The organism is Halobellus litoreus (assembly GCF_024464595.1).
Classification (GTDB): Archaea; Halobacteriota; Halobacteria; order Halobacteriales; family Haloferacaceae; genus Haloquadratum; species Haloquadratum litoreum.
On the sequence record NZ_JANHAW010000003.1, the window covers coordinates 114,849 to 230,191 of the forward strand.

Consider the following 115,343-nt stretch of genomic DNA (forward strand, 5'->3'; position numbering starts at 1 on the left):
GGTTCGTCGGCGACGACGCGCCGGCGGTCGAGATCGGCGACGTCCGCCTCGAGGGCGTCACGCCATGCGGGCGGTGCGTCGTCCCCGGACGCGACCCCGACACCGGTGCGGTCACGCCCGACTTTCGCGCGCGGTTCGTCGAGCGGCGCCGCGAGACGTTCCCCGAGTGGGCGGACGCGGACGCGTTCGATCACTTCTTCACGGCGATGCTCATCGCAGAGGTTCCCGAGGCGGACCGCGGACGCCGACTTCGGGTCGGCGACCCGGTGACTGTCCTCGACGCGTAGTCCGTTCCAGATTCGGTTTCGGATCCGGGTGATCGGGGTCGACAGCTCGCGATTGGGGCCTCGAACGCTCGGAGCCTCCCGCACCGCCGTGGGCACTGACAGCTCCCGTGGCATACTGAGCCACGGCCGGATCGACGGCGACGCGTCACCGTCGGGTCAGCGTTACTTCCAGGGGGTGCCCACGACTTCGGCCTGGATGTCGTGGCCGACGCGGACCCGACAGTCCGTCTCCGGCGTCGCGATACAGAGCAGGACGTATCCCGCTTCGAGCGCCCGGTCTTTCAGGGCTCGCGGCGACCGCCGGTGTGTCATCTCGCCCTCCAGCAGTTCGGCGACGCAGGTCCCGCAGGCCCCGTACAGACAGCCGTACGGGACGGCAACCTCGGCGGCTTCGGCGGCGTCGACCACGGTCTCGTCGCTCCCGGTGCGAATCGTCTCGCTCCGCCCGCTCGACCAGCAGAGTTCGACAGCGTGCGTTCCCCCGTCGGCGACGACCATTCACTGCCAGACGTCGCTGGTGCAGTCGCCGCCGGGCCAGCGGATCTCGTGGGCGCGCGCCGGTCCGCCGGGCGCGTCACCGAAGTCGACGAGGAACTCCTCGTCCAGTTCCATCCGCCCCTCCTCGGGGTAGACGTCCGCCTTCAGCATCAGCGATCCCTCCTCGGCGATCTCCGGGAAGAACTGGTTGTCCCACGAGGAGAACAGCGAGGTCGTCCAGTAGAGCCGCCGGCCGTCGCGCGAGAGCTGCAGCATCTGTGGTGCGCCGCGGATCTCGGTACCCCTCACCTCCTGTCGATCGCCGAACAGCCCGCCGGCCCAGATCTGATCGACGAGCCGGGGGTTTGCGGAGTCGCTCACGTCGTACATCCGCACGTCGCCGTGGAGCCAGTTCGAGAAGAAGAGGTACTGGTCGTCGAGCGATAGGAGGATGTCCGTGATCAGCGGCGGGACGGGCATCTCCCAGTCTTCGTGTTCGCGGGCATCTTCGTCGATGACGACGTCCCAGTCCCAGCTGCCGTCGTCCCGCTCGTAGAAGCGGATGATGTTCGAAGACAGGGCCGCGCCGACGTAGCCCTGCGTCTCCTCGGGGTTGTGGCTCATCCGGACTTCCAGTGGGATCCGGCCCTGGTCGCCGAACTCCAGCGTCTGGACGTGATCGCGGCCCTCCCAGGACCAGACGTGGATGCTGTTTCCGTACTTGCCCGCTTCGACATCGTCGAGGTCGAATCCCGGATAGTAGGTGTTCGGCGCGGCCCACTCGCTGGAGATAAGGACGTCGTGTCGCGGCTGATACCAGTAGTCGTAGTTCATCTCCATCTCGCCGCGGTCGGCCTCCCAGCGACCCTCGATGCTGAAGTCCTCTTGGTCGAGTTGCAGGAAGCCGCCGGGGAGTTCGCCCTCGGCGTCGCCGAGCATGCTGATGACGATCTTGCCGCCGGGCACGCAGTGGACGGTGTGGGGCGCTGAGAGGTCGTACTCGAACACTTCCTCGGGTTCGATGACCTTCACCATCTCGGGGTCGCGCGGGTCCTCCGCGTCGATGATGTGGATGCGCGAAGAGCGCTGCCCGGGGACGACGAGGTACTGGCGAGACAGCCCTTCGGCGTGGCACGACGACGAGCAGGCGTTCCAGCCGAAGTGGTGGAGCTCGTCGCCCTTGTTCGGCATCTCGATCGTGTCGATGAGGTCGCTGTACGTGTCCGACGCCGGATCGAGGTCGACGACGCCGACGAAGTCGGGGCCGTCGTTCGCCATTCCGACTCGGGGTGCCATCACGTACGCGGTCTGCTCCCGCCCGCCTTCGGTCCGCATCGCGGCGGGCGTCGAATAGCCCGGCCCCTCGACTTCGTGGTGGTCGTGGCTACTGTGTTCCGACTGAGTCGACGGTTTGTCAGTACTCATCCCTCCGTCTTCTTTCGAGTCCAATGAATTAATATTATGTTTATTATTCAATCAATTTCGTGTTCGGAAAGAAACGCCGGACAACGTCTCTTGTGCCGTGACGACGGTATTCCTCGACGGCCTCGAAGCAACGCGACGCCAAGATCGGCCCGCGAGACGTCGACGGCGCCCGGCGATCCGCGGTGGCGTCGCTGCCGCTTGCGGCGACGGTGCGCAAGCCCTGCAAGACGGCGGGCTCCTCCCGGCAGACCTCGGTCGCGCTCGGGTAGGGAATCGTTGACCGCGAGCCGTCCGGTGAGTTCGCGTCGAAAGGCGTTACTCCCGCTCTCGCTCGGCGATGGTCGCCGCGATGAGGTTCCGCATGCCGCGGCGGAGCCGCCCGCTCATCGCCGTCGAGGAGAGATCCATCTCCTCGGCGACTTCGCTGAGCGAGATGTCCCGCGGCTCGTTGAAGTAGCCCTCCGAGAACGCCAGCTGGAGCGCCGCCCGCTGTTCGTCGGTGAGGCCGTACGAGGACTCGCCGCCGGCGTCCTCGTTGCTGTAGATCTCGATGATGTCCAGCTCCATCTCGTTCTCGATCGCGTACTCCCAGATGGCGTTGAGCGCGGCCCGGTCGGGCAGCAATAGGTGAACTAACCACCCACCGTCTTTCGTCTCCGTGTGGACGAGGAACCCGTTCTGCTCGGTCACCACGCTGCTAATCAGGATCGTCTCCGGCGTGTGTTCGATGTAGTAGATCGCGGTGTCGCCGGTTCGATCGATCAACTCGAACTGCTCGACAGTGACGTCGGCTTCGAGCATCGATTCGAGTTCGTCGTGATCGTCGTACTCGATCAGGAACGGAAAGTACGTCGACCCCGGATCGGTCGTCCCCTGGGTGATCACGCGGATGCTGACACCGTCGAGGTTCTGTAACGTCGGAACGAGTGCGAGGTGTTCGTGTCGGATGTGTACCTTTGCTGTGATCGACATAGTTCGTGACCCTTCTTTCAGCCGTCGACTCCTCGGTGTCGCGGTCGATCCCGACGGGCCCGCCGTCACCGTGCGGCCCGCAACCCGATCGAGTCGAGCGATACGCACCGGTCTCCTACCGGCCAATAGTGTCTATCGGTTTACTGCGATCCGAGCGTATCTTAGCCTGTCGATTGCCCGGCGGAGACCACGAGGAATACGGCCGAGGGAGGATCGGAACCGGGCGCTCCCCTACGCCGACGTGGCGTCGACCTCGGCTCGCCCGCCAGCCGACTCCGCTTCGCGCCGGTTCTTGGCGACGAGTACCACGAAGAGGACGAAACCGACGCCACGCAGCGCGAGGTCGAGCAACAGCGCGTCGACCGAGACCGCCACGCCCACCAGTCCGAGCAGGTCGAAGACAGTCTCCGAGAGCAGCCGCGGCGCCATAAGCAGGAGCGAACTGACCGCGAACCCGGTCCGTTCGGTCCGGTTCACGCGTCCGTAGAGCGTCCCGATAACGGTCGCGCCGAGAGCGACGACGCCCAGGAAGACGCCGACGACGGGGATCAGGATCTCCGGAATCGAGTAGGAGAGCTCCGCCAGATCCGCGAAGTTGACGACGCGGTACTGATCGCGGATCGGCAACTCGGCGGCGTTCTCCTTCTGCCGGAGTAAGACGATCCCGGGGGCGAGCACGAACGCGAAGGGGACGATCGCCTTGTTCAGCGACAGCGAGAACGCCTTTACGCCCGTCTCGAAGGGATCGGACTTCGCGACCCCGCTGGCGGCGTAGGCGGCGACCGCGACGGGGGGAGTGATGTCGGCGATGACGCCGAAGTAGAGGATGAACAGGTGCGCGGCCAGGAGCGGGATCCCGAACTCGACCAGCGGCGTCGCGAGCATCGAGATGAGGATGATGTACGTGACGGTGGTGGGCATCCCCATCCCGAGGATGATGCTCGCGACGGCGGTCACGAGCAGCATCACCACGATGGACCCGCCCGAGAGCGCCAAGAGGAGCGAGGTGAGGTTCGGTCCCAGTCCGGAGACGCTGATGACACCGGGGATGATGCCCGCCGCGGCGACGGCGACGACGACCGGGACCGCCGTGCGCGCGCCCTCCTCCATCGATTTGACGACGAACGTCCCGACGCGGAACAGTTGGTTCTCGCCGAGATCCTGCCCGCCCCGACTGCCGGCAGATTCGGCGGCCTCCTGGACCGTGGGGTTGAGATCGAGGACCTTCGACTGCACGTCGGTGTACACGAGCATCGTCACCGCGCCGGCCAGCATCGCGTACCAGCCGATCCGTGGGAACACGATCGAGGCCGCCTCGGCCAGGGGGATGCCGGCCCCGCCGTTCCCGGCGATGAGTCCGGTGACGGCCACGCCGGTCAGGACGTAGCTCGCCAGTTCGACGCCGACGATGGCCGCGATCGATCCGAGCAGGAACGTCCGGGTCTTCTCGCTGTAAGCCGCGATGAACGTGATGAGCGCGACGAGGGCGACGAGCGTGAACCACGCGGAGCGGGAGACCGACAGTCGTTCGATGATGAGGTAATACAGCAGCAGGAAGATCGGCACGAGGTAGAACCACCCCTTCTTCATGTGTTCCACCATCGAGGCGGTCTCCTCGAGTCCGCCGATCCCCTCCTGGACCGCCTTGAAGTGAACCATCACCCAGACGCCGAAGAAGAACACGACCGCCGGCACCGTCGCCAGGATGATGATCTCCCGGAACGGGGTCGCGGTGTACTGCACCATCAGGAACGCGGCCGCCCCCATCACCGGCGGGAGGATCTGCCCGCCCGACGAGGCCGAGGACTCGACCGCGCCGGAGAACTCCGGCGAGTAGCCCGACCGCTTCATCAGCGGAATCGTGAACGCGCCCGTGGTGACCGTGTTCGCGATCGACGACCCCGAGATCGTTCCCATGAACCCGCTCGCGAGGATGCTCGCCTTCGCGGGGCCGCCCTTCCGCTTGCCCGTGGCGGCGTAGGCGAGGTCGATGAACCACTGGCCCGCGCCGCTCATCTCCAGGAACGAGCCGAACAGGATGAAGATGTAAATGAAGCTGACAGACACCGTGACCGGGATCCCGAACACACCGTTCTCGGTGTTGTACCAGAGGTTCTGGACGATGTCGGGCCAGGTGAGCTCGGGGATCGCGAGCAGGCCGAGGAACGGCGTACCGGTGCTGATGAGATAGCCCCAACGCGCGTAGACGATGAACGTGGCGACGATGAGCATCAGCGGGAGCCCGAGCGTCCGGCGGGTGGCTTCGAGCACCAGGAGCACCCCGACGACGCCCAGGATCATCGCGTACGAGTACTCGCTGATGAAGGGAACGCCGCCGAGGATCGGTTCGAGGAACGTGTAAATCTCGGTGACCGGACGGCCGGATTCGAGGCCGAACACGCGCATGTCCTGGATCTCGGAGAACTCCATGAGGAAGTACAGCGCCGAGAGCGCGGCGGCGATCATACTGAGCACGTCGAAGGGGGTGACGCGACTTCGATCGGGGTCGACGAACGCCCAGCGGAACGCCCGTCGGAACCCGTCGAATGCGCTCGCGAGCGGATTGTCGGCACCGAACGCCTCCTCGCCGGCGTCGGCGAGGCGTCCCAGATTCCGGGCGACGACCCCATCGCCCATACTGGCGGGGAACATCAGGAAGGTGAGCACGAGCGCGAACGCGACGTGGATCGCGTTGGCCTGCAGGAGCTGCAGCGACACCTGAAAGTTCTCGACGAACGGGAGCGGGATCGTGAACGTGAAGCTCCGCGCCGCCAGCGCCAGTTGGAACAGCGAGAAACTGATCCCGATCACGGCGACCGCGAGGGCGGCCAGCCCTTTCAACGAACGCCGGCGCTCGATCTCCTCGATGAGCTCTTCGGCTTCCTCCCTGGATATTTCCTCTTCGACACCCTCTGCGCCGTCTGTTTCGTTATTCGTGCTCATAGGAATACGTCCCCTAGCGTTCGCCGCTCGATATGGATACGGACGTCACTGGCGTTGGTCCGCCCAACCAGGTCATACTGTTGGTCATCGATGATCAAGGTATGGTTTGCGATCCGTCCTGGCGACACCGAGAGCGTTTCGATCGTCGTGATTGGCTCCGCGGGATCGTACACGAACGTCCCGTTGACGTTCGTCACGTTGACCCGCGCCGGCAACCCCCAGCCGTAAGATTCGAACTCCATCCGCGTGTTCACGAGAGTTTGCCCCTCGACGCGGTACTCGTCGTACACGCGGGTCTTCTCGACGCTGTGCATATACTCCAGACCGACAGTGCTTCCGTCGTCGACGGGCTGGGTGATGTAGCGTTCGCCCGTATCGAGGTCCTCGACGACGAGCACCTGCCCCGTCGGGGCTGCCACAGCCACGCCCGCGAGCACGACCACTATCACGACCGCGACGGCCGCGAGCAGGAGAATAGCCCGTTTCCGCGTGATCTTCGTTCGGTTCACCGATTGGAAATACGTACGAGCGTGCTTTTGACAGCTACGGTACGGGCGGACTCACGAGGGGCTGTTGCCCGACGGAATTACGCGTCGAAGTACGCCGCTGCGCCCTCGTGAAGCTCGATCGACATCCCGTCCTGCGCGCTGTCGACGGTGATGAAGTCCGTCTTGATCGAGAGTTCGTCGAGGTTGTCGAAGATGGCTGCGGTGACCGTCTCGACGGTGTCGGCCGGAACGCCGGCGTTCGTGGCGATCATCGCCTGGACGGCGACCGTCTCGATGGCCTGGTCGACGCCGGTGTAGGTCCCCGCGGGGATGGTGTCGTCGGCGAACCAGGATGCGGCGTCCTTGACGGCTTCGCGGTTGTCGCCGGAGATCGGGACGATGCGGACGTCGTTCGTGTTCGCGAGGTCCTCGATGGCACCGACAGGCCACCCGCCGACGACGAAGGCGGCGTCGATGTCGCCGTTCGCGAGCTGTTCGGACGCCTGCGAGAAGCCGGCGTTCTGCTCGTTGTAGTCGCTGATTCCGACGGCTTCGAGGATCTGGTTCGCGTTGACCTGCGTCCCGGAGCCGAGGTCGCCGGTGTTGATCGTCGCGCCGCTGAGGTCGCTCAGCGTCTCGATTCCGGTCCCTTCGAGCGTGACGACCGTGATCGTCTCGGGGTACAGCGTCGCGACGCCCTGGAGGTTATCGATCGCGTTGCCCTCGAACGTCTCGATGCCCGTGCCGTTCTTCGCGAAGTACGCGATGTCGTTCTGAATCAGGGCGAAGTCGGCGGACCCGTCCGCCAGGCTCCCGACGTTCTCGACGCTCGCACCCGTCGACTGGACGTTCAGCGAGAAGTCCGTGTTCGCCTCGACGATGGTCTTGAACTCGTTCGACAGCGGGTAGTAGGTACCGCCCGTACCGCCCGCGTGCCAGCTCAGACGGGTCTCCGCGTCGCCGCCGTCGCCGTTCATCTCGGTTTCGGTCGCGGTGTCTTCGCCGCCGTCACCGCCGTCGCCACTGTCCCCGCTTCCGTCGCCGCCGCTGTCGCCCCCGCCGTTGCCGCTACACCCGGCGAGCGCTGCGACGCCTGCAAGACCTGCCGCTTCGAGAAATCTCCGTCGGCTTTTTTCGGATGACATACCATCTCACAGTAACGCTACAGAGGTTTATATCTCTGGTCATTTCTCACCAAAACTCGAAGATGTACCCGGTATACGTCCTGTCAACTTGCCACATCCCTCAGTAATAGATCAAAAACAGATTTAGTCACATATAATATATAAATTGTTCGTGAACGAACGTCGGCCGATCTCCGACTTAAAAATAAACACCCGTACCATTCCTCCCCAACGAATAACGCCTCCCTCAATTCGGATTCGAACACCACTCTGTCCGCTGTAACTCCCCGGCAGAGCGACCACACGGGATGAAGATCCGGACTTCCCCGAACGGCCGAGATCCCGCTCTCCCGGTCCGAACGATCCGTCCGCGACGCGAAAGAATGCGGTGCCGCACCCCGGAGGTTCGGGATCACCCGACGACCGGTTGTGGGTCGTCGCCGCTCCCGAGAATGTCGTCGACGATCTCGTCGATGTCCGGTGCGCGGCGGTCACGCTTCGGTTCGTCGGTCGGGTAGTGCGGTACCAGGGGCATCGTCTCACCCCGGTGAGTCGTACGTGTTTCTCACACAAATATCGCCGGGTGGCCGCGTCGTCCTCACTCGATCCGACGATCACCGGTGTATCGAGCGCGTCAACGTGAACACGAACAGCGCGATGAGGAAGGCGCCGACGAACCCCTCGATCTGGGCCAGCAGGCGGATCCAGGGGCTTCCGACGTCTTCTGCACCGCCCAAGACGAGCGTGATGAACGATTCGAGGCTCAGGATGAGATAGCCGATCGACGTCTCGTAGGGCGGAACCGGCTGAACGACGGCGAAGAGCCCACTAAACAGGAGTATCGTGCCGACGGAGACGCCGATCACCCGCGAGGGACGCTCGCCGTACCCGGCCGTGACGTTCAGAAGCGAGTTCGCCGCCCACCTGCCCGCGGCGGCGACGCGCTCTCGGGGATCAGCGTCGCCATCGAGTGTCGTCGGGACGTACTGGTCGCGTCTGCTGAGCATCTCCCGCCGGAAGAACTCCGCGGCTGCCTTGGTGTCGCCGATGTCGTTCGCACCGTTCTTCGCCTTGAGGTACGTGCTCTCGAGGTCTCCGGCCGAGGGCGATCCCGCACCGTCGTCGAGCTCCGGGACGTCGACCACCGCGTGGACGTTCCAGTCTCGCTCGTGGAGCAACGTTCGGTAGCGACCGAAGTCGAACCCGTCGAACGTGGTGTTGAGCACGCGGAAACGATCGATGTGTCGCTCGACCGCTTCCGCACCGGCGATCTCGACGTCGCCGAGCGTCGCGTCGGCCAGGTCGTACACGAGGGTCCCCGACTCGGGCACGTGGAGTCGACCGGACGGTATCGACGCCTCACCCAGGTCGACACAGCAGTGACCGACGTCGAGTTCGAGGTCTTCGAACGACGCCGACGCCTCGAACGCCGTCTTTCCCAGATTCACGCTCTCGGGCACCGTCGCCTCGTCGAAGTAGACGCGGCCGCCGAACCGGCTGCCGGAGAACGTCACCGACTCGAAGGTGGCGAGTTCGAACCGGGCCACCGACGCGAACTCGTTCTCCCGGAACTGCGCCGACTCGAACGCCGCCTCGCTGAAGTCGACCGGCCCGCCGAACTCCGCCATATGGAAGTCGGCGTCGGCGAACTCGGTCTTGTACCCCCAGACGCCCTGGGAGAACTCGGCCTCGATGAACCGGGCGGATGTCTCGAACGCGGCCTTGCTCAGGTACACCTCGCCCTCGAACGTGGTCTCGGTGAATATCGGCCGGGCGGCGAACGTCGCGCCCTCCAGGGCGAGCGGCTGTCGAACGATCGCATAGCGGAGGTTGGTCTCGCCCTCGAACCGGGCGTGCCGCAGGTCGATCCGGTGGTTGTCCCGGCACTCGACGATTCGGTGGTCGAGCGCGAGCGCACCGAAGCGCGCCCCGATGAACTGCTTCGGCTTCCGGCCGACCTCGTCGATCTGTTCGAGAAACGCGTTTCTGACGGCTTGGTCGTCTTTCTCCGCCACGGGGCGGTGGAAGAGACACCTCTCGGCGTCGCCGCCGGCCTCGTGGGGACACCGCCAGACCTCCCCGTCTTCCAGGAGGTCCCCGTACAACGGACTTCTCGTCCCGACCTGCTCGCTCCAGGCCGCGGGGTCGAACGTGAACGTACACCGCGTCCCCGAGGAGTCGCCCATCTGTGTTCCGGAGGATCTGTCGGCTGCGGTCTATTGATACTATCGTCGATGCCGCGTCCCGAAGCCGTGGCAGGAGCCGCTATTCGTCCAGCCGCCGCATCTCCTCGTCGGACAGTTCGAGGTGCGAGGCGGCGACGTTCTCCTTGAGGTGGGAGACCGACGACGTACCCGGAATCGGCAGGATCACCGGCGAGTGCTGGAGCAGCCACGCGAGCGCGACCTGGTACTCGGAGGCGTCGTGGGTGTCGGCGACGTCCGACAGCACCGAGGCCTTCTCGCCCAGGTCGCCCGCGCCGAGCGGGAACCACGGGATGAAGCCGATGTCGTTGGACTCGCAGACGTCGAGGACCGCCTCGGACTCGCGGTTCGCGAGGTTGTACTGGTTCTGGACAGTCGCGACGTCGACGATGTCCCGCGCGGTCTCCAACTGTTCGGCGCTCACGTTGCTGAGGCCGACGTGTCGGATCACGCCGTCGTCTTTCAGTTCGGCGAGCGCCGTGACCGACTCTTCGAGGTCGACGTCCGGGTCGACGCGATGGTACTGATACAGATCGATGCTGTCGGTTCGGAGCCGGTCCAGGCTGGCCAACACCGCGTTCCGGAGGCTGTCCGGGCTCCCGGACCGCAGCCACTCGCCCTCCCTATTTCGGAGCAGTCCCCCCTTCGTCGCGACTACGAGGTCGTCGGCGTACGGTGCCAGCGTCTCCCCGATCAGACGTTCGCTGACTCCGGGGCCGTAGGAGTCCGCGGTGTCGATGAAATCGATACCGAGGCTCACCGCCGTCTGGAGCACTTTCTTCGCGTTCTCGACGTCGTCGGGCTCGCCGATGATGTCTTCGCCGGTGAGTCGCATCGCGCCGTAGCCCAGTCGGTGAACGGGCAGTTCGCCGCCGATCTCGAACGTGTCGCTCGCGTTTCTGCGTGTCATATCGGGTGGTCAGGAGCGAGCAAAGTAAGTCATCCGGCGGCGGACACGTTCACCGGCAGCTGAGCGTGCGGACGGCGAGAGCGAGGTACTCGGTGACGATGGCGAGGGAGAGATAACCGATGACGAGGAGGACCGCGGAGACGACGACGGCGTCTGGGGTGGTTCGCGACCCGCTGAGGGGATCCGGACTACTGCAGTGTAACGTACGCGAGAACGCCGATCCCCGCCGTTTCGAGTATCTGCAGGATCATCATCACCTGCACGGCGACCGTCGGCATCGCGGGGGCGTTGAAATAGAAGTACAGCGCGACCGCGTTCTCGGCCAGCAGGAACCCCGCGAAGACGATCGAAGCCAGCGTGAACGGGGCGCGGACCTCGCGGTACGTGTTGGCCCACACGCCGATCATAACCAACAGCAGCAGCACGTTCAGTCCCGCGGCGACGCGGGCGGCGTCGAGCATCAACGACATACTGTCACTTCCCCTCCGCTCGTGCGTCGGTTCGAGCCCCGATGAATTTGCCTGTGAGTCATGTTACCCCTCTACCTGTGTGATGATCGTCTCGACGGTGTCCCAGTGGTTCCGCGTCCGATCGGTCGGCAGATACACCGTTCCGTAGTCGGCCTCGCTGCTCTCGACGACCCCGTTGTTTTCGAGGACGTCGAGGTGGTGTCTGATCGTGTTGTACGCCAGGTCGAACTCCTCGGCCAACTGATTGGCGTTCCGCGGTCGCTCGTCCAGCGCGCGCAGGATACGGGCGCGGTTCGGTCCCCCGCGTGTGCCCGCGAGCGTCTGCCAGAGGACCGTATCCATCCCTGCGACGGTTCTGCGTGTGCCGTTAAGAAACCTCCGGCGTCCGGTTGCGAGCCCTTGACCGTCGGACCCGCCGCCCCGCGAAGCCCAGAGACGATTCCCACGGTAGCCGGTGCCTCCACCGGCCCCGCGGCCTGCGACGACCGGCGGACGACGCGGGCCGCCACCGGTCCGATCGCTCCTGTGCCCAATCGATGCGACGATGCTCTCCCTCCGTATTTCATATATCCGAGAATAGCGCATAAAATCCTTTCGTCGCGCGAGTCACCTCTGCCGAATTAGGCTCTGAAGATCCATTTGAGGGGGATTTGAGTGAGATTTTAGTCTGATCTGCGAAAGCTATTATATTTCTGTCAAACGTCGACTGAGACGGATGACATCTGACACATCAGACACGACTCGACGGCGAGTGCTCATCGGCATCGGAACCGGCGGAATCGCGGGGCTCGCGGGCTGCGGCGGGACGGGTAGCAGCGGCACCGCGACAGACACTGCTACCGATATGCCGACGGCGACGCCGACTCCGACGGCCACCGAGACTGAGACGCCGACGGAGACCCCCGCGGGGACCGCGATGGTCCGCGTCGGGCATCTGTCACCGAACGCGCCGAACGTGGACGTGTACATCGACGGCGACGCGGTGCTCGAAGACGTCGCCTTCGGAGCCGTCAGTCCGTACCTGGAGGTTCCGGCCGGGGAACGGGAAGTCGAGATCACGGCGGCCGGCGACGCGTCGGCGTCCGTCTTCTCGGGGCCGGTCCCGGTGGAGGCCGAGACGGCGTACACCGTCGCCGCGATCGGGGAGATCGGCGATGATGCCGACCAGTCGTTCGAACCGCTCGTGCTCGAAGACGACAACTCCGCCCCCGGCTCAGAGATGGCGCGAGTCCGGGTCGTCCACGCCTCGCCCGACGCGCCGGCGGTCGATGTGACGGTCGAATCCAGCGGCGACGCGCTCTACGACGGGGTCGCCTACGGCGAGTCCGGCTACGTCGAGGTCCCCGCCGGCGAGTACACCCTCCAGATCCGCGGCGACACCGAGGGCAACGACGGCGACGTCGTCGCCAGCTTCGACGTGAGCCTCGGCAGCGGCGGGGTCTACACCGCGTTCGCGGCGGGCTACCTCTCGCCGGACGACGAACCCGCCGACACGCCGTTCGACCTCGTCGTGGCCCAGGACGTCGAAGGGGAGATGATGGGCGGCGGAACGGACGAGGACCCGGCGAGCGTTCGCGTCGCACACATGTCGCCGAACGCGCCGAACGTGGACGTGTACGTCGACGGCGACGCCGTCCTCGAGGACGTCCCCTTCGGCGCGACGAGCGCGTATCTGGACGTCCCCGCCGGGGATCGAACGGTCGAAATCACGGCCGCCGGCGACGCGGACACGGTGGTCTTCTCCGGCGACGTCGGCGTCGAGGCCGGCCAGGCCTACACCGTCGCCGCGATCGGAGAGATCGGCGAGGAGGCCGACCAGTCGTTCGAACCGCTCGTCCTGTCCGACGACAACAGCGACCCGGGCGAAGACACCGCTCGCCTCCGCCTCGTCCACGCCTCGCCCGACGCGCCGGCGGTCGACGTGACGGCCGAATCGAGCGGCGACGTCCTCTACGACGGCGTTGCCTACGGGGGCTCCGGCTACGTGGAGGTACCGGCGAACGACTACACCGTGCAGGTCCGCGGCGACACCGAGAGCAACGACGGCGACGTCGTCGCCGACTTCGACGTGAGCCTGGCCGGCGGCGAGGTCTACACCGCGTTCGCGGCGGGCTACCTCTCGCCGGACGACGAACCCGCTGACACGCCCTTCGATCTGATCGTCGCTCAGGACACCGAGTAGGCGACCGGTCGGATCCCGCGACCCTCCAGAGGCACCCTCTCTCGGTCCGGCTGGCATACCGATTCCGGGCAGGAAACGCACGGTCGGACCGACGCCGAGAAGACACCCGTACGATTTACTATTTGTACAGATGTAGTGTACTGGATATCCCTCAAATGATCTCGGTAACTCACCCGTCTTCAATTTTGGCACCGAGTAAATCCTACTTCAGTCCCGGATATATGGGGGTTCTCTCGATTATATCCCGCACAAATCTGTTCTAATCGAAATCTGACACCATCTCACTCGAAAGATTTAATTGAATTTCTATTCAACTATTTTCCGATCGACTCTACCTATGACGCACGACCTGGATGGCCCCGACGCTACGCCGACTCGCATCGCGTTCGTCTGTGTGCAGAACGCCGGCCGCTCGCAGATGGCGTACGCGTTCGCTCGCCGCGAACGCGAGCGGCGCGGGCTCGACGATCGAATCGACCTATTCACTGGCGGCACGCAGCCGGCAGATCACGTCCACGAGGAAGTCGTCGCCGCGATGGACGCCGTCGGCCTCGACCTCTCCGGGCGGACGCCACGCGAGATCACCTTCGAGGAGATTCAGGGGTGCGACCTCGTCGTCACGATGGGCTGTTCGGCCGAGGACGTCTGTCCCGCGGGATGGGCCGGCGAGAACCGGGATTGGGGGCTCGAGGACCCCGACGGCCGACCGCCCGCGGAGGTCGCGGCGATCCGCGACGAGATCGAACGGCGTGTGCACGACCTCTTCGAGGAGGTCGAGTGAAGCGGTTTGAAAACAGGCTGTTCGGGGGTTCCGTTCGGCAGAATCGCCCGCTCACCACCCGATCTCGTCCAGCCCCTCCAGCAGGCGGTCGACGTCCCCGGCGGTGTTGTAGACGTGCAGCGAGGCGCGGACTGCGTCCTCGGGGTCCGGGAGCGAGCGGACGACGACCCCATAGTCCGCTCGAAGCCGATCCACCGTCTCCTCGGGGTCGTCGACGCGGACGGTCACGAGTCCCGATTCCGGATCGCGCGGACTGACTAGTTTCCCCTCGGGCGCGCCGTCGACGAACCGGTTCGCGAGTCCGTCGATGTGGGACTCGATCGTGTCGATGCCGACGGATTCCACCATTTCGATTGACTCCGAGAGCGCCGCGTACGGAGCGGGGTTCGTCGTCCCGATCTCGAATCGCGGCGCGCCGGCCTTCAGTTCGTACTCCTCGTCCCCGGCTTCCTCGACGCTCCGGTAGCCGATCTGTCCGGGGTGCAGTTCGTCGACGACGTCGTCGTTCACGTAGAGGAATCCACCGCCCCAGAGACCGAGCATCCACTTGTGACTCGCCATCGCGACGCCGTCTGCGCCCCACTCGTGCAGGTCGAGATCGCACTGTCCCGGTACCTGAACCGCGTCGACCAGGACGCGCGCGCCGGCGTCGTGCGCGTCGGCGACCAGTTCCGCCACCGGAAGGTGTGTCCCGTAGTTCCACGTCAGCGCGCTCAGGCAGACGAGTTTCGCGTCCGCGACGGCGTCGCGGTAGGCGTCGCGGTCGATCCGACCACCCTCCGTGGGCGCGACGCGAACCTCACACCCCCGACGTTCGAGTCGCTCCCAGGGGAGGACCCCGGCCGGGTGTTCGAGGTCCGTGCGGACCACGACGTCGCCCGGTTCCCACTCCATCGCGCAGGCGATGCGGTTGATCCCGTCCGTCGTGCTCTGCGTCAGCGCGATCTCGTCGGTCTCGGCTCCGACGAACGCCGCGACGTCCGCTCTGACGTCGTCGTAGAGGTCGAAGGCGTATGGGTACGGTCCGGGATCCGCGGCCGAGTCCCACTCGTGGGCCTCGATGGTCTCCTGGGCGCGCTCGACGATCGGACGGGGACTCGGCCCGCTCGCGCCGGTGTTCAGATAGCGCGTCTCCTCGAACACGGGGACGGCGTCACGGATGTCGCCTGGCGTCTTCATCATCTCACCTTTTCGCCGTCGATACTTAGAGACTGTCGACGCGCTGGCGTCCCGATCGATGCATCGCCTCTCCAAGTGTGTACCTTGCTAACGTGTTTACGGGACGCTTATATTCCGGGAGCACGGCGATATGAAACGTGTTTATCGGCCACGCGATGCTCGCGTTCGCCCTGGCGGTGCTGTTCGCGGACTGGCGAGGCTGGCCGGTCCGCCGCGCGCTGGCGTTCGGTGCCGTCGCCGGCGCGTTCGCCGCCCTCCCGGATATCGACGTCGTGTACGCCGTCGCGGCCGTCGACGGCGGGCGGTTCCTCGGCGGCGGGTCGGTCAACCCCGAGGCGTTCTGGGAGGCCGCCAACGCCGTTCACCGGTCGATGACGCACTCGCTCGTCGTCGCGGCGGTCGCGGCTCCCGCGTTCGGTCTCTGGAGTTCGCTGGGCGGCCGTCCCACCCAGCGTTCCAGCGTCGCGGCGGCCGGGGGGCTCTTCGGCCTCGTCGGTCTCGTCGCCGTCGCGATCGCCGTCAGTGGAACCCTCGGCGGCGTCGTGATGGGGGCGTTCGTCCTCGGTGGGGCCGGACTCGCGACCCTGGCGGCCCGCCGGACCGACCTCGCGCCGCAGACCGTCGCGGCCGCCGCGACGGTCGGACTCTTCACCCACCCGTGGGGTGACCTCGTGACCGGTGCGCCGCCGCAGCTGCTGTACCCGTTCGACCTCGGACTGTTCGATAGCCGAGTGCTCCTCCACTCGGACCCGACGATCCACCTGCTGGGCGCGTTCGCGCTCGAACTGGCGGTCATCTGGCTCGCTGCGCTGGCCGTCGTGCGAGTGACCGATCGTTCGATCCGCCTGTTTTCCGACCGGAGCGCCGCGCTGGGAGCGGCGTACGGCGCTGCGGCCATCGTCCTCGTCCCCCCTACCCTCGATGTCTCGTATCACTTCGTGTTCTCGATCCTCGCGGTCGGTTCGGTCTGCGGCGTGCTCTCGTGGTACCGTTCGGTCTCGCCCGTCCGGACGGTCGTGCGCCGCGACGTGGCCGCCGCGGAGCGACTCCGGCCCAACTTCGGCGTCGTGGCCATCGCGCTCGCCGGGACCACGGTCGCGCTCGTCGGGTATGCCGTCGTTTACGTGGCGCTCGCGTAGGTTCGGGGCTCGGTGGTCGCGTCGCCGAAGTTGGCGTGGGGCTCGCGCGCCGACGCGTCGCTCCTCAGTCTGAGCGCTCCGTTCGTTGTCTTCGGCCGGCACCTGCGGCTGGCGGCTTCGCTCCGACGGTAGCCCCGAAAAATGTCCATCGGACGACGCCCGACGTTCGCTCGCGTACCCCTACCCGCGCGCCCGCCGGGGACGTTCGTCCGTGACCGTATCAAGACATTCCGCGAATCGAGTAAAAGTCTTGTGTATATGTCTGACGCATCGGACGTCCGATTCCGAATCAGCAGACGGGCTGGGGCACCGTTCCACCGTTGTCGCCGTTTCGGCCTCGGGTGGATCATCGTCTCTGATCTAGGTTCTCGTCGCGGATCGTGCACGAACCCTCGACTCGATCAGTCTTCGCGTTTCGTCAGGCGCAGTGCGGCCGTGGAGAACTCGCTCTCGACGGTCGTCACCCCGTAGCGATCGAGCGCCCGTTTGGCGTCGAGATATTTCGCGATCGCCTGGGCGTTGTCTCGGCGGTTGTCCCAGCGATCGCAGGGGACGGCGAAATCCTGCCCGTCGCGGGTGAAGTAGACGACGACCCCCGGATCGGACGCCCCTCCCGTCTCCACGCGGGCGTTCTCGACGCCCATCTTCCGCAACTCGTCGTGTATCTTGTCCATCGCGTCCTCCCGATCGACCCGGAAATTGTGCGGATACGGCCGCCGTTCGCCGCTCGGCGTTCGGTCGAACTTCTCGGGCCACTCCAGCGAGTCGGATCCCGACATACACGCGAGGTATCAGCGACCCGTAATGATGGTATCGGACTGCGCGCATAGGGGGACGCCGACCGATCGGTCGCTTCGGGCGCCGGCGCCCGCGCCGACTCCGGGTCGGGCCCGCCTTCCACCAACGTTTATTGTGTGATTAATGTATCATCTCAGTGTGAACGTACGTATCGTTCCACCCACGGGTGACAGCGAGGACGGGGACCGGCCGTCGCGGGACGACGGACCGGCCCGACTGGGACGCAAAGGCGACATCGACCGCTCGGAATCGGTCGATGTCTCGGAGTATCCGCTGGTCGACATCCACGTCAACGTCGACACCGAGGACACCAGCGAACTCGACGAAGAACACTTTACCGTGTATCAGGAGGGCGAGCGGACTCCGATCCGGGACTTCGATTTCAGGGCGTCGGCCCTCGATCTCGTGTTCGTCTTCGACGACACCGGCAGTATGTACGACGAGATCGACGGCGCGAAACGGGGCGTGACGAAGTTGACGACGGCCATCGCAGACCGGGGCATCGACGCCAGGTACGGCCTCGTTTCGTTCAAGGACGCCCCGGAGGTGGACCAGGGGCTGACGAGCGATCCCACCGAACTGAAGTCCGCGGTGAACGACCTGGAAGCCAGCGCCGGCGGCGACGCTCCCGAGGCGAACTACGACGCCATCGAGACGGCGCTCGGACTCGACCTCCGCGACGAGGCGACGACGGTGTTCGTCGACATCACCGACGCCTCGTCACACTACCAGGGCGACGGCAGCGGCTTCTCCGACTACACGCGCGAGGAAGTCGCCGCGGACCTGAACCGGCGGGACGTGACCTTCGTCGCGGTCGCTCCGGACGAGTTCGGCAGCGCGGACGGCCCCGGGAGCGTCAAAGGTCTCGCGGGCGACGCCGGTGGTCTCTGGACCGACATCGACGAAGAGGAGTTCGACTGGGTGCTCGATCGCATCATCGCGCTGCTGGTCGGGACGTACGTTCTCACGGTCCACACCTGCACGCCGCCGGGGGAGGACTGGTCGGTCACCGTCGAGTTCGACCACCCCCGATTCGGCTCCGGGTCGGATTCGAGTTTCATCTCCGTCCCCGGTCACGAGACGCTCCCGCCGGAGTGCGAGGAAGACGAGCTCACGGCGGGAACCGCGGTCGACGAGCGGCCGGAAGATCGGGTCCGCGATCGCGACCGCGCCGCCGTCGACGAACGACCCGAAGACCGGATTCGAGACCGCGACCGCGGCGCGGTCAAAGAGCGCTCCGACGACGATAGCGGTGCCGAGTCCGACGAGGACACGTCAGAGGACGCCACTCCGCTCGTGATGGAGATCGACGACGAGGAGCCGCCCGTCGGCGCGCCAGTCTCGGTCACCGTGCGCGGCCCCTCGGGCAGAATCGAGGGCGCGGTTCTCGAAGCACGGGAGCAGCGGGCCGAGACCTCTTCCCGCGGCACGGCCACGCTCCGCTTCGAAGAGTCGGGACCGGTCGAACTCCGGGTGGACAGCTCCGACCCGGCCCACGCACCGAATGCCAAGACGCTCACGGTCGGCGGTGCGGCACCGACCGAAGACGACGAATCCGGCGACGACGAGGTCACGGACGCGGATGTGACGGACGAGGTCACGAGGGAAGACGCCGAGTCCGGCGACGACGCGGCCGCCGGCGGTGACGACGAGGACGACCCGATCCCAGTCGTTCTGGAACCGAGCAGTGTCACTGTCGACGTGGGCGCCGAAGTCTCAGTCACGGTTCGGGACCGTACCGGTTCGAGGGTCGCGAACGCGACGCTCGAAACCGACCGTGGCCACGCGGCGGTCACCGACTCGCGGGGCGAGTGTCAGTTCGAGTTCGATCGGACTGGCGAGGTCACGGTCGAACTCGTCGACACCGAGAGCGGCGCTCACGAGTCGGCGACGACCCGTATCGACGTGGTGTAGGCGGATTCTCGCTCTGGTGGGCTCCCGCGCGATCCGAAACGGTTGCGTTCCGCGCCCCGGACTCTCAGCCGAATACGCTGACCACGTAGCCGACGAGAGCGAGAAAGAGCAATGCTGCGCCGCCGATAGCGAGCCGAAGCTGAGTGGCCCACTGCGGTCCCGCCTCGAGTGCCGCCGCTGCGAAGAGGAGCCCGCCGGCAACCGCGGCGACGACGGCCACCTTCAGGTAGCTCCTACGGCCGACATCGTCAGTCTCGGCGTTGCCGGTCTTATCCGGATTCTCTGCCCGTTCAGTCTGCGCCTTCCCCGCTGACCCAGCCGTCCGATTGGCGTCAGTCCCTCCACCGGGTCCAGTGTCCGTGGTCCGGCGGGCCTGCTGGTCCGCGGACCCTTCCGGCACAGCTCCCGATGTGGTGGTTCGAGATCCGGTCTGAGACGCGTCTCCGGTCGGTTCGGCGATCGAACCCTTGGTTTTTCTCGCTCCTCCGGGTTCCCCGGGACCGTCCGCTCCGTTCTCGACTTCGTCGCGATCAGCCGCCCCGTTGGCTGCTTCGCCACGGTCGGTCCCGTCTCCATCCCGTCCCGGCTCGTCGGCGGAATCCGAATCCTCGGAGCGGTCGCCTCTCGACGTCCAAAGCCGGTAGCTCACTCCCGAGGCGATGCCCACGAGCAGCAGGACTGGAGCGGCGCTGACGACCGCTTCTCCGACCCCGAGCAACGTTCCGGCGTAGTCGCTGAAGTTCGTGAGCAGCGCGTACAGGACGAGCGCGAACAGGCCCCCGAGAGACGTACCGAGTACGACTCCGACTCCGAAGCGCTTCGTCCGTCGCGACTCCGCCTCGCTCTTCGAGCGTAACTGGAGCTTGACTCCCTCGACTTGCTCGAAGACCCGCTCCTCGACGATCGACGGGAAGTCGCTCGGGCCGTCCCAGTGGTCCTCCGGCACGCTCGCGTGATACTCGTGTAGTTCGGCGAGGAGCGATCCGGGGTCGGTCTCCCTATCGCCGAGCGCGTCCGTCGAGACGGACCCGCCGGGAGCGCCGCGCAGAAGCCGCTTCAGAGACGACGCCACGGGAATCAGTCTGCCGGCCGCGACTCCCGCGCCGACGAGGACGATGCCGACGGCGACGCCGACGAGGATCGACTGCGACAGCGAGACGCTGAGGTCGCCGAGATACGGTTCTACGAGCGACGATCCGAGAAACGACACCGTCGATTGACCGCCCAACGCCGAGAACGCGCCCCCGGCCAGCCCGCTCCACGCGAGATACCCGACTCCCGCGATGGCGGCCACGAGGAACAGCACGGTCGCCGTGAACGCCAGTTCCTCGTTGGCACGGCGGTTAGGATCGCCATAACTGACCAGCAGATCCCGTTCCGCGGCCGCCTCGGTGTTCAGCGCCGCCGCGAGCGCCCGCTGCCGGTTCCGGCCGGCGAATCGGCCGGTGACGTCGTCCCGAAGCGTTGTTAGCTGCCGTCTGAACGCTTCGACCCCCTCGCGAAACCGGGCGTAATCGAGCCGAACCTTGGACTCGGCGACTGGTTCGACCGGTGCGTCGGTGATCCCCGGCTGGATGACGGCGTCGACGTCGTCGACGGCCTCGATTCGGCCGTTGCCACAGATCGCGATCGAGGCGTTCCCGTCGGTCTGGCCGTACACGTACTGGAAGAGCTGAATCGCGTCGTACCGGTTTCTCGTCCCGAAGTAGATGGACCCCCCGCGGAGTATCTGTCGGCGCTCTTCGGCGCTCAGATCCGGTTCCAGCACCTCCGCATCGAGCAGTTCGTTGTACGTGGTCTGCTTGCCGCCGACCGATTCGAGGACGTCCCAGCCCGCCTCGTCGACGAGCCACCGCTCGACGGCCTCTTTGAACCCCTTCAGGAGCCGCCCGCCGCTCATACCGGGCGCCTCGTAGACGCCCATAACCTGCTGCGGCGCGTTCTCTTGGGCGTTGAAATAACAGACGACGACGCCCGCTTCGGGCCGATACAGCAGGTCCAGATCCTCGTGGTAGTACTCGCGAACGCTCGCGTTCTCTCCCGCCGCGTCGCCGTGGGAGTCGTACTTCAGTTCTCCGGTCGGTCCGTCGTACACTCTGAGGCGAGCGTCGGGCGGCACGAGTGGCTCCGCGTCGCCCGTAGAACCTCTCCCTTCGGACGCCGGCGACGTCGGTTCCTCGTCTGCTGCCTCGCTCCTCGCGGTCTGTTCGTCACCGCTCGTCGCCTCGCCGTCGGGCGAACCAGTCCGTGTCCCGTCTGCTGCGTCCCCCGTCCACTCGGTTTCGGAATGCCTGTTCGCCGGCAGTTCGGCGTCTGCTCCGTCACTGTCTGGGCCCGCGAACGGGTCCGGTTCCCGTTCGTCAATATCCGGTTCGTTCGAAACTGGTTCGTCGGACGTGGGATCGGTCTCCCCGCGCTCCGGCGTCGCGTTCTCCGCCCGCGACCGCTCGTGTTCTTCGACCGGTTTCGACTCGTCACCCGCCGGGTCCGTCGCGCTCTCCTCGCCGGATCCGTCGTCGGCCGGACTCGGTTCTGTCTGGTTCTCCGCTCCGCCGACCGGATCGCTTCCGAGCTCATCGTCACGCCGCCGGCCCGCGTCACTGTCCGAACGGGGTTCTTTCGGCTCGGGTCGCTCCGGGGGTCCCGAGGAGGCGGCCGTCTCCTCGGCGGTCCGTCCGGTACCTTCCGGTTCCCCGCCGGCGACGTTCCCCGTTCGCTCTTCCGACTCGGACCGCTTCTCGTCGGGTTGCGACTGTGCCCCCTGGGGTTCGGTCGGCTTCCGTGGGCTCTCGGGGGCCGGTTCAGACGGCACGCCGTTAGGATGACCGGCCGCCGGTCCGTCCACGTCGGCCTGCTCGAACGCCGAGGAGAAGGAGGGCTCACCGGCCTCCTCGCGGACGACAATCTGCACGTCTGCCGACGCCTTTCTGCTCGCGGGCGGCCGCTCCCGACTCACCACGACGCTCCGGTCGTGGTTCTTCCTGACGTAGTTGAACACCCTGAAGCCCGCTTCGACCGTGGGGACTTCCACGATACTCGGCGAATCGGACGACTCGAACCGCGCTCCGGTGACGTGTCTGTCGTCGCCGGGAAGAGAGCCCCTGCCGGTCTCCAGGACGCCGACCCGATTGCGGTTGTACTCCGTCCCCTTGTCGAATCTGAACGGGTACTCGTCGAGCCGCATACTGATGATCCGGGGCAGTTTCTTGAAGTTCGTGACGTTGGCGTCGACTTCGGTCTCCACGTAGAACGTCTCGACGGCCCCCTCCGATCCACCGGCGGTCGCTTCGATTCGGAAGACGAGCGCGCTGTCCGGCTCGAAGTACAACTCGACGTCGTGCGCGTGAAACGACTCGATGCGCTCGTTCGGTTCCTCGGTCCGCAGGTTCTCGCCCGACGCCAGGTAGAGTTCGTCTTTCATCGTTCACTCCGGTGGTGCGTGGTCTGTGTGGTCGTCTCGGTCACTCGCCCATTCGATCCAGGAGCTCTTGGCTCCCGTGCAGCGGCAGTCTGCTGTCGGCGGTGTTCAGGTCGATTTCGAGTTCCTCGTCGCTCCCGATCGGAGACGTGTTCTCGATGGGATAATACACCGGGACGAGGTCGTAGCTGTCCGTCGTGAGTTCGGAATCGCCGAACCGATCGTCGCCCGCGTTCAGGAACTCCGCTTTGATGTGGCTCGCGAAGAGATCCCATCGGTCGAGGTGTCCGAACCCTCGGCTCGCCCCGTCCGAGAAGTAATCGTAGTCTTTGACTGCCAGATCGGCGAACGTCGCGATGTAGAAGATGTCCGTGTCCAGGTACTGTTCCCCGTTGTCGATTCGGTGATACGTGTCCTGGTACGCACCGACGTCGCGCGGTCGGGTGAACGGCTCAACGCGCTCTTCGTCGTAGTCCGGTTCGATGTAGGGCGGGTTCGTTCCCCGCTCGAACGTCATGAACGCGTAATCCTCGAGCGGATAGAGCATCCCGATGCTATCGGCGTGCCAGACCATATCTTTCACCAGCTCCTCGACGATTTCGGCCTTCCCCATCCTCGCTTCGCCGACCGGCGTCTCGAACGCCTCCATACTGTACGGATCCGTGCCGATGTGGTCTCGGTCTCCGAACCAGTCGACGTCGTACCACTCGCTGCCGGCGTCCTCCGCCCCCTCCGGAGTGGCGTTGTCGAGCAGATAGCGCGCGATGTCGAACACCTCTTCGATGTCGTCGGTCGCGACTTCCCCCGGGCTCTCGTGGGGGCTCAGTCCCTGGAGGTGGTCGCCGGCGTAATCGAGCGTCCGGATCGTCACCTTGCGCGGGAACAACACGCCGTGCTTGTAGCTGAACTCGAGCGGGAGCGCCTGGTTTTTCGGCGTCGACGGGAACGCGTTCAAGCCGCCGTCGCCGAGGCGACTGCTGAGTTTCCGCAACGGTTCGCTCGGTTTCGCCGCCCGGCGCCCGCCGCTCATGTATCCCTCGATGGAGTAGTCCAACCCCGCCATCAGGCTGGACTTCCCCGACCCGGTCGCACCGAGGACGATGATCTCCTTGTCGTAGAGGTTCGATCGGAACCGGTAGATGGTTCCCAGGAACACCCCCGTCGCGAGGACGAAGGGGAGCGTCTCGCCGAGTTCGATCGAGAGGAACTGAAACGGCTGGAGCACGACCCGATCACCGAGGTACACGATCGGGCTGTCGTACTGGAATACCCGCTCGAACAACCCGACGCCGGCGATGATGCCGACGAGGTAGAAGACCCGCGGCATCGCCCGGTCGAACTCCCGGACCGACGCGTTCGGCCGCGACCGCGTCAGATCGTGATAGATACCGTTCGAGTCCCGTTTTAGCCCCCCGATCCCGATCCCCGAGAGGAACCCGCCAACCATCACGGCGGGCGACTGCGTCCAGTTGACGTACTCGACGAACACGCCCCGTTGCAGGAGTAGCGCCGCACCGATTGCCGTCACGCCGAGAAGCAGCACGCCGTTCGTCTGCTTGTACTCGTCCAGCGAAATCAGAACGAAGAGCCCGATGAACAGGAACGACCCGAAGATGAATAGATCGTGCGGGTCGATACCGAGCACGTGGGCCGCCCCGTAGAATATGTGAAACGAGAGCCCGAGGGGCCGTTCGTTCCAGGCCTCCGCCAGCATCAAGAACACGCCCGCGCCGCTCACCAGCATCAGCGGCGTGAGGACGAAGAGAATCTTCAGTTCCCGCCTGTGAACCGGGGAGAGCCCCTGGAGCCGCCGCCAGGCGTCCCAAATGTCAACTCTTCCGATTAGCGTCATTACACTCAGGAGTCACATTTCTGTATTATAAATACTATGGAAGGGGTACAGTCCGCTGTGAGCCGAGTTTCGGCTGACTTGTCAGAAGTTAGTCCGAATTTTTTATCAATGAGTCAGGCAAGCAATCGGTATGGACCCGACTGAGCGATTCAACGTCCCCGACACCATCGTTGGGATCGGTGGTGCGGGGAAGGAAGTCGTCTTTCAGATGATGTCCGTCCGGGACCCCGACGACGAGGACGGAGATCACAACGAGTGGATTATGCGGGAGGTGATGGAACCGGGCGACGGCAGCGAGGGTGTCCCCAACGAGTTGCTGCAGGCCTTCGTCGTCGAGACCGAACAGGAACAGGTGAAAATCGACGTGCCGCGATGCAACCGGATCAACGACCGCATCGGGGAGATGGCCGAATCCTACGACACCGCCGTCTACGAGCCCGAAATCAACTACATCAACGTCGTCGAAGGGGCCGACGTCGCTGGACACGAACTGGTGAGCGAGTCCGTCATCAACGACTTTGCGGCGAACACGAACCTGAATTGCTGGTGGTTCGGCGGCGACGACATCGACACCAAAGAGAACTACTCCAACGGCGTCGTTCGGCGTCGGGCGCTCGGGAAGGGGCTCTACTACGCCAGCCGTGCGGGGCCGGACCCGATCCACGAACTGGTCCGCGCGGCCGACTCCGGCACCCACGTCGACATCGTCGTCGGCCTCGGCGGCGGCACGGGATCGGGGATCTTCCTCGACCTCGCCCGGGCGCTCGAAAACGACGCGGACGTCGAGGTCACGCTCTTCGGAATCATCCCCAAAAGCGACGAGGACACCGACATCAAGGCCAACGCCTACGCCGCGCTCTCGGAACTGGAGTACCTCTCGCTCACCGACCAGAACCCGTTCAGAAACATCGTCCTGCTTCCCTACGGCCCGGCCGAGGACGACACCGGTTTCGACGAAGCCGTCGTCAACGCCATCCTGGCGCACTGTAACACCCGCGGAACGAACATCCCTCGAAAGCTCAATCCAGACAAGACGGCGGGCCCGGCCCCCTACGCCCCGTTCACGGTCGCGGTGCCGCAGGTCATCCGATTCGACGCTCCCGGGATCAAGAAGTCCCGGGAGAACTTCTCCACGTACGCGACCGAACACGACTCGATCCGCGAAACCGAACTGTCCCTGTACGAGGACGTCGTCTCGTTCCTCTCGGACTACCACGAGAGCGTCTACGAGGAGTACGATCAGTACGGCTCCAGCGACGGCTACCGGCTTCGCGAGGAGGAACTGGACGACCTCCACGAGCGGATCGACGAGGTCGAGTCGCTGGTGCAACTCGACGACCTGGCGCGCTCGGGCTACGACGCGGCTCCGGACATCGCCGCGGAACTCGACTCGCTGCGAAACGACGACATCCTCGCGAACCCCGACTTCGACGAGGACGATCACGAGGAGCGAAAGCGCGCGGTCGTCAACGAACTGCCGGACACCTTCGTCGAGGGCAACTTCGGTCGACCGCCGGGCGGCTTCGACCGCTCGGAGGACGAGGAGCTCTACGACCTGGTGACACAGGCGCTGGAGACCGTCCGCGAGCGGCGCGAACTGTTCAAAGCCAAGAATATGCTCGATTCGGGGATCGAGCAGGACGGCATCGAAGCCGCACTCAACACGCGGAGTAAGGGCACGCCGGAACGACGAAAGGTCAAGGCGGAACTCGACGACGCCAACCGGTCGCTCTCGGTGCTCCGCGACAGGAAGCACGACTACGAACTGGGCGAGGCGTTGGCGACCGCGGAACTCGCGGACGCCATCGACGCCTGGGAACGGAACTACGACGAGACCGTCTCCGAACTCATCAGCCTCCAGGAGAACTACGCGCGGATCGACGAGCTGTTGACGGACCTCGACAACGCGATCAACTCCGCGGCGACCGCGGTTCGAGACCCCGATTCAGATCAGGTCCGCATCGAGAAACTGAACTTCGACGAGTTCGGCGAACTCAACGCCAAACTCTCCGAGGTCGGACTCAGCGAACTCTCCTCCGGTGAGATTCAAAACTCCGTTCTCAACCTCCGCAAGGCGCGGCAGGCGTGGCTCGACGCCGAAAACAAGGAGGGGGTCCTCGACCGGATCGGCGCGATGTTCGAGAACACCGACCCCTCGAACCGGTACTCCGACGCACGGCGCGAGATCAAGCCCGACATCTACGAGGTCGCCGACTGGGGTCCCGACACGAACGACTTCTACGTCCAGGTGAAGGCCGACCCCGTCGCGGCGGTGCAGCAGGAACTGGAGAACCATCGCGACACGCTGATTCAGAACCTCCTCGACTCCTTGGAGGAGTACATCGAGCGTCCGACCACCTCGCTCTCGGAGATCGTCGACCGCGCGGAAAGCGGCGACTTCCGCGCCGAAGACCTCGACCTCGACGACGCCGACCGGGGCCGAATCGAGCTCAACGACGTCGAGAATCTGACGGCGCTTCCCGCCCTCGGTGCCGACCCCTACGACTTCGAGTCGGCGTTGGATTCGGCGCTGCACGAGTCGGACGCGACGCGATCGCAGAGCCTGATCCACGACCTGACAGAAGAGTCCGAAGACGACACCAACGCCGTCTACGACGCGTTTTACGCCGCGTACGTCGAACCCTTCGCCGCCGCCAGAGAGAACGCGGAGGCGAAACTGGAGCGGCAGCGGACGGTCCGTGACAAGTACTCGGCGCTTGACGGGGTTCTCGAAACGGGGATCAAACTGACGAAACTCTACGAGGATCGGATGGAGCCGGACGACATCCCCGAGAGCACCGAAGGCTCCGTCGAGAGCGGCCCGTACGTCAAGATGAAGAGCGCGCAGGACCGCGGCGCGCTGCTCGGACGGCCCGACATCGACGAGGCCGGACTGTGGGACACCGAACAGAGCTACATCCGGACGTATATCCGCGACGTCGCCGAACTGGTCGACCGACAGTCGGAGTACCTCCCGCTCGCCCACAGTTCCATCAGCCACAGCGAGGCCGCCAATCCGAACTACAACCAGTTCGCGATCGCGCCGGTCTATATGAGCCGGATGTTCGAAGATCCGCGTTCGAAGGGCGACAGCGCGCGGTTCACCGAAATCGCCGACATCTTAGAGAACGGGTCGATCCATCTGGACGGCGGTGGCCAGTACAACCCACGCCGCGTCGCGTTCGGCGGCCCGTGGGACGTTTCGACGACGGTGTTCGTCGGCGGCGTGATGGCGGACAACCTCCGTCCGTTCCGCAAGGAGTACCGGAACGCCTACGAGTCCGAGCGCCGGGACCTCGGCGACGACGGGTTCATCAGGCACGTTCACGGCCTCGACGGGATCGACACCGGGACCGGGGACTTCTTCGGCGAATACGACGGCGGATTCGTCCACCGGGACCGGCTGTTCAACTTCAACGACGACGACGACGCACTGTTCGTCCTCGACAACGACGAGCCGACGATCGTCGATCGGCTGCTGGCGTACCACGACATCGAACGGTTCGACAGCAAAGTCCCGATCGGCGACAAAGACGGCGACGAGTGACGGATGGGGGCGCTCGCTGGCGACCGACGGCGCGACGCGGCCTTCCTCCTCGCGTCCGTCGCCGTCATCCTAGTGACCGCGTGGCCGCTATCGGGGATGGTGATCTCCGCGTGGGAAACCGAGGGAGCCGTCTACACGCTCGTTCACTCCGTGTTCCGGGCGACCGGCTGGGACATCAACCTGGTCGTGGTGGTCCCGGCCGGCGTCGTCCTCGGGTGGCTGCTGCTGTTCGGACTCGACCAGTCCAAGCGGATCCAGGCCGGCATTCTGGCCGTCGCGGCGGTGCCGTTCGCGGCGGCGCTCTGGGCCCGGGGCGTCTGGTTCGTCCCCTGGCTCTCGCTGTCCCCGTTCCTGCTTCTGGGCCTGCTGGTCGGACTCCTCTCAGGTTCGATCGACAAGATCCTCTTCGGGCTTCGGCGGCGGGAGTTCCCGCTCGCGGTCCGGGCGCTGTACGTGACTACCCTCGCCGCGCTGGTCGTGGGGTTCGTCGATCTGCAGACCACGACGAGCGTGCCGCTCACACAGACCGCGGTTCAGGCCGGATCGATACTCGTCTTCGGCGGTCTCTTCAGCGGGTTCGTGCAGTACACCGACCGACAGGACATCCTGGTGGTGACCCCGAGCGGTCACCGGGACTCCGAGACCGTGCTGCTCTGTGGGCTGTACGACAGCGCCAAGACGGCGTTCGATACGTACATCGTCAGCGGGGGCACCGAACTGAACGAGGCGCGCGCCCAACTGACCCACGACGGCGACGTCGACCCGCTCTCCTCGACCGTCGAGTTCCGGTTCAAACCCTCGGGACCCCTCGACCGGTGGACCTCCGTCACCGCCGACGGGTACGACGTCCAGACGCTGTACAGCGACGAGATCGACCGCGCCCTCGACCGACTCCGCCCGTCGTCGTCGGTTTTCGAGACGCTCCGCCGGTGGCTCTCGGCGAACCTGCCGGTCGTCGGCGGGGGCCGCGATCTCACCCGTCGCCTCGAAACCGCCGATCTCGTCCTCCTGGTCGTGCCGCTCTCGGACCCGAGTCTCAGCCGCGCGCTGGCGGGTGAGGACCTCGAAGACGCGACCGCACCGGGGTATCTCGAGACGTACTACGAACTCTGTGCGGCGGCCGGCGGCGACAGCAACGTGCTCGTCGTGGCGACCGACGCCGACCGAGCGACGGAGCGCTACGCCCGGACCCGGGACACGGAGGTCGACCTGGGCGCGGCGCGCCCGGACAACTACGGGCAGTTCCAGTTCGAACTCCGCGAGTGGCTGAACCAGGTCGTCGCCGACGACGACGCGGCGAAGCTCCCCGACGTGGGCGAACGCTCGCCGTTCCCGTGCTCTGTCGTTCCGATCAGCCGCGAGCACGCTGATTCCGAGCGTAACCAACTCGTCGCGAACGCCGACGAACTCCTCGAAGCCCTCCGGTCGTGAGTCCCCGGCCGCCCCTCACAGCATAATCTGCATATATCCGACCACGCTGACCGCCGCCAGCCCCAACGACACGCCGAGGATCCACACCCCGTCGAACCCCTGCAGGATGATGGCTCCGATCCCGACGACGAGCGCCGCGACGGTCGCCAACATCAGCACCTTCCCGACCGCCGCCTCCGGATCGATGTCGCCGAGGATGGACTCTCCAGAGGATTCGGGGTCGATCCGTTTCGTCCGTTCGACTTGTACCCGGAGCGTGTTCGACTCCTCCGGGACCCCGTCGATCACCTGATAGGCCTTCGCGTCCACCCGGCCGCCCTCGTCGAACGTCATCACGCACGATCCGCCTTCGTCGGTCTCCCGCTTTGTGCTCTCGTTGGTGTACTGGTGTTCCGCTTCGACCCGCGCTCCCTCGACCGGGCCGTCGGTCCGGTCGTCCCGGACCGTGAACCGGACCGAGTCGCCCGAGGTGATTTCGGTCCGATTGGCGTCGAGCGACAGCGGTTCGAGATCGCCGACGCCGACCACCGTTTCCGCGGGGACGTAGTCGGTCACGCCGTCGCGCTTCCGTGCCGTGACCGTGTGCCTATCGGCGATAGACGTGGCGACGCGGGCGCGACCCCGCTCGTCGGTCGTCCACGTCTCGCCCGCCATCTCGACTGTGGCGTTCTCGACGCGGCTGCCGCTGCTGTCCCGCACGGTGACGGTGAACGGCTCGCCCGCCTCGACGGCTTCGACGCCGGCTTCGATCGCCAGTTCGCGTTCGGCCGGCTCGACGGTGATCCGACCCACCGCGGTCTCGTAGCGGTCGTCGTCGTCGCCGGCGCGCACCTCGACTTCGCCGCTGTCTGCGAACTTGAAGCTGACCCGACCGTCGGTCGTCGACGCCTCGTCTCCGGCGGACGTGACGACGGTCACGTCGTCGACGGGATCGCGGCTCTCCTCGTCGACAACGGCGAACTGCACCGGGGTGTCCGTGGGGACGGTCGAGTCCTCCGCTCCGATCGACAGCGGGATGGGCTCGACGTCGACCGACACCGTCGCGTCCTCGTACTCGGTTTCGTCGGTGTCCGGAACGCTGGCCCTCGCAGTGAACGTCCCTACCGCATCCGGTTCGAACGAGACGCGGCCCGCTCCTTCGACGGGTTTCGACTCGCCGGCGAACGTGACCGTCACCGCCGGCCCGCCACCGCCCTCGACGTCGAACGTGACCGTCTCGCCCACCCGCACCGTCGAGGCGTCGCTCGTTATGCCGAGCGATTCGGTCCGCTTTTCGACGCGCACCTGTTCGAAATCCCCCTCGCACCCGCTCTTCTCCGCGAACACGTCGTAGGTTCCCGGGGCGTCGTACTCGACCGACACCGTCCCGTCGGATCCGGTCCGGAGTTCTTCGCCGTCGGTGCTGACCGTCGCGTCTTCGACCGCGTGTCCGTCGTCGTCCGTGACGGTGAGCTCCACCGTCGTCGACGGTGCGACCGCGAACTCCGGCACCCACACGTCCAACTTTCGGGTGCGTTCCTCGATTTCGATCGTCAGCGCCGCGTCCGTGTACTCTCGCTCGTCGCTTTCCTTCTCGGCGGTGATCCTCGTCGTTCCCGACGACTCCGGCGTGAACGTCGCCGTCCCGTCCTCGTCGGTCGGTTTCGTTTCGTCGCCGAACTCGACGGTCGCGTCGCCGACGCCCTCGCCGTCCTCCTCGACCACGCGAATGGTGACGTCCTCCCCAACTGTCGGCGCCGACGAGACCACTTCGAGGGTCAGCGACACGGGTTCCGGGTCCCGAGTGCGCCCGCCGGTTTCGGGTCCCGGCGTCCCGTCGTCGGAGCCGGACGACCCCGCGTCTGGTTCCGGTTCCGGGGGGTCGCCGAACGCTTCGCCGTCGAGGATCGCCCGCTTCGCGTCCCGAATCCGATAGAGCTTCTTCCGCACTTCGTGCTTGCGCTCGGGGGCGACTTTGTCTGGGTTGTATCTGTTCATCGCTTTCCCGGCGGCAACCTTGACCTCGATCTTCGAGGCGTCCGGGCCGATGCCCAAGCACTCGTAGGGGTCGTCGGCGTATGGATTCGGCTCACCCATCTTCGATTGAAGATTGGTTCCGGTCGGATATACTAATATGTTCAGGTACCGTCACCGTCCGGCGGAACGGTCGCTTCCCACTCCTTTCGAATCGGCGTCGCTGTCGTCTGACCGCGCCGGGTTCAGCCCACCTCGATGTCGACACTGTCGACCTCGTAGTCGATTGCCGACTCCGGCTTTCGCACGGCGACCTCGTACTCGCCCGGCGACTCGAAGCGGAGCGAGGCGACGCCACGCTCGTCCGACTCCGCGGTGTTTCCGTTCGCGCGGACCGTCGCTCCCGCCACGCGCTTCCCGAAGCTATCGCGGACGGTGAACTCTACCTCGGTCTCCGGTGGGACCTCTCTTCGCGCCGGGATCAGGGCGAGCGCAGCCGAGGCTGGCCGCACCTCGACCGTCGTCTCGTCGGTCTCCGCCGTCGGCCCGTCCGGCGGGGACTTCGTCTCGACCGCGTACTCGCCCCGTTCGTCGAACGTCAACTGGCCCCGGCCCGTCGCGTCCGTCTCCGCCCGCGACGTCTTCCCGCTCTCCCCGTGGGTGGCTTCGACCGTGATCCCCGATCCAGGATCGCCCGTACTCGCGCGGACGAGGACTTCGACCGACTCTCCGACCGCCGGCTCCGGCTCCGAGAGCTCCAGCGCGTGCCTGACGGACTCGGGTTCGACCGTGATCTCGGTCTCCGCCGGTACGTACTCGGTCAGTTCACCGTCCTTCTCGGCGGTAACCGTCCAGGCCCCCGGTTCATCGAACGTGAGCCGAGCGCGCCCCCGGGTTGTGACCGCGGTCTCGCCGCCGTCGCTTCTCACCGTCGCGTCATCGACCCGTGAGCCGGTCTCGTCGCGGACGGTGAACGGAACCGTCTCGCCCGCGCGGACGGTCGACGCTTCTGGAACGAGCGACAGTTCGAGTTCGGTTTGCGAGACGGTCACCGCCGCCGTCCCCGTGGTCGACCCCGCGGCTCCGCCCTCGGTGATCGCTTCGACTGTAACCGTGCCGGGGTCCTCGAACGAGAGCGTCGCCTCACCGCGGTCCAGCGACCGGCTGTGCCCGCGGTCGGTCTCGACGCGCCCGGCTGTCACGCGCTCGCCGGCCGAGTCTCTGACCTCGATGGAGACCGGTTCTCCGACGCGGGCTTCCGACGGGGTACAGAACACCGCGATCGACCGATCTCGCGGCCGCACCTCGACGCGTCTGGTCGTCGGCTCCGTCGGTCGATCGACCCCGTCGGCCGTCGCTCGTAGCTCCGTCGGACCGGGTTCCTCGAACGTGACGGTCGCAGAACCGTTCCGGATCGGGACGGTTCGTTCGCCGCCCACCCGTAACTGCCCCGTGGTGAGCGAGTCACCGTCGGCCGTCACCGAGACCGTGACGGACTCGCCCACCTGGGGCTCGGGCTTCGGGAGCGCGAGTTCGAGCGTCGCGGGCGAGGGTTTGGGTTTCGGGCCTGGCGGCTTTTCCAGTTCGTCCTCAGGCGGGTACGGTTCGCCGTCGGTGATCGCGTCCTCTGCGGCACGGACGCGATACAGTTTCTCCCGGGCGGCTTCTTTCTCCTCGTCGGGGTAGTGATCCGGGAGGAACTTCTTCTTCGCCTTCGCGGCGGCCACCGTCACCTCCGTCGTAGATGCGTCTCTCGACACGCCGAGGCACTCGTAGGGGTCGTCCGAATACGGGTCGGGGTCTGCCATTCTGTCAGCGTCTATTACATACCGTCCGTTGTGCTCGCTCGCCGACGCACGTCAGAAAATCGTCCCGGACGACTTGCTCAGACCGACGGGAGCTGTCGACGGATCCGGGCGATCTCGTCGTCCTCGGACTCGCTGCCCTCACCTTCGCCCGCGGAGATTTCGACGCCGCCCTCGGTCGACGCCTCGTCGCCGATGGATTTGTCCCACGCTTTCGTCCGGAGCACGCCGTTCTCGTCGAGTTCGAACTCGACGGCGATGTTCGGAACGCCGGCCTTCGCCTCGCGGATGTTGTCCAGCACGAACTCCTCGATCTTGTCGTTCTCCTCGGCGACGTCGGAGTCGCCCTGGTACACCTCGATCCGGGCGCGCGTCTGGTTGTCGCGCGTCGTCGAGTAGTTGTCCTCGGTGTGTCGGACCGGCAGCGACTCGTTCTTCTCGATGATTCGGCTGAACGATCCGTCCGCCAGACGGATCCCGATGCTGTCCGGCGCGACGGGGAAGATTCCGCCCTCCTCGCCCGGGAGTTCGTCGGGGTCCCGTTCCTCCCCTTCGAGTCCCCGCCGCCTGGAGATGATCGCGGCCTGCTTGGCGGCACCCTGTGCGACGGCCTCGTCGGGGTTGACCTCCTTGGAGGGCTCTTGGCCGAAGAAGTCCTCGACGGCGTCCTGCACCTGCGGCATCTTCGAGGAGCCGCCGACCAAGAGCACGGTGTCGATGTCGTCTTTCTCCGTGTCGTCGAGGTCGTCGAGCAGGCCCTGACAGACCTCCAGGGTCTTGTCGACGAGGTCGCTCGTGAGGTCCTCGAACGTCTCCCGCGTGATCGTCTGTTCGAGCGTCTCGTCCTCGACGATGAAGGGGATCCGGATCTCCGTCTCGTCGCCCGTCGAGAGCTTGTGTTTCGCTTCTTTGGCGGCCTGTTTGACGCGAATATTCGCCACGTGGTCGTCGCTGAGGTCGAAGCCGGTCTCCGCTTCGAACTCGGATTTCACGTGCTCGGCGAGGCGCTCGTCGAAGTCGTCGCCGCCGAGTTTCTGCTTGCCGTCGTTGCCCTGTACCTCGTAGAGGTCCGCCTCGTGGATGATCTCGACGATGCTGATGTCGAAGGTCCCGCCACCGAGGTCGTAGACGGCGACGGTCTCGATCGGATCGTCCCGGTCGCGAAGCCCGTAGGCGGCGCACGCGGCGCTCGGTTCGGGCAGCAGCCGAAGCACGTCGATGTCGGCGTACTTCGCCGCCGTCTCGGTCGCCCGCCGGGCCGGTTCGGGGAAGTCCGCCGGCACCGTGATGACGGCGCTGTCGGGTTCGGTTCCGAAGGAGGCTTCGGCCTTCTGGACGGCCTTTTTCAGAATCAGCCCCGAGACCATCTCGGGCGTGTACTCCTGCAGCGTGTAACTGTCGTCGTCAACGGCGAACGTGTAATCGGTCCCCATCTCCCGCTTGATAGACGTGACCGTCACGTCGGGATCCGTCTCGAGATAGCTCACGGCCTCGTCGCCGACGATCACCTTGTCGTCACCGGGCTCGAAGGTGACGACCGACCGCATCGTTCCATCGCCGTCGCCGTCGGCGACGTCGGGTAGTTCGCCGACCTTCTGGGCGGCGGCGCTGTTAGTCGTTCCGAGGTCGATTCCGATCGCAGTGGTCTCTGAAGACATATGGAGTGAACAGGGGAACCATTCTCTGGCTCTCATATGAATCTAATGGACAGTTCAAATAGACGTACAGTTCGGAATCCCACAAAAAGTGGCCCCACTCGTACTGATTACTCTCGCTTCTTTACCGCCGAGCGCCGTCAGCGGAGGTGGCGCCCCTCAGTAAGAGACGAGAGTAATCAGTATCACTCCTCGGCGACGAAGACCGCCGCCTTCTCACGGATCTCGCCGTCCATCTCGAACCCCGGTTCCATTACCTCCACGATCGTGTTCTTTTCGGCGTCGGTGTCGACCGTCCTCACGGCCTCGTGTCGCTCCCGATTCAGCTTCTCGCCCAGTTCGGGAACGATCGGGACGACGTCCTCCTCGTCCTCCAGCACCCTGTCGAACTCCTTGAGCGTCACTTCCACGCCGTCTTTGATGTCCTCGCCCTGTTCGAGCGCCCTGGCTAACGGCGACCGGACGTCCGCCAACATCCCCCTGACGAGATCCTCGCTCGCGTACTTGAGCTCCGATTCCAGTTTCTTGTCGAGTCGCTCTTTGTACCGCTCGATCTGCTTTTCCTTCTGCTCGATCCGCTCGTCGGCGCGTTCGCGTTCGCGCTCGGCCCGCTCGTGGGCCGCTTCGAGGGCTTCACCCCGTTCTTCGAGCTTCCGTTTCAGTTCCTCGTTGCGCGCTTGCAACGCCGAGACGTAGGCTTTCCGTGCCTCGACCAATTCGTGCGACGGCGTCACCGCCGCCACGGAGTCGTCCGCCTTGTCATCCCTCTTCCGCTCCTGAAGCTCTTGGAGCTCCCGCTCTGCGATCCTGAGACGCTCTTCGGCCGACGGCTCGACATCGGACTCTTCGGTTCCTGCTTCGTCTCCCGCCTCGTCGGTTTCCCGCTCCTCGCCAGGCTCGTCGGTTTCCGCCCCGTCGTCTGCCTCGTCGGTTTCCGGCCCCTCGCGAGCCACGTCCGGTTCTCCGTCGGATTCGTCACCGATCGATTTCGGGCTCGCGGAGCCGTCTGGACCGCCGGCCTCGGCGTTCCTGCTGCCGGTCGACGATGAAAAGTCCACTCTCGTAGTGGCCTCCCCCTCGGAGGATCCTCGGCCGGCGGTGTCGCCGTCGGCTGCCTTGGACGCCCCTTCCCGGCCGTCCTCGTTCCTGCGGTTCGCCGCCGACTCGCTTCCGTCCTCCGAGTTCGACGCCGATCCCGACTCCTGCGAATCGACCTTCCCGACCTCCCCGTCCGCCGTTCGGTCCGTATCGGCCGCCGTCTCCGAAGCGTCGTCCGCAGTCGCGCCCTCTCCCTCCGTCTGGGTCGACGAATCAGCCCCGTCGGCAGGACCCTCGGACGGGGGCCGATCACCGTGCTCCGTGTCGCGATCCGCGTCGGTGTCATCCATCGCCGACGGCTGGTCCGCTTCCGCCGCCCGACCTTCCGGTTCGCCGTCTCCCTGCCGGTCGTCGGCCGGACGGTCCCGCGTCTGCCCCGCCGCTTCCGGACGTTCGTCCGACTCTCCGCGTTCCTCGGCTGCCGTCTTTTCGGCGTCTTCACCGGTCGACGGCTCCTCACGCGACTCCGGTGGTCGTTCTCCCGCAGACGCTTCCGCGTCTCCGTGCTCGTCGTTCGATTCTGGCTGCTCCTCGTCGTCTGCAGGGCCGGGAGACATTATTCGATTGATAAGTCGGGTTATCAGGTTCGTTAGTAGCATTGTTCGGTCGAAACGTGAACGGGAGCGACCGGGGGCTCCGTTCACCGAAGTGCGCTGTCTGGGGGTGAATGGTTCCTCATCCGTTATAAACCCACAGATTTGATATCGAAATAACACTTCTGCTGTCGGCGTCCCGAGATCGCACGGAAGGCGGTCGACCGCCCGTTCTCTCCCGACCTCTCGGCCGGGGCCGCGTCCCGAAATCGGACTCGAACTCTCGGTCGAATGAATTTCTCGACCGGAGTCGATCACCTGACCCAACGACTATATGCGCTCCCGGTCGAACGTGTCGACACACGACACAATGAACGCGACCATCGGCGTCGTCGGCGGGATGGGTAACGAAGCCATGGCCGACCTGGCGGCCAACGTCGCCTCGCTCGACGGATCGGCAGACCACTCGTACGTGCTCTACGGCAACTCTCGGCAGGCGTTCACGCCCGAGGAGGCCGATCAGGAGTGGGAGGCTGGCGATCCCCCGCTGCTCCGGAAGCGAGCCACCGGCGAGTTCACGGCGGCGCTGCTGCAGAACCTCGGCGCGGCGCAGATCGGACTCTCCTGCAACGGTGCGCACCCGCTCTTTCGGGACATCTTCCGGGATCTCGACGCCGACTTCGTCGATATGATCGCCGAGACGGCGCGGGTCCCCGCCGTCGACGACGGCGTGCTCGTGTTGGGCACCTCGCGGACCCTGGAGAAACGGCTGTACGACGACGACCTGGAGGCCGCGGGCGTCGAGGCGTTCCAGCCGACCCCGCGGAACGTCGATCGGCTGATGGACGTCATCTACGATCCCGAGTTCGGCATCAAGACGGGCACGGTCACCGACCGGGCGGAGGACCTGCTCTGCGAACTCGTCCGCGAGGAGTGCGATCGACACCCCGCGATCGACACCGTCGTGCTCGGCTGCACGGAACTTCCCCTGGCGCTGACGCCGGAGTCCATCCCGCGGCTGAAGGAAGAGGGAGCCCTCCCGGAACACCTGACGTTCGTCGATCCAACCCAGGTGTTGGCCGAACGGCTCCTCGACGACGCCGACGACGCGGAACCGCCGTCGGTCTCCCTCGCTGTCGACGACAGTCCCCACCTCGATTACGACCCGCCGTTCGCCGCGCGCGTCGGGTCGCTCTCGGAGATGGTGACGCTGCAGTCGAACCTGATCGAGTGGACGATGGAGTACTTCGCGGACCGCGGGGCCAGCGTCGGCGGCAGTTACCTGCACCTCCCCACGCTGTTTTTCGTCGACTACGATCGGCCGATCCCCCTCGATCTCGACGCGCTCGATCTCACGGTGCAGGAGTACGATGCAATCCCGTCCGAACCCGACGACGCCATCGAACGCGCCTTAGAGCGGAACTTCGAACAGGTCTCTCACCTGCTCTGAACGGGGCGCGTCGACCGCGGCCCCGGCCCGCCGCGTCGCTTCCTACAGTACGCCTCCGAGGATTCCGACGGTGATGACCAGTCCCAGACAGACCACCGCCAGCCGGAGAAACGCCATCCCGTACGCCGTGTTCCGCGCCTTGTGCCGCGCCACGAGCTTGTAGTTCAGCAGCCGGGAGTACTGGAAAGCCGCCTCGGAGTCGATCGTCGTGTCCTCGTCGTACTCATCGATCCACACCTCGACCGCCGCCCTGAGATCCGCGGGCGAGTCGATTTCCGTCCGGCTGAACCGATCGAGGTCCGTCGGGTCGTCGTTCAGCCAGGGCAACCACTTGTGGTCGAGAAAGCGGTCCCCGACCCCGTCGCCGTAGAACCGCCGCGGCGCGAGCGAGTCGACGAGGTAGTACATACTCGCGAGCGTGGCCGCCACAGAGGCGAGCGCGAGGAGAATGAACCCGGCCCGGACCCCGGGCGTCTCCGACAGTCGTGGATACGCGAACGTCACCCACGTCCCCAGGGCGGCCAGGAGGAACGTGATGCCGACGATCGCGGTGTCGCCGATGTTGTCGAGGTTCGCGATCGACTGGAACGTCTCGTCTCCCTCGTCCCGAGCGATGGCGAGCGTCGGCTGGTCGACGGGCTCGGCCGTGTCTCTGTCGGTCTCCTCCTGCATTGTCGTCTCCGGCATCTCGGCGGACGGGTTTATATCCTGCCGGACGGGCCCCCCGTCCCGGCACCGTCGGTCCCCACGAGTTCCCCCGACCGCCGTCCGCCTGGTCCCGCGCTCGCGACAGCGTTAATTGAACGGCTTCGCTACTGCCGCGTGTGACTAGCGAACGACGAACACGCCTACGAGAACTCGGTATTGCCCCCGGACGGCTCCCGCCGGGCGAAGACAACGCGTTGACCGACGTTCCGGGCGTCGCCGTCGGCCACCGGACGCTGCACCGCGGCGCCCCCGACGACGAGCCCTGCCTCCGCACCGGCGCGTCGGTGATCGACCCCGCGGTCGATCGGGACGTGTACGAGAACCCCGTAACTGGCGCGACGTCCGTCCTGAACGGCTACGGCAAGTCGGTCGGCCTCCCGCAGGTCGACGAACTCGGCGAGATCGAGACGCCGATCGGCCTGACCAACACCCTCGACGTCTGGAGCGTCGCCGACGCCGTCGCGGGGCGCGCGCTCGAGCGCGACGCGTCGGTCACGTCCGTCAACCCAGTCGTCGGCGAGTGCAACGACGGCGTGCTCAACGACATCCGCGGCCGGCACGTCTCGGCGGCGCACGTCGAGGACGCCTTCGAGGCCGCGACGGAATCGAACACCCAAGAGGGCTGTGTCGGCGCGGGCGCGGGAACGACCGGATTCGGCTGGAAGGCCGGCATCGGCACGGCCTCGCGCCGCGTCGCCGATCACACGGTCGGCGCGCTCGTGCTCACGAACACCGGGAAGCCCGAGGACCTCCGAATCGACGGCCTGCACGTGGACCGCTACGTCGAGGCGTCGACCGAGGCGTCGTCTGCGGGAGGCTCGATTATGATGCTCGTCGGCACCGACGCGGCGCTCTCCTCGCGGCAGTTGGGCCGGGTCGTCGAGCGAACGGAACTCGGACTGGGCCGCGTCGGCGGCATCGCCCACCACGGCAGCGGCGACTTCGCGATCGGGTTCGCCAACGACCGCGGCGAGACGTTCTCAGACGGGGAGCTCACGCCGCTGTTCAGAGCGGCCATCGAGGCCACCGAAGAGGCGATCTACAACTCGCTCACCCGCGCCGAGACGACGGTCGGCATCGACGGAACCACCGTCGAAGCCCTGCCGCTCGACGCCGTCCGGCGGGCGGTAGAAGCCCGGGGACCTTCGAACCCGTAACGAAGCGCGATAGGGTACCTCGGCGACCACGGCGGTGACTAGGTCCCGCCTCCGTCCCCGTCCTGCCGATCCCTGAACCGCTCGACGGTCTCCCGGTCCGGCAAGGCGGCCATCGCGCCGCTCTCGGTGGTCGAAACCGCGGCCACGGCGTTCGCGAACCCGAGCGTCTCCGTCGGGTCGCTCCCGTCGACCATCGCCGTCAGCGCGCCGGCGAGGAACGCGTCCCCCGCGCCCGTCGCGTCGACGACATCGTCGAGTTCGTACCCCTCGTGGGACCACTCGCCGGCACCCCAGGGCGCGCTGGGACCGGCAACCGCCCGCGCTCCCGCCGCCCCTCGGGTGACGAGGACCGTGTCGGGGCCCGCCTCCAGGAGCCGCTGGCCGAACGCTTCCTCGTCGACCGGGACGCCGGTCGGCTCGAAATCTGCCGGCGTCGCCTTCAGCACGTCGGTCAACGAGAGCATCCGCTCGATCGTCGGCGTCGGGTCCTCCGACCAGAGGTCCGCGCGGGTGTTCGGATCGAACACGACCCGGCAGCCGGCGTCCCGAGCCCGTTCGGCGAGGTCGAACACCGCCGATCGAGACGGGTCGTCGGTCAGGGCCACGCCGCCGACGACGACCCACCCGACGTCCGATAGCGTCCCCTCGCCGACGTCGTCGGTCCCGATGTGAACGTCGGCGGTGTCCTCGCGGAAGAACGTGAAACTCCGATCGCCGGCTTGGTCGTGACTCACGAACGCCAGCGCCGTCGGATGGTCGCTCCGCGTCACGAACCGGTCTGGCACTCCCTCGTCTTCGAGGGCCGACGCGAGGAAATCTCCGAAGCCGTCGGTCGAGAGGTTCGTACAGAGCCACGGTGGTGTCTCGAGTCGGGCCAGCGCGACCGCTACGTTCGCGGGTGCGCCGCCCGCCCGACGGTCGAACGATTCGACTTCGCCGAGGGGTCCGGGCGTCGCCGGAATAAAGTCTACGAGCGTCTCCCCGGCAACGATGATCGAACGGTCAGTCATTCGTCGGACGGTGCGTTGCGGCCGGACGACAGACTGCTGCCGGCACAGTGACGGTTCGCGCTGACCGGTGCGGTTTCCGAGTCCCGTCGCAACGTGGTGGGCGCTCTCTGGAACGCTTCCCCGCGGTTCTTTCCGAAACGCGTCATATTGCCTATATATTCTCCACAGACGTTATTAGCTCTTGTCGTCGTGTATTCGCGGACCGTTGCTCCGACCCGACTGGATCGAACTGTGCGGAGGGCCGACTCAGCGTGAGCCGAACAGTCTGGTTCTAATTTTCAGATATAATTACTGATAAGATTCGTTATGATATGTTTGTAAATTACTGTACCTGAACCCAGATAAAAAATAAATTTTGAGAATTAAGCGGAGAAACCACTAAAAATATGTGTATATTCTTCCCAAAATAAAAAATATGTGCAGTAAGACTCACGCCCGATATACAATTTATTTCAGGTAAGTCAATAAAAATATAAGATATCGTGTATGAACCCTTCCGGACGCTCTTCACCGTGTTCTCCAAATTTGTAACAAACGTACACAAGTTATTCTCGACGACGTCCCCGATCCGACAAGGGGGCGAAATCGCTCACGCACTGGCGAGTTCCACCTGCACGGATTTCGTCGTGCTCAGCACCTGTCCCGTGACGTCCTCTTCCAAGTATCGACCGTTGAGACGGTCCACCGGTCCGCAGACCCCCAGCGCGGCGGTCCGATACTCTCCGTTCGACGGGATCGGGGCTGCGACGCCGACGACACCCTCGTGGTGTTCACCTCTGCAGAACGAAATCCCGTCGTCTCGGACGCGACGCAGCTCCGTCGTGAGTTCCTCGCGATCCGTGATGGTCGCGTCAGTATACGCCTCGCGGTTCAGTCGGTCGAGCACAGTTCTGAGATCCTCGTCCGAGAGCGACGCCAGGAGACATTTCCCCGGCGCGGTGACGTGAAGCGGCAGTCTCTCGCCGACACCGAACGGTTGCGTCCAAAGCGTGTCCCCCTCGGCAATGTGGATCGGAATCGCGCTCTCTTCCTCCCTCACGAACAGCGTCGCGGTCTCGCCGGTCGCCGCGGCCAGATTGTCCACGGCCTCTTTGGTTTCCTGGTAGATTCCCACGTCGCTCCGGACCCCTGATCCCAATCTCAGTAGACTCAGCGACGGTCCGTATCGACCGTCACGCTTCGTCACGTACCCGTGTGCGCGGAGCGTGGCGAGGTGATTGTGGACGACACTCTTCGCCACGTCCACCTCTCGTGAGAGGGCTGTGACTCCCATCGACTCCGGTGCGTCGACGAGGGTTTCCAATATCCGGAGCGACGTTCCGGTCGCTTCGACAGCGTACTTCGGTGATTCGTCCATTTCGTTCGTCAGTACGAAGGCCGCCGCCTAAAATTTGTTCACCACTGCAGAACGGACGGCGGGGCATCGTACAGCACCGGACTGGCCGAAGTATATAATGATTGTTAATGCCACAGCAAATATCGAACGAAATCACCGTGAATACTACTTGTTCTGCTCTACTGAACAGTTGGCGGGGGCCAGCGTCTCAACTCCTCCGTCGATCGATTACGGGACGGCAGGCTCGGCGGTCCCCCCTCGAAATCGCGACCATCTGGGCGCTAACAGGATCTCGACGCACAGGCCGCAAAAGGGTGGCACTCACTCGGCATCCGGGATTACGACGTGCTTCAGCCCCTCGGTGTTCGCCATCCGATCGAACGCCCACGGGAGGTCGTCCAGGCCGATCCGATCCGTGACGATCGGATCCACCTCGACCCGTCCGTGCGTCAGCAACGTCACCGCTCGCTCGAAGTCAGCCGTCGTCAGCGAGTAGGACCCGCGGTAGTCCACCTCGTCGAAGTACACATCGAAGGGACTGATCTCAAGGGTCTCGTCTTGGGCCGGGACGCCGAAGACGAGGGTCGACCCGCCCTTCGCTGTCACCGCGTTGGCCTGCCGGATCGTCGGAGCGAGGCCGATCGCCTCGACGCCGACGTCGACGGGGCCGTCCGCGGCGTCCTCGATCGCCGCGACCGGATCAGTGACCGCCTCGGGATCGACGACAGCGTCGGCACCCAGGTCAGCGGCGAGCTCCCGCCTGGTGTCGTCGAGTTCCGAGACCACGATCGGCGCGGCACCGACGTTGCGGAACGCCTGGAGCAACAGGAGGCCGATCGGGCCCGCGCCGACGATGGCGACGCTGTCCCCGGGCTCGCTGTCGACCTGCGACACGCCGTGGAGGGCGCAGGCGAGCGGTTCGGCCAGGGAGGCCCGCGTGAACGACAGTTCCCCGATTCCCTCGACGTTCGTCTCTGGAACCCGGACGTACTCCGCGAAGGCCCCGTCGACGACGGTGTCCGCGGCTCCGCCGATACTCGTGTTGTTCTCACAAAGGTGCGTCTCCCCGCGTTTACAGTACGTACAGGCGTTACACGGGATCGTCGGGTTGATCGCGACGCGGTCACCTGACTCGTACCGCAAGACGTCGTCGCCGACGTCGACGACGGTCCCCGCGCTCTCGTGTCCCGGTACCAGCGGGGTCTCCACACTGAAGGATCCGCGATACAGGTGATAGTCCGTCATACAGACGCCACACGCCCCGATTCGGATCAGCAATTCGTCGTCGGCCGGAATCGGCCGATCGCGTTCCCGCACTTCGACCGATCCGACGTCGGTTAGCGTCGCTGCGCGCATCAGGGATCCGTGCTCCGGTGCCGCTCTGCGGTGGTTCTGCCTCGATTCCGTCGGTGGGATCGGTTTCTCGGTCTCATACTGTTGAAATCGCCGCGCTGGTTCCGTCGACTGCGGTCGGTTCTGTCGAGCGACGCATACTCTGCTAACGGCTGCCGCTGAAGCAAGGTATTCACATCTCCTATTAAAATATTTCTCCGCTCGTCGGTCGAAGCTGACGAGATCGAACTGTTGGATCACCCGCCACTACCGACTTCTCCGTATCACTACGTGTAGAACAGTTGATTAATGAATAGTTTTATTATTAATGGATAATTCGATACGGCACGAGGTCGACGACTATGACAAGCAAACGCAACGGGCAGAGACGGCGTAATTTTCTAAAAGCGACGGGCGTCGGACTCCTCGGTGGTCTCGCAGGTTGTACGCGCGGCGGCAGCAGCGGTAGCGGGGACGGCTCCGGGGACGGAACCTCGGGGACCAGCGGCGGTGACAGCGGCGGTGGCGGCGACAGCGGATCCGGCGACAGCGGGTCGGAGGAACTCGCGATTCCGCTGAGCGAGTACGAGAGCGCGGACATCGACTGGCGGCAGTTCGAGGGGTCGACAATCAACATCGGCGCGGTCCAACACGCGTGGGTGGACGCCATCCGGCCGGCGATTCCGGTGTTCGAGGAACTGACCGGCATCGACGTCGTCTGGAACGTCCTGCCGGAACAGGAGTTCCGAACGAAGCGCCTCACCGACGTGAGTACCGGCGCCGGCGAGTGGGACGTGTTCTTCCTGGACCAGGTCGTCAACCAGTTCCGCGAGTCGGGGTGGCTGCAGGCGCTCGACCCCTATTTCGAGGACGACAGTATGTACGATGAGGAGTGGTACGGGATGGACGACCTCTTCGAGGCCACGCGGTGGCAAGCACACGGCGGGGGGTACAGCGACACGTGGACCGGGATGCCCATCACTGTCGAGGTCCAGACCCAGTTCTACCGCACGGACCTCTACGACGAGTACGACCTGGAAGTCGCCGAGACGTTAGAGGAGTTCCGATCGAACGCCCAGACCATCCACGAGAACGAGTCTGACGTCGTCGGGACCGTCGGGCGCGGCCAACAGGGGTATGGGATGAACATCTACATCCTCAACACGTTCATCCGCCAGTTCGGCGCCGAACTCTGGGACAGCTATCCGGGCAACTCCGGACTGGACTCCGAGGGAGCGATTTCCGCCGCGGAGTGGTACGTGAACCTCCTCCAGGACTACGGTCCCGAGGGCGCGTCCAGCCAGGTCTGGTCCGACGTGCTCTCGACGATGCAGTCGGGTAACGCCGGCCACATCGTCTCGGACGCCAACTTGTTCTGGCCGGGTCTCACCAACCCAGAATCCTCGGACGTGGCCGACCGGATCGCCGTCGCGAAGGCGCCGGCACCGGCCGACGGGCAGTTCTCGCCGAACGCCTTCGCGTGGCAGATCGCAACTTCACAGAACGCCGACAACTCCGAGCAGGCGTTCCTGTTCATGCTCTGGGCGTCCTCGGAACCGACCAACACGTGGATGCACGTCGAGAACAACGCCGGGTTCTCGGTGCGCCAGTCGACGTGGGAGAACGAGGAGTACCGCTCCCGCGTCGGCGACAACTTCGCGCAGGTCACGCTGGAGTCCCTGCAGGAAGCCGCGCCGGACCCCTTCGACAGCCAGTACCCCGAGTGGGGACAGACCTATTCCGAGGAGCTGCAGACGGCAATCGGCGGCAACCAGAGCGCCGAGGAAGCGATGGCGAGCGCCGCGTCGGCGGCCGAAGACATCGCCAGCGAGTAAGACGGCGGGAACTCTCCAAGCCACCCAATGAGTACACAGACTCAAACCACATCACAGGCCCCATCGGGACTGGCCAGGCTTCGGGAACTGTGGAACGAGTACCTCCCGTACTGGTTCATCACGCCGATGGTGCTCGTGATGCTACTGATCACTATCTTCCCGGGCGCGTACGACCTGTATCTGAGCCTGGTCAAGTATCAGCTCACCGACCCGAACACGATCGGCCAGTTCAACGGCTTGGCGAACTACCGGCGGGTCTTCACGAGCGGCGGCGCGATCAACTCGTTCGTGGTCACGATCACGTTCGTCGCCGGAGCGCTGGCGCTCGAGACAGGCATCGGGTTCGTCCTCGCGGCGCTCGTGACCGGCGTCGAGTCGGATCGGATGAAGACCTTCTACCGAATCGTCTTCATCATCCCGATGGCCGTCGCGCCCGTCTCGCTCGCCACGATCGGGCGGGTGATGCTGAACACCGAAATCGGAATCATTCCGTACCTCATTCAGCAGCTTACGCCGTTCGCGGCGCCGAACTTCCTCAGCGACGTGCCGCTCTTGACGGTGATCCTGGTCGATACGTGGAACTGGACGCCGTTTATGTTCATCATCTTCTACGCGGGGATGTCGTCCGTCCCGAAGACGCTCCTCGAGGCGTCGCGCGTGGACGGCGCGCCGATGTGGCGGCGGTACGTCCACGTCATCATCCCGTATATGAAGCCGGTGCTGTTCGTGGCCATCCTGATCCGGCTGATCGACCTGTTCCGAACCTTCGGGCTGGTGTTCAGCCTCACCAGCGGCGGCCCGGGAACCGCGACGGAGTTGGTGAGCATCAACATCTTCCAGACCGGGTTCACGTTCGTCGACCTGGGAGGCGCGGCGGCGATCGCCATCGTCTACCTCGTCGGCATCATCGCGCTGTGTAACATCCTGATCATCAAAGTCGGGTTCGAGGGGGTGTGGGACTGATGGCGACCGTCGACGACCCACAACAGCCCGACAGCCGGATGTCGAAGACGACCCGGGAGCGACTCGTCTCGCTCGGGCGACACGCCGCGTTGCTCGGGTGGTCCCTCGTGGTCCTGTTCCCGCTGTACTGGATCGTCTCGATGTCGCTGAAGCCGCCCAGCGCGGCCATCTCTCTGCCGCCGGATTGGGTCTTCCTGCCGACGGTTTACAACTACATCCAACTGCTCCAGCAGTCGAGCTTCGTCAACGCGTTCTTCAACAGCGTGTTTATGGTCAGCGCCTCGGTGATCGTCGTCCTGCTGATCGGGGTGCCGGCGGCGTACGTGCTCTCGCGGTACGACATCCCGAGGCAGCGGGACGTCCTCGTGTGGATCCTCTCCTCGCGGATGCTCCCGCCCGTCGCCGTCATCATCCCGTTCTTCGTGATCTTCAGGGCGCTGAACCTCTACGACACCCGGATCGGGATGATCTTTATGTACATCACGATCAACATCTCGCTGGTCGTGTGGGTGATGAAGGCCTTCTTCGACGGCATTCCCGAGACGCTCGAGGAGGCCGCCCGCGTCGACGGCGCGACGCGGTTCCAGGCGTTCCGAAAGGTGATCCTGCCGGCGGCGAAGCCCGGCATCTTCTCGGTCGCGATCATCAGCTTCATCTTCGCCTGGATCGAACTGCTGTTCTCGCTGGTGCTGACGAACAACAACGCGGTGACGGTGACGATGCAGGTGTACCAGTTCATCGGCGTGCGACAGATCGAGTGGGGGATGCTCGCGGCGGCGACCACCGCGACGATCATCCCCGTCGTCCTGTTCGTCATCGCTGTCAACAAGTATCTCGCTGCCGGACTCAGCTTCGGCGTGGTGATCAAAGAATGAGCGCTCTACGCAGACGGCCGGCCGAATCGCCTCCGAACCGACTTCCCGACACGGCGGGGAGCGACCGACCGACGGGAGGGACGCGATGGCGAAAGTAGACCTCGACGACGTCACGAAACGCTTCGGCTCCGGCGGGGACGAGGTCGTGGCAGTCGACGACGTCTCTCTCGAAATCGACGACGGCGAGTTCGTCGTGTTCGTCGGTCCCTCCGGCAGCGGCAAGTCGACGCTGTTGCGGATCGTCGCCGGACTGGAGAAACAGACCACGGGCGACGTGGTCATCGGCGACACGGTCGTCAGCGAACTGGGGCCGCGGGCGCGCGACATCGCGATGGTGTTCCAGAACTACGCGCTGTACCCCAATATGACCGTCGAGGAGAATATGGCGTTCGGGCTCAAGATGTCGACGGATATGTCCGACGACGAGATCGAGACCCGGGTCCGCGAGACGGCCGAGAAGATGGGGATCGGCCGACTGCTCGACAACACGCCCGGAGAGATGTCCGGCGGCCAGCAACAGCGCGTGGCGCTCGGGCGGGCGATCGTCCGCAACCCGGACGTGTTCCTGATGGACGAGCCGCTCTCGAACCTCGACGCGAAGCTCCGGACGGAGATGCGGACCGAGATCAACCGCCTCCAGAACGAACTCGGCGTCACGACGCTGTACGTCACCCACGACCAGACGGAGGCGATGACGATGGGCGACCGGCTCGTCGTCCTCAACTACGGCGAACTCCAACAGGTCGGTACCCCGTTGGAGTGCTTCTACCGGCCGGCGAACCGGTTCGTCGCCGGCTTCCTCGGGTCGCCGTCGATGAACTTCTTCGAGGGCCAGGTCGAGGGCGGGACGCTCCGACTCGACGGCTTCGACTTTGATCTGACCCAGGAGATGCAGGCGTCGGCCCGGAGCCGCAACGCCCTCGTTTTGGGTGTCCGCCCCGAAGACGCGAAAATCCACGACAGCTCCCGAGCCAGTCACGAGCTCGAAGCCACGGTCGACGTCGTCGAGCCGATGGGCAGCATCTCGTACGTCTACCTCCGCCCCGCGGGTCAGGACGGCGACCGGACCTTCATCGTCGAGACCGACGGTCAGCGCGCGATCACCGAAGGACAGTCGGTGTACGTCGAGATCCCCGACAGAGACATCCACCTGTTCGACGCCGAGGCGGGCGAGACCATCCACCAACGCAAACTCGGCACGGACGCCGAAGTCACGCTCGAAGGCCAGACGTAAGCCTCGGATGGCTCGGGGACCGACTCCCGGTTTTCCGATCCCTTCCCACGTCGATCGCGCGACGCCATCGACACCTCGTCGACCACACCGAACGATTTAGGAACGCACGAAAACATTCCCACGTCACGAACTATGTCAGACACGGACATCACCCACTACGAGACACGCAAGGCAATCTGTGAGTACGGTCGGAGCCTGCTGGAGGACGATCTGACCACCGGAACCGGCGGCAACCTCAGTGCTCGACTCGACGAGCACCACGTCGCGATCAGCCCCTCGGGGATCCCATACGAGGAGATCGATCCGTCCGACGTGCCGATCGTCGACACCGACGGCAACGTCGTCGAGGGCGAGGTCGAGCCCTCCACGGAGGTCCCGATGCACTTGGCGGTCTACCGGGAGCGTCCGGACGTCGGCGGTGTGGTCCACACCCACTCGCCGTACGCCACGACGTTCGCCTCCCTCGGGGAGTCGATCCCGGCCTCGCATTACCTCATCGCGTTCACGGGCACGGAGGTCCCGGCCTCGGAGTACGCGACGCACGCGACGGCGGACCTCGGCGAGGCCGCGGTCGACGCCCTCGGGGACTCCTACAACGCGACGCTGCTTCGCAACCACGGCGTGTTGACCGCGGACGACTCCCTCGAAGACGCCTACAACGTCGCGCTGATGGTGGAGTACTGCGCCCGAATCCACTACCAGGCCCGCGCTATCGGCGACCCGGAGATCCTCCCGGACGAGGAGATCGATCGCCTGAGTGGCAAACTGAACAATTACGGGCAGTGACCGGGTACTGAGCCGATGAACCACGTCGCCATCGACCTGGGTGCCAGCGGCGGAACGGTGTATCTCGGTCGCGTCACGCCATCGACGTTCGACGTCAGCGAAGTCTACCGGTTCGACAACCGGCCGGTCGACCGCGACGGCCGGTACGTCTGGGACGTCGACACGCTGGTGGACGCGATCGAGGCCGGACTGGCGGCCGCCGCCGACCGCGCGGACCGACTGGACACCGTCGGCATCGACACCTGGGGACTGGACTTCGGCCTCCTAGCGGACGGCGAACTCCTGCGCGCGCCGACGTCGTACCGCGATCCCGAGGCCACCGCCACCCGCGAGGAACTGTTCGAGGCGGTCGGGAAGCGACGGCTGTTCGACGCTACCGGCCTCACGAACTGGAACACGCCGAACACGCTGTGGCAGCTCCACACGATCGCCGAGCGGGAGCCGGAACTGCTCGATCGCGCCGACCGGCTGCTGTTGATGCCGCAGTTGCTCTCGTTCCTGCTCGGCGGCCGGCCGACGGGCGAGGTGACGATCGCCTCGACCACGCAGATGGTCGATGCGGGGCGTCGCGAGTGGGCGACGGACCTGCTCGACGAACTGGGACTGCCGACCGACCTGCTGCCGACGCTCGCCGAGCCGGGCGAGCGGGTGGGTCCGGTGGACGAACGGTTTGCGCCGGATCCGGACGCGCCGCCGGAACTCGTCACGCCCGCCAGTCACGACACTGCGGCGGCCGTTGCGGGGCTCCCGCTCTCCGCGGACGCCGCGTTTCTCAACACCGGATCGTGGTTCATTCTGGGCGTCGAGCGCGACGACCCGGTCCGAACCGAGGCGGCCTTCGACCGGGCGTTCTCGAACGAACTCGGGGCCGACGGGACGGTCCGCTTCCTGAAGAACGTCAACGGGTTCTTTCTGCTGGAGGAGTGCCGCGCGGCATGGCGGGAAGCGGGGCATCCCGTCGACTACGAGCGTCTCCTGTCGTCGGCTCGGGAGGTCGAACCGCGTCGCGCGCTCGTTGACCCTGACGCCGAGGCGTTATCGATCGAGGGGGCGATGCCGGAACAGGTTCGCTCGTACTGCCGGCGGACGGACCAGCCGGAGCCGATCACCCAGGGCGAGGTCGTCCGCTGCCTGCTGGACAGCGTGGTGACGAAAACGGCGCTCGCGTTCGACGCGTTGGCCGCGGCCACCGGCGAGCCACCGGCGCGGATCGCGCTCGGCGGAGGCGGCGTCCGCAACGACCTGTTCTGTCGGCTCCTGGCGGAGGCGACCGACCGGCCGGTGACGGCCGGGCCGGTGGAGGCGACCGCCGTCGGCAACGTCCTGACGCAGGCGGTCGCGGTCGGCACTCTCCCGAACGTCGAGGCGGGGCGTCGACTCGTCGAAGAGGCCGTCGACCGCACGACGTACGAGCCCGCTGAATCGGCGGACTGGGAGCCCGCGAAAGAACGGATGCGGGACCTCCCGACCGACGTCTGATTTCTCTCCTGTCCGACCCGCGCGTGGCGGTCCCCCCGATTCGTGCGTCCCGACGCTACCGCGACGTGTAGCCGCCGTCTATCACGACCGTCGAGCCGGTCATATACGAGGAGGCGTCGGAGGCGAGGTAGACGACCAGTTCCTGTAGCTCCTCCGGCCGTCCGAGGCGACCCATCGGCGTGTTCTCCAGCCAGGTCTCCTCCATCTCCGGATCCGCTTCGAGCGTCTCGTCGACGAGTTCGGTCCGCATATAGCCCGGCGCGATGGCGTTGACCCGGACGCCGCGGTCGGCCCACTCGACGGCGAGCGACTTCGTGAGCATCGACACGCCGGCCTTCGTGCTGTTGTAACTGGCCTGCTTCTGGGGCACGTTGACGTCGATGCCCGACATCGAGGCGACGTTGACGATGCGGCCCTCTCCCCTGTCCAACATCTCTCTCCCGACGTGCTTGGCACAGAGGAAGACGCCGTCGAGGTTGACCGAGAGCACGCGCCGCCAGGACTCGATCGAGGTCTCCTCGGCGGGCGAATGCTCGACGATGCCGGCGTTGTTGACGAGCACGTCGATCGGCCCGAGACGGTCGGTAACCGCCTCGACCATCGCCTCGACAGAGGCCTCGTCGGTGACGTCCGCTTCCACGGGGATCACGTCCGTCTCCCCGTCGAGTTCCGCGGCGGTCCGCTCTGCCTTTTCGTGATTCACGTCGGCGATCGCCACGTCGGCGCCCATCTCCGCGAGCGCCGCCGCCATCTGCTTGCCGAGTCCCTGTGCGGCACCGGTAACGACAGCGACCTCTCCGTCGAGAGAGAAACTCTCCAGTACGCTCATACGTCGTCCGTATAGGCGGGTCCACCGTAATTAAATCTATGTGGCTGCTCCTCCTCGGAATCGGCGGCCCCCGATCGGTGCTCCCCGTCGGCGGCTCCCGACCGGTACTCCCCGTCGGCGCCCACCGGCCCCGCCCTCCCCCGATTCGGAGCCCGCCCATTCAAGTGCCTGCTCGGAGTTGCAACGGCTATGCAAATCACGGATTACGAACTGTTCGCCGTCCCCCCGCGGTGGTTGCTCCTGAAACTGGAGACCGACGAAGGACTCGTCGGCTGGGGCGAGCCGATCATCCAGGGTCGACTCGACACGGTCCGGACCGCGGTCGGCGAACTGGTGGAGGGGTACCTCCTCGGGACCGACCCGCTCCGCACCGAGTACCAGTGGCGGAAGCTCTACCAGAGCGGCTACTTCCGCGGTGGACCGATCCTGATGAGCGCGCTCGCTGGCATCGATCACGCGCTCTGGGACATCAAGGGTCGCCACTACGGCGCCCCGGTCCACGAACTGCTCGGGGGGTACGTCCGCGATCGGATGCTCGTCTACCAGTGGCTCGGCGGGGAGAGCCCCGAGAACATCGCGCGTTCGGCCCGCGAGGACTACGAGAAGGGCTACCGCGCGTTCAAACTCAACTTCGCTCGGGAGTTCCGACCGCTGGAGACGCCGGCCGTCGTCGATCGGGCCGTCGATCGGGTGGCGGCGGTCAGGGAGGCGCTCGGCGACGACGCCTACCTCGGCGTCGACTTCCACGGCCGCGTCTCGAAGCCGATGGCCGCCGAACTCGTCCGCCGGCTCGAACCGTACGATCTGATGTTCATCGACCAGCCGCTCCTCCCCGAACACACCGAGGGGTTCGCCGCGATCAGCGACCGGACGACGATTCCGATCGCCACCGGCGAGCGGTTCTACTCCCGCTACGATTTCAAACAACTGTTCGTCGACGACGCGGTCGCCGTCATCCAGCCGGACGTCACCCACGTCGGCGGCATCAGCGAACTCAAGAAGGTGACCTCGCTCGCTGAGTCGTTCGACGTGGCCGTCATTCCGCACTGCCCGCTCGGACCGATCGCCTTCGCAGCCAGCCTCCAGGTCGGGTTCTGTTCGCAGAACGTCGTGATGCAGGAACAGGACCTCGGCCTGGACGCGCCCGAGAAGAGCCAGCGCCTGGCATTCCTCGAAAACCCGAACACGTTCGAGTTCGAAGACGGGTACGTCGAGCGCCCAACCGGCCCCGGTCTCGGAATCGAGATCGACGAGGAGCGCGTCAGAGAACAGGCCGAGGCGCAGGTCAACTGGTACAACCCGGTCTGGCACCACGAGGACAGCAGCGTCGCCGAGTGGTGACTGTTCCGCCGGCGGGTCGAACCCCCGCGCCTCGTGAGGAGACGTCCGTTCACCGCAACGTCACCCGTAGATTTTAATACCCGATTACCGTGGTCTCTCGTATGCGAACCGCTGTGTTAGTCGAACCGACGGAGTTCGAACTGCAGGACCGGGGGCGGCCGACGCCCGGGCCGGAGGACGTGCTCGTCGCGATACGAGACGTCGGTATCTGCGGCTCGGACGTCCACTACTACGAGCACGGCCGGATCGGCGACTACGTCGTCGAGGAGCCGCTCGTGTTGGGCCACGAGAGCGCGGGCGAGGTCGTCGAGGTCGGCGAGAACGTCACCGGGCTCGAACCGGGCGATCGAGTCGCGCTGGAGCCCGGCGTCCCCTGCCGACGGTGTGCCCACTGCAAGCGGGGCGAGTACCACCTCTGCGAGTCGGTCGAGTTTATGGCGACGCCTCCGCACGACGGGGCGTTCGCGGAGTACGTCTCCTGGCCGGCCGATTTCGCCTACGAGCTCCCGGGGACCGTTTCGACGGTGGAAGGGGCGCTCTGCGAACCGCTGTCGGTGGGGATCCACGCCGCGCGGCGCGGGAACGTCGGCACCGGCGACACCGTTCTCGTCACAGGGGCCGGACCGATCGGTCTGCTGGCCGCGGAGGCCGCCCGCGCGGCGGGGGCGACCGACGTACTCATCACCGACATCGTGCCGGAGAAACTCGAGTTCGCCCGCGAAAGGGGCGTTGACCGTGCCATCAACATCGCGGAGACCGACCTCGAAACGGCCGTCGACGAGTACACTGACGGCGTCGGTGCCGACGTGGTCGTCGAGGCCTCGGGGGCGGAGGCGTCGATCAGGTCGACGCTCGACGGAGTACGACGGGGCGGGACAGTGGTGCTCGTCGGCCTGTCGGACGAGGCGGCGGTCCCACTCGACGTCCTCGACGTGATCGACAACGAGATCGACGTTCACGGATCGTTCCGCTACGCGAACACCTACCCGGCGGCCATCGACCTCCTCGCCGACGACGTCGTCGACGTGGAGGGACTCGTCGACTTCCGCTCGCCGCTTTCGGACGTCGACGACGCCTTCGAGCGCGCGATGGAGCCGACCGTGATCAAGGGGATGATCTCCGTTGACGACGCGTGAGGAGTGGTCCGCCCGAGAGCGACTCCCGCGCGACGGATTCGGTTCGGCGGCCTCTCGCTCTTCTTGGACGCACGGGCGCTCGGAGACATCGCGTCGGGAGGACGGGGAATGAAAGCGGCCGTCCTCACCGACCACGACGAGGTCTCGATCGAGGACCGCGAGCGCCCAGCGCCGGGTCCGGACGAAGCGGTGGTCCGGGTCGGGGCCTGCGGGGTCTGTATGACCGACTACCACCTGTACCGGGGGACGTTCCCCGCGGAGTACCCCCTCGTCCCCGGTCACGAGAGCGCGGGCGAGGTCGTCGAGGTCGGTGACGACGTGACCGCCGTCGCTGCGGGCGACCGCGTCGCCGTCTACCCCGGGCGTCCCTGCGGCGATTGCCACTTCTGCGAGCAGGGCCGGCAGAACCTCTGTCCGGACTTGGTCGCGATCGGCGGCGCGGGCGACGAGATTCTCGACGGGGCGTTCGCGGAGTACGTCCGCGTCCCGGCCGGCAGTCTCGAACCGATCGGCGACCTCTCGTACGAACACGCGACCTTCGCGGAACCGCTCGGGTGTTGCATCCGGGGCGTCGATCAGGCCGACATCGAGACCGGCGACACCGTCGTCATCGTCGGCGCGGGGCCGATCGGCCTCCTGCTCCTGCAGGCGTTTCGCGCCAGCGGCGCGGGGACGGTCGTCGTCTCCGAACCGGTCGACCACCGGCGGCAGGCGGCGGCCGATCTGGGTGCTGACCACGTGGTCGATCCGACTTCGACGCCGCTCTCGGAACGCATCTCCGACCTCGTCGACCGCGTCGACGTCAGCGTCGAGGCGGTCGGGCTCCCGGACACCATCGAGACGGCGCACTCGATCACCGCACCCGGCGGGACGACCCTCGTCTTCGGCGTGCCGCCGCAGGACGAGACTATCGAAATCGATCCCTTCGAGGTGTACTACCGGGAACTCGAACTGGTCGGGACGTTCGCGCTCACGCCGAACACGTTCTCCCGGGCGGTGACGCTCCTCCAGGGCGACCGCGTGGCTGTCGAGCCGTTGATAACCGAGCGGTTCGACCTCTCGGGACTGCAACGCGCGTTCGACGGGATGGCCGACAACGACGGTCTGAAGAAGGTCATCTATCCGAATCGCTGAATCCGCAATCGATTGCTCGCTACCTCTTCCCGCCGCAGTATCTCCCGTCCACCCGACCGTCCCCAAACAGTTTTATCCGGGTTGGTCGGATGACGAGTATGAGCGACACACAGCCGAGCGTGACGACCGATGCGGCGGTACGCGCTTGCCAGCGGCAGTTGCCGGCGTCGATCGACGGCGGGAGCGTGGTCTTCGGCTTCGACGGGATGATCGACGCCGTCCAGGAGCTGGTCGACACCCGTCACGATCCCGACTCCTACACGCCGATCCAGACGCTCGATTCTCTCGCCGACCGCCTCCGGGACTCGGCGGCCGAGAACAGTTCGATCGCGATCGAGTGGGTCCGGAACGGGACCCGAACCGGCGGCCACACCGCCCATCTCACGCGGTTCTTCGGGAAGATCGGATACGACCCGACGATGATCGGCACCTTCGGCCGGCCGGTTCGAGACGCATTCCAAGCCGAGTTCGGCGAGTACGGGATGGTCTCTCTCGGTGAACCCGGCGAGACGCACGCCGTCGAGTTCGACGATGGGAAGTGTATGCTCGTCGAACCCGGGAGCTACCTCCGGCTCGACTGGGAGACGCTCACCGAGACGGTGACGGTCGACGAGCTCGCCGCGCACGTCGACGGCACCGAGCTCCTGGGAATCGGCTACTGGACCGTCATCTCGCGGCTGCCGTCGATCCTCTCGGGACTCCGAGAAGACCTCTGGCCGACGCTCTCGGATCCGCCGGAACGGGTCCTCTTCGACCCCGGCGACATCCGTCAGTTGACCGCTGACGAAATCGGGGCCGGGGTCGAGCCGCTGGACGGGCTCGCGACGGTCGCCGACGTCACCCTTAGCGCGAACCGCGTCGAGACGCTCGCGCTGGCGGATCGGCTAACGGCCGAGGATCCCGACCGGACCTTCGCCGAGGCCGCAGCCGTCGTGTACGACAGTTTGAACGTGTCGCGCTTCGTCGGTCACAACGTGGACTGTTCGCTGTCGATTTCGGACGCTGGGGCGGCACGCGTGGCGGTCCCGAGGGTCGAAGAGCCAGCGCTCACGACCAGCGCGGGCGATCACTTTAACGCCGGACTCGCGCTCGGCCTGCTTCAGGGCCTCGACGAAGCCGCCGCCCTGACGCTCGGGAACGCCGTTGCGAACCGTTTTGTCCGGACCGGGTCGCCGCCGTCGTTCGACGAGATCAGAGCGACCGTGGAGCGGTACGACGAGTTGCTCGCGGACTGAGCGAGACGGCGCGACTCCTTCGGGCCATCAATCACAGTGAACGCGGGCCCTGCACGTGAGCCGGACCCCAAACGCTTTGGTAATTCTGCGTGTGGGTTCGCTCGGGAATTCACGATGAGCGACTACGACCTGTTGGACACCGATTCCGGCAACGCACTCGTGACGGCGATCGACCACGGCCTCTCGCTCGGTGCGACCGAGGGCTTTCGCGATCCGGAAAGGACGCTGCGGGCCGTCCTCGACGGCGGCCCGGACGCCGTTCTGGTGGGACCGCACTTCGCGCGCCGTTACGGCGACGTGATCGAGGAGGCCGGCGCGGACGTCGTCGTCACGGCCGACATCGTGACGAACTCCACGCGCCCCGGCTTCGACGACGGACAGGACGTGTGGACTCCGGCGTTCGATCCGGAGCTCCTGCTCGACCTCGATCCGCTTGGGGTGAAAGTCGTCCTCGTCTTCGGCCGCGACGACCGGGAGATGTTCGTCCGCAACCTCTCGTACATCGCCGAGATGGCCGAGGCGCTCCGCGGGACGGGAATCCCGCTCGTCGTCGAACCCGTGATGTGGGGAAGTCGCGTGCCTGCCGAACTCGAGACCCACCCGGAGTACGTCGCGCGGGCGGCGCGGATGGCCTGGGAGTACGGCGCCGACGTTCTGAAACTGCCCTATACCGGCGACGTCGAGACGTTCGAACCGATCGTCGAGCACTCGCCGGTCCCGGTTATGATCCTCGGCGGTCCGAAGTCCGGGACCACGGCCTCGATGCTCTCGACCGTCGAGGGCGCCATCGCGGCCGGCGCCCGCGGGATTATGATCGGCCGTTCCATCTGGAAGACGTCGGACCCGACGAGCGTCGTCACCGCCCTCGACGACATCATCCACGAGGGGAAGTCGGTCGACGCCGTCTGGGACGCGTGAGCTAGTCCGTCGCCGCCGAGAGTCCTCGTTTCGACGTGGTTCTGCCACGCTTCAAAAGATTGCAGCCGGTACAGTCGGTGCGCCGCGTCCCGAGTTATGATCAATCCTCTTTTCGGTCGCTCACTTTCTCTCGGGCTGACAGCCATTGATGATAGACTCCAGTAGGGTATCGCTTGAACTAGCCCTCGTTCAGCGGAGTGTTCCCGGACCGAACGATGTTCGTGTGTCACTACAATCAAATAAAAACCTGGAAAAATATAATAAATATAATACACTAAATTATATTATGAATATATGGACCCTTGAGAAATAAGAAAATAAAGTAACGTTTTAGCGTTTGAAATAGAAAAGTAGACTAATACATAGAATGTATGGAAATTAAATTTATAGAGTGAATTAAGATAATACTACGATTTGAAATACTTTTACACGCCAAACAGTACGAAGGTTTCACATACTCTCTCGACCGTGCGGTGGTCTGATACATCTCTCCCAGATATTTTCTTTTCGGATCTGTCTGCCAACAATCGTCCCCACAACATAAGTATAATTATCTAATCAAATGTCACTGACTCCTGCCGCCAGAAGACAATAACAACCGTACGTTCGTTATCATAGGCGCTACGATCGCGTATTGTTTGGAACGTCCGCCAGCCCCGACCGAACCAAAATATCACATAAATAATTATAACGAAAATTAACACATTTTGAAAGCGTGATTTCTGTTCTGCGCGCCGAAGAATTCTATGATGGAATAATAGCCTAATATAGACAAAAAACAGTAGACAGAATATATGAATGTATGCTAAATATCCAGAAAATATACGTATATCAACCGGAACTGTGCTTTGGAACCTGTGGGATTCGGCTTTACGACTTGCTGCATAAAGCTGTGACGGTGCATACAAATATTTACATATCAGTGACGGCGTCCCCCGCACTGGTCGCCGACGTACTTTTTCGCCCTGCTGTCCACTCCGGGGCCGATCTCAGTATGGCGAAATGGTCGAGCGTGTTTTCTCGGCCACGCGATTCAGTGACTGCCTCCGACCCCCGTGACCGTCACTGGAAGTTACTGCTCGCCTGTCGACCGTCTGCGAACGAGCGCGACGGCGGTGGCCGCCCGCTCGCCGAACGCCCAGACCACGACGACCAGGATCAAGACGAAGTAGAGGACGAAAAACTGGTCCGGCAAAGCGCTGAGGCCTTCGATAGAGAGCTCGAAGCCGGCGGCCGACCCATCCGTCGTCGGATCGACGCCGACTCGGCTCGCGACGACGCTGCCGAACAGGAACGTGCCGAGGACGAGCCAGGCGACACCGGATCTGTCCGCCAGTCGCCACCCGACTGCGACAGCGATCAGGGCGACGACGAGCACGGTGACGAGCCAGCCTTGCGGAACTTCGACGCCCGCGACCGGCACGACTAACGGTTCGATAGCCCCGATGACCATCCACGCCAGGGGGGCCAGCAACACCACGAAGAGCGGCGCGAACACGACGTACGACAGGAGGATATCGAGGGGCGGCCACTCGGACTGGATCATCCGCTGTCGTCGTGTCTGGTTGGCCTCGGGGTGGCCGGCGATCGGACCGCGTACGCCTTCGCCTTCCGGGTTCTCGCTATCGCCCCCGTCGGCCGTCGGAGACGAGGTGTCCACCTGCTCGGGGACGAACGCCACCTTCGCCAGGTTCGAGACTGCCACCAGCGTCTGGGCGCCGAACACCCACACGCTCGTGACCAGTACCACGAGGACGACTCCGTTGACGAAGACGGACCGTCGGAGGCCCGAGAACCCGAGGGCGACGTCGCCGAGCGCGCTGGCTCCGACGTACGCGACGAACGAACTGATGATCAGAGCGGCGAGCACGTCGTTGGCGTACCGTTCGAGCGTGTGTTCCGTCATTGTGACCGTCCCCGATCTATATGGCGCTCGCGAGCGCCAAGCGGCCTAGAGAGCCAACTCCTACTACGGTCGTTTTCGTCTATCCTTCACCGCAGTCGTTGTGGCCTCCCGATACCGCAGTCGGTATGACCGGATCTTCCACCGCCACGATTGACCTCTGGTCGTTGTCCGCATAGGTGTTACCAAGTCAGTAATAAAACTTTTGCGTACTGGACAACGAATTGAGGTGAGAGGCGGCATCGATGCTACGTACGACGAGCGTGCGGGGGAAACCCACTGGTCGATCGGTTCCTGTCGACGGCTCAGTGTTGCGTCTATCTACCGAGAGGACGCCCGTGATCGGGGGTGCCCGTTGATGACAGCTCCGTCGACCCATACTGCCATCGCCGACGTCGGCGTGACGCTCGTGGATCTGCTGCACGAGGAGATTCAGCAGCGGATCGAGTTCAAGAAGAGCGAGATCGCGCTCGTCTCGCCGGCCGACGCCGCCGGCAGCGTCAGGCTCACTCTCTGGCTGTACCACGTCACCGAGAACAGCCACCTGCGGGACGTCGATCGTCCGAAGCGGACGGGGAACGCCGAGAAACGGTCGCCGCTCGTCCTCGACCTCCACTATCTGTTGACGGTTCACCCGACCGGCGGCGGGCAGGGGAGCCAGAACGGCGTCTCGACGGCGGCGACGAGCGAGCAGCACGAACTGCTCGGGCTGGCGATGCAGGTGCTTCACGACAACCCGATTCTCCACGTCGGGATGCTCCCCGAGTCGCTCGCCGACGACGAACTTCAGGTATCCGTCGAACAGCAGCCGATGGACGAACTAACGAACCTCTGGGGGACGTTTGGGGACCAGGCGTTCCAACCGTCTGTCGCGTACCGCGTCACGCCAGTCGTCATCGACTCCAGCGTCGAACGGCCGGTCAGGCGGGTCGAGGAACGGACCGTCGAGGAGTACACCCCGTCATGAGTCGGGACCGGGAGACCTGGGAGGTCACACAGCGCGTCGGCGAACTGACGACCAAGCTCTCGTTCGCGGTCGAACTCGTCGACGCGTACACCGAGGGTCGGCCGCTCGGTTCCCCAACGGTGGGGCTCGCTGCTCAGCGGGTGGTGGCCGTCGAGAATCCGAGCGGCTACTATCTGTTCCCCGATCTCACGACCGACCCGGTCGACGTCGTGGTCGACGGTGGCGACCGCTACTTCGACGAGCGCGTGACGGTGTATCACTCGACGTCGGCGCCGGACGACGCGTCGGCGGTCGAAGTCACCGACCGGTCGACGCCGGTCGAAATCAGTCTCACCCCGACGCCGGCGTTCCAGTTCGCCCCCGGCACGACGACGATTCGGGGGACCGTCGTGGACGACGCCGGGACCGCCGTGGTCGACGCAGCCGTCTCCCTCGACGGCTTCGCGCCGACGGCGCGGACGACGGCGACCGGGGAGTTCGCTCTCCTCGTCCCCGCGACGGCGTCGGACGTCGTCCGCGACGGCGATGGGAAACGGGTCACGGATCCGACCGCGTCCACAGGCGGCGGGTCCAGCGAGGATCCGGGGAACGGTCCGCCGGGAGATGGACCGCCAGGGAACGGTCCGCCGGGCGATGGTCCGGGGAACGGACCCCCTGGAAACGGCCCACCGGACGACGGGAGGCCACCGAACGCCGCGTCGCTGCCGGACCCGCGACTGGTGGTTCGTCATCCCGACGGGTCCACAGTCGACACGGACCTGTACGTCGAGGCCGGACGGCTCACCGTTCTGCGGATCCAACTCGGTGGGGAGAGCCTCACGGCCGACCGTCTCGGAATCTACTAGCGAGCGCCTCCGACGGCCAATCTTTCCCCCCACGTGAATTGTCTCGTGTACTGGGATTGCCGTGAGGCGAGTCCATAGACTGGGACCGCCACGGAGCGAGTCGGCCCAACGTACTGACGGAGGGCCATCAGTGGGACGTGAACATGGGACAAGGTTCATTAGATGACGCCACATTGGTACTTTGTGGTATGCAACTGTCTCGGCAGCGACTGGAGGGAGTGTAGATGCCCCAGTACAAGGCGCCCGGCGTGTACGTCGAGGAGGTCGAACGCGGCGCGAAACCGATAGAAGGCGTCGGGACCAGCACGCCCGGATTCCTGGGAGAGACCGAGCGCGGGCCGACAGAACCCCGACTGGTCACGAGTTACGCCGACTACCAACGACTGTTCGGGGGCGTCGTCGACGGTCGATACCTCGCACAGGCCGTTCAGGGCTTCTTCCAAAACGGCGGGAGTCGCTGTTACGTCGGGCGCGTCACCCCGGGGAACGTCGAGACCGCGACCGGGAACCTCCCGGCGATCGGCGCGACCGTCGGCGACCTCAGGGCCGAACCGAAGACGCTCGACTTCGGTCTCGTCGCCGCCGACCAGCAGCCGACGAAGGAGGTCGACGTCGAACCGGTCGCGGAACTCGGCGACGAGACTGTGACGATCACGAACCTCGCGATCACCGGTGATCGGAGCGGCGACTTCGAGGTCGTCACCGAGGTGCCGTCGGAGGGAATTGCGGTCGAAGCCGGCGATCCTGAGTCCATCGCAGTCACGTTCACTCACCCGAGCGGCGAGTCCGAAGAGGACGGTACGACTACCATCCTCGAAGTGACAGTCGCCGGGGAGGCAGACGCCGACGACGTGCCCCTCACTGGAGAGGCTCGCGGCGACCCGCTCGAGAGCGCGAACAACGACGGTACATTCGGGTACTCGACCGGCAAGCTCGACTTCGGGACGGTGCCCATCGGCGAGGCCACGGCCCGGACCGTCACGTTCCAGAACCTGGGTTCGACCGAGGTCACACTGGGTGACCCCGGAGTGAGCGTGACCGGTGCTCCCTTCGGGATGGCCCAGCCTGACGCGTATGCGAATCAGAAAGTGCCTCCGGGCGGGACGGTAGAGGTACTCGTTACCGCGACTCCCGAATCCGAAGGGGAACCGACGGGGACGCTGACCCTCGAAGACGACAGCGGCAACCCGACGAACGTCAACCTGGAAGTCGACGGTATATTCACGGACGAGGTACTCGCCGAAGAGGGCGGAACGGCGAGCAACGACGGGACTCTCGCGACCGCGACCGGTCCACAAGCGTTCGGGACATTCGTCGTCGGAAACACCCGGAAGTTCCTGCTCCACAACCGCGGAGAGGCTGACGTCACGTTGAATAACGTCAACTGGAGCGGCGAAGGCGACGCGTTCCGCCTGCGCGAGGCGGACGCGATAGACGACGGCGGCCTGACGATCCCCGGCGGGTCGTCGGTCGAACTGACAGTCCACGCCGCGCAGGCCACCGAGAGCACAGCGAAGGCGAATCTGACGTTGGGATTCTCGTACCAGTCGGGTGCTCAGACCGGTACCGTGGTGGTCGTGATCAAGGCTGACGTCGTCGAGTCGCTGATCGAACTCGCGGGCGTCGGCCCCGGGAACTGGGGGGCCGGCGTCGCCGTCACCGTCGCGGACGCCTCGCTGTACGACCCGTCCGCCAACGACCTGTTCCAGGTGGCGGTCAGGTACTGGCGCGACCCGGCGGACCGTGCGGTCGCGCGGACGGTGCTGGCGGATCCCGGCCGCTCGCTCGACGAGGCGCCTGACCCCGACGTCGAGGAGCTGTACGACAACCTCTCCCCGATAGCGGCCTCCAGCGACCACTACGGAACGACTCTGAGCGGTAACTCGACCCTCGTCGACGTCGTCGACGAGAACAGCCGGGACGACGGACCGCGGCCGGCCAACGGGACCGTCTGGCTCGACGCCGACTTCCCGAACGAGGCCGTCGAAGCCGGCGACTACGACGGCGACGCCGTGGACCCTGACGACCGTACCGGGTTCGCCGCTTTCGAACAGGTCGACGAGATCACGATGGTCTGCGTCCCCGACGAGCACGAGTACAGCAGCGGGCTCTCGGGGAAGGTCGTGACCCACTGTACGGGGATGGGCGACCGCGTTGCCATCCTGAACTCGCCGCCCTCGCCGGATCCGCCGGGCGCCCTGCAGCCGACCGAGCGCTCGGACTTCGCGGCGTTTTACTATCCCTGGTTGACCGTCGGCCACCCGGAGACTGGCCGCGACCAGGACGTTCCGCCGGGCGGCCACGTCGCCGGCATCTACGCCCGCTCGGACCAGGAACAGGGGGTTCACAAGGCGCCGGCCAACGAGCAAGTCCGCGGGATCCGCGGACTGCAGAAAACCGTCTCGAAGGGCGATCAGGCCAGCCTGAACCCGCGCGGCGTCAACTGTATCCGGACGTTCCGCGGGCGCGGAACGCGCGTGTGGGGAGCGCGAACGACCTCGAGCGACCCGGCGTGGAAGTACGTCAACGTCCGCCGGCTGTTCCTCTTCGTCGAGGAGTCGATCGACGAGGGGACCCAGTGGGTCGTCTTCGAACCGAACGACGAACAGCTGTGGGCGCGGGTCAGACAGACGATCCGCAACTTCCTCACGAGCGTCTGGCAGGACGGGGCGCTGATGGGGACGACGCCGGAGCAGGCGTTCTACGTGAAGTGCGACCGGTCGACGATGACCCAAAACGACATCGACAACGGCCGATTGATCTGTGAGATCGGGATCGCCCCGGTGAAACCCGCGGAGTTCGTCATCTTCCGCATCTCGCAGAAGACGGCCGGCGCGGAGTGACAACCGGAGGAAACACGTATGCCAGACAGACACGGGCCGTATCGGAACCAACGGTTCCTACTCGAGATCGACGGTATCGCCATCGCCGGCTTCAGCACGGCCAACATCCCCGAGAACTCGACGGAGGTGATTGAGTACCGCGAGGGGAACGACCCGCCGACGCCGCAGAAGCTCTGGAGCCTCAACAACTTCGGGAACATCACCCTGGAGAAGGGGACGACAGACGACTCCATCGCGCTGTTCGAGTGGCGCAAGCTCGTCGAGCAGGGCAAACTGGGCGAGGCGCGCCGGTCAATCGCCATCGTCGTCCTCGACGAGGAGGGCAACGCCGGCCCCCGGTTCGAGTGTAAGAACGCCTGGGTGCGGCAGTACGACGCCCCCGACCTCGACGCCAGCGGGAGTGACGTCGCCATCGAGTCGATCGAGATCGCCCACGAGGGAATGGAGCGCACCGCATGAGTGGGGTCCTGCAGACGGAGTTCGAGTTCACGCTCCCGCAGGGGTACCCGGACGACGACGGAGACCTCCACCGCGACGGCGTGATGCGGCTCGCCACCGCAGCCGACGAGATCAAACCCGCGACGGATCCGCGAGTGCAGTCGAACCCATCGTATATGACGGTCATCATCCTCTCGCGGGTCGTCACGGAGCTCGGGGCGGTCGAGGAGGTCACCCCTCGCGTGATCGAGAACCTCTTCGTCTCGGACCTCGCGTACCTTCAAGACCTCTACGAACGGGTGAACGAACGCGGGCTGGACGCGGTCGATGCAGTCTGTCCCGAGTGCGGCGAGTCCTTCACTGTCGAGGTCAGCAGCGACCGAGGCCCGGCGGGTGGAGAGGGAAACGACCGCGGGTCGGGAGCGAGCGGGACTCCTTCGGGGATGGAGGTGGAGTCTCCGGAGATGGAGGTGGAGTCGCCGGAGAGAGGGGCGACGCCGGAGGATCGATGACGCGGACCCCGCCCGACCAGCTGTTCGAGGAGGTGGCCTTCGTCGCCTACCACTTCCACTGGGCGCACGAGGAGGTGCTGTCGCTCCCCCACTGGGAGCGCCGGCGCTGGTGTGAGGAGATCAGCCGCATCAACGAACGGATGAACGAGGACGGTGGGCGTCGATGAGCGTCGGCGACCGGCCGCGACCGTACTTGGACTTCCGGTTCGTCGTCGAGATCGACTCGCTGGTCGCGGGGGGATTCACCGAAGTATCCGGGCTGGAACGCGAGATCGAGACCGAGGAGTACGACGAGGGCGGCGTCAACGACCACACCCACGCGCTCCGGTCGGGAGTGACGTCTCCGAACCTCGTCCTCCGCCGCGGGCTGACGGACGCGGACACGCTGTGGAACTGGCTCCGCCGGGTCGCTGACGGCCAGATCGAACGAAAGACTGTGCTCCTGTTCCTGCAGGACGCAACGGGGCAGGCCACGCGCGGGTGGGCGTTCAGGAAGGCCTACCCCGTCAGGTGGGCCGGACCGGAGTTCGCCGCCGAGGGAGGGGACGTCGCCATCGAGACCCTCGAGTTGACGCACACCGGCATCAGCACGGTCGACGGGCTATGACGACGGCATCCGACGCAACGGGCGAATCGCGAGACCCGTACAGCGACACCAGGGCACACCTGCTCGACGAACTGACGCGGCTCGACCACCTCCTGCGCCGGTACCTTCGTCAGTGGCGCGCGGCCGACGGCGACGGCGACGGGCACGGCCTCTACGTCTCCGACGCGGAGGTCGACCGTATCCTCGGTGGGAGCCGGGAACGAATCCCGGCGACGGCCGAAGCGGACGGGGAGACGGAGCGCGGAGCGGAGCTCCGACGCGCGATCGACGACCGAGTGGCCGCGACGCCCGCGGCCGAAACCGACCTGCGGTTGCGGTCGCTCGTCGAGCGGTTCGTCCTCACGGGCCCACACGTCGACGCGCTGATGGTCGCCGTCGCGCCGGAGTTCGACCTCGACTACGAGAAGGTTTACGCGTACCTCCAAGACGATCTCACGAGGAAACGGCCGACGGTGGGGTTGATACTCCGGATACTGGGTTCGACCCGTCGGGAGCGGGTCGACGCCAGGCATCTTCTCTCCGACGACTCGGCGCTCGTCAGCGCCGGACTGGTTCGCCGTCGACCGCCGGAGCCCGGGGCACCGCTGCTTGCCCATCAGGTAACCGTCGACCGCCGCGTGGTCTCGTTCCTCCTCGGGGGCGACTCGCCGGACCCGGCACTCGCTGACTGTACCGAGGTCTTGGTGCCGGCGACGGCGGCCGCGGAGCTTCCGCTCGACGAGCCGGTTCGGCAGAAGGTCGCGAATCTCGCGCTCGCGCCCGACTCGACGCCGGTTATGCAGTACGTTTACGGCCCCTACGGCGTCGGAAGAGACGCCGCCGTCGAGGCGCTGTGCGCCGAAGTCGACCGGCCGTTGGTACGCGTCGACGCGACGCGACTCCGGCGATCCGCCGACGACGCCGTCGACCGAGTGATCAGAGAGGCCCGACTTCGGGACGGGCTGGTTCACCTGACGAACTGCCATCTGCTCGACGGCGGGGACGCGACCGCCCTCGCTCGCGAACTGAGTGGGTTTTCGTATCACGTGTTCCTCAGCGGGGAGACGGAGTGGCGACCGCCGAAAGACGTCGATACGCACGACATCAGGGCGTTTTCCCTCCCGCGACCGGGGTACGCGCGGCGGAAGGAGCTGTGGGACCGCCGAGCCGACGCCCTGCCGTCGGACCTCGACACGGCCGACCTCGCCGCGACGTTCGCGCTGACTGCGGGACAGATCGCAGACGCCATTGCGGACGCCGAACGCGGGGGGCGCGTCACCGCCGACGCTATTTACCGGGGCTGTCGGGCCCAGTCGCGGGAGACGCTCGGCTCGCTCGCCCGGCTCACACAGCCGACCGACGGCTGGGACGACATCGTCCTGCCGGCGGACGAACGACAGCAACTTCGCGAGGTGGCTGCACACGTCGCCCACCGCGGGACGGTGTACGCCGACTGGGGGTTCGACGACCGATTCAGTCTCGGCAACGGACTGAACGTCCTCTTCAGCGGGCCGTCGGGGACGGGCAAGACGATGGCCGCAGGCATCATCGCCAACGAGGCCGGACTCGATATGTACAAGATCGACCTCGCGAGCGTCGTGAGCAAGTACATCGGCGAGACCGAAGAGCACCTCAAACGCGTCTTCGACGAGGCCGAACACAGCGATGCCATCCTCTTCTTCGACGAGGCGGACGCGCTGTTCGGCGAACGCTCCGAGGTGTCTGACTCCCACGACCGCTACGCCAACATCGAGGTGAGCTACCTGCTCCAGCGTATGGAGGAACACGACGGCGCGGTCATCCTGACGACCAACCTCGCGGAGAACATCGACGATGCCTTCCGCCGCCGGATCAACCTCTCCGTCGAGTTCCCGAAACCCGAATTCGACGCCCGCTACGCCATCTGGCGGTCGATCTTCCCCGACGAGACGCCCGTCGGCGACCTCGACTATCGCTTTCTCGCGTCGTTCGACCTCACCGGCGGCAACATCAAGAACGTCGCGCTGACCGCGGCGTTCCTGGCGGCCGACGAAGGATCGAGTGTGGAGATGCGACACGTGGTGCGGGCGGTGCGGCGGGAGCTACAGAAGACGGGGCGGCTGGTGAATCCGGCGGTGTTCGGGGAATATCGGGAGTTAGTGTGATGCGGTGCCGTTCGAGTCGAGCTATGGCCCACCGATTCTCCGGAGGCTATCAGTTGGGTCTCCCGCCGGGTCCTGGAGCCGCCGGTCTACCTCGCGGTCGACGATCGGAATACCACTGAACCCAAACAGTCGTGCTTTACTGAACCCGGAACTAGCCAGTATTTTCAAAACCTGATCTATCATTTTCGCCGGAACGTTTTCGATCCGTACGATACGCCACCTGTGGATTTGCTCTGTCTTGGAAACGATCGGCCAATACGGATTATAGGTCTTCTCGTGTTTCGTTTGCTGGACAGTCTTGTGCGTGTAGGCAAACCAGTTGCTCGTCGGATCACTGTGCAGGTTGTCGATTGCCGAGTTGTAATCTGAGGCCCACCCCTTCTTGACGGGATATTTGAGAAGGTAAACACGCTGTTTCGCGCCGTGGCTGATGAGCATATGACGCAGGAGTTCTGCTTTGAACTCTGCAGAGACTCTTCGAGCGACTTTTGAAATGTTCTTAGGTAACCGAACATTGGCCAATCGCCGAGCGAGTTGCGGATCCGTTTCGATCCGATTTCGGAGAGCTTCCAGTGTGCTTCGGAACGATTGCATACGGGTTTCGATTTCGGTGAGTGCACCCACCTTCCCTCCAATACCTACCGCACGCTGCTTTGCGCCCTCGACGCGTTCCATCTCCTCTTGAATGATCCGGACGACCGACGTGATCGATTCAATCGCGGCGAGTGGACCCTGTGCTTGTTTCGGTCCAACGGACGACAGTAGTCCCAACAGCTCAAGTCCCGCCTCTTCGGATATTTTATCCCAGTTCATCTTCTCGGATTGGTACCCCGAGATAGCGTTAACGATGTCCACAGCGATGCCATAATAATCTGATAGATCGTTGCTGTATCTGGTGAGGGTCTCGATTACGGTTCGGGCCCGCTTGAGTACTTCCGGATCTACCCGAACCGGTCCCTGCTGAGGTTGCGCCGAAGGTTCCGGAGTGAAGTAACTGAACCTGGAGGACTCACCATCGAGCGAACTGTTACTCATACCGCGGTCCCGTTCTGGACCTTGCCGCATCACTGTAGACAGTGACCCGCTTCGCTGCTGGACGACGTGGGCCAACTCGTGCGCCACGAGCCTTCGCCCGCGTGGGGACCCTGGGTCGTACGTGTCGTTCCGGAACACCACGTCAGACCCGAGGGTAAACGCCTCGGCGTCGATCGACCGCGCTACCTCGTCAGCCTGCGACCCGGTATGCACACGCACATCGGAGAAGTCGCGCCCGAACCGCGATTCGAAAAAGGAGCGCATCGACTCTGGGAGTGGTCGGCCACCACTCGTCACCGATCTGACCTCGGCCTCCGTCTCGTTATCGAGGGTTTCGTTTCCGCCCGTTCCATCGCTCGTCCGCGGCGTGACTGTCGGTGCTCGATCGTCGTGGGTCGATTCGTCTCGTTGCAGTACCTCTTCGGCGACCCGCTCGGCCTCCCGTTCCTCCCGATTGCCGGGCTGGTTCACGTCCAAGTGTGCTTGTATCTCGCCGCGCCTGTGAAGCCGCTTTATGGCTTGATTCCCTTCCATCTGGTGGAGCGACGCGATGGCCTTGCTTTCCCCTTCCGAGGACCTTCCTTGAGCCGTTTCGGCCTGCTGGTTCGGTGTTGAGGTCGTCTCTCGCTCGGTATCGCGCTTGCGTTGTTTCATCTGCCTCCTCCCGTTCTTACGAATCCCACGTCGGATTTCCCTTCGGATATGAACATCCAATGACAAAACACTTCGGTGCACACTCTCTAACCGACGCGCATCGTCTATTCACACGCCGACTACGATCTGAGCATTGGGTTCTCCGAGGAAAATACTAAATGCTCTGAGCGGGACTTGTTAACGTCCGACGGGAAAGATTTCCGTATCGACCGCTCGGACAGGACCATTCGTGACAGCGTCACACGTCGACATCGATCTCCCGCGTTTCAGCCGATTCCTCGGCGTCGCCGGCCTCGCCAGCGCCGACGAGCCGTCGGAGTCGCCGCCGATAGGATTGGTGCGTCCCTTCGCGGGGATCCTCGATACGGGCGTGCGACTGGATCGAATCGGCGGGCCGATGCCAGCGCTCTCGTATCTCACGCTCGCGCCGCTTCTGGCCCGGGCGATCGCAGGGAGGCGCACCCAGGGACAGGAGCGAAGCCCCGAGAGTCGCGACACCCGTTCCGTCGAGGGACGGGGTCCGAACCGATCCGTCCTCGATCCGTCGGGGCCGGGCGGCGACGAGAACGAGACAGCCGATGACGAACGCGACACTGCCGAGCAGACCGTCCGAGAGGTCCTCCAGGAATCGGGCCGGGAGCCGGGAGGATCGACGACCCGATCCGACGTTGGAGGAATGGGAGAGAATCTGTCGACTGTCACCACGTTCGATCGCACGGTCAGGCGGCTGGCCGACCGCCACCGTCCCGAGGCGGCGGTCGGGAGTCCGTCTCGCCTCGGGGCGAGCGGGTGGGCGGCCGCGACTGGCGACGAGGGATCCGAGCCCACGGGACCGCAGCGGACCGTTCTCGACCGCGGAGAGCGCCGGAGCGGCGCAGACGAAACGACTGGGACCGAAAGCGATGCCGGCGAACCGACGGTCCGATCGGTACTGCGGGCGACCGATGATATGTCGACGGCGACATCGGGTACCGAGGAAGCGGCTCGCCCACACGCCGACGAGGGTGCTGGAACGGGATCCGGCGAACAGGCAACACCGACGGGCCAACCCCACCGTTCGCCGGCAGCCAGCACGGAAACGGACGAGGGCGACGGCTCTCGATCGAGGGGATCGGACAGACGCGGTGGCACAATGACTGGGGGTTCCGATCTTCTTGACGGAGTGACGGAGACCACCTTCACCGGTCCATCGACGTCCCCACGGATGACCGTCGTCGAGGAACGGGCCGGAAGTGAGGATGACCCGACCGTCGACGGGAGGGGGCGCTCGCCCGAGAGGGCGACCGTTCAGCGCTCCGAGAGCGAGTCGTACGACGCCCGCGAGGTGGGACAGTCGCCGTCGACCGGGCCGTCAGGATCGGACGAAAAACGGCGTGAGACGACTGAGACACCCTCTGTCTTCGCCCCCGACGGGAGAGTGAACGACCGCGTTCTCGACCGGCTGTACGAAGAACTCCGGCGGAAGGAGCGAATCGAACGGGACCGGGAGGGCCGCTGAGATGTCGGCGCGCGCGACGGACCGTGACCTGCCGAAGGCGAAAGTCGTCGTCCTGGAGGGCGACCATCAGGGCGACGAGATCCGGTTCCGATTCAACCCCGCGGAGTACAGCGTCGATCGACGGATGAACTACGGCGAGCAAACGGTCGCGGGCGTCACGACGCCGCTCACGCAGTTCGTCAGCGGCGAGTCGGAGACCCTCTCGATGGAATTGTTCTTCGACACGACCGAGGATCCGGAGACGACCGACGTGCGGAAAAAGACGGAACGCCTCGACTGGCTGCTCGACATCGACGGCCAGCTTCACGCCCCGCCGAAGTGCCGGTTCGTCTGGGGGACCTTCGAGTTCAAGGCCGTGCTGACCAGCGCGAACAAGCGATTCACGATGTTTCGTCACGACGGCACGCCGATCCGCGCCCGGGCGGACGTGAGCTTCAGACGGTACCGCACCCCAGAGGAGCAGTCGAAGGAGACGCCGAAACAGTCGGCAGACCGGCGCACCGTCTGGCAGGTGACGGCGAGCGACACGCTCCCGCTCATCGCCGACGCGGAGTACGGCGACCCGACGCGGTGGCGACCCATCGCTGACGCGAACGACATCGAGAACCCCCGCGAGCTGCGCCCCGGAACGGAGCTCGTCGTCCCGAAACTGGAGGCAGACGCCCGATGAGCCTCACCCGCCTGGAAGCCGACTACGATCACTTTTACAACCCCCGTTTCGAGCTGCAACTCGGCGGGCGGACGATTCGCGAGGCCGATGGTGCCGTCACGGGACTGTCGGTCGAGACGGCCCTCGACCGGACGAATCGCGTTTCGTTCACGCTGAACGAGCCGTACGATCACGAGCAGGGTGGCTTCCCGGCGTTCGTCGACCGACCGGTGACGAAGGGGACGTCCGTCGTCGTCAGGATGGGCTACGGCACCACGCTCCGGCGGCTATTCTCGGGGACGGTCGAATCCGTGCAGCCGAACTTCCCGGCGTCGGGCGGGCCGGCCGTCCAGGTGAGCGGGCGCGACAGCTCGTACGCGATGACGAAGAGCCGGAAGTCTCGATCATGGGACGACACGAGCCTCACCTCGATCGTGACAGACGTCGCCTCCGACTACGGCTTCGAGGGGACGGCGGTCGACGTACTGTCGTCGGCCGACATCCAGTTCACGAAGCGCGTTCAGCAGGACCAGACGGACTACGCGTTCCTCGACGAGCGGATCGCCCGCCGGTTCGGACTCGAACTGTTCGTCCGGGACGGCACGTTCCACTGTCGGGAACCCGACCCGTTGGCGTCGCCGGTGCTGACACTGACCTACGGACGGTCGCTCCGATCCTTCCGACCGAGTCGGGAGGACACCGACGTGCAGGTGGGCGAGGTCGAAGTGCGCGACTGGGACCCGTCGGGCAAGAGCGAGATCACCGCGAGGGCGACCGTTCCCGGCGGCACGGGCGAGACGAGCAGCCGGAGCATCGCCGTCGAATCGCAGGAAGAGGCCGACCGCGTGGCGACGGCTGCCGCGAACGAACTGGCGGCGGGCGTCAGCGGGCAGTGTGAGACCATCGGCCTCCCGGAGATCCGTGAGGGGAACGTGGTCCGTCTCGACGGTCTGAGCCAACCGTTCGACGGGCCGTACTACGTCGAACGGACGACGCACCGGATGGACGACTCCGGGTACACCACGTCGTTCGAGGCGCGCGATGCGACGGTCTTCGAGGGGGTTCTGTGAATATGAGTCAATCGAACGACGAGAACACGACGGGCGGACGAGGCGCATCGGTTCCGGGCGTCGCCGTTGGCATCGTCACGGACAACGAAGATCCCGAGGGGATGGGACGGGTGAAGCTGTCGTTCCCGTGGCGCAGCGCCGACGACGAGAGCCACTGGGCCCGGATGGCGGTCCCGATGGCAGGGCCCGACCGGGGGACGTACTTCCTGCCGGAAGTCGACGACGAGGTGCTCGTCGGTTTTGCCGGCGGCGACGTCCGCCATCCGTACGTGTTGGGCGCGCTCTGGAACGGCCAGGACTCACCACCCGAGACGAACAGCGACGGGAACAACGACGTGCGGAAAGTCCACTCCCGCAGCGGTCACGAACTCGTCTTCGACGACGCCGATCAGTCGGGGAAGCTGGAACTCACGAGTAGCAGTGGCCACACGGTCACTCTCGACGATTCGACCGGGTCCGAGAAGATTACCATCGAGGACAAGACGGGGCAGAACCGGATCGAGTTCGACGCCACGGCGAACTCCCTCACTATCGAGAGCGGCGCGAAGCTGAGCATCGAGGCACCGACGGTCGAGATCGCCGGCGACGGCAGCCTGAAACTCGAGTCGAACGGTATCCTAACCATTAAAGGATCCTTAGTGAAAATTAATTAACGATCCACGATGCCACCAGCAGCACGTGCGCTCGACCAGACCGCACACGGGACGCCACTGTCCGGACCGGGTAGTCCGAACGTCTTGATCGGCGGCCAGCCCGCCTGGCGGGCGACGGTCGACTTTCACCCCTGTCCGCTCGTCACCGGCGTCGTCCCGCACGTCGGCGGCGTGGTGGTGCCCGGGAGTTCGAGCGTCCTCATCAACGGGTTCCCGGCCGCCAGACAGGGCGACAGCATCGTAGAGAGCGGGCCGCCGAACAGCATCGCCGCCGGCTGTCCAACCGTCATCATCGGGTGACGAGGGAGGAGACGTAATGACCGACGAACCCGGTGACTTCCTCGGCCGCGGGTGGCAGTTCCCGGTGACGACCGACCGGGGAGGGCGGATCGAACTCTCCTCGGATGTGACCGACATCGAGGAGTCCATCAGGCTGATTCTCGCGACTGCGAAGGGCGAGCGCGCGCTGCGCCCGGCCTTCGGCTGTGGCATCCACGACTACGCGTTCACGACGGTCGACCAGTCCACGCTGACGATGATCGAGACGAGCGTCCGGGACGCCCTGCGCGAGTGGGAACCCCGGATCGAGGTGCTCTCTGTCGACGTCTCGACCGCCGAACTCGACGCGGGCCGCCTTCTCATCGAGGTGTCGTACCGCGTCAGAGAGACGAACAACGAGTTCAACCTGGTGTACCCGTTCTACTTGGAGGGTGGGTGACGATGACAGACCCGCCCGAGGTGGACGGCCGTCGACGCGAGGGACTCCGCGATCACGTCCGGCGCATCGCCCCCGCGTACACCGAGGAGTGGGACCCGACGTCACGCGGCCCCGGGACGGCCCTGGTCGCCCTGTTCGCGGAGCTGACCGAGGACGTGGTCGAACGCCTCGATCGCGTGCCGGCGAAGCACCGGACCGCGTTCTTCGACCGGCTGGACTTCGACCGACGACCGCCCCAGCCCGCACGGGTGCCGGTCACCTTCCGTGTCGCCGACGGTGCCGGGCGGAACGTCGTCGTCGACGCGGGGACGCAGGCAGTGGCGAAGGCGGCGAACGGCCGGTCCGAACAGGTGTTCGAGGTAGCCCCCGACAACCGGTTCGAGGCGACGCCGGCGAACCTCAGTGCCGCCTACGGCATCGACCCCGCCGTCGATGCCGTCTACGACCACTGGAGCCCACCGGACGGCGATGGCCTCGAACAGGGAGGCGAAGCCACGCTGTTCGACGGGACGAACGTGCAGGCACACCGCCTCTACATCGGCCACGCGAGCCAGCTCACAGTCACCTCCGACGGCGGGGGTGAGGACGGGAACGGAGGCGGGGGTGCGACGATCCGGGTCCGGATCGAGACCGACGAGCCGGCGTCGACTGTCAGGCACGAACTCGGCTGGCAGTACTACGGGGAGCGCGTGGCGGAAAACGGCGAGAAGCGTGAGGGATGGCACACGTTCCCCGGGCGGACGCCCTCGCTGCGGGTCGCGCGGCTCCGCTCCTCGCCGATACGAACCCGAGAGACGGAGTCCGAGGTGGTGACCGTCGACCTCACGCTCGACGGGACGCTCACTGAGACGACGGTAAACGGCGTCGAGAGCCTGTGGATCCGGGCGGTGGTTCCCGCACAGGCATCGCCGTCGGACCTGCTCGACGCCGAGATCGGTCCGGCGGTCGAGGTCGGCCCGGGGCCAGATCGGCGAACGGACGAACAGGGCGGAGGGGCCGACCGATCCGCCGACGAAGGAATCGGATGGGCGGAGCACGACGACACGGAGCGGACACTCGCCCCGGACCGACTTCTCTACAACGACGTTCCGCTGCCGTTCGCCACCGAGAAGACGGAGGACGGCACCGAGGACCGCTACTACCCGCTCGGGACCGCCCCGCAGGCTCAGGACACCTTCTACGTCGCCTCCGACGAGGCCTTCACCAAGGCGGGCGCGCGGCTGAAACTGTCGTTCTCCGACCTCGACGGGGCGGTCACGTCGACGGACACACCACCGGAACTCTCCTGGGAGTACTACGACGGGAACGGTTGGGCGAAGCTCCCGTCGCTCACGGACAACACGAACAAATTCACCGGCGGTGCGAGTAGCACGACGGAGCCAGCCGGCACCGCCGTGGTGACGGTCCCGAAGGACCTCTCGAAGACGGCGGTCGCCGGACACGAACACCACTGGATCCGCGTCCGAGTGGCTGGCGGCACGTACGGGAAACGAACGGCGACTGAAACGTCGGACTCGTCGGACTCGTCGAACTCGTCGAAAAGCTGGGAGACGACACACGAGGTGAATCCGCCGGTGTTCACCGAACTCACGCTCGGCTACCTCCCACCGAAAACCGACGGCAAAGACGGGACGGGGAGCGGCGAGAACGGAATCGGGGGGGACGGCGAAGGGACCGACGGATCGGCCCTACCGAGCGCACCGGCGACCCACCTGTTCGCCGAGAACAACCTCGCGTTCGGCGACAACCTGGCGACCGCCGAGACGGAGCGCGTCACGCCGTTCGAGCGACTGCCCGACGACGACCAAGGGCTGTACCTCGGCTTCGACGCGCGACTCCACGGCGGCCCGCTCACGCTCTTCTTCGACATCGCCGACCGCGCCTTCCCCGAGTTCTTCCACTCGCGCGTGCGCTGGGAGTACTGTGCGGACCCGGCGACCGACGAGTGGGTCCGACTCGACACTCGGGACGGGACCGAGGGCCTGACGGAGCAGGGCATCGTCAGCCTGGTCTTCCCGGGCGAAAGCGAGGCCCGCCGCCGGTTGGGGGAGACACGGCACTGGCTCCGGGCCCGGGTGACCGGGGACTCGTTCGTCCCCGAAGGCCGGGAGTCGACCGACACTGGCGACGTCGACCTCGGACGGTGGTTCGACGATTTCGGCGACGGGTTCGACCTCCCGCTCCTCCCCGAACCGGGGCCGTTCACTCGCCCGGGACCCTTCGTCGGCGTCGAGCCGGGCGGGGGGCTCGCCGGGACCGGCGCGTTCGACGCTGAGGGATTCCAGTTACACCCGCGGGCGGGAGACGCCGTTACGGGGGGCGCTCGCGGCTACTTCACCGGCGGTGAGTCCGTCCGCGGGATAGCGGATCTCCTCTCCGACGGCTCCGGGGTCGACGACGTACGGCGTCGCCTGGTCGCCGCCGATCGAGCGCGGGCCTACCGGTTCGACACCGATGTCATCTCCGCAGCGGCCGTCGGCGCGTACTCCACCAACGCGGCCGACGCCGGACGCGACGTCGACACGTCCGACACCGACGCAACCGACATCACCGCCGAACGCGTCGTCGACGTCGCTTCCGAGGCCCTCGACGTCGTCGCCGCACCCCCCGTCGACATCGTCACTGCGGGTCTGGATCTCCCCGAATTCGACGACCCTTGGATACCGCTCGACCCCGGAGACGACGGCTTCCGGGTGCCGACGGTTCCGCGGCTCCCGACTGTGCCCGTCTCGCCGGCGACGGACGTCGGCCCGTGCGATCGGACGCTCCCGACGGAGCCGCCGACGGGTGACGCGACGGCGCGGCCGCCGACGGTCGCGACGCTCGCGCCGAACACAACGTGGCTGGACAACGTCCGGAGCGTCGCCGACGAGACGCTCGGGTCGAGCGACGGATCCCAGTCGCAGACGTTCCAGGTCACGTCCCCGCCCGTCGTCGAAGAGACGGTCTGGGTCGACGAGGCGGCGACGCTGTCGGCGGGCCGCCGTCAGTCGCTGAGCGCGGCCGAAACCCCGGCGACCGAGGAAGTCACCGCGCCGGACGGGAGCCTCCAGTCGTTCTGGGTGCGCTGGCGGCGCGTGTCGGACCTCCCCGACTCCGGCGAGGAGGAGCGACACTACACCGTCGACCGGGTGGCCGGGCGAATCGGATTCGGCGACGGCGTTGCCGGGCGCATCCCACCACGCGGGGAGAACAACGTGCGGGTCGACTATCGGACCGGCGGAGGGACGGACGGCAACGTCGAATCTGGTGCGGTCGCCGGGCTGAAGAGTTCGCTCCCGTTCGTCGACGGCGTCGAGAACCCCGCCCCGGGGACCGGCGGAGCCGACGCGGAGTCGACCGACGGGGTGCTCGCGCGAGCCCCACGCGAACTGCGGGACCGCGGGCGTGCGGTCACCGAGGCCGACTTCGAGCGCGTCGCGCTGGACGCCGCCCGGAAGCTCGCTCGCGTCAACTGCGTCCCGGAACTGAACCGCAACGGGGAGTTCGAGCCGGGGTGGGTGACGCTCGTCCTGGTGCCGAACGCTCCGCAGCCGAAGCCGGTTCCCTCGACAGGGTTGAAAACGCAGGTCGAGACGGCCGTGAGCGAACGGGCCCCGGTGACGCTCGTCGCCGCCGACAACCTCGTGGTCCGTGGGCCGAGCTACGTTGCGGTGTCCGTCGAGGCGACGCTGGCCGCGGTCGGGAGCGGAAGCGTCGCGACCCTCGAAGAACGGGTGGTCGACTCCCTCGGGTCGTTCCTCCACCCGCTCTCGGGCGGCCCGATCGATCGCGACGAACCGGGGTGGCCCTTCGGCGACCTTCCCACGGTCTCCGACCTGTACGCGCTCGTCGAAGGCGTCGCGGGCGTCGACTACGTCGAGCGCCTCGCGGTCCACTACGACGTGAACGGGTCCACGGCCACGGTGACGGCGGGCGAGGAGCCGCCGAGCGTCTCGCCTGACGCCCTGGTCCACAGCGGCACGCACGACGTCACGGTCACACTCGGAGCCGACACCGGAGGCGACGACGCCTCGGGGGGGAGCTGAATGGGACTCGACGTGCCCGACCTCGACGACCGCGAGTTCGAGGCGCTCGTCGAGGACGTCCGCAAGCGGATTCCGGTCCACTCCGAGGAGTGGACGGATCACAACGTTCACGACCCCGGTATCACTATCCTGGAGCTGCTCGCGTGGATCGCCGAGACTGACATCTATCGCCTCGACCGGATCACCGACGCACACGTCGAACAGTATCTCCGACTCGTCGGCATCGAGCGGAAGCCGCCGCGACCGGCGACGGTCCGACTCGAACTCGATCCTCCACCGGCGATCGCGGGAACACGGATCGAGTCGGGGACGCAGCTGCGCGCGGGCGTGACGCGGGAGCCGACTGAGCAGGAACCCTTCCGGACGACGGACGGCGTCACCCTCACCCGGGCCGACGTCGAGGCAGTCGTCTCACAGCACCGCGACGGTCGGACCGACAACACCGACGCGAACGACACCGAGGGGATGTTCTTCCTCCCGTTCGGCGACGACCCGACGGCTGGGGACGCGATGTACCTCGGCTTCGACGCCGACCCGTTCGCCGACGCCGACCGCCTCGATCTCACGGTCGACTTCCACGAGACGAACCTGCCCGATCCGGCTTCGCACGGCGACGAACCCGTCGAGTTCGTCCCGTCACACCGGGTGGCGTGGGAGTTCTACGCGGACCCCGACGGGACGGACGACCGGCCGTACGAGCAGTGGTACGACGACGACCGGTGGGTCGAATTCACCGTGCGCCGCGATGGAACGGCCGCGTTCTACGAGGGCGGGAGGGTATCGTTGCTGGCCGACGCCGACGATCAGGCCGCCTGGACCGGCCAGGAGGGGTCGATTCTGGGGCTGGAGCGGGAGTCCGTCTGGCTCCGGTGTCGCCTTGTGCGACGCGAGCCTGAGCCGGAACCAGCGGTGTCGGCGTGCGAGGACGCGCCGTCGTCGCCAGCGGTGCCCCGGTACGAGGTTCCGCCGCAGTTCGACGCCGTTCGAGTGAACGTCGTGGAGGCCGAACACTGCGCGGCCGTGTCCGACGAGGAGCTCGAACGCCGGGAGGGCGCGCGGACGACGGCCCGTCCCGACCAGACCTTCTTCTTCCCGCACGCCCCGGTGCAGTCGGCGACGGTCACGGTCGGCGGGACCGAGTGGAAGGAGGTCCCGGACTTCGCCGGCTCCGGTCCCGACGACCGCCACTACGTCCTCGACCGCGCCGAGGGCGCGGTCCGTTTCGGCGACGGCGTCCAGGGGACGGTTCCGGCGGCCGATCAGTCCGTCGTCGCCACGTCGTTCGTCCACGGCGGAGGGCCGGACGGGAACCTGCCGGCGACGGCCCGCTGGCGGTTCCCGGACGACGGGCTGTCGTCCGTCGACGTGACCCCGCTCGGTCCGGCGACGGGGGGCACGGACGCGGAGTCGGTCGAGGAAGCCCTGGTCCGAGCCAAGGCGGACCGGTCGATACCGTACCGCGCGGTGACGCGCGAGGACTATCGATATCTGGCGACGCACACGCCCGGTCTCCGGTTCGGCCGGGCGGCCGTCGTCGACGGTGCGGGAGCTGGATCGGATGGGCCGACGTCCGAGGCAGACGAACGCAACGGCCAGGGCGACGTGACCGTCCGGGTCGTCGTCGTCCCGTTCAGCCCGCCCGACACTCGACCCGCCCCCAGCGACGGCTTCCTCGACGCGGTCGACTGTCACCTGCGGCGCCACGCCCTGCTGTCCGACGACGTGACGGCCGTCGCCCCGACCTACGTGGGGGTCGACGTCGTCGCGGAGGTTCGGATCACGCCGGGGCACGGCCGGCGGGAGCGAGCGGTCGCCGCCGAGTCGGCCGTCGAGGCGTTTCTCGACCCGCTCCGGGGCTTCGAGGGCGACGGGTGGCCCTTTGGCCGCGGTGTGCACGTCTCGGAGCTCTACCAGGTGCTGGAGACGACCGACGGCATCGACACGGTGGTCGACGTGACAGTGACCACGGACCGGGGGGCGGAACTAGAAGGAGAGACGGCGCTGCCGTATCCCGAGTCCGTGGACGTCGTCGTGCTGGACAGCCCCGACCAGTGCGGGAGGGAGGACTGAGATGTCGTTCGCCTTCGTCGGGACGCACACGCCGGCCCGCTGGGCGGAGTGGTACCGCACCAACGTCGCGGTGAGCGAGCGCGGCGTGGCGGTGGCGACCGATCCCGTCCCGACGTACGTCTCGCCGTCCCGGCTCACGGAACCACAGCCGTTCGACGCGGTCGACGTCGCCGTCGACCGCTGTGCGGTGGTGTTCGTCCTCGCAGCAGACGGCGACATCTACCAGTACCGTTCGGACCGCGAGTCGATGACGCGACTCGCGTGCGTCTGGACGTCGTCCGAGTCGGACGACGGCGGCGACACCGGCGACGCGACCACCGAGGAACCCGTCGGAATCGCAGCGACCGACGACAGCCTGTACGTCGCCGACGCCGACGGCCGGGTTCAAGCCATCTCGCGACACCTGTTTCAGACCCGGTGGCTGACGGACGGCTTCGCGTCGCCGGTGGGGGTCGTCGCGACGACGGGAGCGGTGTACGTTCTCGACGCCGGCTCGCCGGGGGCCAGCGAAGCGAACGCGGGTGCGGAGAACGCGACAGTGGGAGATGCCTCGGGTGCCGGAAACGGACCCGATTCGGCCGGTCGGCTGGTCGAACTGGCCGCCGGCGGCGAGTCGCGGACGGTCGTGACTGGGCTGTCGGAACCGGTCGACGTCGCCACCGACACCGCTGGCAACGTCTCCATCCTCTGTCGAACGGCCGACGGGCCGGCCGTTTTCCTGTTCCCGCCCGCGACCCTGGGAGGCGCGGCGACGACGCCCGGCGAGCCGCTGGTCTCGCCCGACGAGTTCCGTACCCGTGCGACGGGCGACGAGGTCGTCCCCTCGTGTCTGGAGAGCGTCGATGCGGCCGAACTCGTCGTCGGCGTCGGGTCCGACGCGCCGGGGGAACGGACCCTGTTCCGCTACCGGGCACACGACACGGCGTTCGAGCGCATCCCGAGTTTCACCACGGACAGCGTCGCCCTCCAGACCGGCCGGTCGGGCCCCGACGGCGGTCCACCGGACCTCTACGTCGTCGACGGGTCGCGTCGGGTTCACCGGCTCGACGCCGCTCGCCAGTCGAGACGTAACGACGGTACCGGACGATACGACGCGACGCTCGTCGGACGGTTCGACGCGGCTGAGTTGGGGACCGAGTGGCACCGGGTGACGATGGATATCGACCCTGGTGATTCGCGGACGCAGGTCCGACTGCGGTACGCGGCGACCGACGACGAGTGGCAGCCCACTGAGGGGGCGTCCCCGACCGCGGCGCTCGAAACCGCCGATGGCATCGACGCGACAGACGCCGAACGCCTCCGCGACGCGGGCGTGACGACGCTCGGTGAACTGGCCAGTACCGAGCCGGGGACACTCGCCGCCGCCCTCGCTGCCAGCGGCCGTTCGACGTCGATGTCGACGTTGGCGAGACTCCTCGAACACGCGCGGGACGCGCTCCGAGTCGACGTCGACACGAGCCGACTGGACTGGCGCGACCTGGAGCAGGCCAACCCGACGGACGCGCTCCTCGACGACGCCGAGGGACGGTATCTGTGGGTGCGACTCGAACTGGTCGGCAACGAGTTCGCCTCACCCTGGGTGCGGCGGTTCCGGGCATACTTCCCCCGGCAGTCGTACCTCCGCTACCTGCCCGACGTCTACCGGAACGACGAGCGGAGCGCGGCGTTCCTCGAGCGCTACCTCTCGCTGTTCGAAAGCACGTTCGTCGACATCGAGGAGGAGATCGGGCGGGCGAATCGGTACGTCGACCCCGCGGGCGTCCCCGCGGCGCACCTCCCGTGGCTCGGCGAGTGGCTGGCCACCGAAGCCGACGACACCTGGCCGACGGCGGCCAGACGCGAACTCGTCGCTCACGCGCCGGCGCTGTACAAGAAGCGCGGAACGGCCGAAGGGCTGCTGGCGATGATTCGGCTCTACCTCGCCAACAGCGGATCGGCGACGGCCGACGAACCGACGCGCACTCGCGCCGACGGTATCGGCCGTCGGCGGACGGCGGACGAGGCGGCCCGGTTCGACGTCACGGGTTCGAGTGCCGATCCGAACGATTCGGACCCGCCCGTCGCCGCCGAGCCCGGAGCGACCTCGCGGGCGGCAGTGGGTGGTGAGCGGGGGAGTGATAGCGGGCCGCCCGACAGCCAGGGACGAAACATCGGCGACCCCCTCGCCGCCGACAGGCAGGGAACGACGGCGCGGAAGTCCGTCTACCTGGTCGAGCACGGCGACCTGCGGTGTATCGACTCGCCGCCGGTCGAGGCGCTGTACTCGCGGCTTCTCGGCTGCCCCGAGGGATTCCTGGTGCTCCTCCGCCCGGGGATCGACGACGAGCGGGCTCGGACGGTCGAGCGGATCGTCGATACACAGCAGCCGGCACACGCGACCGGGCGGGCGGTCCACCTCCGGCCCTGGGTGCGGCTGGCTGGCGGCGAACAGGACGACGACCCGCCGACGCGAGGGTACCACACGTATCTGGGGATCAACACCACCCTCGCCGAGCGCGACTTCACCGTCGAGGAGGCGACGCTCGGGCAGAACGCGATGCTGACGGAACGCGAGGCGACCGGCCAGTTCGACGTGAAAGCCCGCCTCGACCGCGACGCACGAATCGACTGAACAGCACGACCACGCGGGAGATCCACGATGAACGACTCAGACACCACGAAGGCGAGGGGAATGGACCGGTTCAACTGCGGGCTCCGTCAGTTCGAGCGGAACCGATACTTCCACGGGAAGCTGATGACCGCCCGTGATATGCAGACCGAACAGCAGTACCACGCGGGACGGCTGCACACCCACAACCGGTACGTCACGGGCTCCGGCATCGTCTGCGGACTCGAGGTCGACGTCGAGGCGGCATCCGACGACGCCGGCTCGCCCACCGCCGTCGTCGAGCAGGGGGTCGCCATCGACGCCTGTGGGCGACAGATCGTCGTCGAAGACCGAGACCGGATCGAGATCCCCCCGAGCATCGCGGGTAACGGGCGGGTCTCCGTCTACATCGCCTACGCGACGTGCAAGAAAGAGTCCGTCCCGGTGACCGGCTCCGAGGAGGCCTGCGGAGACGAGTGTGAGTACAACCGGCTCCAGCAGACGTATCAGGTGACGTTCGAGGCGTCTCCGCCGGCGACACAGAAACCCGTCCCCGTCGACCGCGTGGAACTGCCGACCCTCGACAAGGTCCGGGAGACCGGCGGCGACGACGGGGTCGCCCCCGGCGACGACGTCCTGCACGAACTTTCGCGGTCGTACCACGAGGCCGCCAACGGCGACGGACGGATTCTGTCGTGTCAGTCCGTGGTAGCAGCTCAGAACGCGACCGACGATCGGCTCTTCCTCGGATCGTTCACCGAGCGGAGTGACGGCAGTTGGGCGCCGGCGACGCAGGACACGGAGCCGCGACCGCAGGTGTACACCAACGATATGCTTCACGCGGGGCTGATCGACCACGCGACGGACTTCGGCAATCCGCACGACGTCGTTGCGACGGTCGACGAGGTCGCGCCGGTGGAGGGCAACGTCGACCTCCGATCGAGCGACGGTAGCATCGTGAGCGAGCCGCTTTCGGAATCGGGTGCCGTCGACCTCCGGGTGGGGGCGAGCCTCCAGGAGTACGTTCGTGACAAGTGTCTGAAATACACTATCGAGGCGTTCTACGACGTCGCCGAGACGTACGCCGAGGTTTCCACCGATGCCGCTGACGAGGTCGTCGGGCGCGCAGTCGAGATCATCCTTCGGGCGCGTGACGCGCTCGACGCACGCGAATTCGCCGAGCCTCGGGCGTTCGCTGCCGCCGTCCTCGACCTCGCGCGTATGGAGCGACAACTGCTGTCGATACTGCGCGAATACGGAAGCGAGCTGGTGACCGATCGGAGTTTCGCCGACTACCAGCAGGCGATGGAGCGACTGCTGGGACTGCTCCCGCGGACCGACGGCGGACGCCTCCGCGACGACCTCCCCGAGGAGTTCGTGCCGCCCGCGGAACTGAGTGTCGCCCAGGATCAACTCTGCGAGACGGCCAAGTGGCTCGAACGGTCGACCGAGGAGACGATGACCCTGCCAGGCGGCAGAAAGGTAGACGCCCGCATCATCGAGGACGCCATCGAGCCGCGCGGCGGCGCCCAGTCGGTCGATCCGACTCTCGACCCGGACGAGGTACGCGTCGACGGCGGCGCGACGGCGTCGTTCGAGGTCGGCTTCGGCGACGCCGACAGCGTCGGCCTGGAAGTCGAGGACGAGGACGGGCTCCGGCTCATCGAAGCAACGGTGACGAAGGGGGCCGCGCCGACTACGACGCTACAACTCGACACGGGCCCAGTCGAGTCGGCCGCGGAGCGACTCACCGTTACCGGCGACGCGAGTTCGACTATGAGCCAGCAGCCCGGGGGATCCGCACTCGAGACCGGCGGCTACACAGTGTCGCTCAGCCGCGGCGACCCGTCCGGGGAGTTCGTGGAATCAGTGACGCTGGAGATTCTGGGCACCGCGGACGCCTCGCTCGGCCAGGTTTCCGACGTCGTCAACGGCAGCACGATGGCGTTCGACGTGAAATTCGGTGACGCCGCCAGCGTCGGTATCCGTATCGGCGGGACGGAGGGGTACCGCCTCGACGCGGAGCTGACGCGGGACACCGATGCGACGGTGACACTCCAGTTCGACACCGGTGCGGTCGGCTCTCGCTCGACGCCCACCCTGACCGTGGCGGGTGGCTCGAATCCGGAAGTCGTCGAGGAGAGCGTCGTCGAGGTACTCACACCTGGAGAGTTCACCGTGTCGCTGTTCCAACCCGACCTGAACGGACGGCAAGTCGATCGAGCGGCGTTCACCGTCGATCCGATCACGGACTTCGAGGAGTTCAATCCGGAGGACTTCGTCGGCCGCTCGGCCGGTTCAGTCGCCGGCGAACTATTCTCCCGGTACGAGGACGTCACGGTGAACTACCGTCCGCTCTCGGAGGTCGATGCCGAACCCGGGACCGTCGTCGGAGCAGACCCGCCCCGTGGTGACGACCCGACGCCGACCCTGACTGTGGCCGGCACCGGCTTCGAGAGCGTCAGCGGCATCGGGACAAGCAACCGTCGGCGGCTGTTCGAGAACGGCATCTTCACCGCCGAGGAGTTCAGCACCGCCAACCCCGATTCGCTGGAAACCATCCTGTCGAGCAACGTCAACCTCGACTCCCTCTTGGAGAACGTGAACGACGAGATCGAGTTCCCCTGAGGCTGTCGTTGTTCGATATTCGACGGGGCGAAACCCCCAATTATGCCCGAGGACGACTGAACCGTACATTCGGTCGCGTTGGCGACCCTGATGAACCCTTACCGAGGGCCGTGTTGTGGCATTTCAGAATAACCGCCAAACTATATTTTGATAGAAATATTAGAAAAACTATAATAGATTTAGTGAGAGAATACCTATAAGTATCCGACAAAATCCTAATACTAGCGTTAACTGATAATTAACATAATCAATCAGATATACAATTTTAATAATATATTCATCCTCGAATGACGGCCACTGGCGATGCTATCATCCTGCAGAGCGGGCCAGACGCGACCGGGTCGGTACCGGGGATTCTGCCGAGCGTTTCAGTTCTCCGGCGACCGGCGACGTACCCCGATGACTTTTGCTCACGGCGCGAAAACCCCGAGGATATGTCTGCGAACTCGCTGTCTGACGACGACGACGGGAACCCCGTCTCGGTGCTCTTTCTCGACGTGCGGAACTTCACGCTGCTCCTGGACAATTACGGGGACGAAGAGATCAGCGAGATGCTCGACACCCTCTTTGGCCGGGTCCGCGAGGTGGTCGAGGGCCACGGCGGCGTGATCGACAAACTCGTCGGCGACGGAATTATGGCCGTGTTCCGCGGCGAGGCGCCCGGCCAGCACGCACTGGACGCGGCAACGGCGGTTCACCAGCACACGAACGGCGGGGGCGACGTGGACCCGCGGTTCGGTTCGGTCAACGTCGGTATCGGCATCGCGACGGGGCCGGTCAACGAGACCACGATCGCCGACATCGACTCGACAGTCATCGGCCGGAGCGTGAACATCGCGGCCCGTCTGGAGGGACTGTGCAAGGAGTACGACGCGTCTATCCTGGTCGACGAGGCGACGTACCAGTCGAGCTCGGTCCACGATCTCCCGGACGGGTACATCGCTCGGCGGATCCCCGATCAGAGCCTCCGGGGGATCCGCCGCGACCTCGACGTGTTCCACCTCTGCGATACGACGAAGTTCAGCGAGAAGTACATCCACCTGTTCAACGAGGGGACCCGCGAGTTCGCGAACCAGAACTACGAGGACGCGCTCAACGCCTTCACCCAGGCGTACACCCAGGACGAGCGCTATATGGACGGCGCGCTTCTCAACCACTTCACGAACGCCTGCCTAGAGCGGATCAACGACGACCGGGCGCTGTTCCGTAACCCGGACCGCTACGAGGAGCACTCGACGATCCAGGAACAGCAGTCGGTGCAACTGCTCGGATTCATCCAGTCCGCCACGATGACCCGGGCGTTCGATCCCGATCACATCCTCGACGTCGGGTGCGGGACCGGCAAGGTGACGGAGCGACTGGCGGAGCGATATCCCGACGCATCGATCCTGGGAATCGACTCCTCCCGCTCTGCCATAGCGAAGGCCCGCACCGAACACAGCCCCGAACACCTCGACATCGAGTACAAACACGAGAAGATCGAGAAGTACTGCCCCGACGACGAGATCGGCCGCTACGACCTGATCTTCTCGAACACGGCGATGCACTGGGTCGAGGGCCAACACGAGGCCTACGCCAACCTCCGGAAACTGATCGACGCCGACGGTCTCCTGGCCGTCCACCAGGGCCACGAGGGCACGTACAAGGAACTCCACCAGGTCGCGGTGGAGGTGCTCAACGACTTCGACTACGACACCTACTTCGAGAACCTCAATCCCCCACAGGATCTCATCTATTACAACGCCGAGGAGATGGCCGACCTGCTGAAACAGCACGGGTTCGATCCGATACAGGTGAACGACGACACCGGCACCGCCCCCGACACCATCGTCGACGATTTCGCGGAGGCGAGTCTAAACGCCTACTGCGAGCGCCTGCAGAGCGAGTCCCAGCGGGAGATCTTCCGCGAGCAGTTCAAACAGCGATCCCACAAACGGCTCGACCCCGACGACGTCACAGTCCACCGGATATACGTGATCGCGGTTCCAACCGAGGCGTAACGATGACGACTGTCGAATACGTGGACGACCCGCGGTCGTACGCAGACGGCATCCGCCGCTTGCTCGCCGCGGCCGAAGACGAGTTCGTGCCGCCGCTCTCGGCCCGGCAGGGCACGACACAGACGGACGGCCTCGACGAGCAGCGAAACGACGCGCTCGACGAGTACTACGAGCAGTGCATCGACCAGTCGTTCGTCCTGGCTCACGACGGCGACGAGGTCGTCGGCTTCCTCTCGTTCCGCCCCGACTACGCGATCGACGAACTCGGCGCGTGCACTCCCTCCGATTACGTGTCGACGATCATCGTCGCCCCCGAACACCGGCGGAAGGGCTACGCCCGGAAACTGTATCGCGAACTGCTGACGGACCTGCCCGAGGGTCTCCGAGAGCCGTACGTGACCACCCGCACGTGGGATTCGAACGACCGCCACCTCGACCTGCTCGAGGAACTCGGCTTCGAACTCCTCACCCGGATCGAAGACGACAGGGGCGAGGGAATCGACACGGTGTACTACGGGATCGCCGTCGAGGAGTTCGAGCGATGACCGACTCCGGTTTCGAGGCCGACAGATGACCGACGAAACCGTCGCCCTCGTCTCGGATCTCCACCTCGGCCCCGACAGCGCCGACCCGCTGTTCGACGCGTTCGAGGAGACGGCAGAACGGTTCCTCGCACGCGATCCGGACGAACTGATCGTCATGGGCGATGTCGTCGCGGGCGCGGGGCCGACGGCGGACCGCCGCCTGCTCGCTCGGTTCGTCGACCGACTCGACGACCTGCCGATCCCGTACCGCGTCCTCCCGGGGAACCACGACGTCGACCACCTGGACCTCGACGCCTTCGAGGACCTCGTCGGGACCGACCGCTGGCGGGTCGACGCCGGCGAGGACCGCGTGTACCTCGATTCCTCGGCCCCGCGGCTCTCCGGGAGTCGCGGCGAGGTCGACACCGCCCAACTCGACGCGCTCGCGGACGCGGTCTCGGACCTCCGCGACGCCGTCGTCTTCGTCCACCACCCCGTTCACTACCGCCCGGTGGACGACAACTACTGGTTCGGCGAGCACCCCGAAGAGGCCTTCTGCGGCAACAAGCGAGAAGTCAGAGCGATCCTCGAACCCGCCACCGATCGGATCGCGGCCGTCGTGAACGGCCACCTCCACGCCTGGCACTACGACGACGCCGACGGCCTCGGGCACTTCACGGTCGACTCGTTCAACAAGCGACGCAATCCCCGGGGGGAGACGGGAGCGTTCGCGCTGCTCCGGACCGGCGAGGCGACCGTTCTCGAACACCGCGCCGGCGACGGTACCGAACATCGGGTTCGCCTGTCCGCCTGAGCGGTCCGGCCCCCTTCGGTCGACCCGCACCGGGAGAGAGACCGACCGCGAGAGCCGAAAGGAGTATTTCAACCGCCACCCTGGTAGCGACTATGTGGAACCCCGGATGGAAGGAGGTGGGTGAGCCCCCCGTCAGCATCGGGGAGGTCGAGTGGAACGACGCCGCCGTCGCGTCCGCGATCAGCCGGTCGTCGACCCAGGTCGCTGTCGGGTCTCTGACTCGCCAGTCGTCGCTCCAGACAACCCGCTCCGTCTGCACTTTCGGAATCGTCGAGGACGTGGCATCCGGGGGGACCGTAGCGTGACCGAGACGACGCTCACTCTTCGGAGGGAGCTCTACGACGAGATCGTTCACCAGGGCTACGAAGGCGGCGACGAGGAGATCTGTGGCGTCCTCGCCGGCGCATACGGGGACGACGAGAGCGTCGTCCGTGCGATCCGGCAGGTCGACAACGTGGCCGAGACGCCGCAGATCCGGTACGCGATGGACTCCGAAACCCAGTTGGCGGCGATCGAGTCCGTCGAAGCTGACGGTCACGATGTCGTCGGATTCTATCACACCCATCCGACGGGACCGCCTCGACCGAGCGAAACGGACGCCGCCCGGGCGACGTGGCCCGGGTACTCGTACGCCATTTTCGCCTTCGACGGATACCCGTTCCTGGGTTCGTGGCGCTGGACCGACGACGGGTTCCGCCGCGAGTCTGTCCGGCTCACGACGGCGTCGACGGACGACACCTAGCGATCGTCTCTCGTCGACCTCAGCTCCGTTTCTTCGCGTGTCGAATCTGTCGCCTCGACCAGTGAACCAGACAGCTAAATCGGCACGTTTTTATATTTTTAGGTCGGCCTAATCCGCACTGACTCGTACCTGTGGTCCGAAGCGGCACCTGGTGGCCACCGACGCGTGTCGATATCGACGGCTGACTGGGGCGGCTGGTAACTGACAGATGTCTATCTAGCCGTCGCGATTTCCGCACGTTTTGGCTGACCTAAAACAAGAACAATTATATATTTTTAGGCTAGCCTAAAATTATGGGTAGCGACACGCCGAGACAGGCAAGAGCGACCCCCCGCGACGAGGATATCGACATCGCCGAGCGTACGGCGGTCCAGCGCGACTCGACGAACCGACGGGCGATCGGCTATCAGCGACCGCGGCTGACGCGTTCGGTCACGGAACTGGCGGCCGACCGTCCGCGTATCGCGGGAGCAGGCCGAGGAGGTCGCTGACGATGCGGGCGCGAACGTGGCTGATCGCGGCTCGATACGGGACGCCGGACGAGTACGGGATTCCGGAACTGCCCGCCTGGCGCGTGTGTCGATCTGACTGCGGGGGACTCGCGTTCGCCGCCGACGGTGAAGAACCGTTCATCGCCGCCGAGCGGCCGGTGACGGTCAGACGGTGAACTGAGAGCCGATGGACCACGAAACAACCGAGACGGAACGGGGCGAATCGACGCGATGCGATCCGTGGCGTTTGACGTTTTCCCCGAGACCGTGCTCTCCCAATACGCGGATATGGCGCCGATCGCTCTCCGTCGGTGACTCGCGAAGATGATCGGGACCACGCTGCGCGACATCCGGAAACGAATCACCGAACTGGCGAGCGAGACCGGCGAGTACTACCTCGTGTGTGCACGCTACGGCGACCCACCCGTCCCCTCGACCGGGCTGCGGTTCGAGAGCCGCGAGACGGCGCGCGTGGCCGCACGGATGACGGAGCGCTACCGGGCCGCGCTCCGGCGGTACGATCCGCGACTCCCATACTACGACGTCGTCGTCTGTCAAGAACGCTCGGTGGAATGCGGGGCCGGGTCACGGAGCGGCGAGCACTCCCGCTGTCGCGATAGCGGAGCGACCGAGTGGACGCTCACGGAGCCGATAGTCACCCGGACGACCGGTTCGGACCGCACGCTCGTCGAGTTCTGTCACTGCGTCGCGGCGACCGTGTTCGAGACGCTCTCCGCCCGCGGCCACGAGGCGGTCGAGTCGGCCGTGATGGACGCGTACTTCGAGTTCGCAGAGCGGTGTTCGAGTCCAGACGGCCTCTGTCTCCGCCTGCTGGAGTGTATGGCCGCCGAAATCGCCACCGGCCTACCTCCGGTCGATCAGGCGCGGGTCCTGTCGGCGGCGGCGGATCGACTGGACGCAGACGGCGACGGTTTCCGGACTGCGGGACAGACCCCCGTCGACGGGGCGTTCTCGCGGCTCCGGGCGCTCGGGATCATCGAGAGGTACCGAAACCGTCGCACAGAGGACTCTGGAACCGCCCTTCGTCAGGTCGAACTGACCGAGTACGCGCTCGCACGACACGCCGATCGCCTCCCGTTGCTTCCCGTGGTCGTCGAACTCCACCGTCGCGGCCGCGAGTGGATTCCGGTCTCGGCCGCTCCGATCGATCGAGAGCGCGGATGGTCCGTCGAGTTCGCTCCCGTCAGGGAGGCGATCCGAACCGACGCGCGGGCGTGCTCGGTCGCGCCCGAGGTGGTCTGACTCCTCGTCGAGACCCGTGACGCGAAAGGCCCAGTACCTCCTCGCGCTGTACATCGAAGGACACCGTTCGTCGTCGCCGGTTTCGCCCGGCCGCCTCGCGGAGCGGCTCGACCGGTCTCCCTCGGCGGCCACCGAGATGCTCCAACGGTTGGCAGCCGATGATCTGCTCACGCACGAACCGTACGAGGGATCCACACTCACCGAGGCCGGTCGGGAACGGGCGCGGGAGCTTCACGAGACCTACGTCGTGCTCTCGTGGTTCTTTCGCACTGTCCTCGAACTCGACGAGCACGAGCGGGAGGCGATGGAAATCGCGCCCCTGCTCCGGCCCGCGGTGGCCGAACGGCTCCTCGAACTGGTGTCCGAGGATCTCGACGACGTTGATGCGGACGGCGCTTCGATCCTCCCGCTCCAGCGGAACGAGCGCGAATAGCGGTCGTCAGCGACCCGGAGCACGGACCGCACCATTTTTATTTAGGCCCACCTAAATCAAACTAATGCCCGCAAGCACCCAGTCACGCACGGATTCGCTTTCGGCGTCCGAAGCCGATCGCACACCGTCGATAACCGTCTGTGAAAGCCACCCGAGTCGGTCCGTCTTCATCGAGGCCGACAACACGGACGGATGGATCGCCAGCGACCTGGCCGTCGACGTCTGTCGGTGACGACTATGACTGACACACCAGACCACTCCGAGACGGGCGCGGACCCAGAGCGGGAATCGGAATCCGACGTCGAGACGGAATCGGAACAAACGGTCGAGGCGGAATCGGATTCATCACCGGACGCGGACCGGACGACGATCCGTCCCGGGCGTAATTTCGAGGAGGAGTACCGCCTCGACGCGAGCGAGGCTGGGGCGTTTTTGATCGATCTCGGTGAACAGCTCCGCGACGGCGACGACCTCCGGCTCGTGACCGACGAGTGGGAACTGCCGTTCGCGTTCGGCGAGCCGATCGACCTCGAAATCGACTTCGACGGCACCGGCGAACCGGAACTCGAAATAGAACTGGAACTGCCCGGACGCACGGACGAAACGGCACCCGACGTCCGCTAGATCGCCGCAGCGGCAGGGGCCGACGGGGTTATTTCGTCGCCGAGTCGACGACGAGCGTGTCGTCTTCGAGGTAGTGTTCGACGTGGTGGGCGTGTTCCTCGATCGTCTCAAGTTGCTCGCGGAGTATCTGGGCGGTCGCGTGGTCCCCGAGCCCGGCGGCCAGTTCGATGTGCTGCCGGTAGCTCTCGATGATGTCGCCCATCATCTCGAGGTCGTTCGAGAGCGACGTTCGAACGTCGTAGACGTCCTCGTCCTCGGGTTCGACCGTCGCGTTCTCCGCGAGTGCCGTCATCCCCGCATGCGGAACGCCGCCGAGCGCCTGGAGCCGCTCGGCGAGTTCGTCAGCGGCGTCCTCGACGTCCTCGTAGATCTCTTGGAGGAACTCGTGGATCGGGAGGTACTCCGCCCCCTCGACGTTCCAGTGGTGCTTGTGGAGCTGATGGTACAGGACGTACGCGTCCGCGAGATCGGTGTTCAGCGCGTCGACGATCTGTTCGGCCTTTTCGGTCTCGAGGCGCAGCGAGTTCTCTTCGACCGTTCCCGCCTGTTGCTGGATCTGCTTTTCTGTGTTCATCTCAGCTTCTCCTACGTGCGCCATTCACTTATAATTTATCAATACCAAAACAATTTTTCGCACCGCCTAAAAATCGTTTCGTCAATGGCCTAATACTCGCGGTAGCCGTCTCAGACGAAAGCATATGGGATTTCTGACGAACGGTTTCTCCGCCGCCGTGAGACGAATTACTATCAGAACTCGGACTCGTCTTGCGGCGTCGCCTGAACCGGGTGACTGCCCGGGCTAGCACCACCGGGGCGAGCCGTCGAGGACTCACGACGCACCGGTGGTGCGGAACCCGCGGGCGGACCTTCGGCAGCACGGCGACTGGATTTTCGACGGGCCCCGTCCGAGGGACCGTTCGGTCGGCGGATCACTCCCGCGCGCTCTCGACCGCTTCCCGGAACGCCGCCGCTCGGTCGGTCAACACCTCGTAGTCGCCGGCGGCGACGGCGTCGCTATCGACGAGCGAACTCCCGACGCCGACGCCGTCGGCCCCGGCCTCGACGAACGCCTCGACGTTGTCGAGCGAGACTCCGCCGGTCGGGAGCAGCGGAAGGTGTTCGAGCGGTCCCTTCAGACTCCCGATGTGCCCGGGACCGAGCGTCGAAGCCGGGAATACTTTCAGGACGTCAGCTCCCGCTTCGTACGCGTTGACGGCCTCGGTCGGCGTCATAACGCCGGGGGCGACGACGGCCCCGTACCGGTTGCACGTGCGGACGACCTCGGCGTCGAAACTGGGTGTGACCACGAACTCCGCGCCCGCCCGCAGCGCCGCACCCGCGGTCTCGCTGTCGAGCACCGTTCCCGCTCCGACGAGCACCTCCGAGCGGTCGAACGCGGCGGAGAGACGAGCGACGGTATCGAGCGCGCCGTCCGTGTCGGCCGTCACCTCGATCACGTCGACGCCGCCATCGGCGAGCGCCCCGGCGACCTCGACGGTCTTTTCAGCGGGCACCCCCCGGAGAATGCCGACGATGCCCGTGTCCAGCATTCGTTCGAGGTCCGCGTGTCGCTGTGAACTCATACGGGACCACTATCGGGAGACGCTGATAAACTGACCGACGAACGGTTCGAGCGCGCCGAAAGCTGTTTGCTATCACCGAACAAAAAATCCTCGGACCAAACTGTTTGGTAATAGCGAACAAAGAACCGACAGCGTCACTCCGCGAGGTCGAGTTCGATTCGCTTGGCCGCACTGAGAACCAGCCCGGGGAGGTCCTCCTCGAGGCGCTTTCCGGACAGTCGCTCCGCGGGTCCTAACACCGCGAGCGCGCCCGCGAGTGCCTCAGTTCGGTCTTCGCGTCTAATGGGAGCGGCAACCGCACGCATATCCTCGAACACTTCTCCCCGGTCGAACGCCAGGCCGCGGTCGGTGATCGAGCGGAGTTCGGTGCGAAGGTCGGGCCGTGATTGGATCGTCCGATCGGTCAGGCGGTCGAGGCCGTGCGTCTCCACGTAGTCTTCGACCGCCTCCCGCGACCGGTAAGCGAGGAGTAACTTCCCCGACGCGGTCGCGTGTAGCGGCAGTCGACTCCCGAGTCGAACCCGTCGGTCGTTCCGGTCGGCGTCCTCCACGGCGGCGTAGACCGCCTGTCCGCGTTCGGCCACGACCAGCGCCGTCGACTCGCCGGTCGATTCTGCGAGCCCCGTGAGTTCGGATCGGGCGACTCGGTACAGGGGCATCCCCTCCCGGACGTTCATCCCGAGGTCGAGAAACCGCAGTCCGAGACGGTATCGACCGTCCGTGGAGACGACCACCCCCAACCGTTTCAGCGTGACGAGGTGATTGTGCACCGACGCCTTCGACAGGTCCAACTCCTCGGCGAGTTCCGTGACGCCGGCCTCCCGCCCGTCGTCCAGTGCGTGGACGATGCGACCGGTCGTGTAGGTCGCACCGACTGGATACTCGGTCACAATCTGCTGTCTGGGCCGGATCCACTTAAATACTGTTCAGTATGGAAAAACGAAATTTGTTAGTGGTGATAAATGATGACGGTCTCGTGGACGACTATTCATCGAACCGAAACCAACTCATTGAGGGGTTCAAAGAGTCGATATTGGCTGTTTTGATGAGCCTACTCTTGTTCACTATCGATAAACGGATTTGTTATGAATACACATCCACTATCTACTGAAAACGCGTCTAGAGGGCTTGTGAAGCCCTTTTACGATGATTTATTCCAAAGATTTAAGTTTACAATTTCGTATGTTGTACGTGAGCTTCGGTATGACAAATAATGATGGACGCTCGGTCGGACGGCGAACGGTTCTCAAAGGTGCTGGAATCGCGGGTCTCGCGGGACTGGCAGGGTGTGTCGGCACGGGTGACCCCGAGCCGACGGAGACGACGCAGTCGGGCGGTGGCAGTACCGACTCCGGCGGTTCGACGTCGACGTCGACGCCGCAGTCGCAGCTCGCGGGATCGGCGGAAGTGTGGGGCTGGGACGTGGCGGCGCGGGCGATGGACCTCATCGACGACCCCTACGAGGAGGCCAACGGCGGCGACGTCTCGATCAACCAGATCGGCCGCTCAGACCTGAAAGACCGGTTCAAATCGCGGCTGCTCTCGGGGACCGGCGCCCCGGCCGCGTCGATGATGGAGAGCGTCGACGCCGCCTCCTGGGTCGACACGGGCGGCCTCCGCGACATCTCCGGGTGGCTGGAAGACTCCGGAATCAAGGGCGACTTCGTCGAGGGCAAGTGGGGACCGCTCGAGAAGGACGGCGGCACGTACGCGCTCCCGTGGGACATCGGCCCCGTGGTGACCTTCTACCGACGCGACGTGCTCGACGAGTACGACATCGACGTCAGCAGCGTCGAGACCTGGGACCAGTACATCGAGGAGGGGCAGAAACTCCCCGACGACCAGTACCTCCTCAACCTCCCCTCGAACGACTACGACGGGCTCTGGCGGATGATGTACCGACAGATCGGCGGCCAGCCGTTCACCGCGAACGGCGCGGTCAACATCGCCTCCGACAAGAGCCTCCAGGTCGCGCGCATCCTGAAGGAGATCCGCGATTCCGGCATCGCGAACGACCTCGCGTCGTGGTCTTCGGGCTGGTTCACCGCGTTCGGCGACGGCACCACCGCGAGCCTCACGGCGGGCGCGTGGATGGAAGGCACCCTGAAGGCCGAACTCGGCGACACGTCCGGCCAGTGGGGCGTCTTCAAGCCGCCGGCAGTCGAGTCCGGCGGACCGCGCGCCACGAACTGGGGCGGTTCGAACCTGACGATCCCGGCGCAGATCTCCGACGAGAAGGCCAAGCGCGCGTGGGACTTTATGTCCTACGCCCTGGGCCGCGAGGAGAGTCAGCTCACGATGTACCGCGAGTACGGGCTGTTCCCGGCGCTGGAGACGACGTACGACTCCGAGGCCTACGACCAGCCCAACGAGTTCCTGGGCGGACAGGAGGCGGGTCGCATTTACGCGGAGATCGCACCGAACATCGAGCCGTACCGGTACACCGTCGACACGCCGGAGGTCACGCAGGCGATCAACACCCACTTCCGCGATATGATGGCCGGCGACAAGACGCCGAAAGAGGCGGTCGACGCGGCCGCACAACAGGTGGTCGATCGAACCGACCGCGATCTGGCCTGAGGACGACCGATGGCCACTCACGACTCTCTCTCGGGACCGGATCCGTCGCTCCGGGACCGCCTGCGCTTCGCGCGACAGGCGGTCGGCGAGCGGCTGCCGACACCCGGGGAGGGCATCGTCGGCTACGTGTTCCTGCTGCCGGCGTTTCTCCTCTTCGGCGTGTTCCTGGCGTTCCCGATCGTCTACACGTTCTACCTCTCGTTCTTCAGATTCGAGGGGGTCGGCGGCGAGACGTTACTGTGGATCGACACCGGCTTTTTCAGTTACCGACTGACGAGTATCGCGGACCTGCAGTTCGTCGGTCTCGAAAACTACGTTCGGATGTTCACGGACACGCTGTTCCACCAGGCGATGTTCAACACGACGTTTATCCTCCTGGTGCAGGTGCCGCTGATGGTGGCGCTCGCGCTGCTTTTCGCCGTCGCGCTCGACGCGTCGTTCGTGAAGCTTCGCGGCGTCTTCCGGACCGTCCTCGCGCTCCCCGTCTCCGCGAACCTCGTCGCCTACTCGACGGTGTTTCTCCTGATGATGCAGGACGCCGGGCTGGTCAACTACGTGTTGACCTCGCTGGGACTGCCCGCGATCCCCTGGCTGACCAGTTCGTTCTGGTCGCGGATGACCATCGTCGGGGCCGTCACCTGGCGGTGGACGGGCTACAATATGATCATCCTGCTCGCGGGGCTTCAGAACATTCCCCAGCAGCTCTACGAGGCAGCCGAGATCGACGGGGCGAACCGGATCGAGAAGTTCCGATACGTCACGATACCGCAGCTCCGACCCGTGCTGCTGTTCGTGTTCGTCACCTCGACGATCGGGACGTTCAAACTGTTCAGCGAGCCCGTCATCATCAACGGCGGCGGCGCGCCGCTGGACTCGACGATCACCATCGTGCAGTACATCTACCAGACGGCCTTCATCGACTTCCGGCTCGGGTACGCGAGCGCGCTCACGTACGTCCTCATCGCCATCGTGAGCGTCTTTTCGGCCGTTCAGCTCAACGTCGGGGGTGAGAGCGATGCGTGAGGAAACCCGGCGGGAGGCCGTCTGGCAGTTCCTCACCTACGGCTTCATCCTACTCGGCGCCGTGGTGACGCTCGTCCCGCTGTACTGGATCTTCGTCGCCTCGACGCTCAAGGAATCGGAGTTCCTCTCGTCGACGGATCCGACGCTGATCCCGGGCGACAGCTTCCTCGGTAACTTCGGGGCGCTGCAGGCCCGCGAGAACGTCCAGTTCGTCGGGCACGTCGGCGAGATGACGCAGTACATCGAACTCGGCCCAATCTACATCGCCTACGACTTCTGGAACCTCTGGAACATGGGCGCGATCGAGAGCAGCATCTTCGTCGCCGGCGTGTACACGATCCTGTCGCTGCTGCTGTGCTCGATGGCCGGCTTCGCCTTCGCGAAGTACGAGTTCCGGTTCAAGAAACCGATCTTCTACGCCATCCTGGCGACGCTGATTCTCCCGATTCAACTGCTCGTCATTCCGCTGTTCCTACTGATGAGTCAGATCGGGCTGACCAACAGCTACTGGGCGATCATCCTCCCGTGGCTGGCGAACCCGCTCGGGATCTTCCTGATGCGACAGAATATGCGCTCGATCCCCGACGCGCTCTTGGAGTCCGCGCGGATGGACGGTGCGACGGAGTTCCAACTGTACTACAAGATCGCGCTGCCGACGATGAAGTCGTCGCTGGCGGCCCTCTCGATCATCCTCTTTCTGTTCCAGTGGAACCTCTTTCTGTTCCCGCTGGTCATCCTCGATCAGGGCAAGTACACGATCCCCGTCGCGATCAACCAGCTCGTCGGCGCACAGCGCGTCTACTACGACCAGATTATGGTCGCCGCAACGCTTTCGATCATCCCGATCTTCGTGCTGTTCCTGTTCTTGCAGAAACAGTTCGTCAGCGGGATCCTCGCGGGCTCTGTCAAGGAGTAACTTATGTCAGGAATAACACTCGATACGGTACGAAAGGAGTTCGGCGACAGCGAGGGGAAAATCGTCGCGGTCGAAGACGTCGATCTGGAGATCCAAGACGGCGAGTTCCTCGTTCTGGTCGGCCCCTCGGGCTGTGGGAAGACGACCACGCTCCGCTGCATCGCCGGGTTGGAAGACGTCACGAGCGGTACGATCACGTTCGGCGATCGCGACGTGACGGACCTCCGCGCCCGCGACCGCGACGTAGCGATGGTGTTCCAGAACTACGCGCTCTACCCGCACATGAACGTCCGAAAGAACATCGGATTCGGGCTGAAGCTCTCGACGCAGCAGACCGCGGCGGCGATCGACGAGCAGGTCGAAGACGTCGCCGAGATGCTGGGCATCGAGGACCTGCTCAGTCAGAAGCCGAAGGAGCTCTCCGGCGGCCAGCAACAGCGGGTCGCGCTCGGGCGGGCGATCGTCCGCGATCCCGAGGTGTTCCTGATGGACGAACCGCTGTCGAACCTCGACGCGAAGCTCCGCTCGCAGATGCGGACGGAGCTGCAGACGCTGCAGCACGACCTCGACGTGACCACGGTGTACGTGACACACGACCAGACCGAAGCGATGGCGATGGGCGACAGAATCGCCGTGATGGACGGCGGGACGCTCCAGCAGGTCGGCAGCGCCGAAGAGGTGTACCGCACGCCCGTCAACGAGTTCGTCGCCGACTTCATCGGATCGCCGAGCATCAACGTCTTCGACGCGACGGTCGACGGCGCGCGACTCGACGGCCCCGGTGCGTTCACGTATCACCTCTCGGACGCCTCCCCCGTGGACGGTCTCGACAGCGTCCGCGTCGGGATCCGCCCCGAGGACATCACCCTCGTCGACGAGGGCATCGAGATGACGGCGAACGTCCTCGAACCGATGGGCAACGAGAACTTCCTGTACGCTACACTCGGCGACCAGGAGATCACGGCTCGGATCGACCCGACGAAGCGCCCCGGGACCGACGAGACGGTGTCGTTCTCCTTCGCGGAGTCCGCGCTGTACCTCTTTGACCCCGAGACGGGCGCGTCGCTCAAGACGAAGCGCGACGGCGATGTCCCGGACCAAGACGGAGCGATTCCGAACCGCGAGGGCGCGACGTCCGGGACGGACTCGGGATCGAGCGCCGACGGCGACCAGGTCGAGGAGGTGGTCGAGTAATGCGGATCGTCGACTACGACCTCTATCAGGTGCCCCCGCGCTGGCTGTTCCTCCGGATCGAAACGAGCGACGGCCGCGTCGGCTGGGGCGAGCCCGTCGTCGAGGGGCGCGCCCGAACGGTCGAAGCCGCCGTCGAGGAACTGCTCGACACCTACCTCCTCGGCGAAGACCCGACGCCGATCGAGGACCACTGGCAGACGATGTACCGCGGCGGGTTCTACCGCGGCGGGCCGGTCCTGATGTCGGCCATCGCCGGCATCGATCAGGCGCTGTGGGACCTCAAGGGGAAGCAGTTCGGCGCGCCGATCTACGAACTGCTCGGCGGACGGGCGCGGAACCGCGTCCGCGTCTATCAGTGGGTCGGCGGCGACCGCCCCGAGGGCGTCGCCCAGGCCGCCCAGGAGAAGGTCGACGAGGGGTTCAGCGCCCTGAAGATGAACGCGACGGCCGAACTCCGGCGGATCGACAACCCGGGCGCGGTCGACGCCGCGCGCGAGCGCCTCGCGACGGTCAGAGAGACCGTGGGCCCGGAGGTCGACATCGGCGTCGACTTCCACGGTCGCGTCTCGAAGTCGATGGCCAAACGCCTCGCGAAGGCGCTGGAACCGTACGACCCGATGTTCATCGAGGAGCCCGTGTTGCCCGAACACAACGACTGCCTCCCGGAACTGGCGGAACACACCACGACGCCCATCGCGACGGGCGAGCGGATGTACTCCCGCTGGGACTTCAAGGAGGTCTTCGAGGACGGCGCGGTCGACGTCATTCAGCCGGACCTCTCTCACGCCGGCGGCATCACGGAGGTCAAGAAGATCGTCGGGATGGCCGAGGCCTACGACGTCGCGATGGCCCCGCACTGCCCGCTCGGGCCGATCGCGCTGGCGTCGTGCGTGCAGGTCGACGCCTGTTCGCCGAACGTTCTCATCCAGGAGCAGAGCCTCGACATCCACTACAACGAGGGGAGCGACGTCCTCGACTACCTCGCTGACCCCTCGGTCTTCGAGTACCGCGACGGGTACGTCGAACTGCCGACCGATCCCGGACTGGGGATCGAGATCGACGAGCGGCGCGTCCGCGAAGTCACCGACGAGGTCGACTGGCACAACCCCGTCTGGCGACACGAGGACGGCAGCGTCGCGGAGTGGTGACCGTGCCGATGGAGCGATTCGCCGACAGCGTGGCCGTCGTCACCGGATCCACGCGCGGCATCGGCGCGGGAGTCGCGAAGCGACTCGCCCGCGAGGGCGCGAGCCTCGTCGTCACGGGACGCACCCGCGAGGCCGGCGAGGCGACCGTCGCCGACATCGAAGACGAGGGCGGCGAGGCCGTCTTCGTCCGCGCGGACATGCGGGACCCGGACGACATCGCCGCCCTGTTCGAGGCGACCGTCGACGCCTACGACGGCCTCGACGTGCTCGTGAACAACGCCGGCGTCGAGACGAACACCGGCGTCGCGGAGGCGACGATGGAGGACTGGGAGTTCGTCGTCGAGACGGACTTCCGGGCCTTCTGGCTCTGCGCGAAGGAGGCCGCGGCGCGGATGGACGAGGGCGCGATCGTCAACACCTCCTCGAACCACGCGTTCCTGACGATGCCGGAGATGTTCCCGTACAACGCCGTCAAGTCGGGCATCAACGGGATGACGCGGGCGATGGCGCTGGATTTAGGTCCACGAATCCGAGTCAACACGGTCAATCCGGGTTGGGTCGCCATCGAGCGCACGCTCGCGGAGATGAGCGAGGCCGAGCGCCGCGAGACCGAGTCGATCCACCCGGTCGGCCGTCTCGGGAAACCGGAAGACATCGCCGCGGCGGTCGCCTTCCTCGCGAGCGACGAGGCCGGGTTCGTCACGGGCGCGAACCTCCTCGTCGACGGCGGCCGCTCGGCCGTGATGCAGGACGGGACGCTCCCGGACTACCGGGCGCGGCGGCAGACTGACTCAGGCGTTGGAAGCGGGCCGGAGGAGTCGGAGTGACGCGAGTCGCCACCGACGCGACGGTCGTCGAGCACGACGACGAAACCGATCGGCTCGGGGTCGAAACCGTCGACGAGGAGGGATCGACCGCGCTCTTTTCGGGGCGTGTCGGCGTCCGTCTCGCAGGCGGAGCGGACGCGAGCGACGCTCTCGACGTCGACGTGTCGCTCTCGGCTGTCGGTGCCGGATTCGACGACAGAGACCACGGCGCCGTAGACGTAACCGTTACCATCGAGAACTGCTCGACGGACCCGATTCGACTCCAGGCGATCGACGTCCTCGACGGGACGACGCCGTTCGGCCCAGCCGACCGGGCGTTCGTCCACGGCTATCAGTCGTGGACGCCGACCGCGACGCTGCGCCTCGACGAGTCCTTCCCCGACGAGAAGCAGGCTGACAGACCCCAGATGGTCGATCTCGCCGCGCCGGGCGACGCGACGACGAGCCACGCCGTCACGGCGCTGGCGGGTGCCCCCGGCGAATTGACGCTCGGCTTCTTGGAACACGACGCCTCCCTGACGCGGTTCGATCTGCGGACCGACACCGCGTCCGGAGAGACAGCAATCACCGCGATATGCCCGCTCGACGGCGTCGAACTCGCGCCGGGCGACCGCCGCGAGAGCGCGACGCTCCGAATCGATGCGGGGCGACCGGTCTCGGACGCCTTGACCGACCTCGCCGACGCCGTCGGCGACCGGATGGACGCGCGTGTCCCCGAGTCGGTTCCGACCGGGTGGTGCTCGTGGTACCACTACTTCACGGACGTCACCGCCGACGACGTGCGCGAAAACGCGGCCGACCTCGACGACTGGGGCGTCGACATCGACCACGTGCAGATCGACGACGGCTACGAGACGGCGTTCGGCGACTGGCGCACGCTCGCGGCGGGGTTCGAGTCGATGGCGGACCTGCGCGCGGACGTCGAGGCCGCGGGCTACGAGCCGGGTCTCTGGCTCGCGCCGTTCTACGTCCAGGCCGACTCCCGCCTCGCCGGCGAGCACCCCGAGTGGCTCGTCACCGAGGACGGTGAGCCGGTGGACGCCGGCGCACGCCACGGGCCGATGTACGCGCTCGACGCGACGCACCCCGAGGTCGCCGCCTGGCTCACCGAGACGTTCGAGACCGTCGTCGAGGAGTGGGGCTTCGAGTACCTCAAACTCGACTTCCTCTACGCCGCGGCGCTGCCCGGCGACCGCTACGCCGACGTGACGCGCGCGGAGGCGTATCGGCGGGGGCTCGAAACGGTCCGGGACGCCGTCGGCGACGCGTTCGTCCTCGGTTGCGGCGCGCCCGGCTTCCCGAGCGTCGGCCTCGTCGACGCGATGCGCGTCGGGCCCGACACCGCGCCGTACTGGCGGCGCGAGGGCGACAGCGCCAGCCAGCCGGCGCACGAGAACGCCGTCCGGAACGTCCTCAACCGGCAGTTCTGCCACCGGCGGCTCTGGGCGAACGACCCCGACTGCCAACTCGTCCGCGAGACGACCGAGCTCACCGCCGCCGAACGTGAATCCTTCGCGGCGCTGGTCGCGCTCACGGGCGGCTCGAACTTTCTCAGCGACGCCGTGAGCGAGATCGACGAGGGAGGCCGACGGCTGTTCGAACGCTCACTGCCGCCCGTCGCGGACGGCCGAGTCGACGACTTCGGAGAGCGTGAGTTCCCCGAACGAGTCGTCTGCGAGCGCGCCGCCGACGGGGCGGCCGCCGTCGCGGCATTCAACTGGGAAGACGAGGCGCGTCGGGTGCGCGTCGATCCCGCCGCGTACGTCGATATCGACGGTGCTGGCGACGGGCTGGCGTGGGAGGCGCTCGCGCCCGACGACGGCTCGCGGCGGCTCCACGCCGGGCCGGTCGAGCGCGAGGTCGACCCGCACGGCTGCCTCCTGGTCCACTGCGCGCCCGCGCCGACCGAGTCCCGGCCGACGCTCGTCGGCGCGGCCCACCTCGCGAACGGGGCGTCGCAGGTGACCGCCGCGAACTGGGCCGACGGAACGCTCTCGGTGATGCTCGACGCCGACGAACCGATGACGCTCTACGCCTCGACCCCCGGCACGTGGCGGACTGACGAGCCGTCCGCGGACGACCGCACCCTGCGACTGACGGCGTCGCCGGGAGCCAACGAATTCGAGTTTCGACGCTGATCTATGACTGACGACATCGACACCGACGACGGAACGAATCGCGCGCCCGCTACAGCCGCGGCGACCCCGCGGATCGGGGTCTGTTACTTCCCCGAACACTGGCCGCGCGAGCGCTGGGAGACCGACGTCCGGCAGATGGCCGAGGTGGGCATCGACGTGGTCCGGATGGCCGAGTTCTCGTGGGGTCGGCTCGAACCCGAGCGCGGCGAGTTCGACTTCGAGTGGCTCGACACCGCGATTTCGCTGCTCTCTGACGCCGGCATCGACGTGGTACTCTGCACGCCGACGGCGACGCCGCCGAAGTGGCTGGTCGACGAACACCCCGAGATCCTCCAGGTCGAACCCGACGGGACGACCCGCGAGTTCGGAAGCCGCCGTCACTACTGCTTCAACTCCGACGTCTACCGCGAGGAGTCGGCGCGAATCGCCCGGGAGATGGCCGAGCGCTACGCCGACGTCGACGCGGTGGTCGGCTGGCAGACCGACAACGAGTACGGCTGTCACGAGACCGTCCGCTGCTACTGCGAGGACTGCGCGGGGGCGTTCCGCGAGTGGTGCCGCGAGCGGTACGGGGACGTCGAGTCGCTCAACGAGACGTGGGGGACGACGTTCTGGAGCCAGCAGCACGGCTCCTTTGCGGAACTCGACCCGCCGCGGCACACCGCCGCCGAGCACCACCCCTCGCGCCTGCTGGAGTACGCCCGCTTCGCGAACGAGAGCGTCGTCGAGTACAACCGACTGCAGGCCGACATCCTGCGCGACGCGAACGACGAGTGGTTCGTGACGCACAACTTTATGGGCCACTTCGACACGCTCGATTCCTTCAGCGTCGGCGACGCGCTCGACTTCGCCACCTGGGACTCCTATCCGACCGGCTTCGCGCAGGACCGGAACACCGAGGCGGTGACCGAGGACAGACTCCGAGCCGGCGATCCGGACCAGGTGAGCCTCAATCACGACCTCTACCGCGGCCCGAACGGTTTCTGGGTGATGGAGCAACAGCCCGGCGACGTCAACTGGCCGCCGCGCTGTCCGCAGCCCGGCGAGGGCGCGATGCGGCTGTGGGCGCACCAGGCCGTCGCCCACGGCGCGAACGTCGTCTCCTACTTCCGGTGGCGTCGCTGCCGGCAGGGGCAGGAGCAGTACCACGCGGGCCTGCGGAAGCACGACGGCTCGCCCGACCGCGGGTACGCGGACGCCGCCCGCGCGGCCGCGGAGTTCGAGGAACTCGGCGAACTCGACGGCGTCGACGCGCCCGTGGCGCTGTGTTTCTCCTACGAGGACCTGTGGGCGCTCGCAGAACAGCCGCACGCCCCCGAATTCGACTACTGGGGGCTCGTCGGCGCCTTCTACCGGGCGCTCCGCGCCCGCGGACTGTCGGTCGACGTGATCGACGTCTCGCCCGGTGCCGACATAGAGCTCGACGGCTACGACGCCGTCGTCGCGCCGACGCTCCACCTCGCCGAGGAGTCGCTCGCGAGTCGCTTCGAGGCGTACGTCGCCGACGGCGGTCACCTGCTCGTCGGTCCGCGAACCGGGTACAAGCGGCCTGGGAACCAACTACAGCCGGACCTCGCGCCCGGTCCGTTCGCGGACCTCGTCGGGGGGCGCGTCGACCAGCACGAGAGCCTCCCCGAGTCGGTTGAGACCCGCCTCACCTACCGCGGCGAGACGTACGACTTCCGGACCTGGGCCGAGTGGCTCGACCCCGACGACGCGACGGCGGTGGGGGCGTACACCGCCGGCGTCGCGGCCGACCGGTCCGCCGTTCTCGACCACTCCTTCGGTGACGGTACAGTCACGTACTGCGGCGTCTGGCCCGAGGCGGACCTCGCCGACGCGCTCGTCGTCGACCTCCTCGAACGGGCGGCCGTCCCCCACGCCGAGCGGTTCCCCGCCACCGTCCGCGTCACCGAACGCGACGACTACGTGTGGGTTCTCAACTTCGGCGGCGACCCCGTCGCGGTCGACGCGCCGGAGGACGCGAAATGGCGGGTCGGCGAGGCCTCCATCCCCGGGTTCGGCGTCGGCGTCGTCGACGCAGAATTGCCCGACGTGTCGATTCGATAGCGGCGGTTTCTCTCCTGTTTCACGGGACTGCGGCGGCGACGCTGTCGTTCTCACTCGCCGGGAACCGACCGCGTTCCTTATAGCCGTGCAAACCTGACACAATACATCCAGAATGCAACGACGGACCTTCCTCCAGGGGACGGCGGCCGCGGGCGTCGTCGGCACCGCGGGCTGTCTCGGCTTCGGGGACTCGAACCCCGACGTCGCACTCGCGGAACCGGACCGAGAGTACACGAGCGAGGAACTGCCCTACCCTGCCTGGGGTGAACGCGTCCCGGCGGTGACGCTTCCGGACCCGATCGGCGGCGGGGAGGTGTCGACCCGCTCGGTCGAGCGGCCGGCGCTCTACACGTTCTTCTACAGCCACTGTAACACGGTCTGCCCGGTCCTGATCCAGTCGATGCGCAACGTCCAGACGCACTCGATCGAGTCGGAGTACGCCGACGAAGTGGCGTTCTTCCCGGTGACCTTCGACCCCGAGCGCGACGACGCCGACCGCCTCGAAACCTACGCCGGCGAGATGAACGTCGCGCTCGACGCCGGCAACTGGCACTTCCTGCGTCCGGCGTCGGTCGAGCGCGCCAAGGCGACCGTCGAAGAGCAGTTCGGCGTCACCTTCGAGCGGACGCATCCCGACGAGATGGATATGTATATGTTCGCCCACTCGGCGATGACCTACCTCGTGAACGCCGACGGCTACGTCGAGCGGGCCTACCGGACTGACTCCCCGGACCCGGAACGGGTGATCGACGACCTCGAAACGGTCCGGAACGGGTAGTCGTCTCACCGCTCTGATCAATGAACCGACGACAACTCCTGACGGCGATCGGCGGGCTCGGACTCACGGGCGGGAGCGTCCTCGCCGTCCGCGGCGACCTCCCGGTCACGACGGGTGGGGACTCCTCGGGGCTTCCGCTCACGTTCGAGACGATCGACGCGCCAGGCTCGGAGGCGGGCGACGTTAGCGTTCCGCAGGCGGACAGGCCGACGTTCATCGACCTCTTCGCGACGTGGTGTGCGCCCTGTGAGGAACAGATGAACGTGCTCTCGACGCTCCACGAGGAGTACGGCGACCGCGTCCGGTTCGTCTCGATCACGAACCAACGCCTGGGCGGGACGTTCACGGAGCGGGATCTCCGGTCCTGGTGGCGACGCCACCACGGCGCGTGGACCGTCGGCACCGACCCCGACGGCGACCTGATGGCGGCGCTCGGGGCGGGCGGCATCCCGTATCACGCTATCGCCGACGCTTCCGGCTCGATCCGCTGGCAGAAGGCCGGCTTGACGCTTTCAGACACGCTCAGGACCGAACTGGACCGGGTGCTCGAGGAGTCGTGAGTTCCGCAGCCTTCCTCGGAACGGTCGCTTTCGCCGCCAGCGCGGGGCTCACGACGTTCTTCGCCCCCTGTGCGTTTCCGCTGCTCCCGGGGTACGTCGGCTTCTATCTCCAACAGGACAGTCGACCGCCGGCGCTCGTCGCCGGCCTCACGGCGGCGGCGGGCGCGATCCTCTCGCTCGGCGGGATCGCCGCGCTGGTGTTCGCCGTCGGACAGCGACTCACCTCGGTGCTCCCGCTTTTTGAGCCGGTCATCGGCGGCCTTCTCGTCGTCTTCGGACTGCTCGTGCTCTCGGGCCGCGCGTCGCCGACGGTCCCGCTTCCGAAGCGGCCGGAGTCGCTCCTCGGCTTCGGCGTCTTCGGTGCCGTTTATGCTCTCGCCGCCGCGGGCTGCGTCGTGCCGCTGTTCCTCGGCGTCGTCGCGCAGGCGTCCTCGCTCTCTCCGATGCGGGGGGCCACCGTCCTCGGAGCCTACGCCGCGACGGTCGCCGTCCCGTTACTCGGCGTGACGCTGCTCTCGGACGCGGGCGTCGACGCCTGGCGCTCGCTCGGCGGCTACTCGGGGCGACTGAAACAGGCCGCTGGCGTGATCCTCGTCGTCGCCGGCCTGGGACAGATCTACCTCTCCGTCGTCGTCCTCGACGTCCTCTGACCCGGGACGGAGTCTCCCTCCGGATCGAAATGGCTTCCCAGCCAGGAGACGTCTGTGTGGCCAATGACAGGCTCCGAAGATTCTCCGTCGCTCCCTCCGGAGACGCGACTCGGCCGCACCGCGCTCTCCGTGCACGACCTCGATGCGACGACCGAGTTCTATCGGACGGTCGTCGGCCTCGCGATTCTGGAGCGGAATGCCGACACCGCGACGCTCGGCGTCGACGGCACGCCGCTTCTCGTCCTGCGCCGCGACGCTGACGCCTCCCCCCGCGGCCGCGACCAGGCCGGTCTGTTCCACAACGCGTTCCTGCTCCCATCCCGCGGGGCGCTCGGCGCGGCGCTGGAACGGATCAGGGAGCACTGGACGCTCGACGGTGCGTCCGACCACGACGTGAGCGAGGCGCTCTACCTCTCGGATCCTGAAGGCAACGGGGTCGAACTCTACCGCGATCGGCCGCCCGAAGAGTGGCCCCGGACCCCCGACGGTGGCGTGGCGATGGCGACGCGTCCGCTCGACCTCGACGGTGTCGCAGCCGAGTCCGGCGGCGGACCGAACGCGCCCGCGGGAACCTCTCTCGGACACGTCCATCTGGAGGTTACGTCGGTGCCGACCGCCCGCGAGTTCTACGTCGAGACGCTCGGATTCGACGTGCGGATGGACGCCGGTTCGGCGCTGTTCGTCGCTGCCGACGGGTACCACCACCATCTCGGACTCAACGCCTGGAACGGGCGGTCCTCCCCGGCGGGCGGTCGCGGCCTGGCATGGTTCGAGGTGCTCGTCCCCACGGAGGCGGCGCTGCGAGCGGTCGGGGAGCGTCTGAACGACGCCGGAGTCCCTGCCGACGAACGCGACGGCGGAATCGAGACGAGGGACCCGGACGGGATTCGGATCCGGATCCGTGCCGAATAGGCGCGGCCCCCGACCGATTCGGACCTCGACACTCCACGAATGGCGAACGAGCAGAAACGAGACGCGTCAGTCCCCGTTAGCGGGTGTCACGTCTGCGAGCCGTACGTCCAGGTTCGGTTCGACGCCGACGCGATGGCACAGGTCCCAGACTGTGGCCGCGTTGCTCGACACGACCGGGACGCCGAAATCGCGTTCCAGCGACGCCAGGGCGGGCATAGACCGATAGTTCGTACACGAGACGAACAACGCGTCGGCGTCCGGTGCGTCCGCGAGCACCGACCGACCCTGACGCTCTGCTTCGTCTGGGGTCAATGCCCCGATGGCGACGTTCTCGACGAGTCCGCGGCCGTCGAGCGCCACCACCTCGAACCCGTTGTCGGCCAGATACTCGCGTTCCAGTTCGTCCAGATCCGCCGCGTACGGCGTCGCGACGGCGACCCGCTCGACGTCGAGCGCGTGCAGCGCCCGGACGACCGAGAGCGCGGTCGCGACCGCCGGCGCGCCGGCGGCTTCGGAGAGCCGAGATTCCAGCCGCGAATCGAACCCCGACCCGTGCAGGAGGCTCCCGGTGGTACAGGCGTACGCGACGCCGTGGACCGAGGCGTGCGACAGCAGCGCTGCCGCCCGTTCGGCGCCGTCGGCCATCGCGTCGAGTTCGTCGGCCGTCACGTCCTCCAGCGGCATCCGCGCCGCGTGGATCGTGGCATCCGGGGGCAGCGCGCCGCGGAACTCCGGTTCGGCCGTCGTGTTCGAGGAGGGAACGACCAAGCCCAGTCGCGTCACTGGCCGTCCACCTTCCCGTCGCGGCGGTCGCCTTCTCTCGCGGCCGGGTCCCGATCGTCCGGGTCGCCGTGCCCGCCGCCGCCGGGCGTCCGGATGGAGACGGTCGTCCCCGCCTCCACGTCGATGGAGGCCTTCGCGGGCACCGCCTCGCCGTCGACGAGGTTCTCGCCGGTCGCACCGTCCTCGCCACCGTTCACGCCGGCGGGGGCCGTCCGCCGACGCTCGGTCAGAAGCGACACGGTCGCGTCGGTCTCGACGGTCACGGTCCGTTCGAGCCCCAGTCCGCCCCGATAGCGGCCGTCGCCGCCGCTGGACGGTCGGAGCGCGTACCGCTCCACGCGGAGCGGGTACTCGGTCTCCATCGCCTCGACGGGCGTGTTGAGGGTGTTGGTCATCCCGACCTGCACGCCGTCCATCCCGTCCCGCTCGGGGCGGGCACCGAACCCGCCGCCAATCGTCTCGTAGTAGGTGAACTCCCCGGTTCGGTCCCCGATGATGAGGTTGTTCATCGTCCCTTGCCCGCCGGCGGGGACCTCTTCCGGGACCGCCTCGGCCAACGCCGCCAGCGTGACGTCCGTGACCCGCTGGCTCGTCTCGACGTTGCCGCCGACGACCGCCGCCGGCGGTTCGGGGTTGAGAACCGACCCCGCCGGCGCCGACACCGAAACGGGCTCGTAACAGCCGTGGTTCGGCGGGATCTCCGGGTCGGTGATCGCGCGGACGACGAAGTAGACCGCGCTCTTGGCCACCGAGAGCGGCGCGTTCAGGTTCCCCGCTACCTGGTCGGCCGTCCCTGCGAAATCGACCTCGATCGACCTGCCGTCGACGGTGACGGCCGCGTTCACTGGGATGTCTTCGTCGGTGACGCCGTCGCCTTCGAGCACGTCCCGCGCTCGGTACGTCCCGTCGGGGATATCGGCGAGTTCGGCCTCGACGCGCTCGCGCGAGTAGTCGATGACGGCGTCGAACGCGTCGAGCAGCGTCTCGCCGTGTTCGTCCAGTAACTCTCCGATGCGCTGCTCTGCCCGGTCGTTGGCGGCGCGCTGCGCCCGGAGGTCCGCCTCGCGCTCGTCCGGCGTCCGGACGTTGGCGCGGATCAGCTCGTAGACCGACTCGTTCGGCTCGCCGCCGTCGACGAGCTTGACCGCCGGCAGGCGGAGCCCCTCCTCGTACACTTCCTGGGCCCCCGGCGGCATACTCCCGGGCGAACTGCCGCCGACGTCCGCGTGGTGCGCCCGCGTCACCGCGAAGCCGATCACCTCGTCGTCGGGCGCCACCGTCGAGACCAGCGTGATGTCGGGCAGGTGCGTCCCCCCGGCGAAGGGGTCGTTGACGATGAAGACGTCGCCCGGCTTCGGATCCTTTTCGAGGACGATGTCGACCGCGTCGGGCATCGCGCCGAGATGGACCGGGATGTGCTCGGCCTGGGCGATCATCCGTCCCGACGCGTCGAAGAGCGCGGTCGAGCAGTCCTGCCGCTCCTTGATGTTCGGGGAGTAGGCGCCGCGGATGAGCACGTGGCCCATCTCCGTGGCGACGCTCTCCAGTTGGTTCCGGAGGATTTCGAGCGTCACGGGGTCGATCTCCGTGTTCGTGCCGGACGCCTCGCTGCCGGAGTCCGATCCTTCTCCGTCGTCCGGCTCGACGGGCCCGCCCGTGGTCTCGCGTTCGTCGCTCATTCTCTCACCTCCGCGATCAGTGCCCCGTCGTCGCGCACTCGTACGTCCCAGTTCGGGGGGACGACGACCGTGCTCTCGTCGCCCTCGACGACCGCCGGCCCCTCGAACGTCCCGCCGGGTGCCAACCGCTCGCGTGCGTACACCGGCGTCTCGTGGAGCCCGTCGGCGAACGCCGCCTCGCGGGTCCCCGTCTGCGGATCCTCGCCGCCGACGTACTCGATCGACGGGGCGTTCCGGGGGACCGTGGTCGTCACGCGGCAGTTGACCAGTTCGACCGGTTCGTCCGCTCGGTAGCCGTACGCCGACTCGTGCGCAGCCGCGAACCGTTCGCCCGCCTCCTCGGCGTCGAACGGCCGGTCGACGTCCACGGTGAGCTCGAAGCTCTGTCCGGCGTATCTGAGGTCTGCGGAGTATCTCACGTCTGCCCGCTCCCGGTCGCTGACCTCCAGCAGTAGCTCCTCAGCCAGTTCGTCGTACAGCGCGTCGACTTCGTCGGGATCGACCGACGCGAGCGAGCGCTGGTACGTCCGCACCGCGTCGCGCTTCTCGTCGGCCGCGAGCAGCCCGTAGGCCGAAAGGACGCCGGAGGCCCGCGGGATCACTACCCGGTCGATGTCGAGGCCGTCGGCGATCGAGACCGCGTGCATCGGTCCCGCGCCGCCGAACGCGACGAGGCCGAACTTCCGCGGATCGTACCCCCGCTCGACGGTCACAGAGCGGATCGCTCTGGTCATGTTCGCGTTCGCGACGCGGTAGACGCCGCGGGCGGCCTCCTGGGGACCGTCCATCCCCGCCTCGTCGGCGAGGTCGGCGAGGACGTCGTAGGCGGCTTCGACGTCGAGCGACATCTCGCCACCGAGGCTGGTGCTCTCCCCGATGTAGCCGAGCACGAGGTTCGCGTCCGTCACCGTCGGCTCCGTGCCGCCTTTTCCGTAGCAGGCCGGACCGGGTTCGGCCCCGGCCGAGCGCGGTCCGATCCGGAGCGCGCCGCCGGCGTCGACCCAGGCGATCGACCCGCCGCCCGCGCCCACGGTCTCGATGTCGACCATCGGCGTCTTGATCGGCCGGTCGTTGATGACGCCCTCGGTCGTCCGCGCGGCCTCGCCGTCCCGGACGAGGCTCACGTCGCTCGAAGTCCCGCCCATGTCGAAGGTGACGAGCCCCGAGTGTTCGTCGCCGTCGCCGGCCGAGCGGTCGCCGTCGGCCGCCATCGCGCTCGCGCCCACGACGCCCGCAGCGGGCCCCGAGAGGACGGTCGAGACGGCGTTCCGTCTGACCGTGTCGGCGTCGGTGATCCCGCCGTTGGCCTGCATAATCCGGGGCTGGGGAACGCCACGCTCCCGCGCGCGGTCGGTGAGGTGGCTCACGTATCGGTCGATCGCCGGGCGGACGTACGCGTCGACGGCGGTCGTCGACGTCCGCTCGTACTCCCGGAACTCCGCGAGGACCTCGTGGGAGGCCGACACGGGCACGTCGAGTTCCTCCCGCAACACCGACGCCACGCGCTCCTCGTTCTCCGGATGCGCGTAGGCGTGCAGCAGCGAGACCGCGACGGCCTCGACGTCGGCGTCGCGGATCGACGCCGCTATGGCGCTGACCTCGTCGTCGTCGACGGGGCGTTCGATGCCCTCCGTCGTCGCGCGTTCCGCGACCTCGAACCGGCGGCGCCGCGGGATAAGCGGCGACGGTTTCTCGGCGTCGAGGTCGTACAGCGACGGCCGGTCCTGGCGACCGATCTCCAGGACGTCGCGGAAGCCGTCGGTCGTGACGAGGGCGGTCTTCGCGCCGTCCTCCTCGAGGAGCGCGTTGACGGAGACCGTCATCGCGTGTGAGAACTCGCTCAGGGTCTCGGGGTCGATTCCGGCCTCCTCGCAGGCCTTCTCGATGCCGGCCATCACGCCCTCGCTCTGGTCTTCGGTGCTCGGGACCTTCGCGGTCACGAGGTCCCCGTCGAGCGCCAGGGTCACGTCGGTGAACGTGCCGCCGACGTCGACGCCGATCCGCCTACCGGCCATCTACAACACCCCGGCCACGTCGAGGAGCGTCCGGACGCCGAGCCACACGACGATGATCGTCACGACCGCGCCGAGCGCGTTCGCGACCGGACCGTTCGTGTACTCGCCGAGCAGGTCGTCTTGGTTCATCGCGTAGATCAGGAATATCGCGACGATCGGAAGTAAGATTCCGTTGACGACCTGGGCGAACACGATGATCTCGACGGGACTGCCGCCGAGGAGGACCGAGAGGACGCCGACCCCGACGATCGTGCCCCAGATCGCCCGGAATCGCGTGCTCTTCATGTCCGAGTCCCAGCCGAGCGCGCCGGTGGTCGCCCAGGCGCCGGCCAGCGGCGCCGTCGTCGCGCTGGTGAACCCGGCCGCGAACAGCCCGATGCTGAAGAACAGTTCCGCGTAGGGACCCGCAAGTGGCCTGAGCTGCTCGGCCATCCGGCCGACGTCGCTGATCTGCGTCCCCGGCTCGAATGCCGCGGCCGCGGTGATCATGATCGTTATCGTGATCACGCCGCCGACGAGGATCGAGAGGATCGTGTCGGTCCGCGAGTGCCCGATGTCGTCGGGGCCGCTCCACCGCTCCTGGACGTTGCTCGCGTGCAGGAACAGGTTGTAGCCGACGATCGTCGTCCCGATGAGGCCCGTGATGAGATACAGCGATCCGGAGGGGACGCCCGGGACGAAGCCCGTCGCGATCGCGCCGAAGTCGGGGCCGATGAGGACCGCCGACGCCACGAACGAGAGCGCCATCACGACGACGAGGCCGACGAGCGCCCGCTCGATGAGTTTGTACCGACCGGTGTACAGCAGGGCCGCGGCCACGAGCCCCATCAGGATCCCCCACACCGTCGAATCGATGCCCGTGATCGTCGCGAGGCCCGCCGCGCCGCCGAGGATGTTCCCGGCCTCGTAGGCGGCGGTCCCGATCCCGATCGCGCCCACGACGAGGAAGATGCTCACGTACTCCACGGCCTGGCTGTCGAACCGCTCGCGGAGGGCCTCGCCGAGTCCCTCCCCGGAGACCAGTCCGAGTCGCGCGCTCATCTCCTGCAGGACGATCGTCGCGATGATCGAGAACGCGATCGTCCAGAGGAGCGCGTAGCCGAACTGTGCGCCCGTTACGCTCGCAGTCGTGACCGTCCCGGGGCCGATGAACGCCGCTGCGACCATCGCACCCGGACCGATGGATTTGAGTCGTTGAATGAGATTCATTGTCGATGGACTTGATATCCAGTGTCACGGTGCGAATAATCGGAAAAAAGCCTTGTTGAGAGGCCTGTGCAACCGAATCATCAGCAGTGTGAGCCACCGACGCGCAGTTCATCGATCGTGTGAACGCACGGCCGGCGGGTGGAAACGTGTGGCGGCTGTCACTTCTCACGCGCCGTGAACAGGACCTTCGAGACGCTCTCTTCGATCTCGACCTCGAACGGGAGGTCGGCGACGCTCCCGCGGATGAACCGGACCATGAACCACCGCAACTCCTCGGAGGGAAAGACGACGTGGTAGCTCCCTTCCTCCGCGCGACGGACTGTCAGAAACCCGCACAGCGAGAGCCACTCGAGGACGTCGCCGAGCGAGTCGAACCGCTCTGCGTACTCGGCGGCGTGGTACTGCGCCACCTGATCGATCGTCTCCAGGAACTCGTCGCTGCGCGTCGCGGGATCCGCTACCTGACTCAGGAACGCGTGCAACAGATCCACGTCCAAGAGCACGTGTTCCCCCGTCGAGAGCATCTCGTAGTAGGTCTGTAGATGGTCGCTGTCGCTCGCCTTCGCGGAGTCGAAGTTCGCCGCGTAGAACCCGATGGCCTCTCGAATCAGTTCGCTGCGGCTCCCGTCGGTCCGTTCGGTCAATCCTTCGAGCGCGCTCTTGGCGTCCTCGTCGAGCGACACCGTGACCCGGTCACCTGGCATAGTCCGTGTCGCCGCCGGACGGACTTATACTATGCTACGCGTCGTCGGGGCGCAATCGGGAGAGCCGCATCGCGTTCCCCGTCACGCCGACCGTCATCCCCGCGTCGCCGGCGAGGACGGCCAACCAGATGGGGACGTACCCGAACGGGACGCCGAGGGCGAGCAGCGCCTTGATCCCCAGGCTCGCCCAGATGTTCTGTCTGATCACGCCGTTGGCGTCGTTGGCGAGTTCGTAGAGGTACGGGAGCTTCGAGAGGTCGTCGGCCAGCAGCGCCACGTCGGCCGTTTCGAGCGCGGTATCCGTCCCCGCCGCGCCCATCGCGATCCCGACCGTCGCCGTGGCCAGCGCCGGGGCGTCGTTGATCCCGTCGCCGACCATCGCGACCCCGCCTGTGTCACCGTCTCCGCCGGCCTCCCCGGTGAGTTCGCGGATCGCGGCGACCTTCTCGTCGGGGAGCAACTCCGCGCGGTACTCGTCGACGCCGACCGTCTCGGCGATCGCGCGGGCGGTC

Annotated in this window: 95 protein-coding genes and 1 pseudogene (2 of these 96 cut by a window edge); 61 read left to right on the plus strand and 35 right to left on the minus strand. The window is 66.2% G+C overall.

All coding sequences use genetic code 11. The features are described from left to right. Positions 1–287, plus strand: partial view of an MOSC domain-containing protein gene (locus NO360_RS14950; protein ID WP_256308645.1) — the end only. 487 nt of this gene lie to the left of the window's left edge; the window shows 287 of its 774 coding nt (coding positions 488–774); the start codon falls outside the window, past its left edge; the stop codon is at positions 285–287. 162 nt (positions 288–449) lie between these two features. Here NO360_RS14950 and NO360_RS14955 read toward each other — a convergent pair whose 3' ends face one another. The 11 genes from NO360_RS14955 to NO360_RS15005 form a co-directional block, all read right to left on the minus strand. Then, on the minus strand, positions 450–785 hold the full coding sequence (locus NO360_RS14955; RefSeq protein ID WP_256308646.1) for a 2Fe-2S iron-sulfur cluster-binding protein: 336 nt from the start codon (positions 783–785) through the stop codon (positions 450–452). Further along, positions 786–2,189 carry a selenium-binding family protein gene (locus NO360_RS14960; protein WP_256308647.1) on the minus strand — a complete coding sequence of 468 codons (1,404 nt, stop codon included), beginning with the start codon at positions 2,187–2,189 and terminating at the stop codon, positions 786–788. Positions 2,190–2,504: 315 nt separating this feature from the next. After that, the gene (locus NO360_RS14965) at positions 2,505–3,161 is read right to left on the minus strand and encodes a helix-turn-helix domain-containing protein (protein WP_256308648.1); all 657 of its coding nucleotides are present in this window, start codon (positions 3,159–3,161) and stop codon (positions 2,505–2,507) included. Between the two features lie 231 nt (positions 3,162–3,392). Further along, positions 3,393–6,104: a TRAP transporter permease gene (locus NO360_RS14970; protein ID WP_256308649.1), complete on the minus strand. Its 2,712-nt coding sequence runs from the start codon at positions 6,102–6,104 to the stop codon at positions 3,393–3,395. Further along, entirely contained in the window at positions 6,101–6,547 is a 447-nt protein-coding gene (locus tag NO360_RS14975) for a DUF1850 domain-containing protein (protein ID WP_345780210.1), read from the minus strand. Before NO360_RS14975 ends, NO360_RS14970 begins: the two co-directional genes overlap by 4 nt. Positions 6,548–6,690: 143 nt before the next feature. Then, complete coding sequence (locus tag NO360_RS14980) at positions 6,691–7,737, minus strand: TAXI family TRAP transporter solute-binding subunit (RefSeq protein WP_256308650.1); 1,047 nt, start codon at positions 7,735–7,737, stop codon at positions 6,691–6,693. Between the two features lie 391 nt (positions 7,738–8,128). After that, positions 8,129–8,251 carry a hypothetical protein gene (locus NO360_RS14985; protein WP_256308651.1) on the minus strand — a complete coding sequence of 41 codons (123 nt, stop codon included), beginning with the start codon at positions 8,249–8,251 and terminating at the stop codon, positions 8,129–8,131. Between the two features lie 79 nt (positions 8,252–8,330). Further along, positions 8,331–9,902, minus strand: a complete 1,572-nt coding sequence (locus NO360_RS14990; protein ID WP_256308652.1) for a pentapeptide repeat-containing protein — start codon at positions 9,900–9,902, stop codon at positions 8,331–8,333. 79 nt (positions 9,903–9,981) lie between these two features. Next, entirely contained in the window at positions 9,982–10,830 is an 849-nt protein-coding gene (locus tag NO360_RS14995; protein ID WP_256308653.1) for an aldo/keto reductase, read from the minus strand. Positions 10,831–11,018: 188 nt separating this feature from the next. After that, positions 11,019–11,300 (minus strand): DUF8036 family membrane protein, encoded by a 282-nt coding sequence (locus NO360_RS15000; RefSeq protein WP_256308654.1) that lies wholly within the window; start codon positions 11,298–11,300, stop codon positions 11,019–11,021. Between the two features lie 63 nt (positions 11,301–11,363). Next, a complete protein-coding gene (locus NO360_RS15005) occupies positions 11,364–11,642 on the minus strand; it encodes an ArsR/SmtB family transcription factor (RefSeq protein ID WP_256308655.1) in 279 nt (92 codons plus the stop codon). 373 nt (positions 11,643–12,015) lie between these two features. Between NO360_RS15005 and NO360_RS15010 the strand changes: the two genes are divergently transcribed. Both NO360_RS15010 and NO360_RS15015 read left to right on the plus strand, forming a co-directional pair. Further along, complete coding sequence (locus tag NO360_RS15010; protein WP_256308656.1) at positions 12,016–13,482, plus strand: DUF4397 domain-containing protein; 1,467 nt, start codon at positions 12,016–12,018, stop codon at positions 13,480–13,482. A gap of 337 nt (positions 13,483–13,819) precedes the next feature. After that, complete coding sequence (locus NO360_RS15015; RefSeq protein WP_256308657.1) at positions 13,820–14,263, plus strand: arsenate-mycothiol transferase ArsC; 444 nt, start codon at positions 13,820–13,822, stop codon at positions 14,261–14,263. A gap of 51 nt (positions 14,264–14,314) precedes the next feature. Here NO360_RS15015 and NO360_RS15020 read toward each other — a convergent pair whose 3' ends face one another. After that, a complete protein-coding gene (locus NO360_RS15020; RefSeq protein WP_256308658.1) occupies positions 14,315–15,442 on the minus strand; it encodes an aminotransferase class V-fold PLP-dependent enzyme in 1,128 nt (375 codons plus the stop codon). A gap of 137 nt (positions 15,443–15,579) precedes the next feature. On the opposite strand from NO360_RS15020, the gene NO360_RS15025 reads away from it, so the two are divergent. Next, a complete protein-coding gene (locus NO360_RS15025; RefSeq protein WP_256308659.1) occupies positions 15,580–16,581 on the plus strand; it encodes a metal-dependent hydrolase in 1,002 nt (333 codons plus the stop codon). 401 nt (positions 16,582–16,982) lie between these two features. Here the strand turns inward: NO360_RS15025 and NO360_RS15030 are convergent, their stop codons facing one another. Then, a complete protein-coding gene (locus tag NO360_RS15030) occupies positions 16,983–17,360 on the minus strand; it encodes a hypothetical protein (protein WP_256308660.1) in 378 nt (125 codons plus the stop codon). Positions 17,361–17,517: 157 nt separating this feature from the next. Between NO360_RS15030 and NO360_RS15035 the strand changes: the two genes are divergently transcribed. Further along, positions 17,518–19,293: a vWA domain-containing protein gene (locus tag NO360_RS15035; RefSeq protein ID WP_256308661.1), complete on the plus strand. Its 1,776-nt coding sequence runs from the start codon at positions 17,518–17,520 to the stop codon at positions 19,291–19,293. A 64-nt stretch (positions 19,294–19,357) separates the two neighbouring features. Here the strand turns inward: NO360_RS15035 and NO360_RS15040 are convergent, their stop codons facing one another. Both NO360_RS15040 and NO360_RS15045 read right to left on the minus strand, forming a co-directional pair. Beyond that, positions 19,358–22,714, minus strand: coding sequence for a hypothetical protein (locus NO360_RS15040; protein ID WP_256308662.1), 3,357 nt, complete (start codon positions 22,712–22,714; stop codon positions 19,358–19,360). 40 nt (positions 22,715–22,754) lie between these two features. Continuing rightward, entirely contained in the window at positions 22,755–24,563 is a 1,809-nt protein-coding gene (locus NO360_RS15045) for a hypothetical protein (protein ID WP_256308663.1), read from the minus strand. A gap of 130 nt (positions 24,564–24,693) precedes the next feature. Between NO360_RS15045 and NO360_RS15050 the strand changes: the two genes are divergently transcribed. Both NO360_RS15050 and NO360_RS15055 read left to right on the plus strand, forming a co-directional pair. After that, entirely contained in the window at positions 24,694–28,110 is a 3,417-nt protein-coding gene (locus NO360_RS15050) for a tubulin-like doman-containing protein (RefSeq protein WP_256308664.1), read from the plus strand. A gap of 3 nt (positions 28,111–28,113) precedes the next feature. Next, positions 28,114–29,541, plus strand: coding sequence for a hypothetical protein (locus NO360_RS15055; RefSeq protein ID WP_256308665.1), 1,428 nt, complete (start codon positions 28,114–28,116; stop codon positions 29,539–29,541). A gap of 15 nt (positions 29,542–29,556) precedes the next feature. Here NO360_RS15055 and NO360_RS15060 read toward each other — a convergent pair whose 3' ends face one another. From NO360_RS15060 to grpE, 4 genes are all read right to left on the minus strand, one after another. Then, the gene (locus tag NO360_RS15060) at positions 29,557–31,617 is read right to left on the minus strand and encodes a hypothetical protein (protein WP_256308666.1); all 2,061 of its coding nucleotides are present in this window, start codon (positions 31,615–31,617) and stop codon (positions 29,557–29,559) included. 122 nt (positions 31,618–31,739) lie between these two features. Then, a complete protein-coding gene (locus NO360_RS15065; protein WP_256308667.1) occupies positions 31,740–33,302 on the minus strand; it encodes a hypothetical protein in 1,563 nt (520 codons plus the stop codon). Between the two features lie 77 nt (positions 33,303–33,379). After that, entirely contained in the window at positions 33,380–34,957 is a 1,578-nt protein-coding gene (locus NO360_RS15070; protein WP_256308668.1) for an Hsp70 family protein, read from the minus strand. Between the two features lie 182 nt (positions 34,958–35,139). Beyond that, a complete protein-coding gene (gene grpE, locus NO360_RS15075) occupies positions 35,140–36,609 on the minus strand; it encodes a nucleotide exchange factor GrpE (protein WP_256308669.1) in 1,470 nt (489 codons plus the stop codon). Positions 36,610–36,955: 346 nt separating this feature from the next. Here grpE and NO360_RS15080 point away from each other — a divergent pair, with 346 nt between their 5' ends. Further along, positions 36,956–38,035, plus strand: coding sequence for an aspartate/glutamate racemase family protein (locus tag NO360_RS15080; RefSeq protein ID WP_256308670.1), 1,080 nt, complete (start codon positions 36,956–36,958; stop codon positions 38,033–38,035). 42 nt (positions 38,036–38,077) lie between these two features. On the opposite strand, the gene NO360_RS15085 is transcribed toward NO360_RS15080, so the two are convergent. Further along, a complete protein-coding gene (locus NO360_RS15085; RefSeq protein WP_256308671.1) occupies positions 38,078–38,707 on the minus strand; it encodes a hypothetical protein in 630 nt (209 codons plus the stop codon). Between the two features lie 152 nt (positions 38,708–38,859). Between NO360_RS15085 and NO360_RS15090 the strand changes: the two genes are divergently transcribed. After that, positions 38,860–39,900: a P1 family peptidase gene (locus NO360_RS15090; RefSeq protein WP_256308672.1), complete on the plus strand. Its 1,041-nt coding sequence runs from the start codon at positions 38,860–38,862 to the stop codon at positions 39,898–39,900. Between the two features lie 38 nt (positions 39,901–39,938). On the opposite strand, the gene NO360_RS15095 is transcribed toward NO360_RS15090, so the two are convergent. From NO360_RS15095 to NO360_RS15105, 3 genes are all read right to left on the minus strand, one after another. After that, positions 39,939–40,910 (minus strand): carbohydrate kinase family protein, encoded by a 972-nt coding sequence (locus NO360_RS15095; protein WP_256308673.1) that lies wholly within the window; start codon positions 40,908–40,910, stop codon positions 39,939–39,941. Positions 40,911–41,499: 589 nt separating this feature from the next. Beyond that, on the minus strand, positions 41,500–42,267 hold the full coding sequence (locus NO360_RS15100) for an IclR family transcriptional regulator (RefSeq protein WP_256308674.1): 768 nt from the start codon (positions 42,265–42,267) through the stop codon (positions 41,500–41,502). A gap of 300 nt (positions 42,268–42,567) precedes the next feature. After that, entirely contained in the window at positions 42,568–43,602 is a 1,035-nt protein-coding gene (locus NO360_RS15105) for an alcohol dehydrogenase catalytic domain-containing protein (protein WP_256308675.1), read from the minus strand. 338 nt (positions 43,603–43,940) lie between these two features. Here NO360_RS15105 and NO360_RS15110 point away from each other — a divergent pair, with 338 nt between their 5' ends. From NO360_RS15110 to NO360_RS15135, 6 genes are all read left to right on the plus strand, one after another. Next, the gene (locus NO360_RS15110) at positions 43,941–45,413 is read left to right on the plus strand and encodes an extracellular solute-binding protein (RefSeq protein ID WP_256308676.1); all 1,473 of its coding nucleotides are present in this window, start codon (positions 43,941–43,943) and stop codon (positions 45,411–45,413) included. A 27-nt stretch (positions 45,414–45,440) separates the two neighbouring features. Then, on the plus strand, positions 45,441–46,376 hold the full coding sequence (locus tag NO360_RS15115) for a carbohydrate ABC transporter permease (RefSeq protein ID WP_256308677.1): 936 nt from the start codon (positions 45,441–45,443) through the stop codon (positions 46,374–46,376). Beyond that, complete coding sequence (locus NO360_RS15120) at positions 46,376–47,251, plus strand: carbohydrate ABC transporter permease (protein ID WP_256308678.1); 876 nt, start codon at positions 46,376–46,378, stop codon at positions 47,249–47,251. Before NO360_RS15115 ends, NO360_RS15120 begins: the two co-directional genes overlap by 1 nt. A gap of 85 nt (positions 47,252–47,336) precedes the next feature. After that, positions 47,337–48,485: an ABC transporter ATP-binding protein gene (locus NO360_RS15125; protein WP_256308679.1), complete on the plus strand. Its 1,149-nt coding sequence runs from the start codon at positions 47,337–47,339 to the stop codon at positions 48,483–48,485. Between the two features lie 132 nt (positions 48,486–48,617). Further along, positions 48,618–49,271 carry a class II aldolase/adducin family protein gene (locus tag NO360_RS15130; RefSeq protein WP_256308680.1) on the plus strand — a complete coding sequence of 218 codons (654 nt, stop codon included), beginning with the start codon at positions 48,618–48,620 and terminating at the stop codon, positions 49,269–49,271. A gap of 15 nt (positions 49,272–49,286) precedes the next feature. Then, positions 49,287–50,750: a rhamnulokinase gene (locus NO360_RS15135; protein ID WP_256308681.1), complete on the plus strand. Its 1,464-nt coding sequence runs from the start codon at positions 49,287–49,289 to the stop codon at positions 50,748–50,750. A gap of 55 nt (positions 50,751–50,805) precedes the next feature. Here the strand turns inward: NO360_RS15135 and NO360_RS15140 are convergent, their stop codons facing one another. Continuing rightward, complete coding sequence (locus NO360_RS15140; RefSeq protein ID WP_256308682.1) at positions 50,806–51,579, minus strand: SDR family NAD(P)-dependent oxidoreductase; 774 nt, start codon at positions 51,577–51,579, stop codon at positions 50,806–50,808. Between the two features lie 189 nt (positions 51,580–51,768). Here NO360_RS15140 and dgoD (NO360_RS15145) point away from each other — a divergent pair, with 189 nt between their 5' ends. The 5 genes from dgoD (NO360_RS15145) (at position 51,769) to NO360_RS15165 (ending at position 57,343) form a co-directional block, all read left to right on the plus strand. Next, the gene (gene dgoD, locus NO360_RS15145) at positions 51,769–52,920 is read left to right on the plus strand and encodes a galactonate dehydratase (protein WP_256308683.1); all 1,152 of its coding nucleotides are present in this window, start codon (positions 51,769–51,771) and stop codon (positions 52,918–52,920) included. A 101-nt stretch (positions 52,921–53,021) separates the two neighbouring features. Next, positions 53,022–54,056, plus strand: coding sequence for an NAD(P)-dependent alcohol dehydrogenase (locus tag NO360_RS15150; RefSeq protein WP_256308684.1), 1,035 nt, complete (start codon positions 53,022–53,024; stop codon positions 54,054–54,056). A gap of 108 nt (positions 54,057–54,164) precedes the next feature. Next, positions 54,165–55,190, plus strand: coding sequence for a zinc-dependent alcohol dehydrogenase family protein (locus NO360_RS15155; RefSeq protein WP_256308685.1), 1,026 nt, complete (start codon positions 54,165–54,167; stop codon positions 55,188–55,190). Positions 55,191–55,288: 98 nt separating this feature from the next. Beyond that, positions 55,289–56,425 (plus strand): hypothetical protein, encoded by a 1,137-nt coding sequence (locus NO360_RS15160; RefSeq protein WP_256308686.1) that lies wholly within the window; start codon positions 55,289–55,291, stop codon positions 56,423–56,425. Positions 56,426–56,539: 114 nt separating this feature from the next. Then, positions 56,540–57,343, plus strand: a complete 804-nt coding sequence (locus NO360_RS15165) for a class I fructose-bisphosphate aldolase (RefSeq protein ID WP_256308687.1) — start codon at positions 56,540–56,542, stop codon at positions 57,341–57,343. 1,072 nt (positions 57,344–58,415) lie between these two features. Here the strand turns inward: NO360_RS15165 and NO360_RS15170 are convergent. Then, the gene (locus NO360_RS15170; protein WP_256308688.1) at positions 58,416–59,249 is read right to left on the minus strand and encodes a hypothetical protein; all 834 of its coding nucleotides are present in this window, start codon (positions 59,247–59,249) and stop codon (positions 58,416–58,418) included. Positions 59,250–59,604: 355 nt separating this feature from the next. Here NO360_RS15170 and NO360_RS15175 point away from each other — a divergent pair, with 355 nt between their 5' ends. The 8 genes and pseudogenes from NO360_RS15175 to NO360_RS15210 all read left to right on the plus strand — a co-directional run bounded on the left by NO360_RS15175 (position 59,605) and on the right by NO360_RS15210 (position 67,581). Further along, complete coding sequence (locus NO360_RS15175; RefSeq protein ID WP_256308689.1) at positions 59,605–60,213, plus strand: Pvc16 family protein; 609 nt, start codon at positions 59,605–59,607, stop codon at positions 60,211–60,213. Next, positions 60,210–61,058, plus strand: a complete 849-nt coding sequence (locus NO360_RS15180; RefSeq protein ID WP_256308690.1) for a hypothetical protein — start codon at positions 60,210–60,212, stop codon at positions 61,056–61,058. The genes NO360_RS15175 and NO360_RS15180 overlap by 4 nt, the downstream gene beginning before the upstream one ends. A 224-nt stretch (positions 61,059–61,282) precedes the next feature. After that, the gene (locus NO360_RS15185; protein ID WP_256308691.1) at positions 61,283–63,901 is read left to right on the plus strand and encodes a phage tail sheath C-terminal domain-containing protein; all 2,619 of its coding nucleotides are present in this window, start codon (positions 61,283–61,285) and stop codon (positions 63,899–63,901) included. Between the two features lie 18 nt (positions 63,902–63,919). Continuing rightward, positions 63,920–64,360 carry a phage tail protein gene (locus NO360_RS15190; protein WP_256308692.1) on the plus strand — a complete coding sequence of 147 codons (441 nt, stop codon included), beginning with the start codon at positions 63,920–63,922 and terminating at the stop codon, positions 64,358–64,360. Continuing rightward, the gene (locus tag NO360_RS15195) at positions 64,357–64,851 is read left to right on the plus strand and encodes a hypothetical protein (RefSeq protein WP_256308693.1); all 495 of its coding nucleotides are present in this window, start codon (positions 64,357–64,359) and stop codon (positions 64,849–64,851) included. Before NO360_RS15190 ends, NO360_RS15195 begins: the two co-directional genes overlap by 4 nt. After that, positions 64,848–65,000: pseudogene (locus NO360_RS15200) on the plus strand (DUF6760 family protein); the annotation flags it as partial. The gene NO360_RS15195 and the pseudogene NO360_RS15200, both read left to right, overlap by 4 nt. A 14-nt stretch (positions 65,001–65,014) precedes the next feature. Continuing rightward, complete coding sequence (locus NO360_RS15205; RefSeq protein WP_256308695.1) at positions 65,015–65,458, plus strand: phage tail protein; 444 nt, start codon at positions 65,015–65,017, stop codon at positions 65,456–65,458. Continuing rightward, the gene (locus NO360_RS15210) at positions 65,455–67,581 is read left to right on the plus strand and encodes an ATP-binding protein (RefSeq protein WP_256308696.1); all 2,127 of its coding nucleotides are present in this window, start codon (positions 65,455–65,457) and stop codon (positions 67,579–67,581) included. Before NO360_RS15205 ends, NO360_RS15210 begins: the two co-directional genes overlap by 4 nt. Positions 67,582–67,602: 21 nt before the next feature. On the opposite strand, the gene NO360_RS15215 is transcribed toward NO360_RS15210, so the two are convergent. Continuing rightward, the gene (locus tag NO360_RS15215) at positions 67,603–69,270 is read right to left on the minus strand and encodes an eCIS core domain-containing protein (protein WP_256308697.1); all 1,668 of its coding nucleotides are present in this window, start codon (positions 69,268–69,270) and stop codon (positions 67,603–67,605) included. Between the two features lie 229 nt (positions 69,271–69,499). On the opposite strand from NO360_RS15215, the gene NO360_RS15220 reads away from it, so the two are divergent. The 21 genes from NO360_RS15220 to NO360_RS15320 all read left to right on the plus strand — a co-directional run bounded on the left by NO360_RS15220 (position 69,500) and on the right by NO360_RS15320 (position 92,062). Beyond that, entirely contained in the window at positions 69,500–70,768 is a 1,269-nt protein-coding gene (locus tag NO360_RS15220) for a hypothetical protein (protein ID WP_256308698.1), read from the plus strand. Position 70,769: 1 nt separating this feature from the next. Continuing rightward, positions 70,770–71,438, plus strand: coding sequence for a CIS tube protein (locus NO360_RS15225; protein ID WP_256308699.1), 669 nt, complete (start codon positions 70,770–70,772; stop codon positions 71,436–71,438). Continuing rightward, a complete protein-coding gene (locus NO360_RS15230; RefSeq protein ID WP_256308700.1) occupies positions 71,435–72,487 on the plus strand; it encodes a phage late control D family protein in 1,053 nt (350 codons plus the stop codon). The genes NO360_RS15225 and NO360_RS15230 overlap by 4 nt, the downstream gene beginning before the upstream one ends. A 2-nt stretch (positions 72,488–72,489) precedes the next feature. Then, positions 72,490–73,140 carry a phage baseplate assembly protein V gene (locus NO360_RS15235; protein WP_256308701.1) on the plus strand — a complete coding sequence of 217 codons (651 nt, stop codon included), beginning with the start codon at positions 72,490–72,492 and terminating at the stop codon, positions 73,138–73,140. 9 nt (positions 73,141–73,149) lie between these two features. Continuing rightward, the gene (locus NO360_RS15240; RefSeq protein ID WP_256308702.1) at positions 73,150–73,440 is read left to right on the plus strand and encodes a PAAR domain-containing protein; all 291 of its coding nucleotides are present in this window, start codon (positions 73,150–73,152) and stop codon (positions 73,438–73,440) included. 16 nt (positions 73,441–73,456) lie between these two features. Continuing rightward, positions 73,457–73,858 (plus strand): GPW/gp25 family protein, encoded by a 402-nt coding sequence (locus tag NO360_RS15245; protein ID WP_256308703.1) that lies wholly within the window; start codon positions 73,457–73,459, stop codon positions 73,856–73,858. Between the two features lie 2 nt (positions 73,859–73,860). Then, positions 73,861–77,886 carry a putative baseplate assembly protein gene (locus NO360_RS15250; RefSeq protein ID WP_256308704.1) on the plus strand — a complete coding sequence of 1,342 codons (4,026 nt, stop codon included), beginning with the start codon at positions 73,861–73,863 and terminating at the stop codon, positions 77,884–77,886. Further along, positions 77,887–79,956, plus strand: coding sequence for a putative baseplate assembly protein (locus NO360_RS15255; protein WP_256308705.1), 2,070 nt, complete (start codon positions 77,887–77,889; stop codon positions 79,954–79,956). A 1-nt stretch (position 79,957) separates the two neighbouring features. Further along, entirely contained in the window at positions 79,958–82,567 is a 2,610-nt protein-coding gene (locus NO360_RS15260) for a phage tail protein (RefSeq protein ID WP_256308706.1), read from the plus strand. 27 nt (positions 82,568–82,594) lie between these two features. Then, entirely contained in the window at positions 82,595–85,171 is a 2,577-nt protein-coding gene (locus NO360_RS15265) for a hypothetical protein (RefSeq protein ID WP_256308707.1), read from the plus strand. Between the two features lie 434 nt (positions 85,172–85,605). Further along, entirely contained in the window at positions 85,606–87,171 is a 1,566-nt protein-coding gene (locus NO360_RS15270; protein WP_256308708.1) for a methyltransferase domain-containing protein, read from the plus strand. A gap of 2 nt (positions 87,172–87,173) precedes the next feature. After that, the gene (locus NO360_RS15275) at positions 87,174–87,716 is read left to right on the plus strand and encodes a GNAT family N-acetyltransferase (RefSeq protein ID WP_256308710.1); all 543 of its coding nucleotides are present in this window, start codon (positions 87,174–87,176) and stop codon (positions 87,714–87,716) included. Between the two features lie 25 nt (positions 87,717–87,741). Next, complete coding sequence (locus NO360_RS15280; RefSeq protein ID WP_256308711.1) at positions 87,742–88,509, plus strand: metallophosphoesterase family protein; 768 nt, start codon at positions 87,742–87,744, stop codon at positions 88,507–88,509. 92 nt (positions 88,510–88,601) lie between these two features. Continuing rightward, the gene (locus NO360_RS15285) at positions 88,602–88,814 is read left to right on the plus strand and encodes a hypothetical protein (protein WP_256308712.1); all 213 of its coding nucleotides are present in this window, start codon (positions 88,602–88,604) and stop codon (positions 88,812–88,814) included. Further along, positions 88,811–89,251 (plus strand): desampylase, encoded by a 441-nt coding sequence (locus tag NO360_RS15290; protein WP_256308713.1) that lies wholly within the window; start codon positions 88,811–88,813, stop codon positions 89,249–89,251. Before NO360_RS15285 ends, NO360_RS15290 begins: the two co-directional genes overlap by 4 nt. A 293-nt stretch (positions 89,252–89,544) precedes the next feature. Next, positions 89,545–89,742 (plus strand): hypothetical protein, encoded by a 198-nt coding sequence (locus NO360_RS15295; RefSeq protein ID WP_256308714.1) that lies wholly within the window; start codon positions 89,545–89,547, stop codon positions 89,740–89,742. Between the two features lie 2 nt (positions 89,743–89,744). Next, positions 89,745–89,918 carry a hypothetical protein gene (locus NO360_RS15300; protein ID WP_256308715.1) on the plus strand — a complete coding sequence of 58 codons (174 nt, stop codon included), beginning with the start codon at positions 89,745–89,747 and terminating at the stop codon, positions 89,916–89,918. 148 nt (positions 89,919–90,066) lie between these two features. Further along, positions 90,067–91,005 carry a DUF7551 domain-containing protein gene (locus tag NO360_RS15305; RefSeq protein WP_256308716.1) on the plus strand — a complete coding sequence of 313 codons (939 nt, stop codon included), beginning with the start codon at positions 90,067–90,069 and terminating at the stop codon, positions 91,003–91,005. 16 nt (positions 91,006–91,021) lie between these two features. Beyond that, positions 91,022–91,438, plus strand: a complete 417-nt coding sequence (locus tag NO360_RS15310) for a metal-dependent transcriptional regulator (protein ID WP_256308717.1) — start codon at positions 91,022–91,024, stop codon at positions 91,436–91,438. Positions 91,439–91,502: 64 nt separating this feature from the next. After that, the gene (locus tag NO360_RS15315; RefSeq protein ID WP_256308718.1) at positions 91,503–91,670 is read left to right on the plus strand and encodes a hypothetical protein; all 168 of its coding nucleotides are present in this window, start codon (positions 91,503–91,505) and stop codon (positions 91,668–91,670) included. Positions 91,671–91,807: 137 nt separating this feature from the next. Further along, on the plus strand, positions 91,808–92,062 hold the full coding sequence (locus NO360_RS15320; protein WP_390282216.1) for an amphi-Trp domain-containing protein: 255 nt from the start codon (positions 91,808–91,810) through the stop codon (positions 92,060–92,062). Positions 92,063–92,090: 28 nt separating this feature from the next. Here NO360_RS15320 and dpsA read toward each other — a convergent pair whose 3' ends face one another. From dpsA to NO360_RS15335, 3 genes are all read right to left on the minus strand, one after another. Further along, the gene (gene dpsA, locus NO360_RS15325; RefSeq protein WP_256309014.1) at positions 92,091–92,636 is read right to left on the minus strand and encodes a DNA starvation/stationary phase protection protein DpsA; all 546 of its coding nucleotides are present in this window, start codon (positions 92,634–92,636) and stop codon (positions 92,091–92,093) included. Between the two features lie 355 nt (positions 92,637–92,991). Then, positions 92,992–93,645, minus strand: coding sequence for a bifunctional 4-hydroxy-2-oxoglutarate aldolase/2-dehydro-3-deoxy-phosphogluconate aldolase (locus tag NO360_RS15330; protein WP_256308720.1), 654 nt, complete (start codon positions 93,643–93,645; stop codon positions 92,992–92,994). A 134-nt stretch (positions 93,646–93,779) separates the two neighbouring features. Continuing rightward, positions 93,780–94,535, minus strand: a complete 756-nt coding sequence (locus tag NO360_RS15335; protein ID WP_256308721.1) for an IclR family transcriptional regulator — start codon at positions 94,533–94,535, stop codon at positions 93,780–93,782. Between the two features lie 292 nt (positions 94,536–94,827). On the opposite strand from NO360_RS15335, the gene NO360_RS15340 reads away from it, so the two are divergent. From NO360_RS15340 to NO360_RS15395, 12 genes are all read left to right on the plus strand, one after another. Then, a complete protein-coding gene (locus tag NO360_RS15340) occupies positions 94,828–96,225 on the plus strand; it encodes an extracellular solute-binding protein (RefSeq protein ID WP_256308722.1) in 1,398 nt (465 codons plus the stop codon). 9 nt (positions 96,226–96,234) lie between these two features. Beyond that, positions 96,235–97,248, plus strand: a complete 1,014-nt coding sequence (locus NO360_RS15345) for a carbohydrate ABC transporter permease (protein WP_256308723.1) — start codon at positions 96,235–96,237, stop codon at positions 97,246–97,248. Further along, positions 97,241–98,164 (plus strand): carbohydrate ABC transporter permease, encoded by a 924-nt coding sequence (locus tag NO360_RS15350; protein WP_256308725.1) that lies wholly within the window; start codon positions 97,241–97,243, stop codon positions 98,162–98,164. Before NO360_RS15345 ends, NO360_RS15350 begins: the two co-directional genes overlap by 8 nt. A gap of 3 nt (positions 98,165–98,167) precedes the next feature. Then, positions 98,168–99,358 (plus strand): ABC transporter ATP-binding protein, encoded by a 1,191-nt coding sequence (locus tag NO360_RS15355; protein WP_256308726.1) that lies wholly within the window; start codon positions 98,168–98,170, stop codon positions 99,356–99,358. Next, positions 99,358–100,506, plus strand: a complete 1,149-nt coding sequence (gene dgoD / locus NO360_RS15360; RefSeq protein WP_256308727.1) for a galactonate dehydratase — start codon at positions 99,358–99,360, stop codon at positions 100,504–100,506. Before NO360_RS15355 ends, dgoD (NO360_RS15360) begins: the two co-directional genes overlap by 1 nt. Positions 100,507–100,514: 8 nt before the next feature. Next, on the plus strand, positions 100,515–101,333 hold the full coding sequence (locus tag NO360_RS15365) for an SDR family NAD(P)-dependent oxidoreductase (protein WP_256308728.1): 819 nt from the start codon (positions 100,515–100,517) through the stop codon (positions 101,331–101,333). Continuing rightward, a complete protein-coding gene (locus tag NO360_RS15370; RefSeq protein WP_256308729.1) occupies positions 101,330–103,471 on the plus strand; it encodes a glycoside hydrolase family 36 protein in 2,142 nt (713 codons plus the stop codon). Before NO360_RS15365 ends, NO360_RS15370 begins: the two co-directional genes overlap by 4 nt. Before the next feature lie 3 nt (positions 103,472–103,474). After that, positions 103,475–105,541 carry a beta-galactosidase gene (locus NO360_RS15375; protein WP_256308730.1) on the plus strand — a complete coding sequence of 689 codons (2,067 nt, stop codon included), beginning with the start codon at positions 103,475–103,477 and terminating at the stop codon, positions 105,539–105,541. A gap of 112 nt (positions 105,542–105,653) precedes the next feature. Beyond that, the gene (locus NO360_RS15380) at positions 105,654–106,319 is read left to right on the plus strand and encodes an SCO family protein (RefSeq protein ID WP_256308731.1); all 666 of its coding nucleotides are present in this window, start codon (positions 105,654–105,656) and stop codon (positions 106,317–106,319) included. Positions 106,320–106,339: 20 nt separating this feature from the next. Next, the gene (locus tag NO360_RS15385; RefSeq protein ID WP_256308732.1) at positions 106,340–106,879 is read left to right on the plus strand and encodes a TlpA family protein disulfide reductase; all 540 of its coding nucleotides are present in this window, start codon (positions 106,340–106,342) and stop codon (positions 106,877–106,879) included. Next, on the plus strand, positions 106,876–107,529 hold the full coding sequence (locus NO360_RS15390; protein ID WP_256308733.1) for a cytochrome c biogenesis CcdA family protein: 654 nt from the start codon (positions 106,876–106,878) through the stop codon (positions 107,527–107,529). The genes NO360_RS15385 and NO360_RS15390 overlap by 4 nt, the downstream gene beginning before the upstream one ends. A gap of 63 nt (positions 107,530–107,592) precedes the next feature. Beyond that, positions 107,593–108,441, plus strand: a complete 849-nt coding sequence (locus NO360_RS15395) for a VOC family protein (RefSeq protein WP_256308734.1) — start codon at positions 107,593–107,595, stop codon at positions 108,439–108,441. Between the two features lie 66 nt (positions 108,442–108,507). Here NO360_RS15395 and NO360_RS15400 read toward each other — a convergent pair whose 3' ends face one another. The 6 genes from NO360_RS15400 to NO360_RS15425 all read right to left on the minus strand — a co-directional run. Beyond that, positions 108,508–109,224 (minus strand): maleate cis-trans isomerase family protein, encoded by a 717-nt coding sequence (locus NO360_RS15400; RefSeq protein ID WP_256308735.1) that lies wholly within the window; start codon positions 109,222–109,224, stop codon positions 108,508–108,510. Beyond that, a complete protein-coding gene (locus NO360_RS15405; RefSeq protein ID WP_256308736.1) occupies positions 109,221–110,903 on the minus strand; it encodes a hydantoinase B/oxoprolinase family protein in 1,683 nt (560 codons plus the stop codon). Before NO360_RS15405 ends, NO360_RS15400 begins: the two co-directional genes overlap by 4 nt. Then, complete coding sequence (locus NO360_RS15410) at positions 110,900–112,918, minus strand: hydantoinase/oxoprolinase family protein (protein WP_256308737.1); 2,019 nt, start codon at positions 112,916–112,918, stop codon at positions 110,900–110,902. Before NO360_RS15410 ends, NO360_RS15405 begins: the two co-directional genes overlap by 4 nt. Then, positions 112,919–114,127 (minus strand): Nramp family divalent metal transporter, encoded by a 1,209-nt coding sequence (locus NO360_RS15415; RefSeq protein WP_256308738.1) that lies wholly within the window; start codon positions 114,125–114,127, stop codon positions 112,919–112,921. A gap of 158 nt (positions 114,128–114,285) precedes the next feature. Further along, a complete protein-coding gene (locus tag NO360_RS15420; RefSeq protein WP_256308739.1) occupies positions 114,286–114,831 on the minus strand; it encodes a ribbon-helix-helix protein, CopG family in 546 nt (181 codons plus the stop codon). Between the two features lie 34 nt (positions 114,832–114,865). Beyond that, positions 114,866–115,343, minus strand: partial view of a heavy metal translocating P-type ATPase gene (locus NO360_RS15425; RefSeq protein ID WP_256308740.1) — the end only. Its footprint extends 2,117 nt past the window's final position; 478 of the gene's 2,595 nt are visible here — the last part of the coding sequence; the start codon falls outside the window, past its right edge; it ends in the stop codon at positions 114,866–114,868.

What these genes read in the sequence shown, in the direction of transcription:
- NO360_RS14970 (WP_256308649.1), bottom strand. Translation starts at nt 6,104, where the DNA reads ATGAGCACGAATAACGAAACAGACGGCGCAGAGGGTGTCGAAGAGGAA.
- NO360_RS15095 (WP_256308673.1), bottom strand. Translation starts at nt 40,910, where the DNA reads ATGACTGACCGTTCGATCATCGTTGCCGGGGAGACGCTCGTAGACTTT.
- NO360_RS15225 (WP_256308699.1), top strand. Translation starts at nt 70,770, where the DNA reads ATGTCGGCGCGCGCGACGGACCGTGACCTGCCGAAGGCGAAAGTCGTC.
- NO360_RS15285 (WP_256308712.1), top strand. Translation starts at nt 88,602, where the DNA reads ATGTGGAACCCCGGATGGAAGGAGGTGGGTGAGCCCCCCGTCAGCATC.
- NO360_RS15250 (WP_256308704.1), top strand. Translation starts at nt 73,861, where the DNA reads ATGACAGACCCGCCCGAGGTGGACGGCCGTCGACGCGAGGGACTCCGC.
- NO360_RS15120 (WP_256308678.1), top strand. Translation starts at nt 46,376, where the DNA reads ATGGCGACCGTCGACGACCCACAACAGCCCGACAGCCGGATGTCGAAG.
- NO360_RS15215 (WP_256308697.1), bottom strand. Translation starts at nt 69,270, where the DNA reads ATGAAACAACGCAAGCGCGATACCGAGCGAGAGACGACCTCAACACCG.
- NO360_RS15265 (WP_256308707.1), top strand. Translation starts at nt 82,595, where the DNA reads ATGAACGACTCAGACACCACGAAGGCGAGGGGAATGGACCGGTTCAAC.
- NO360_RS15340 (WP_256308722.1), top strand. Translation starts at nt 94,828, where the DNA reads ATGTTGTACGTGAGCTTCGGTATGACAAATAATGATGGACGCTCGGTC.
- NO360_RS15295 (WP_256308714.1), top strand. Translation starts at nt 89,545, where the DNA reads ATGGGTAGCGACACGCCGAGACAGGCAAGAGCGACCCCCCGCGACGAG.
- NO360_RS14960 (WP_256308647.1), bottom strand. Translation starts at nt 2,189, where the DNA reads ATGAGTACTGACAAACCGTCGACTCAGTCGGAACACAGTAGCCACGAC.
- NO360_RS15020 (WP_256308658.1), bottom strand. Translation starts at nt 15,442, where the DNA reads ATGAAGACGCCAGGCGACATCCGTGACGCCGTCCCCGTGTTCGAGGAG.
- NO360_RS15060 (WP_256308666.1), bottom strand. Translation starts at nt 31,617, where the DNA reads ATGGGTGAGCCGAATCCATACGCCGACGACCCCTACGAGTGCTTGGGC.
- NO360_RS15210 (WP_256308696.1), top strand. Translation starts at nt 65,455, where the DNA reads ATGACGACGGCATCCGACGCAACGGGCGAATCGCGAGACCCGTACAGC.
- NO360_RS15180 (WP_256308690.1), top strand. Translation starts at nt 60,210, where the DNA reads ATGAGTCGGGACCGGGAGACCTGGGAGGTCACACAGCGCGTCGGCGAA.
- NO360_RS15140 (WP_256308682.1), bottom strand. Translation starts at nt 51,579, where the DNA reads ATGAGCGTACTGGAGAGTTTCTCTCTCGACGGAGAGGTCGCTGTCGTT.
- NO360_RS15365 (WP_256308728.1), top strand. Translation starts at nt 100,515, where the DNA reads ATGGAGCGATTCGCCGACAGCGTGGCCGTCGTCACCGGATCCACGCGC.
- NO360_RS15185 (WP_256308691.1), top strand. Translation starts at nt 61,283, where the DNA reads ATGCCCCAGTACAAGGCGCCCGGCGTGTACGTCGAGGAGGTCGAACGC.
- NO360_RS14990 (WP_256308652.1), bottom strand. Translation starts at nt 9,902, where the DNA reads ATGGGCGACTCCTCGGGGACGCGGTGTACGTTCACGTTCGACCCCGCG.
- NO360_RS15170 (WP_256308688.1), bottom strand. Translation starts at nt 59,249, where the DNA reads ATGACGGAACACACGCTCGAACGGTACGCCAACGACGTGCTCGCCGCT.
- NO360_RS14995 (WP_256308653.1), bottom strand. Translation starts at nt 10,830, where the DNA reads ATGACACGCAGAAACGCGAGCGACACGTTCGAGATCGGCGGCGAACTG.
- NO360_RS15415 (WP_256308738.1), bottom strand. Translation starts at nt 114,127, where the DNA reads ATGAATCTCATTCAACGACTCAAATCCATCGGTCCGGGTGCGATGGTC.
- NO360_RS15230 (WP_256308700.1), top strand. Translation starts at nt 71,435, where the DNA reads ATGAGCCTCACCCGCCTGGAAGCCGACTACGATCACTTTTACAACCCC.
- dpsA (WP_256309014.1), bottom strand. Translation starts at nt 92,636, where the DNA reads ATGAACACAGAAAAGCAGATCCAGCAACAGGCGGGAACGGTCGAAGAG.
- NO360_RS15300 (WP_256308715.1), top strand. Translation starts at nt 89,745, where the DNA reads ATGCGGGCGCGAACGTGGCTGATCGCGGCTCGATACGGGACGCCGGAC.
- NO360_RS15030 (WP_256308660.1), bottom strand. Translation starts at nt 17,360, where the DNA reads ATGTCGGGATCCGACTCGCTGGAGTGGCCCGAGAAGTTCGACCGAACG.
- NO360_RS15270 (WP_256308708.1), top strand. Translation starts at nt 85,606, where the DNA reads ATGTCTGCGAACTCGCTGTCTGACGACGACGACGGGAACCCCGTCTCG.
- NO360_RS15395 (WP_256308734.1), top strand. Translation starts at nt 107,593, where the DNA reads ATGACAGGCTCCGAAGATTCTCCGTCGCTCCCTCCGGAGACGCGACTC.
- NO360_RS15355 (WP_256308726.1), top strand. Translation starts at nt 98,168, where the DNA reads ATGTCAGGAATAACACTCGATACGGTACGAAAGGAGTTCGGCGACAGC.
- NO360_RS15165 (WP_256308687.1), top strand. Translation starts at nt 56,540, where the DNA reads ATGAGCGACTACGACCTGTTGGACACCGATTCCGGCAACGCACTCGTG.
- NO360_RS15275 (WP_256308710.1), top strand. Translation starts at nt 87,174, where the DNA reads ATGACGACTGTCGAATACGTGGACGACCCGCGGTCGTACGCAGACGGC.
- NO360_RS15155 (WP_256308685.1), top strand. Translation starts at nt 54,165, where the DNA reads ATGAAAGCGGCCGTCCTCACCGACCACGACGAGGTCTCGATCGAGGAC.
- NO360_RS15050 (WP_256308664.1), top strand. Translation starts at nt 24,694, where the DNA reads ATGGACCCGACTGAGCGATTCAACGTCCCCGACACCATCGTTGGGATC.
- NO360_RS15065 (WP_256308667.1), bottom strand. Translation starts at nt 33,302, where the DNA reads ATGGCAGACCCCGACCCGTATTCGGACGACCCCTACGAGTGCCTCGGC.
- NO360_RS15000 (WP_256308654.1), bottom strand. Translation starts at nt 11,300, where the DNA reads ATGTCGTTGATGCTCGACGCCGCCCGCGTCGCCGCGGGACTGAACGTG.
- NO360_RS15045 (WP_256308663.1), bottom strand. Translation starts at nt 24,563, where the DNA reads ATGACGCTAATCGGAAGAGTTGACATTTGGGACGCCTGGCGGCGGCTC.
- NO360_RS15315 (WP_256308718.1), top strand. Translation starts at nt 91,503, where the DNA reads ATGCCCGCAAGCACCCAGTCACGCACGGATTCGCTTTCGGCGTCCGAA.
- NO360_RS15240 (WP_256308702.1), top strand. Translation starts at nt 73,150, where the DNA reads ATGCCACCAGCAGCACGTGCGCTCGACCAGACCGCACACGGGACGCCA.
- NO360_RS15375 (WP_256308730.1), top strand. Translation starts at nt 103,475, where the DNA reads ATGACTGACGACATCGACACCGACGACGGAACGAATCGCGCGCCCGCT.
- NO360_RS15405 (WP_256308736.1), bottom strand. Translation starts at nt 110,903, where the DNA reads ATGAGCGACGAACGCGAGACCACGGGCGGGCCCGTCGAGCCGGACGAC.
- NO360_RS15260 (WP_256308706.1), top strand. Translation starts at nt 79,958, where the DNA reads ATGTCGTTCGCCTTCGTCGGGACGCACACGCCGGCCCGCTGGGCGGAG.
- NO360_RS14985 (WP_256308651.1), bottom strand. Translation starts at nt 8,251, where the DNA reads ATGCCCCTGGTACCGCACTACCCGACCGACGAACCGAAGCGTGACCGC.
- NO360_RS15040 (WP_256308662.1), bottom strand. Translation starts at nt 22,714, where the DNA reads ATGAAAGACGAACTCTACCTGGCGTCGGGCGAGAACCTGCGGACCGAG.
- NO360_RS15235 (WP_256308701.1), top strand. Translation starts at nt 72,490, where the DNA reads ATGAGTCAATCGAACGACGAGAACACGACGGGCGGACGAGGCGCATCG.
- NO360_RS15015 (WP_256308657.1), top strand. Translation starts at nt 13,820, where the DNA reads ATGACGCACGACCTGGATGGCCCCGACGCTACGCCGACTCGCATCGCG.
- NO360_RS15080 (WP_256308670.1), top strand. Translation starts at nt 36,956, where the DNA reads ATGAACGCGACCATCGGCGTCGTCGGCGGGATGGGTAACGAAGCCATG.
- NO360_RS15410 (WP_256308737.1), bottom strand. Translation starts at nt 112,918, where the DNA reads ATGGCCGGTAGGCGGATCGGCGTCGACGTCGGCGGCACGTTCACCGAC.
- NO360_RS15245 (WP_256308703.1), top strand. Translation starts at nt 73,457, where the DNA reads ATGACCGACGAACCCGGTGACTTCCTCGGCCGCGGGTGGCAGTTCCCG.
- NO360_RS15085 (WP_256308671.1), bottom strand. Translation starts at nt 38,707, where the DNA reads ATGCAGGAGGAGACCGACAGAGACACGGCCGAGCCCGTCGACCAGCCG.
- NO360_RS15195 (WP_256308693.1), top strand. Translation starts at nt 64,357, where the DNA reads ATGAGTGGGGTCCTGCAGACGGAGTTCGAGTTCACGCTCCCGCAGGGG.
- NO360_RS15150 (WP_256308684.1), top strand. Translation starts at nt 53,022, where the DNA reads ATGCGAACCGCTGTGTTAGTCGAACCGACGGAGTTCGAACTGCAGGAC.
- NO360_RS15160 (WP_256308686.1), top strand. Translation starts at nt 55,289, where the DNA reads ATGAGCGACACACAGCCGAGCGTGACGACCGATGCGGCGGTACGCGCT.
- NO360_RS15100 (WP_256308674.1), bottom strand. Translation starts at nt 42,267, where the DNA reads ATGGACGAATCACCGAAGTACGCTGTCGAAGCGACCGGAACGTCGCTC.
- NO360_RS14955 (WP_256308646.1), bottom strand. Translation starts at nt 785, where the DNA reads ATGGTCGTCGCCGACGGGGGAACGCACGCTGTCGAACTCTGCTGGTCG.
- dgoD (WP_256308727.1), top strand. Translation starts at nt 99,358, where the DNA reads ATGCGGATCGTCGACTACGACCTCTATCAGGTGCCCCCGCGCTGGCTG.
- NO360_RS15420 (WP_256308739.1), bottom strand. Translation starts at nt 114,831, where the DNA reads ATGCCAGGTGACCGGGTCACGGTGTCGCTCGACGAGGACGCCAAGAGC.
- NO360_RS15105 (WP_256308675.1), bottom strand. Translation starts at nt 43,602, where the DNA reads ATGCGCGCAGCGACGCTAACCGACGTCGGATCGGTCGAAGTGCGGGAA.
- dgoD (WP_256308683.1), top strand. Translation starts at nt 51,769, where the DNA reads ATGCAAATCACGGATTACGAACTGTTCGCCGTCCCCCCGCGGTGGTTG.
- NO360_RS15130 (WP_256308680.1), top strand. Translation starts at nt 48,618, where the DNA reads ATGTCAGACACGGACATCACCCACTACGAGACACGCAAGGCAATCTGT.
- NO360_RS15125 (WP_256308679.1), top strand. Translation starts at nt 47,337, where the DNA reads ATGGCGAAAGTAGACCTCGACGACGTCACGAAACGCTTCGGCTCCGGC.
- NO360_RS15070 (WP_256308668.1), bottom strand. Translation starts at nt 34,957, where the DNA reads ATGTCTTCAGAGACCACTGCGATCGGAATCGACCTCGGAACGACTAAC.
- NO360_RS15190 (WP_256308692.1), top strand. Translation starts at nt 63,920, where the DNA reads ATGCCAGACAGACACGGGCCGTATCGGAACCAACGGTTCCTACTCGAG.
- NO360_RS14965 (WP_256308648.1), bottom strand. Translation starts at nt 3,161, where the DNA reads ATGTCGATCACAGCAAAGGTACACATCCGACACGAACACCTCGCACTC.
- NO360_RS15110 (WP_256308676.1), top strand. Translation starts at nt 43,941, where the DNA reads ATGACAAGCAAACGCAACGGGCAGAGACGGCGTAATTTTCTAAAAGCG.
- NO360_RS15385 (WP_256308732.1), top strand. Translation starts at nt 106,340, where the DNA reads ATGAACCGACGACAACTCCTGACGGCGATCGGCGGGCTCGGACTCACG.
- NO360_RS15255 (WP_256308705.1), top strand. Translation starts at nt 77,887, where the DNA reads ATGGGACTCGACGTGCCCGACCTCGACGACCGCGAGTTCGAGGCGCTC.
- NO360_RS14980 (WP_256308650.1), bottom strand. Translation starts at nt 7,737, where the DNA reads ATGTCATCCGAAAAAAGCCGACGGAGATTTCTCGAAGCGGCAGGTCTT.
- NO360_RS15345 (WP_256308723.1), top strand. Translation starts at nt 96,235, where the DNA reads ATGGCCACTCACGACTCTCTCTCGGGACCGGATCCGTCGCTCCGGGAC.
- NO360_RS15005 (WP_256308655.1), bottom strand. Translation starts at nt 11,642, where the DNA reads ATGGATACGGTCCTCTGGCAGACGCTCGCGGGCACACGCGGGGGACCG.
- NO360_RS15135 (WP_256308681.1), top strand. Translation starts at nt 49,287, where the DNA reads ATGAACCACGTCGCCATCGACCTGGGTGCCAGCGGCGGAACGGTGTAT.
- NO360_RS15350 (WP_256308725.1), top strand. Translation starts at nt 97,241, where the DNA reads ATGCGTGAGGAAACCCGGCGGGAGGCCGTCTGGCAGTTCCTCACCTAC.
- NO360_RS15380 (WP_256308731.1), top strand. Translation starts at nt 105,654, where the DNA reads ATGCAACGACGGACCTTCCTCCAGGGGACGGCGGCCGCGGGCGTCGTC.
- NO360_RS15305 (WP_256308716.1), top strand. Translation starts at nt 90,067, where the DNA reads ATGATCGGGACCACGCTGCGCGACATCCGGAAACGAATCACCGAACTG.
- NO360_RS15205 (WP_256308695.1), top strand. Translation starts at nt 65,015, where the DNA reads ATGAGCGTCGGCGACCGGCCGCGACCGTACTTGGACTTCCGGTTCGTC.
- NO360_RS15175 (WP_256308689.1), top strand. Translation starts at nt 59,605, where the DNA reads ATGACAGCTCCGTCGACCCATACTGCCATCGCCGACGTCGGCGTGACG.
- NO360_RS15280 (WP_256308711.1), top strand. Translation starts at nt 87,742, where the DNA reads ATGACCGACGAAACCGTCGCCCTCGTCTCGGATCTCCACCTCGGCCCC.
- NO360_RS15055 (WP_256308665.1), top strand. Translation starts at nt 28,114, where the DNA reads ATGGGGGCGCTCGCTGGCGACCGACGGCGCGACGCGGCCTTCCTCCTC.
- NO360_RS15330 (WP_256308720.1), bottom strand. Translation starts at nt 93,645, where the DNA reads ATGAGTTCACAGCGACACGCGGACCTCGAACGAATGCTGGACACGGGC.
- grpE (WP_256308669.1), bottom strand. Translation starts at nt 36,609, where the DNA reads ATGTCTCCCGGCCCTGCAGACGACGAGGAGCAGCCAGAATCGAACGAC.
- NO360_RS15010 (WP_256308656.1), top strand. Translation starts at nt 12,016, where the DNA reads ATGACATCTGACACATCAGACACGACTCGACGGCGAGTGCTCATCGGC.
- NO360_RS15115 (WP_256308677.1), top strand. Translation starts at nt 45,441, where the DNA reads ATGAGTACACAGACTCAAACCACATCACAGGCCCCATCGGGACTGGCC.